This window comes from Janthinobacterium algoris, from assembly GCF_051380935.1.
Classification (GTDB): domain Bacteria; phylum Pseudomonadota; class Gammaproteobacteria; order Burkholderiales; family Burkholderiaceae_D; genus Janthinobacterium.
This window is the reverse complement of record NZ_JBNYXZ010000017.1, coordinates 1-115,343: the sequence shown is the minus strand read 5'-3', so window position 1 is coordinate 115,343 and position 115,343 is coordinate 1. Positions and strand designations below refer to the sequence as shown.

Below are 115,343 nucleotides of genomic sequence, written 5' to 3'. Positions count from 1 at the left end.
CGCGCGCTGCGCCATGCCTGCGAACGTGCCGTCATCCTGGGGCGCGAAGTGCACTATACGTGCAGCGATTTCGGCCTGTTCGACGGCCACGGCCAGGCGGCAGCGGCGCCCGCGACACCTGCCTATGCACGCCAGACGCTCGGCGCGCTGGAACGCGACGCCATCCACCGCACACTGGAACAGGTCGACGGCAATATCAGCCATGCGGCCAAGGCCCTGGGCATCAGTCGCGCCGCGCTGTACCGCAAGCTGAACAAACATGGCATCTGAGCGCAGCCTCAAGACGACGGCCAGCGCCAGCATCGCCGCCATGCTGGCGCCGGCCGGCGGCGCCGGCTATTTTTTCGCACTGGCGTCGCCGCGTCTGAGCGTGCTGTGCCTGCTGCTGGCCCTACCGCCAACGTGGCTGCTGTGCCGCTGCCTGCAACGCCTCGCGCCGCGCTTGTCGCGCCAAGAACCGGCGATGGCAGGGGCCATGGCGGCGGCAGCGCCGCCAACGCCCGATGAAGAATCGCTGAGGGCACTCGAAGCCTGTCTCGAACATGCGCCCATTGCCCTGTTCCGTATCCAGAACGGCACCGTGGAACGCAGCGTGACGCCACTCAATGCATGCGCTCGGCGCCAGTTGGCGCCAGGGCATGCGAGCGTACCGCAGCGATGGCAGCAACTGCTGGCGGCGCAACCGCCCGGCCAGCGCCGCCTGCTCAGTTTTGACACGGAGCGGGGTGTGGAACGGGCACTGGTGGCAGTGGCGGCGCTGACGCTGCAAGGGGCACCGCAGCACCTGGCCGCGCTGATGCCGGTGGAAAGCGAACTGGAAGCCGAAGCGCTCAATGCCTGGCGCGAACTGGTACAAGTGCTGACGCATGAAATCATGAATTCGCTGACGCCCGTCGCCTCGCTATCGCGCACGGCCTGCGACCTGCTGGCGGACGTGCGCCCCCTGCTGCCGCAAGACATCCATGCCGACCTGGCCACGGCGCTCGACGCCATCGCGCGCCGCGCCGCCAGCCTGGCCGATTTCGTGGCCAGCTACCGCAGCCTGTCCAACGTGCCCGCACCGCAGCCCGAAACGGTGCGCCTCGAACACCTGTTCCAGCGCCTGGAAGCCCTGCTGGCACCGGCCTGGCAGGCGCGCGGTGGCACGGCGGCATTTTCCGTCGAACCGGCATCGCTGGAAGTACGCATCGATGCAGGCCAGCTGGAACAGGCGCTGATCAATCTGCTCAAAAATGCCGCCGAAGCCACGCACGATATTGCCGCGCCGCGCGTCACGGTCAGCGCCCGCCTGAGCCGGGGCGCGCGCCTGCGCATCGAGGTGCGCGACAATGGCCATGGCGTGCCCGATACGCTGGCCGCGCACATTTTCATGCCGTTTTTCTCGACCAGAAAGCAGGGGCGCGGCATCGGCCTGGCACTGGTGCGCCACCTGGCCCATGCCAACGGCGGCACCTTGCGCCATGCGCGTCCAGTCGGTGCCGGCGCCTGTTTCCTGCTCAGTTTTTAAGGTGGACGCCGCCGCGTCCAGTACATGCGCCTGCAGTTCAACCCGCGTTTTACGCAGTTCATCGCATTTCCCTTCTAGCCAGCATGCCGCTTTGCTATCTTGTCATCGACAGCACGGCAGCCGCGGCGCGGCAGCCGGCTTTTTTCTTGTCCGGAACTACAACAATCATAAAGGAAACACCATGCGTACCTTGCTGGCCCTGTGCTGTGCCGTTGCCCTTGGCGGTTGCGCCATCGTCATCAACCCCAACGATGGCGAAGTGCGCTATGCCGACGCGGGTGGCAATGCCATCCAGGGCAACGAGCAAGTGAGCCGCGACGTGCGCCAGGTCAGCACCATCAACACGCTCGACATCGACAGCATGAAGCGCATCGATATGAAAATCGATGTGCGCTTCGGGCCGGCAACCTCACTGGTGATCGAAGCGGACAGCAATCTGCAGCCGCGTATCCATAGCGAAGTGAGCGGCAATACCCTGCGCATCTGGAGCGATACGAACATTCGCAGCAGCAATGGCATCCACGTCATTTATACGACGCCGCAATTGAAGAAGATCAATATTTCCGGCTCTGGCCGCCTGGTGGCCAGTGGTTTCAATGGCGAAGATTTCAGCCTGGAGCAGCGCGGTTCGATGAAGAGCGAATTGTCGGGCACGGTGGGACGCTTCGATGTGGCCAACAATGGCTCGGGCAGCATCAACGCGGCGGCCCTCATCAGCGGCAACACGGACGCGGTGCAGAACGGTTCGGGCAACATCCAGCTGGGCAGCGTGCGCGGCGAACGCATCAACGTGGCCGTCAACGGCTCGGGCAGCATCAACGCCAGCGGCACCGTGCAGCGCCTCGATGCCAACGTGAATGGCTCGGGCGATATCAACCTGGCCGCCCTGCGCAGCGACGTTGCCTATCTGGCGAGCAATGGTTCCGGCGACATCGATGTCACCGTCCAGAATGAAGTCAACGCCCGCGCCAGCGGCTCCGGCCGCATCACCGTGCACGGCGATCCTGCCCGCCGCACCCTGTCAGGCAAGCGCGTCAGCATCGTGCGCTAATCGCGCTCCTGGCACAGCACGGGGGCCGGCTTGCTATACTGTCGGCCCCTGTCCCTTTTCACTCACCGCCATGCCGTCCCCCGCCGTTTCCCTGGCATGCCGCCCCTCCTGCGGCGCCTGCTGCACCGCACCGTCCATCACCAGCCCGATTCCCGGCATGCCGGATGGAAAGCCTGCAGGCGTGCGCTGCGTGCAGTTGGCCGACGACAACCGTTGCAAGATCTTTGGCCGGCCGGAGCGGCCCCCGTTTTGCGGCGGCTTGCAGCCATCGGCAGACATGTGCGGTACCAGCCGCGAACATGCCATCCGCTGGCTGGACGAACTGGAACAGGCAACGACACCGCACAACTGATACGCGCACAGGCCACCATCGGCTACGTTTTCACACCACGCTGACCTGCATACGCGGCAAAAATGAACGGCTTTGCCGCATCAAGTTCCACGAGCGTACTGATGCTGATCTCCAGGTTACCCGTGCCCCAATGCCCGATGGCCGTCACGTCGCGCGCTTTTGGCAGGACGTGCAATACCGGGGCCGGGTCGATGTGCAAGTACAGCGCGAGGCAGTTCTTCTTGTGTATCACCACCGTCGCAAAGTTCTTCAACCGTTTGAAAGCCAGGTACAAGCGCAGCTCTTTACGTTCAACGTCATCGCCCAGCGACATCGTGTAATCCTCCAGCGAGGCCAACAACTGACGCATGGGTTCCGACAAACCTGCCAACACTTCCACAAATGCTCTGTCTGGTCCCGTCGGCTTGTTCGTGCCCACCTCGGCGGGTCCAGCAGCCATGGTGTCCAAGCTGGCTGGCGCCGATGTCTGCCGCTTGGCAGGGCCTTTCTTTGTTGCTGGATCCATGCCGGCGCTGGCGGACTCAAGCAGAAGCAGATCCTCTGCAAATCGGCGATAGCGGATAAGTTCTATCGTCCGGCCTATCTGCTGGACGGCATGGCTATCGAACTTGGTAAAGTCAGCTGCAATGCAAATCACCCGCGGCGCGCTCCAATCGATGGCCTCCGATGCCAGCTTGCCCAGTTTGTCGAGGACCAGCAGTTGAAAGTCGGCCTGATGGTCCATCAACCAGTCCAGGTAGTACAAGCCTTGATTGATGACATTTTCACCAACCGACCGTTTGTACTCAAGAATGACCGGGCAATTGTTCTCATCCAATCCAAGGGAATCGATGCGGCCGGAATGCGTCTTGCCGGTCGAATACTCGCTCGCCAGAAAACGGATGCTCAGCAAAGTATCGAGGTTTGCCTCGATCAGGGTCTGCAATGGTTTTTCCAGGTCCGATGCGCTACCTTGCAGTTCCTGGGCTTGGCCATGGGCCAACTTGAAAAGTTTAATGTCGCTCATCCGTCTGTTTCCCTTATTCCTTGGCAAGCAAACACCAAGGTGCATCAAGATATCGGCGATGAGCATAAACGTAAATTTATCTTTTTTGCAAATTGATTTGCAACAGGGATACGATGGGCAGTCCCTGCCCGCTCCGATCCTGAGCACGATACCCGCATCAGATAAACGTTGACGGACTTTGCACGTTTGCGTATATTTATGCGCATTCATGCACGTTTAAAAAATATACCCATGTCCGCCACCTTGCTCCTCAAACAGCGCCACGCGCTGATCCAGCAACAATTGCACGCCGACGGCCGCGTGCTGGCGCTGGACCTGGCGCGCCAGCTCGACGTGTCCGAAGATACGATACGGCGCGACCTGCGCGAGATGGCGGCGGCCGGCCTGTGCCAGCGCGTGTATGGCGGCGCCCTGCCGCTGGCGCCTGATGGCGGCAGTTTGACGCAGCGCAAACAGGAAGCGCCGGAACGCAAGGCGCGCCTGGCGCAGGCCGCCGTTTCCCTCGTGCGCGCGGGCCAGGTGCTGTTTCTCGATGCAGGTTCAACCAACCTGGCCATCGCCAGCGCCTTGCCAGAGTTAGTGCTCACTGTCGTCACCAACGCGCCAACCATTGCCATGGCGCTCATGGAACGCCCGGAAATCGAACTCATCATGGCGGGTGGCAGGGTCGACCGCCGTGCCGGTGCCAGCCTGGGCCCGCAGGCGCTGCGCACCGTCGAGCGCATGCGTCCCGACCTGTGCTTCCTGGGCGCCTGCGGCGCCGATGCGGAAGCGGGCGTAACGGCGTTCAACTACGACGAGGCCGAATTCAAGCGCAGCATCGCCGGCGCCAGTAAGGCGGTCGTCGTCGCCGTCACCAGCGACAAGCTGGGCACGGCCGCCCCCTTCGGCGTGCTGGCCACGGGCTTGCTGCAGCACTTGGTGCTCGAAGCCGATGCCGACGCGGCCCACATTGCCGCCTTCGAACGACTGGGCGTGCAAGTGCTGCGCGCCCGCGCCTGACTTTATCCACCCCGACTCTCGAAAAGCTCTCCCATGCATCTTACCGGCACCCTGCAACAACGCGCCACGCGCCTGGTGTTCTTCGCCGCCGGCCTCGGCATGGCCGCCTGGGCGCCCCTGGTTCCCTACGCCAAGTCGCGCCTGGGCCTTGATGAAGCCACCCTCGGCATCTTGCTGCTGTGCCTGGGCGCCGGCTCGCTGTGCGCCATGCCATTTACGGGCATGCTCGCGGCCCGCTTCGGCTGCCGCAAGGTCATCGTCGGCGCCGGCCTGCTGCTGACCGCCATCCTGCCCGGCCTGGCGCTGGCCGCCACACCGCTGCAACTGAGCCTGGTGCTGCTGGTGTTCGGCGCGGCCATGGGCACGTTCGACGTGGCCATCAACATCCAGGCCGTGATCATCGAAAAAGCCAATGGCGGCGCCATGATGTCGGGTTTTCATGCGCTGTTCAGCGTGGGCGGCTTTGCCGGTGCGGCTTGCATGGCCCTGCTGCTGTGGCTCGGCCTGACACCGGCCTGGTCCTGCGTGGTGGTGATGCTGCTGCTGTGCGGCGTACTGGGTGCGGCGCAAGGCCATCTGCTGCCGACGGCATCCAACTCGGGCAAAAAGACCCCGCTGTTCGTCATGCCGCATGGCGCCGTCATTTTTATCGGCTTGCTGTGCTTTATCGTCTTCCTGGCCGAAGGCGCGATTCTCGACTGGAGCGCCCTGTTCCTCACCACCACGCGCGGCGTGGAAGAAGCCAAGGGCGGCCTCGGCTACGCCGCCTTCGCCATCGCCATGACAGTGGGCCGCTTCACGGGCGACAAGGTAGTCAGCCGCTTTGGCGGCAAGCGCGTGCTCACTTTCGGCGGCTTGTTTGCAGCAGCAGGCTTCTTCCTGGCCGTGCTGGCGCCGCACGCCAGCCTGGCCATGGCAGGCTTCGTGCTGATCGGCCTGGGCGCGGCGAACATCGTGCCCATCCTGTTCACGGCCGCAGGCAACCAGCGTGCCATGCCGGCCAGTTTGGCGGTGGCGGCCATCACCACCATCGGCTATGCCGGCATCCTGGCCGGTCCGGCGGTCATCGGTTTCGTGGCGCACGCCACCAGCCTGAATATCGCCTTCGCCATGCTGGGTGCCGCCCTGCTGCTGGTGGCGGCCAGCGCGCGCCTGGTAGCGCCGGCAAAACAGGTATCCTGATCCCTCCTCCTGCCTGGCGGACGGTGCTAAAAAAGCGCCGCCCGCCAGCGCCCAAATAAGGTCGGTAAGCCTCCGGCATGGTAAGCTTCGACCCCGCGCACATTGCTGGCGCCACGCACTCACCCCATCCTGTCACTTATATTCGTACTTATACCCTTTTATACATCTATGGATCTCATTCTTGCGTTAAAAGCCATCATCATGGGGCTGGTCGAAGGTTTTACCGAATTTTTGCCGATTTCTTCCACGGGGCATTTGATCCTGGCCGGCAGCCTGCTCGACTTTACCAAGGATGTATCAAAGGAAGTCATGGATGTCTTCGAGATCGCCATCCAGGCCGGCGCCATCCTGGCCGTCTGCTGGGAGTACCGCCAGCGCATCGGCAGCGTGCTGTCCACTTTCAGCACCGAGGTCAAGTCGCGCAAGTTCGTGCTGAACGTGGCCATCGCCTTCCTCCCGCTGGCCGTTATCGGACTGGCGATTGGCAAGATGATCAAGCATGCGCTGTTCAAGCCCGTGCCCGTGGCCATGGCCTTCATCATCGGCGGCATCATCATCTTGCTGGTGGAACGCCGCGCGCGGGCCAATCCCGTCACCGTGCGCGTCAACTCGGTCGATGAAATGACTGCGCTCGACGCATTGAAAGTGGGCTGCGCGCAGGCGTTCGCGCTGATTCCCGGCACCAGCCGTTCCGGCTCGACCATCATCGGTGGCATGCTGCTTGGCCTGTCGCGTAAGACGGCCACCGAATTCTCGTTCTTCCTGGCCATCCCCACCCTGCTGGCGGCCACCTTCTACTCGCTGTACAAAGCGCGCGACATCCTCTCGGCCACCGACGTGCCCTTGTTCGGCCTGGGCACCGTGGCCGCCTTCATCTCCGCCTTCCTGTGCGTGCGCTGGCTGCTGCGCTATATCAGCTCGCACGACTTCACGTTTTTTGCCTGGTACCGCATTGTGTTTGGCTTGCTGGTCCTGGCCAGCGCCCACTACGGCTGGGTTGTTTGGGCAGAATAAGGCACTATGAATCAAGATCTTAACCAGCGCGCGCTGCACCTGCTGCAAACCGTTTTCGGCTATCCCGCCTTCCGCGGCCAGCAAGCCGACATCGTCGACCACGTCAGCCATGGCGGCGATGCGCTGGTGCTGATGCCCACGGGCGGCGGCAAATCGTTGTGCTATCAAATTCCGGCCCTGCTGCGCGATGGCGTCGGCGTCGTCGTTTCGCCGCTGATCGCGCTGATGCAGGACCAGGTAGATGCGCTGGAGGAAGTCGGCGTACGCGCCGCCTTCCTCAATTCCACGCAAACCTACGAAGAAGCAAGCCGCATCGAGCGCCTGGTACGCACGGGCGGCATCGACGTCGTCTACGTGGCGCCCGAGCGCCTGATGACGCAACGTTGCCTGGATCTGTTCCAAGCCTCGAAGATATCCCTGTTCGCCATCGACGAGGCGCATTGCGTGGCCCAGTGGGGCCACGACTTCCGCCCCGAATACATCAAGCTGTCAGTGCTGCACGAGCAGTTCCCGGACGTGCCGCGCATCGCGCTCACGGCCACGGCCGACCCGCAGACGCGCGCCGAAATCGCCCTGCGTTTGCAGCTGGAAGACGCGCGCCAGTTCGTCTCGTCCTTCGACCGCCCGAACATCCGCTACCAGATCGTGGAAAAGGCGAACGGCCGCAAGCAGCTGCTCGATTTCATCAACACCGAGCACACAGGCGACTGCGGCATCGTCTACTGCCTGTCGCGCAAAAAGGTTGAAGAGACGGCGGAATTTTTGAACCAGAGCGGCATCCGCGCCCTGCCGTATCACGCCGGCATGGAATACGCCAAGCGCAGCGCCAACCAGTCGCGCTTCCTGCGCGAAGAAAACATCGTCATGGTCGCCACCATCGCCTTCGGCATGGGCATCGACAAGCCCGACGTGCGCTTCGTGGCGCATCTGGATCTGCCGAAAAGCATCGAGGGCTATTACCAGGAAACGGGCCGCGCGGGCCGCGACGGCATGGCCGCCAATGCCTGGATGGCGTACGGCTTGCAAGACGTGGTGCTGCAGCGGCGCATGATCGACGAATCGGAGGCGGACGACACCTTCAAGCGCGTGCTGGGCGTGAAACTCGACGCCATGCTGGGCCTGTGCGAAACGCTCAGCTGCCGCCGCATGCGCTTGCTCGAATACTTCGGCGAACCGGCTTCGCCGTGCGGCAATTGCGACACCTGCCTGGTGCCGCCCGTGTCGTTCGACGGCACGGTGCCCGTGCAAAAACTGCTGTCGGCCATCTACCGCGTCGACCAGCGCTTCGCTGGCGGTCACGTGATCGACGTGCTGCGCGGCGTGGAATCGGAACGCATCAAGACCTGGCACCACGATTCACTCTCCGTCTTCGGCATCGGTTCGGACCTGGGCGAAGCGGAGTGGAAGTCGATCCTGCGCCAGGCCATCGCGCTGGGCCTCGTCTCGGTCGATCATGAACAATACAGCTCGCTGAAATTGACGGACGCCTCGCGCCCCGTGCTCAAGGGCGGCCAGAAAGTGCAGCTGCGCCAGTACCAGAAACCGGTGAAAACCAGCAAGCGCAGCACCAGCGTGGCGAAGGGCTATGTCGAGACGGACCTGTCGAGCAGCGAACAGGCGATCTTCGACAAGCTGCGCTGGTGGCGCGTGGAGACGGCGCGCACGCACAATGTGCCGGCCTACGTGATTTTCGTCGACGCCACCCTGCGCGAAATCGCCAAGGCCAAGCCTACCTCGCTGGAACAGATGCGCGGCGTGAGCGGCGTGGGCGAGAAAAAACTCGCCTCGTACGGCGATGATATCGTCGCCATGATCCTGGAGATGATGTGATGGAAGCCCTCTCGTCCGACCTGATCTATCAGGCCGTGAAAATCCTCGGCGCCCAGCCCGACGCCGACGACGCGGTGGAAGCGCAAGTCCGTGCCCTGGTAGGCGACGACCTCACCATGCGCCGCCTGGCCGATGTGGTGCCGGAAGCCTTCGGCCTGGTGCTAGCTTCGCACCTTCCCGGCGCCGAAAACATGACCTTGCCCGACACCTTCCGCGCCCAGGACGAGGACGGCGAATGGGTGGCGTTCCCCATGCGCCGCGAACCGATCTTTGTCGTCGCCCTGGACATCGCCCAACACACCTTTCACAACGGCCCGCGCGCGCTGATGAAAAACCTGGCAGACCGCAGCTCTTTGTTGTCGGCCATCAGCAATGCCCTGAACGCGGGCGGCTCGCTCGATAGCACGACTTTGGGCCCACCGTCCTTCTTCGGCCTGCCCGCCGCGCTGTACCGGCCCGTGGCATCGATTGACACGCCCTGACCACATTGCCTCTGCCCTTGATAAGAGAACGATCCTGCGATGGAAACCAAATGGCTGGAAGACTTCATCTCGCTCGCTGAAACGCATAACTTCAGCCGTTCCGCGGCCCTGCGCCACGTCACCCAGCCGGCATTCTCGCGGCGCATCCAGTCGTTGGAAAACTGGCTCGGCATCGACCTCGTCGACCGTACCTCCTACCCCACGCGCTTGACGCCGGCCGGCGCCGTGTTCTACGAGCAGGCGCTGGAAATGCTGGGGCAAATCAACGGTGTGCGCGCCCTGTTGCGTGGCAAGCGCGCGGCCACGCAAACGAGCGTCGACTTCGCCGTGCCGCACACCCTGTCGCTGACTTTCATGCCGAAGTGGCTGACGGCCCTGGAAGACGGTTTTGCGCCGATCAACAGCCGCCTGATGGCCCTGAACGTGCACGATGCCGTGCTGCAACTGGTCGACGGCGGCTGCGACCTGCTGCTGTGCTATCACCACCCGCGCCAGCCGGTGCAGCTGGACCCGGGCCGCTACGACATGCTGGTGATGGGCCGCGAAACCCTGCGCGCGTATGCGCGCTGCGGCCAGGACAAGGTGCCGGATTTCGTCCTGCCCGGCAGCGCCAAGGAACCGCTGCCGTTCCTCTCCTACACCAGCAATGCCTACCTGGGACGCATGGTGGAATTGCTGGTGGCCGATGCCAAGGCGCCGCTGTTCCTGGAAACCTGCTACGAAACGGACATGGCCGAAGGCCTCAAAATGATGGCGCTGGAAGGCCGCGGCATCGCCTTCCTGCCGGAATCGGCCGTCATGCGCGACGTCAAATACAAGCATCTGGCGCGCGCCGATGGCGGCGCGCCAGGCTGGGAAATCGAGCTGGAAATCCGTTTGTACCGCGAACGCCCGTCAAGCCTGCGTCCCGGCAAGCAGATCGTCGAAAGCCTGTGGCAATACCTGGTACAGGCGCAGGATGGCAAGGCGCGCGCCGGCAAGCGCCGCAAACGCGCCATCGAGACCGCCCCATCCTGACTGGCAATCCTGGCAACATAACTATGCAATAAATGCATAACCGGATGCGCACAAAGCATTGGCCGGGGCATGAGGCTATCGCCTACGATGCGGTTCCGCTGCGCGCAACTCAATTGGGTGCGCCTACCACAGCATTTTTGGATGCCAGGAAAAATCGTAGCGAGCGGCAGTGATTTGTGGCCGAGAAGCGCAGCTGTACGAAGGTACAGCGAGCATCGCCGGCCGCAAAGCACGACGCGCAGTAGATTTTTCGGCATTACACCACCGTTTTGTCAGGAGCTTATCAAGCATGACCAGCAAGCACGCACTTCCTTCCTACCTCAATCCTGAAGACCTGGGCCCATGGGGCGTCTACCTCGAGCAGATCGACCGCGTTACGCCTTACCTGGGTAACCTGTCACGCTGGGTGGAAACGCTGAAGCGTCCAAAGCGCATCCTGACGGTCGACGTGCCTATCGAGCGCGATGACGGCACCATTGCCCACTACGAAGGCTACCGCGTGCAGCACAATCTGTCGCGCGGCCCGGGCAAGGGCGGCGTGCGCTTCCACCAGGACGTGACCTTGTCGGAAGTGATGGCCCTGTCGGCCTGGATGACGGTCAAGAATGCAGCGGTCAACGTGCCATACGGCGGCGCCAAGGGCGGTATCCGTGTCGATCCGAAGACCCTGTCGCGCAACGAACTGCAGCGCCTGACGCGCCGCTACACGAGCGAGATCAGCATGATCATCGGACCGAACAAGGATATCCCTGCACCGGACGTCAACACGAATGAACAAGTCATGGCGTGGATGATGGACAGCTACGCCATGATCGGCGGCAATATGTCGACCGGCGTGGTAACGGGTAAACCGATCTCGCTGGGCGGCAGCCTGGGTCGCCGCGATGCGACGGGCCGCGGCGTGTTCGTCGTCGGTTGCGATGCGGCCGCCAAGGTCGGCATGTCGCTCGAAGGCGCGAAAGTCATCGTGCAAGGTTTCGGCAACGTGGGCGGCGTCGCTGCACGCATGTTCGCTGAAGCCGGTTCGAAAATCGTCGCGGTACAAGACCACAAGACCACCGTGGTGCATGCCGGCGGCTTGAACATCCCGCAATTGCTGGCACACGTGGCCGAAGTGGGCAGCGTCGAAGGCTTCCCGGGCGCCGAGGCATTCGTGCCACGCGAAGATTTCTGGGGCATCGATTGCGACATCCTGATCCCGGCCGCTTTGGAACAGCAAATCACGGCCGAACGCGCACAAGTTATTCGCGCGAAGATCATCCTGGAAGGCGCCAATGGCCCGACCCTGCCGGCAGCGGACGACATCCTGACCGACCGCGGCGTGCTGATCGTGCCGGACGTGCTGGCCAACGCCGGTGGCGTGACCGTCAGCTATTTCGAGTGGGCACAGAACTTCTCGAGCTTCTTCTGGACCGAAGAAGAAATCAACAGCCGCCTGACCCGCATCATGCGCGAAGCGTTCGATTCAGTATGGCAAGTGTCGCAAGAGAAGAAAGTGTCGATGCGTACCGCCACCTTCATCCTGGCGTGCACCCGTGTTCTCCAGGCTCGCGAAGTACGCGGCTTGTATCCTTAATAGCTGCTTTTGACGCCATTGGGTTGATGGCGCTCTAAAAAAAATCCCGCCACACTTGCGTGTGAGCGGGATTTTTTGTATCTGCGGACTTTTTTACGCCGCGTAGCCTTGCGGGTTCTGGTGCTGCCAGCGCCAGTGGTCAGTGCACATGTCGTCGATGGTTTTCTGCGCTTGCCAACCCAGCAATTCCTTCGCCTTGGCGGCCGAGGCGTAGCAGCTGGCGATGTCGCCGGGGCGGCGTGGCACGATGTCGTAGGGTACCTTGCGGCCGCTGGCGGCTTCGAAGGCGCGCACGGTATCGAGCACGCTGTAGCCGTGGCCCGTACCCAGGTTGACGGTAAAGCCGCCCTCGGTGGAAAACAGGCGGTTCAACGCGGCAACATGGCCCAGCGCCAGGTCGACCACGTGGATGTAGTCGCGCACGCCCGTGCCGTCCGGCGTATCGTAGTCGTTGCCGAAGACGGCCAGGCGCTCGCGGCGGCCCACGGCCACCTGGGCGATGAAGGGCATCAGGTTGTTCGGGATGCCGGCCGGATCTTCACCGATCAAGCCGCTGGCATGCGCGCCCACCGGATTAAAGTAGCGCAGCACGCCGACTTGCCATTGGGCATCAGCATGCACAAGATCGGCCAGGATCTGCTCGACCATCAGCTTGGAGCGGCCGTATGGGTTGGTCACGGACAGACGCGACGATTCCAGGATCGGCAAGGCTTCCGGGTCGCCATACACGGTGGCCGACGAGCTGAAGACAAAACGCTTCACATTCGCCGCCGCCAGCACTTCCAGCAGCGCCACGGTGCCCGTCACATTGTTGTCCATGTACATCAGCGGCTGCGCCACAGATTCGCCCACGGCTTTCAAGCCCGCGAAATGGATCACGGCATCGATGGCGTGCTCGCGCAAGACGGTGGCCATGGCCACACGGTCGCGCACGTCAGCCTCATAGAAAGGCACGCTTTTGCCGGAGATACGCTCCACGCGCGCCATCGCTTCGCGCGCGCTGTTGCATAGATTATCCACCGCGACCACATCAAAGCCGGCAGCTAACAATTCGACGCACGTATGCGAGCCGATGAAACCGGATGCGCCGGTCACGAGTATTTTCTTGGACATAATATCGATCAATGCAAAAAAGATAAGACTACCGTAATTCACCCGCCTTGCCTAGCCAGTGCACGCTAACGCGCGCATTAAAAAAACCTGCGGCGTCGCCGCGGCAGGCTTGTTCTCGTGCAAACGGCACAGGTGGGCAAACCGCCAGGTTTATTTCTTGATGAACACCAGATCCCACACGCCATGACCCAGCTTCAAGCCACGGTTTTCAAATTTCGTCAGTGGACGGTACGCCGGCTGCGGCGCATAACCATAGGCGCTGTTGTGCAACTGCGGCTCGGCGCCCAGCACGTCCAGCATTTGCACCGCGTAATCTTCCCAATCGGTGGCGCAATGCAGATAGCCACCCGGCGCCAGGCGATCAGTCAATTGCTTGACGAACGGCGACTGGATCAGGCGGCGCTTGTTGTGGCGCGCCTTGTGCCATGGATCGGGGAAATACACGTGGATACCGGCCAGCGAATTGGCAGGAATCATGTGCGTCAGCACTTCCACGGCATCGTGCTGCAGCAAGCGCAGATTCGTCAGCGACTCTTCGCCGATCAGTTTCAACAGGCTGCCGACACCGGGCGTATGCACTTCGACGCCGATGAAATCCTTCTCCGGCATGGCCTTGGCGATATGCGCAGTCGTCGCCCCCATGCCAAAACCGATTTCCAGGATGACCGGCGCCTTGCGGCCGAACACCTGCTCGAAGTCCATCGGTTGCTTGGCGAAAGGCAACAGGAACTGCGGCCCCAAGGCCTCAAGCGCGCGCGCCTGCGCGACAGACAGCCGTCCCGCGCGGGTCACGAAGCTGCGGATGCGGTGTTCGGTCGGATCGTACATCATCGGCCGCGCCGGGCCGTTTGCTGGGGTATCAGAAGACATGGGAATGGAGAAATAAGTGGCCGCGCCGCATAAAACCAGGCGCCAGCGAAAAATGGAGCGGGTGAAGGGAATCGAACCCTCGTCGTAAGCTTGGGAAGCTTCTGCTCTACCATTGAGCTACACCCGCGAAGCCTGCATTTTACGCGGGATGGCAAGGACTTGGCAAACTTGTGGATCGCTTTCGAATTGATCAGGAATTCTCACGAAAATTAACAAGAAACAATACTGCAGCATCGGCACGTCAACGTTTTTGTTGATAGAGAACAACAATACGAACAGCCGGACAAGGTGAATGGTTTGGTATGCGGCTAAAATATACCAAATTATTGTTGCTATGGGCCGTGCGGCGCAGACTCGCAAGAGAAATGTTGCTACAATCGTGTGACAGTTTAGCATTCCCGCTGTTCAACCTAAAAGGATATACCATGAAGAAAATTCTGATCGCTTCAGCAATCCTGTGCTTCGCTTCTGCACAAGCCATGGCTCAATCGGCTCCTGCACCAGCAGCAGCTACACCAGCTGCTGGCGCCGCTGCCGGCACCACTGTTGCCGGCCTGAGCGTCAGCACCATGATCGCAATCGGCGCAGCAGTTGCCGTTGTGGCCGGTGCAGCAAGCTCGGATTCGACCACCGCGCACACCACCCCAAGCCACGCCAAGTAATCTGTTGATGCCTTTGGCTGAGACAGACAAGGCCAAGCCAGCAGGCTGACGTCAAGCCGCGAAACGCTGGCCTGGCCCACGAGTAGCTGGCCTCGTCATACGAAGCGCCAATTCCTCGATAAAAGCCCCTTTTCATTTTCTTGAAAACGGGCTTTTTATTTTTCTTCAATGATGCGCGCGCTCTTTACGCCAGTTTTCCTCTCCATGTGCGAGCGATACGCATCTATTTTCAGAAAAAGCACCACACCGTCAGGAACATGAGATTCCCTGGCCAACCATATAAAGTTAATGAAAAACCAGCCTTTCCATAAACGCATGGGATTCGCCTTGCAAGGCTTGAGCGCCGCCTTCCGCATAGAATCGAGCTTTCGGCTGCAATGCCTTGCTGCCCTCATGGTACTGATCGTACTTGCCTGGAACCGGCCGGCCATGATCTGGTGGGCTTTATTATTGCTCAACTGTGGCATGGTCCTCGCAGCGGAGCTCTTCAACACCGCTCTCGAACATTTGATTGATCACCTCCACCCGAGCCTCCATCCCAGCATCAAGATCGCCAAGGATTGCGCCGCAGGAGCCGTGTTCATTCTCAGTATCAGTGCCGTATGCGTGTTTGTTGCTTTTTGGGTGGAAACGGCTGCTCACTAGACGAATTCCCTGCTTGGCAAATTACAATAGGCCCAAGCATTAATCAGGTCCCGCTCCCGCAAGCCGGGACGCCAGCAAAAGAAATACAAGGATTGCTATAAATCATTAAAATAATGTCCTTTCGAAATATTTACTGGCTGGCAAGAGGGCTTCTTTTCGCTTTGCACTCCAGAACTGACTCGGCACACATATACATACCTTGTGGACGACAGGAAACAGAACGCCCAGCCAATGAGGTTACTTTAAATTTTACATTGATGCATACATGAATACACCCATCGTACCCGTGATTCTTTGCGGCGGTTCCGGCACACGTCTGTGGCCGTTGTCGCGTGAGGGATTCCCCAAGCAATTCCTGCGCCTGTCTGGCAAGGAAAGCATGTTGCAGCAAACACTGCAGCGGCTGAAGGGGTTACCGGGTCTGGCCACCCCACTTCTGGTTTGTAACGAGTCAGCACGCTTCATCGTTGCCGAGCAACTCCGTGAAATTGGCATGGAACAAGCGCGCTTGCTGCTCGAGCCTATGCGCCGCAATACGGCGCCAGCCATTGCCAGCGCCGCTTTGCAGGCGATGGAAAATGGCGATGATCCTGTCCTGTTGGTACTGCCTTCCGACCATGTCATTCTCGACACACAAGCGTTCCACCATGCAATAACGCTGGCGCGTCGGGCCGCAGAAGAGGGAAGCCTGCTGACCTTCGGCATCACGCCGACAGGAGCGGAGACGGGATATGGCTATATCCGCGCGGAAGCGACGGCCAGCGACCAGGTCCAGCGCATTCTTGAATTTGTCGAAAAACCCGCATTGGCGCAAGCTGAGAAATATATCGCCAGCGGTGACTACTTCTGGAACAGCGGCATGTTCCTGTTCCGCGCCAGCCGTTATCTGGAAGAACTCGAACGTTTCCAACCGGCCGTCTTGGCAGCATGCCGCGCCGCCCTTGCCGATGCAAAGAGCGATCTCGACTTCATACGCCTGGACAAGGACGCCTATGCCGCCAGTCCCGATATCGCCGTCGACTACGCAGTCATGGAGCGTACCAGCCATGCGGCCACCGTCGCGCTCGACGCCGGCTGGAACGATATCGGCTCCTGGAAAGCCGTACTCGACGTGGCGGAAAAGGATGCCAGCCAGAATAGCACCCAGGGCGATGTACTGATCCAGGATTGCAACGATTGCTTGGTGCACAGCAGCAGCCGCCTGGTTACCGCCATCGGCATGCGCAATACCATCATCGTGGAAACCGCAGACGCGGTACTGGTCATGGATGCGGATCAGGCGCAACATACCAAGACCCTGGTAGCGCAGTTGATTCATAAAGAACGAAGTGAAGCCACCATGCACCGTGAAGTCTTCCGACCGTGGGGATCGTATGATTCCATCGGCAATGGAGAACGCTTCCAGGTCAAACGCATCACCGTTAAGCCGGGCGCCAAACTGTCGCTGCAAATGCACCATCACCGCGCCGAGCACTGGATCGTCGTGTCAGGCACGGCGCAGATCACCAATGGCGACAAGGAATATCTGCTGACCGAAAACCAGTCCACCTATATCCCCCTGGGCGTCGTCCATTCTCTGGCCAACCCGGGCAAGCTACCGCTGGAATTGATTGAAATTCAATCAGGTAGCTACCTTGGAGAAGACGATATTGTCCGCTTTGAAGACCGCTACGGCCGCGCTTGACCGAGCAGATACGTCATCACCATGCAAGCGGCCCCGCAAGAATTCACACTGAAGTTTATAAGGTTTGGCAAGTCATCATGAAACCAATCGAAGGTATCTTTGTACAAGAAGTGAAATGGTATTGCAGCAGCAGGGCAGAAAAATATTTTCTCACCTTTGCCGATGCACTTGCCATGTTCATGGCATTCTGGCTCGCGGGAAAATGGACCCTCGATTCCAGCGACTTGAACAGCTTCGGGCTGGATAGCTCTCGTTTGCTCAGTTACAGCCTGCTATCCCTGGTCACTCTGGCGATCTTCAAGCTGAAGGGCCATCATGCCAAACGTCGTCCATACTCGAATGAAATCAAGGAGCTCCTGAAGGTCGCCATGATCATGGGTCTGCTTGACGCAGCCCTGGTCTTCCTCGACAAGCGCGACTCCTCGCGCGAGGCACTATTGGCCACCTGGTTGCTGGTGCCATGCTTTGTCTTGCTGCTGCGCGGCATCGTCAAGTACCTGTTGATGAAAGCGGGCGGCTGGATACGCCCCATGGTCATCATCGGATGGGGCGACAATGCCTTGCAAACAGCGCGTGCCTTCGATGAGGAGACATTGATGGGTTATCGCTTGATCGCCTTCCTGATACCCGAAGGCCAAGACCGCCTGGAACAGCATTATGTGAACCGCAGCAAACAAGCGGTACCCTGCATCCCGCTGGGCGAGCACCCGGAGCAAACGCTCAAGCTGCTGGGCGACCCGCATGCGGTTGTCGCCCTGGAGCAGGGTGGCATTGACGCTTATCAAGGCATGATCCAGCAAGTCAGCCGCTGCGTTGTCAATATGCAAGTGGTACCAGCGGTACGCGGCCTACCCCTGTATGGCATGGAGGTCAACCATTTCTTTACACATGAAGTCTTGCTGCTGACCATGCGCAACAACCTGGCGCGACCAGGCTTGCAACTGATTAAGCGCTGCTTCGATCTGACGACGTCGATCGCCGTGATGATCGTCGGGGCGCCCGTCCTACTGTGGATCGCCGCCAAGGTATTGGCCTCTGGCCGCCCCATCTTCTACGGCCACAAGCGCGTCGGCCAGAATGGCAAGCATTTCCTCTGCTATAAATTTCGTACCATGGCCGTGAATGCCGATGTGTTGTTGAAAGAGTTACTGGAACGCGACCCGGTCGCCCGTGCCGAATGGGACCGCGACTTCAAACTGAAAAACGACCCGCGCATCACCTCGATAGGTCATTTCCTGCGCAAGACCAGCCTCGATGAATTGCCGCAACTGTGGAACGTATTAAAAGGCGAAATGAGCCTGGTCGGGCCGCGTCCCGTTGTCGATGCCGAACTGGAACGCTATGGCAACCAGATCGACTATTATCTTGAGGCGAAACCCGGGGTCACTGGCCTGTGGCAAGTCAGCGGCAGGAACGATGTCAGCTACGATACGCGCGTCTATCTCGACGCCTGGTATGTCAAGAATTGGTCTCTGTTCAATGACATCGTCATCCTGCTGAAAACGGTCAAAGTCATCTTCAAGAAAGATGGCGCGTATTAACAAAAATATATGGTATAAAATTAGTATTTTACAAGGCAAGAAAAGGATAACAGCATGATTTTAGTGACTGGCGGCGCCGGCTTCATCGGCTCCAACTTTGTAAGAGACTGGCTGGCGCTCAACGATGAGCCCGTGATCAATTTTGACAAACTGACCTACGCTGGCAATCTCAGCAATCTGGCCAGCCTGGAGCACGATCCGCGGCATCTCTTTGTGCGTGGCGATATTTGCGATACCGCCCACATCTCCCGCCTGCTGGCCGAACACCAGCCCCGCGCCATCGTGCATTTTGCCGCAGAGAGCCATGTCGATCGCTCGATCCATAGCCCCGGCGAATTCATTTCGACTAACGTCAACGGCACCTTCAGCCTGCTCGAAGCCGCGCGCGCCTATTGGTCCGGCCTGACGGGCGTGGCCAAGGATGGCTTCCGCTTCCTGCACGTCTCGACCGACGAGGTCTATGGCACCCTGGGACCGAATGACCCGCCATTCACCGAAACGACGCCGTATGCGCCGAACAGCCCCTACTCGGCATCGAAAGCAGCCTCCGACCATCTGGTACGCGCCTATTTCCATACGTATGGCATGCCGGTGCTGACGACAAACTGCTCGAACAACTATGGTTCTTTCCATTTCCCGGAAAAACTGATTCCCCTCATCATCAGCAACGCCCGTGCAGGCAAGCCTTTACCAATTTATGGCGACGGCATGCAAGTGCGCGACTGGCTGTATGTGGGCGACCATTGCTCGGCGATTCGTCGCGTACTCGAGGCGGGACGTTTGGGCGAGGTCTACAACGTGGGCGGCTGGAATGAAATGGCCAATCTGGAAGTCGTGCACACCTTGTGCGACATCCTCGACACGCTCGACCCCAAGGCATTGGGCAGCTATCGCGAACAAATCACGTATGTGCAGGATCGCCCCGGCCATGATCGCCGCTATGCTATCGATGCGCGCAAAATCGAGCGCGAACTGGGCTGGAAGCCGGCCGAAACGTTCCAGACCGGCATCCGCAAGACGGTGCAGTGGTACCTGGACAATCAGGGCTGGGTACGCGACGTGCAGTCGGGCGACTACCTGAAATGGGTTGAGACGAATTACGCGGCGCGCGATGCGGCAAAGGAAGCACTCTGATGAGCACCACTATTGAACGCAAGGGCATCATCCTGGCCGGTGGTTCCGGTACGCGTCTGTATCCCGTCACCATGGCGGTGTCGAAACAGTTGCTGCCCGTATATGACAAGCCGATGATTTACTATCCGCTGACCACCCTGATGCTGGCCGGCATACGCGACATCCTGATCATTTCCACGCCACAAGATACGCCGCGCTTCCAAGAGTTGCTCGGCGACGGCAGCCAGTGGGGCATTACCCTCAGCTACGCCGTGCAGCCCACGCCCGACGGCCTGGCGCAGGCCTTCATCATTGGCAAGGAGTTTGTCGGCGATGCGCCATCGGCCCTAATCCTGGGCGACAACATTTATTACGGCCACAACTTCGAAACGCAATTGCGCGAAGCATCCGCACGCACCAGCGGCTCCACCGTGTTCGCCTATCATGTCACCGATCCAGAACGTTATGGCGTGGTCGACTTCGACGCACAGCGGCGCGCCGTCAGCATCGAGGAAAAACCGCTCAAGCCAAAATCGAACTACGCCGTCACCGGCCTGTATTTCTATGACAGCCAGGTGTGCGACATCGCCGCCGGCATCGCTCCGTCACCACGTGGCGAGCTGGAAATCACCGATGTCAACCGCGCATATCTTGAGCGGGGTCAGCTGAACGTCGAATTGATGGGGCGCGGCATGGCCTGGCTCGATACCGGCACGCATGAGTCCTTGCTGGAAGCGGGCCAATTCATCGCCACCATCGAGAACCGCCAAGGCTTGAAGGTTGCCTGCCCGGAAGAAATCGCCTACCGTCACGGCTACATCGACGCCGCCAAGCTCGAAGCATTGGCGCAGCCCTTGAAAAAGAACGCTTACGGCCAATACCTGCTGCGCCTGCTCGAAGAAAAAATATACTAAAGCCAGAACGGCTCATTTCACACATGCAAATTCAAACAACCTCCATACCTGATGTTCTGATTCTCGAGCCCACCGTGTTCGGCGATGACCGGGGCTTTTTTTACGAAAGCTTCAACCAGAAGCGCTTTGCCGAACTGACTGGCATCACGCGCGACTTTGTACAAGACAATCACTCCAAGTCCGCCAAGGGTGTATTGCGCGGCCTGCACTACCAAATCCAGCAACCGCAAGGCAAGCTGGTGCGTGTGACGGCCGGTGAAGTCTTCGACGTTGCCGTCGACCTGCGCAAGAGTTCGCCGACGTTCGGCCGCTGGGTAGGCATGACCTTATCAGCGGCCAACAACCGCCAGCTATGGATACCGGAAGGCTTTGCCCATGGCTTCGTAGTGACCAGCGACAGTGCAGAGTTCCTGTACAAGACCACCGACTATTGGGCGCCGGAATTCGAACGCAGCATCCTGTGGAATGACCCGGCGATCGGTATCGACTGGCCGCTGGACGGCGAACCGTTACTGTCTGGCAAGGACAAAGTCGGCACATTGCTGGCCAATGCCGACGTCTTCGCCTGAGCGCTGTAATACAGCCGCACCACCATTCATGGAAACAAATATGAGCCGTATCTTAATTACAGGAAAAACCGGCCAGGTCGGCTACGAACTGGAACGCAGCCTGCAAGGTCTGGGAGAGATCATCGCGCTAGACCGCAGCCAGATGGACCTGGCCGATCTGGACCAGGTGCGCGACGTGATCCGCCGCATCAAGCCGACCCTGATCGTCAATCCGGCCGCCTACACCGCTGTCGACAAGGCCGAGAGCGAGTCTGAACTGGCGCTGCGCATCAATGGCGAAGCACCGGGCGTGATGGCGGAAGAAGCCAAACAGCTGGGCGCCGCGATGATCCATTACAGCACCGACTACGTGTTTGACGGCTCGAAAGATGGTCCCTACGTCGAAACCGATCCAACCTGCCCGATCAATGTCTACGGCAGCAGCAAGCTGGCCGGCGAACAGGCGATCCAGGCCACCGGCATCCCACACATGATCTTGCGCACCAGCTGGGTCTATAGCACGCATGGCAAGAATTTTCTGTTGACCATGCTGCGCTTGGCAAAGGAGCGCGAAGAACTGAGTATCGTATCCGATCAGTTCGGCGCACCGACGTGGAGCCGTACCATTGCCGATACCACGGCGCATATCGTGGCGCAAAGCCTGGCGGCAAGCGACCAGCAAGCATGGTGGCAGGCACGCTCCGGTCTGTATCATTTGACGGCGCAAGGAAGGACCAGCTGGTTCGGTTTTACCGAAGCGATCATGGCACATCCTTCAATTACAAAAAAACCAAGATTAAAAACGATATTAGCTCAAGACTATCCCGTACCGGCGAAGCGTCCGATCAATTCAGTACTCTCATCACAGCGCTTGATGGATACTTTTTGTCGTATTCCGGATTGGCAGGACGCATTAAGGCTGTGTCAAAATTAAATATGCCCCTATAGACAGAAATAAAAAATGGTAATTGTTCAGCCGGAGTAAGCGCCGCAAATAGCAGTTGTAAACGACGCTGTTTTACCGCGTTACTCCGGCAGGCCAACGAAATAAAAAACGCCGTTATCTCTCGATAACTATCCAAAACGGACAAGGACGACCTCCATTAATGCCGAAGAATCGGGCCTTCGCGTAGCTGCCAGCCAGTTGCACTGGCGCAACATCGTGGCCAACGAGTCCCGACATGTGTCACGATATGGCTTAAACTGCTGTCTCAAATCATAGATACGCTTTACTAAGGTAGGGCGACAGATGGTATATATTTGACGCCCGGCGACTTCAAGCTCCAAGGGCCGCACTGGGTTAATGAACAGTGTTCGTTGGGTGTTATAGCAATGCTATGTGTTGTGTATAAACATTCAATCCTGGTCCGTAGACGCATATTGAGCGACAGCGCAAGGACATTCAACGCGGCCTGGGAGCAAATCGATAAGTCGATGCTTTTGGACGGGGTACTGGCGCAGCAGACCGTTGGCGTTCTAGTTGCCCACGTTCCCAAGGGCCGTGAGCATCGACGGAAGCAATCCGCAGGCCGGTGCGCTCAGTGAAGATTTTGTGCCCGTGCATCTCGTGGCCTTGGTCTCAGGTCATCATTTTTGCGCATCGCCGCTGGTTCGCCGTTGAGGACGGCGGCGAAGCTGTCGACGACGGTCTTGGTGGTAGCGGCCAGCGCCGCGAAGCCGGTCGTACGTTCGACCAGCGTGTCCGCCGACGAACGCTTGCCAGCGCCCTTGATCAGGTCGCCCTTCCATTGGCAGGGGATGAGGCGGTCCTCGATCTCGGGAGGGCAAATATGAACGCTCTGCATGTCCAGGATCTGCCCTCGGCGATTTCGCGGCCCATCGTGCTGGCCAAGCGGTAAAGACGTTGAGCAATGGCTCGAATGGAGCACAGGTTGTCACGCATGGTCATGACGGCTGCGCGCTCCCGGGTGGCGAGATGTTGGTAGATTTTCGCTGGCGGCACCTTACAGCAGAAGGTGTTGCACTTGGTCTTTGAGAACGCCACCAATGGTATCCGTCCTGATAAATGCATTGAAAAGGTACAGAAGTAATGAAATTTATTAACATCGAATTAAAGATCGTCTTGCGGGCGGTATTGCTCTGTGTAGCTTTTTCTTCCCCGGCTTATGCCTATGTCGATCCCGGCTCAGCCCTCCTGCTGCTACAGAGTATTTTTGCCATCATTGGTGCAGCATTAACATTTCTCAAGAAGCCTCGACAAATGATCGCCAAGCTGTTTAGTCGGAAGAAAAATAACGATGCGTGATCCTGAAGGCACGATTGAATTTCAGGGACAAACAGTCATTCGTCGCATCCGCCCCACCGCCACCGCCAAACAATTTCTTCTATCGAAAGCTGCTGCGACGCTTGTAGAAGCCGGTAGGCTGATTCCGTTCGAGTTCACTGCTCCCGAAACACTCGAGTCGCCTAAGTTGCCTTTCCTCAGTTATCCCTTTGAGTGGTGTGACGCACAACTTTATTTGGCGGCGCAACTCACGTTAGATATCTCGCGTGAAATTCTCGGTGCTGGGTATGAACTGAAAGACGCTTCGGCATGGAACGTAATTTTCCAGGGAAATCAGCCCACATTCTGTGATCATCTTTCGTTCCAGCCGATTGTTACGCCGCAGTGGTGGGCGTTTGGCCAGTTCACTCGTCATTTTTTGCTGCCACTTGCAGTGTCGCAGCAACGTGGCCTGAAGCCGCACCAAAGTTACAGCACCTATCGCGATGGCATTCCACCAGATGTTGCTCGTACTTTGCTAGGTCTCAAACGATACATGACGCGCTACTGGCCACTCATGGTGGCAAGTAACAACAAATCCAAACCTCGCACTCAAGTACCGGCAAAAAATGGTAAACATCTACATGGCAGTCTCTACGGTTTCTGTCAATCCATGCTCAATGGTGGAAAACCCAACCAGGCGCGTAGCCATTGGGCTGACTATACCGACACGCGCCATCACTATACCGACGAAGCTTCCACTGCAAAATTTCAAAAGGTAGGCGAATGGCTGGAAAACACCGCGCCTGCTTGGGTGGTGGACCTCGGCTGCAACACCGGAGAATTTACGGTTCTTTCGGCCGGAACCGGTGCCGACGTGATCGCCGTCGATCTGGACCATGACGCCATTCAAAAGCTTGTGCTTTCGCAAAGCAATGCCACCAATATCCACCCTCTCGTCACCAATTTGGGGGATATGGTTGGCGGACGCGGTTGGTGTGGTGATGAATTTCCTTCGCTCATGACTCGTCTGCACCAGCGCGCCGACATGCTGTTGATGCTGGCGCTCATTCATCACCTAGCGATATCTGAAGGTATTCATATGGGGAAAATTGCGCAGATGGCGGCACACATTACGCGCGAGTTCCTGATCGTTGAATTACTCGATGAAAATGATCCGATGGTCTTGCACCTGTGCAGCCAGCGCAAGCGCGAGCCCAAGGAGTTTTCTGTGGCTGTACAAATGGCGGCCTTTAGTCAATATTTTAGTACGGTTGCGAGCTATTCCGTACCCAATACACTGCGCACGCTATGTCTACTCAAGAAACTGTAAGCGAAATGCGGGCAGGACAGCCGCTTTATGCGGCAACCCTGGCGTTGCTCACGCTACTGTTGCTTAGGCAGACTGACTGGATCTGGAGCAGCCTGTACTTTCAGCATCACACAGCGAGCGAAATCACCTTCGCTTTTGGGCTGCTGGCTGTCTTTGTTATCGTTTGTGTTGCACTGCTAAGCCGTGGATTGGGGCAAGCCACAACAATAAAATTGATAAATGTCGGCATAGCCCTGTTGTTGACCTTTGTCGGATTCACCTATCTTAAACAGTTGGAATTGATTCCGATGCAAAGCAATGCCTTGCACAAAATGCTCGCAGTTGCCTTGGCTATCACTGCAAGTCTATTAACTCTCAAAATTAGTATTGACACTTGGAAACGTTTTTACTTGGCCGGAATCGTCGGAGGGATGATTTTCATTTTTTTCCCAGTGGTGCTTGCGAACACGAATGCCTCCACGGTCTACTGGCCAAGCCCAAGTTATCAACCGCCGACAGTCGCGGCTCCAAATATGCCATCGCAAAACACGATTGTTTTGCTATTAGATGAGCTCAGTGCCAGCGCAGCCGGGCCTGTTGTTAAGCAACTACAGTCGGCCGGATTACATGTCACAGTAAGCAATATAGATCCGGCGGGCAAGAACACGATCAACGTTATTCCCGCCATTTGGATGAGGACAAGTTTTGACCAATCAGTGGCCTGTGGGCCCACGCAACTCTGCAGTACAAGCAGAGTATTGGATTTTTCCAAAGTAAAGGCTAGTTCGGAGAATATTGATATCGTAGGTTTCTATCACCGCTATTGTTCCATTCAAGGCCTTCGTTCCTGCTCTTTTTCTCCTTTTCCAACAAAATCAGCTGGCACAGAATTGGCCTGCAACTTCCCTTGGGTCAACGGACTGGAATTTTTGGGTTGCGAAGCATCCGAGTCAGACAGAAAATCATTCCTGGCCTTACGTGACAACATGAAAAAAACGTTGATGGAGGCACCCTTCTGGAAAAAAGGAGGAATTCTATTTGCACACCTTCTGGCGCCACACCCGCTGATGGGGATTCCTTTGAAGACCTTAAGTGTAGAATATGCTGACAACATTACATACGGTGCTGCGGTAGTCAGACTGGTGGCGCAAAGAGCCAAATCGGTGTTTGGAGACAATTTCAGAATCATTGTGTTTTCCGATCATCCCTTGCGGCCAGAATTTTGGTGTGCCGACAAGACCTACATGGCACTCAAATGCAAGCCTGATTCGTCACAGACATCAAGTCAAGTACCGCTTATCATTGCTACTTTTAATGTAAACAACAACGCGCCACTAAAGATCGAAAATAACATAGCTGTATTCGATCTGTTGTATCAGTTTGATTCTAAGTAAGTGTCAAGACCCGTCTGGTTATAAACACGCTTAACAAGTAAATCCGGCTTCTTTGCCTGCCACTCTTTGAGCGCCTGGATGGGAGTTTGATGGTTTAAGGCGCGCTGCGGAATGTTGTGGTTGTAGGTTTCAAATAGCTTTGCAGCGTCGATGCGAGTTCTGCCGCAGACCCGAATCGCGTCTGGCCGACGATCTCGCTGATGCGCCCGTTGAAGCGTTCAACCATGCCGTTCGTTTGTGGATGGCGTGGCGGAATCAGCCGATGCTCAATGCCAAACTGCTTGCAGAGGCGATCAAAGACATGGTGGCCACTGGGTTCCTTCTTGCGGCTCTGGCTGGTGAAACGATCCGTGAACTGGCTGCCGTTATCGGTGAGCAGTTTAACGATTTTGACGGGGCAGACCTGCTTCACTTTGTTCAGGAAATCGACGCTGCTGCAGTCACTTTGGTCGGCGTAGATTGCCATGTAGACCCAGCGTGTGGCGCGGTCAATGGCGACGAACAGATAACGCCGCTGTTGCTCGTCGGGCATCTGTGGCAAGTACTTGATATCTATATGTAAAAAGCCGGGCTCGTAATCCTTGAAGGTTTTCTTGGTGGCCGTTCCGGCGAGCAGTTCCGGTACCAAGTCACGCAGATCGGACACGCCATGTCGGCGCAAGCAGCGTCCCAGGCCAGCACGTGATACGGCCGGATTGATGAATTCGCGGGTAATGCTCAGCAGGTCATCGGTGGGCAACAGCAGCGTGCGGCGCAACTCCACGACGATGAGTTCCTGGGCGGGCGTCAGCGTGGTGTACATCGTTTTGGGACGATGCGAAACATCATCGACGCTGTCCCTGTCCTGCCACTTGCGAATGGTCTGGCGACTGACGTTGTACAACCTGGCCAACTCGGCCTGGGACAACGTAGAGTTCTTGATTTCTTCGCGGATCAGGTGAGTTGTCCGGGCGCGGTTATGCAGGGCTTGAGTCATGAGAAGGCTGCTGATTGAGGTTGTCCAACAGTGTACGCAAAACGTGTCTGGCTTTGAATAGCGGCCAGCTACGATGGGGTACATAATCACACGACTCTAGACAAGTAAGCATCCGGGGTAATCCCCCTTTTTTAGAGCATTCTAAAAGTAGAGGTTAAGTGACAGCTAACGCCCTCAATCCATCAATTTCTCTTCTATAGTCCATTAATTAAAGCCAATAAAATTATCATTGCATAAAAAAAACAAATCGCCTCACGAGCAGAGTGCTGGCATCAGGTCGAAAAATTCCAGTTCCTGCGACAAAACCTGAAAGAATTGCGCCCCACCTTCAAAATTTGTCAAATACTAAATATTTTTGAGTATTTGGCTTTAACGCTGGAGTCCGAGTAGTTTTCCATATATAGCCGATAAGAATTTCGTGATATCTGTTCATTAAATTGGGAGTCAAGAAGCCTTTTCATCCAGATGCCATAATTTGATAAATTATTTTCAATAATGCAATCTTGATTTTCTGTAGAAATTCCGACACCCTCGACGCCAAAATCTGTTGCGATGATGGGCAATCCGTAAGACAAGGCATCGATCGTTTTCAGCTTGACTCCACTACCAAATAGCAACGGTACCAGCATCGCACAAGCTCCGAGTAAGACTTCATCAAGACTGTCAACGTAACCTTCGATTCTTACATGCAAAGGAAATTTTTTCACGAGCGCCAATAACGATGGGGCAGGATTTTTTCCAATCACACGTATGAGTACGTCGGGAATATCCTGAATAATTTTTGACAAGTGTACGTCAATAAAATTTTCCAAACTTACTGCGTTATGCGGCACATCTAGTCCACCAAGAAACACAAAAATAGGTGATTTGTTCCATGAACGAGCGTAGGGACGCATGCTAGAGGATATATAGGGTGGAAATACATGAACGCCACGCCCGCCCCAAGAACTGAGCAATTCCACTTCCGATTTATTAATCAATAAGTTATCAGGAAAAATTCTTGACTGAACTGCCTCAGAATTTGCCACCAATTTTGACTCATAAGACAGTAACATCTTTTGGACGAATGAAAATTTCCTTATATACGAACGAAATATCCGGGGCACATGCCGCTCAAAATTACCAAGCGGATTAAAACTCTTCGTTTCTGGAAAATTCAAAGCGCGTATCATACTTTCATATCGTACAGAAAAAAGATCTTCCAAATATAGTACATTTCTCGCTTTTCCTGTATTTAGCAAAGGAAGATACTGCCCCATGCGAATGGTATCGAAAACCAAAATATCCGCATCAATCTCATTAATTATCTTCTGCAGCGAAGTCGTAATATTATTGGAAAAAAATAGCGATTCCTGGATACTTTTTTTTCTTCTCAAAAATGTATGAAAAAAAATATTACGCAGTTTCGTTATTCCAGTTGGCAAGATATAATTCTCCTGATTAAATTCATGCGCATTTTTAGTCATCAGGTCCGTCACCGGAAATATCAAAAAGAAATTCTCCGAAGATATTTTCTCGCAAAAAAAACGAATTAATCCCGTCACTACAACTTTTTTACCTACATCGGCAGGAAAAGGGTACAAAGTAGAAATCAACGCAACTTTCATCTTATTTCATTGCTCCGTAAACCAAAAACATCTTTTGAGCCATTTTTTCAGAAGTAATATCGAGCATTCTTGAATAACCTTTTTCTACCAATGCAATACTACCGGGACGATCATGAACCATTTTTAAAATACCAGCAGTTAGTTCTGACACTGAGGTTGGCTTTACCAAGATAGCCGCATCAGCCGCCAACTCATTCATTGGCGGCAAATCAGATGTGAGCAAAGGTTTCCCTGAAGCGAAGGCCTCCACGATAGGCAAGCCATATCCTTCCATCAGACTTGGAAACAAGACACCATCTGCATGTCCCAGTATTGTGCGCATTTCATGATCGGAGACCCAGCCTGGAAATTTGACGGCATCGTTACCCGCGTGCTCTTGTGCAAGCGGACAGTCGGAAGGCATACCCAGCACTGCAAGTTGCCACCCCTCAAGCTTGGCCGCGATAAAGGCTTCGACGCACCGCTTCGAATTCTTGTGGGGACTTACGCCACCGATATGCAGAAGATAATTTTTAGATGAAATCCATTTATCGACAATCGAACGTTCACCGAATTGCTCAGGACAAGTTCGCTCAACGGGTATATAGACCACTTCCGCAGTCAGGTTCAATAAAGACTTGATTTCAACAGCCGAGAAATAGCTGTCTGTAATGATACAAGTCTTAAATTTTGATATCAATTGAACACAAAATTTTCGGTAGCGGTTTCCCCAGCCTTGATAAAAATTCCCACCAGGCGAAGACATATAGATGAGATCATGCACCGTAACCACCCGCGCGCCATAAAAAATATTGCGCAAAAACGGCAAATTCATACAAACTGGCATCGTATTGTAAGGAAAATGAACCACATCCGGACATTGCATCAATACAGTTAATGGAACAGAAAATTGCTCCCATACCGGAAATGGAAGACGCCTTTTCCTAATATAATCTATTCGCTCTGGCAAAACCAGCAAGGCATTGGAAATATCATCTGGGACCATTACACTAATGATGTAATATTCAGGTGCGAAACGAGCCACAGCGAATAGCAATTCCTGCAAATAACGGCCCATTCCTCGTGGCTTATCCAGATAATAACCATCTATCAACAACTTCATAACTTCAACATTCCATAATCAATCGACATGACAAAAAAGGGAAACACCAACAGTCAGCTTCTTACTTGCGTCCGCCCAGTTTTGGCGTGTAGCCCAGAGAATTTCGGGCAAAATTAATCATTTTCTCAACCCGCCCAGCACCGACGATCAAAATAAGATAGTAATACACGTGAAACATAGGAAACGACTTCAGTCCCATGTCTCCTAATGCATGGTAATACCTCTTGAAGATTCCATATTTTTTATCGGCATGGTATGACAGCCAAGGAAAAGAATAATTTGCAATGTCGCGCAAAATTCCATTCAATGCGCCCTTATACTTTTTATCGATCGCTTTCGCAATGGTTACAATGCCGGTCATCATATGAATACGCGCATCAATGGTATATTCTCCTGGCGTATATTTTCCTTTTTCCGCGCTGGAATGACCAAAATCAGGGGCCTCGTCGGCACGGCACAAAGCAATAATTTCCGGCGTGAACACGCCGTTGTGCTTCAATATAATATTTCCAACCAGATGCAATTGATAAAATAGAGACCCATCAAATTCCGATGTCTCGAGTTCGAGCGCCGGCTTCCTTGCGATCGTCAAACCAGCCAGCACGCAGGCGCGCCGGAAGAAAAATGATAGGCTGTCCAGCCCCGCTGGCATAAACCGTTCCTCTGGAAAATATTTTACAGTTTGGGCGACATTATCTGGAGTTCCGTTAAACCAACCATATCCACGCAGAATAACGCCAACATCTTTATTACGGGTTATTACCTCAGTTAAGTTCTTCAGAGCTCCGGAACAAAGAACATCATCATTCCCGAGAAATACACAATAGTCGCCACTAGCTGTCTGTATCAACTGACGTAAGTTTCGATCAAATCCCAAATTTGTGATATTTTCATGATATACAATCATGTCGCCATATTTCTTTTTGTATTCACATGCTATTTCCCCAATTTCTTGGCGTTGTGGAGAAACATCTTCGCAAATAACAATTTCAAATAAATATTCTTTCTGGCTGATAACTGAATCCAATACATTCCTCAGATATTTCGCTCTATTATATGCAGGGATGCAAACGGATAAACTAGGAGATTTCATATATTATTCCAAAAAAATTCCATGAGCCATTAAGAAGAAAGTATCAAATGATACAAGTCGAAAATTTTTTCTTTGATACCAGTCTCATGACCATGTCACTGCAAAAATATTGTTCTTTTATTAAAGAATTGACTAAAATACGATTCCGACAAACAGGAATACGCTGTGAGAGTAGTGATTTTTATCGACTTCGTGCATTATTTACTCAATCTTCAAAAAAATCCCGCTGGAAATGTTGTTCTAGCCCCTTCCATACGCGAAGAATCTGAGAAAACTACAGAAAAGACTCTGCAGCAAGGAGCAATCTCTAATTAAGCTCCGGACCGGTACGTTCGATTACGCATCAACTAGTCCATGCTCCATGCGCCTGCAGATACAAGAAACTACGCTTCGATATAATGCCTCACTAGGGCGCGAGAATTTTCAGACAATTTTCGATGGTGGTCGACTATGGTGCATGATGAACCATACTCGACCGAATCTTACGATGCCATACCCGTGGCAAGCACGGTCCGCTTCGTATAAATGGGCAGGAATATCACCGCAGCCATGACTATGAAAATAGTGGCGGACAACACAATGTCGTTAACGGCGTGATCCGGCCCGAGAATTATCATAAATGACTTATAGTAAAAAAAAGCGATAACGATAAAAGAGAGGCCTAATTTCTTGCTGCGGTACAACGCCCTGTTGAGCAAACCGATCGTGGCGCCAACCATAAATGACAGCATGACGGTCAGGATTGGGCTTTTGGTCAGCAAGAGCCACAAGACGTTATAGCGAAAGGTCGGGCCGAACAATAAATCATTTTTGTTGACCACTTCGTTGATAGCGTAGCCATAGTTAAGTGGAGCCGCATCCCAACTGACCACGCGAAACGAAGCCAACAGGGATCCAAATAACTGATAAAAAAATCCTTGAGGGGGCAACATGTCGATCGTGTCATTGACGAATGCCATGTAATACACATCGCCGGAGGCGAGCAATCGTGTCAGCAGGGCAGGGACAAGAAGACCTAATTCTGTTGTGTCGAGCACCACCGAGAACATTGCTAACATCACAATGATCCCGCCAGCGGTGAAAACAGTTTTTTTCTTGAACGACATCGACACTGTATGGCCGCTAGTGAAAAAATAGACAAAAATATAGAATAGAAAAAACGCCTTATACCCACTGAGCAAACCAAAGACAATACTTATCACGAAGAGCAGATGCTCCATTCTGGAGTTGGGAGATGCGGTGATTTTTTTCTTGACGTAGTAGAAGAGTACAAACAAGGCAGTGGCAACTTGTGACAAGCGCAGCAGGATACCAAATCCGCCAGCAGACGCGTCGTTGCGGCTCTCGAGCAGCAGAGGAATACCCCTGTTGATGTAAATCATCATATTTGCAGCAATAGCAATTGTCATAGTGAACAATATGCCGAATTTAAGCCGTCTGACGAACTCTGGCGATGGCATATGTGGCAGTAGTACAGGCTGTGGGCGGGCGAATAGCAGAATCCCGATAAGCAAGGCCGCTTCCGAAAACAGATATGTTAGTGTGTAATACCATTTTATTTCGTTATAGATGGCCAGGAAGACGACATTGGCCGTGCAAATCGAGTTGGTGAAAATAACAACGAAATAAAGAGGATCTAAAATTGATTTAACAGTTTTCCAGAACAGCAGCCGATACAATACAAACAGTGCCAACCACAGCACCAAGTAGGACTCCATGTGCTTTAGGGCCAGCAGGGAAAATTCGAGGGTTGTCATGTCATTGGAGGATTGCAGAGCCTAATCGGCTTTAATGAGGCAGAGGCGCGGACTTTTGCCCAACGCTAACTGATCGCTAACGCATAAAAAAAAATAATTCGTGTAATCGCACGCAACACCAGCAACGCCGTCAAGCTGCCTTGACGGCAACTCAATTGCACGACTATTGGCCGGCATGCAGATCGACAATAACTTCCTGGTTGACATGATTAAATTTTCTTCCATAGATTCAGTTCGTAATCAAATTGCTTGACCACTTTTGCGGGTGCACCGACGACCATGGTCGCCGCCGGCACATCTGTGCTGATCACGGAATTGGCTCCCACGATTGCGCCGGCACCTATTCGTACCGGCCCTAAAATAATGACATTGTCGCCAATCCAGACGTTATCTTCAATGACGACGGCCCCGCGCAGGGCCAACTCACGCTCAGCCGGCGCCTGCTGCGGATGACTCTGGTGCATACCAACGTAGCTTCCGTGATTGTGGTCAGATACATGGACACGGCTACCAAACAGGACGCCATTGCCGATCTCGATTCTTTCCACGCAAGTAATATGCACATCTAGCGAAAACGATACATTGTCGCCAATGATAATGGTCGGCGAAAACGACTGCTGCCGGTAATGCTGGACTGCTTCGAGCCACAACCCGCCGTAGATGGAGACACCGCTTCCCATTGTGATACATTGGGTGCCACGGATAGCACAGCACGGACCAACATTCAGACCCGGTGCCTTGAGCAAGCGCGCATACATCGCACTGCGCAACTTTGCGAAGCCCCATGCACCTAGCATGTAAAGGGCCCAAGGCAGTGGCTCGGACTTGAATTGTTTTATTCGGCGCGCCAACTTTCCCTTAGCTGTTGGGATCAACTGTATCGAATCAGACATCACGCGCCTGCCTCAACACGCGTGTACGATAGAAATCGTAGATCAAGCGTGCAGTTAAGATTCCCATGTAGGCAAACGCCACCATCGGCAGGCACAAGCGCTTGCGCCAGCCGGTACCCCAACGATGGTAGGTAAAAGCCTGCATGGCCACAACAGCACGGCGCCAGAACGGCATACCGATCATGGCATGCCTGCGCGATTGATAGATATTTTTTCTTAATTTTTTGACGTTTTCTTGTGTGTGCGAGGTATTCGTCCCATGCACACGATACTTGGCCACCGGCTGATTCAAATAACGTAGTGAGCCACGCGATCCAAAGAGATAATATAGTTGCATGTCTTCACTGAAGATGTCGAGGTTAAGCACCGAATTGCCATCCGGCTTGAGCACAGCTTCTCGCCGATACAGCAATACGGAACCGTAGACGTTCCACCGAAAAATCAATTCCCAAGGCAGCGTGCGCTGATCGGCAAGTGCTGCACGCGAGCTTGGTTGGCCTAGCTCACTAATCGCGCTAGTGCCGGTTACCTTTCCCTGCCCATCGATTGGGATTGCATCGGCAAACACCGCCATCACGCCTGGCTCCCCAAGCAAGCTTAAACGACTAATAATTGATTCAGGCATCAGCACATCATCGCTGGCAACAACCAGAATGACATTACCTGTACTCTTCCGCAAAAGGCGATCATATGTTTGCGTGATCCCTGCATTTACTTGACGCTCGAATTCGATGCGTGGGAAACGGTTACCATGCTCTTCTTTCCAGCGTTGCGCAATGGAAAAACCATCATCTGAAGAACCATCATCGATCAGCACCAATTCGATATTCGCCGGCCCCTGCGCAAGAACACTATCTAGGCACTCGACAATATAGAGGGCATGGTTGTATAAGGGAATCAACACCGACGTCAGTGGTCGGTCGCTGCTCGAATTCAGGCTAGACATGCGTTGCTTCCATTCTCTTCATTTCATTTTTAACGAGTAACGCCATCACGATCCAATACAGCAGATAGTTACCGGCATAGGCCATCGCCACACCCTGCAAGCCGTAGGCGGAGACGAATGCCACGGTCAATCCATAAAACGACACGGAAAAGAGCACTTCAGTAAGTATGAAGGTGCGGACCATCGCCCTCCCCAGCATAATGTAACTCAAAATCCAAGAGCCGATCTTCAGCACATCGCCTGTTAATTGCCACATGAACAGCTCGCGCATGGGTACAAAATCACGCGAAAACAGACGTTCTATAATAAAATCGCGCAATACATACATCACAATGGCGCCAATCACCACCATTGGTAACACCAAGCTGTAAACCTTGACGATCTCTTTACCTAGCTCAGCGCGCATCTTGATTTCAGCCAGACGCGGCAAGTAATACATCGACAAGGTCAGTGTCACCAGCATCAGATAAATTTCACTGATTTTCCATGAAGCCTGCCAATAGCCGGCAGCATTCAATCCTAACGTGGCCGATAAATGGTTACGAATAAACATGAAGGCAAGCGGGGACATGATTGCAGAGGTAAGGCCCATCAATCCGAAACCGGACAGTTCGCGCACTGTTGAACGGTCAACTTTGCCCCACAAAAACGTCACTTTGAACCATTCACGGCGCCATACCAGTGCACCGGTAGCCAGCAACAACGCCGCCGGACTGATTGCAATGGCCAAGAGTGCGCCATACAGGCCCCAGACGGAGGTGAGAACACCGACCACCAGCAAACTCAGCAAACTGCCAATGATGTTCGCACTGACGTAAATTGCCACATCCTTCTTGCCGTTGATAATCGCCAATAACAAGTTGTTGACGGCAATTGCCGGCAGCGCCAGACCCAGTCCGATGAATACCGTTCCCATGTCGGCCCGCTCCAGCAGCTTGAACGATAGCCACTGGTTCGCGACAATAAAAGTAATGCTTGCTAGTAACGTTGCGGACAGCGTCAGCTTGAACGCGGTTTGCCACACCGTGTGCTGTTGTGCACGGTTATCATAATGCTGTGCCGTACCCTTGGTGACGCCCGGGCCCATCACGCCGCCACTCAGGCTAAGTGCGACGGCGAGTGCATTCTGAAACTGACCGATCAAGGCATATCCTGATGGACCAACGTACACAGCGAGAACCTTGTTCAGGATCATTGCTGCGCCGACTTTCACTGCCACTGCAATGCCGTTCAACAGGCTCGATCGGACCAGACTCATCGATTCAACGCACGCACGACCGTAGCAAGCTCGTCAGTTTCCAGCTGGGGACCAATCGGCAAGCTCAACACCTGTGCTGCCATCTGTTCGGCTATCGGGAACACGCCAGCTTTCCAGCCGAGGTCAGCGTAGCACTGCTGCAAATGTGGAGAGATCGGATAATGAATCAGCGTCGTCACGCCAGCAGCGGTAAGTTGTTGCTGCAGCGCTTCACGGTTAGGTACCGTCACCACAAACAAATGCCAGGCCGGCGTCGCCCACTTGGGCACATATGGCAAGCCCAGGCCGCTGTCGCGCAACTGCTCCAGGTAGTGGGCGGCGATCGCGCTGCGCCGGCTATTCCACTCATCGAGACGGCGCAGCTTGACGCGCAATATCGCAGCCTGAATAGGATCGAGTCGGCTGTTGTAGCCTTGGAATTCGTTAACATACTTCACGCGCGAGCCATAATTGCGCAGCACGCGGATGCGCTCGGCCAGCACCGGATCGTCGGTCGTGATGGCGCCGCCATCGCCAATCGCCCCCAGATTTTTGCCTGGGTAAAAGCTCCATGCAACCACGTCGCCATGCGCGCCAATGCGCTTGCCCTTGTAACGCGATCCGTGGGCCTGGGCCCCATCTTCCAGCACGCGCAGGCCATGTTTGCGGGCGATCGCAAGGATCGGATCCAAATCTGCAGGCTGACCGTACAGGTGGACTGGCAAAATCACCTTGGTACGAGGTGTGATGGCCGCCTCGATCAGGGCAGGATCGATATTGAAGGTGCGGGCGTCCGGCTCTACCGGAACGACTGTTGCGCCGCACTGGCTGACGGCGAGCCAGGTGGCGATATACGTGTTGCTTGGGACGATGACTTCGTCGCCAGGACCCACATCCATCGCGCGTAAGGCCAGATGCAAGGCATCGAGGCCATTGGCCAGGCCGACGCACTCTTTGGCGCCACAAAATTGGGAGAACTCAACCTCAAAGGATTCGACTTCAGGACCACCGATGTAGTACCCGCTGTGCAGCACACGTTGTACCGCAGCGTCGATATCAGCCTGGCACTCAAGATAGGCGGCTTTCAGATCTAAAAAAGGAACATTCATTTTGTTGGTACCTCTGCTGCTTTCAAAAAGTCGCCGTAATCGCGGAAATAATCGTCTTCATCGTAACGGTTTGATGCCAATACCATGCATACGGAACCCGATGAAAAATTATCAAGTTCACGCCAAATCATGGGGCACACATACAGTCCATTGTAGGAACGGCTCAAATGCACGCGCTTCTTGTTGAAGCCGTCATCGAGCACTACATCGAAACTGCCCGACATCGCGATGATCAGCTGGTGCAAGCCCTTATGTGCATGGCCGCCTCGCTCGGCGCCGCCGGGAACGTCATACAGGTAGTACACACGCTGGATGTCGAACGGGACATGTTCACCGCCCTCGATAAAGGTCAAGTTGCCGCGCGGATCGGCAATCTTGGGAAGTTCAATGACCTTGCAAAGATCAATATTCATTTGAATCTCTTTTGTAAAATTGGCGGAATGCGTCGGCGCGCCGTGAATTATTACCATTGGGCAAAGGAGCCCCGAACATCAGTCAGGAAAATTCCTTCAACCACTCTGCGACCACCGATTCCGGATAACCGCGATGAAAATGTTTTCGCCACGGATAAGCACTGGTATCGGGATCATTCTTCAATTTGATTTTCGAGGTATCGCAAAGATACTTCGCCGGGGTGCCGCCGACCACCGTATCGGGTGCCACATCACGTGCCACTGAACTGTGCGCCGCAACCAGCGCGCCCTTGCCAATCGTCACCCCTGGCAATACCACCGACATCGTTGCGACTGCAGCGAAATCTTCCACAGTGGCGCCTATCGATATGTCGCTCGGCGGATGCGGATCATTGGTCAGGACGACATATGGGAAAATCCAGACGTAATTGCCAACTGTGGACTTCTGTCCAATGTGCACATTGCTGTGGAAACGCACGTAATCGCCGATAGTACAACTGCCCTGGATGTCGCCCAAGGTTCCAACCTGAAAATTAATGCCGACAACGGTTTTTTCGCGAATCGTGACGCGGTGGCCTGTGGTCAAGCGCTCGCCGAAGGTCGAGCCCTCATACAAAATACTGTGCGATCGAATCAGGCTGTTTGCGCCAATCACCAATGGTAAACCATCGGCAAGCGCCGATGGATAGCCGATTTCGCAGTGCGAATCGATTTTCGTGTTATCACCAATCACGACGTTGGCGTGGACGATCGTGAATGGCCCGATTGATACGTTTTTTCCAATCGTCGCTTCGGGTGACACAGCTGCCAAAATATGAATCATGAGAAATCCGAGGTTAGTGGTAAACACCGCCGGTTATCGACCAGGCAGAGACCGTTAAGGGCCACTGATTAATTCGACTTTCCGCCGAAACGTCGTATGTAAGTCTTTGATTTTTAATGCGACGAGTTTTCGCAAATTGAATTAATCAGCGCTTCCTTAGATATGAACTGCGGTTTTCTTGACTTCCGTCACAGACAACTGTTCGCGTTCGGCCGCGGCAAGCATGTGACGCAATGTAGCTTCCAGACTGCGAGCGGCAGGAAGGCCGTTCTTCGGCGTTGGTAAAGCCTGTAGCTTGGCCGGGCTGCCGCACAGGCGATGCACTTCGCCTGTGCGGACAAACGCCGGATTAACTGTAACGTCAATCTGGTGCCCCGTGATCTGGGACAGCAACTCAATCACGTGCAGCAAGGTGTAGGCATTCCCAGAGCAAATATTGTAAGTTTCGCCAGACTGACCTTGCTCGATCAACTGAAGATACGCTGCGCATACCATGTCGACATCATTGAATTCCCGTTCAACATGCAAATTGCCCAGCTCGATGCTAGGCGCACGCCGCGCAAAATGGCTGACCAGCTTGGGAATCAGGAACTTATTGTCTTGGCCCACCCCGGTGTAATTGAACGGCCGGGTGAACATCAGCGAGAGCCGATCCCCAAGCGTACGCGCCATATGTTCCATCGCCAGTTTGCTGGTGGCGTAATGGTTCATCGGCGCCGGCCGCTGGTTTTCCGTGATCGGCGACTCATCGCAGTTACCGTACACATTCGCGCTGCTGGCCAGCAACACCCGGTGCGGCGCCTGCGGCAAGGCCAGCAAAGCGTCGAGCAGGTTCATGGTGCCGACCACATTGACCGCATAGAACGCGTTGTCGTCCGCCTGGCCGACGAAGCTGATTGCCGCCAGGTGCACGACCGTGTCAGGCGCTGCTGCCAATACCTGCTGACGCAACGCCGCCTTGTCGCCCAGGTCGCACGTCAGCGCCACCACTTCGTGACCCGCCGCGCGGGCCATGTCGGCAAAAGGTCGTCCGGTAAAACCGGATGCACCTGTCAGCAGTATCTTCAAAACGAGAAACCCTGCTTGTTACGTACGAAGTCAGCGTCATACATCAGTTTGCACAACGTTTCGAGCGTCGTCTCAGGCTTCCAGCCCAGCACGCGTTCGGCTTTCGCCGGATCGCCGATGAGCAATTCCACTTCCGCCGGGCGGTAGAATTTCGGATTGATGCGCACAATCGTCTTGCCAGTGGCGGTATCGACAGCAAACTCGCTCTCCGCCGCGCCTTGCCATTCCAGAGTGATGTCGGCGGCCTTGCAAGTCATCGTGACAAAGTCGCGCACCGTCTCGGTACGGTTGGTGGCCAGCACAAAGGTATCTGGCTCGTCGACCTGCAGCATCTGGTACATGCCTTCCACATATTCCTGGGCAAAGCCCCAGTCGCGCTTGGCGTCGATATTACCCAGTTCGAGGCAATCGAGCTGGCCGAGAACGATCTTGGCAACGCTGTCGGTAATTTTACGCGTGACGAATTCGCGTCCGCGCAGAGGCGACTCGTGATTGAACAAGATGCCACTAGCGCCGAAGATGCCATACGATTCGCGGTAGTTGATCGTCATCCAGTGAGCGTACAGCTTGGCCACGCCATACGGGCTGCGCGGGTAAAAAGGCGTGGTTTCCAGTTGTGGAATCTCTTGCACCTTGCCGAACATCTCGGATGTCGATGCCTGATAGAACTTGATTTTCGGATTTACGAAACGGATCGCTTCAAGCAGGTACAGTGCGCCCAGGCCGGTGATATTTGCTGTGGTGGCAGGCTGATCGAACGATACGCCGACAAAGCTTTGCGCAGCCAGATTGTAAATCTCATCCGGTTGAACACGGTCAACCAGGCGCAACACGCCACTCTGATCAGTCAGGTCAAACTCGACCAGATGCAAATCCGGATGGTTCTCCACACCCAGCTCCGCCAGGCGCCAGAAATTGGTCGAACTGGTACGGCGGAAAGTGCCGTACACGGTATAGTCAAGCGCCAGCAAATGCTTGGTCAGATAAGCGCCATCCTGACCGGTGATTCCTGTGATGAGGGCAATTCTTTTGGTCATTTTCTTTGTGTACTCGATTTAGAATTAATACGGTCCGGCGCTGCCGAAGGTGCTCTGCAGCTACAAAATATCACTCTCGCCGAAGGGGCTGCCGGATTGGGCAGCGTTCCGTTGCAACGCCACCTTTCCCGGACTGACGCGGCCATTGCGCGCTCAGCGAGACATTACGACTTGTTATTTTGATCGGGCAAGTTGCTTGAATTGTTCCCATTGCGCTTTACCGTCGGGGTCAGCAAGAATTCTTTTTCTTGCCTCCGCCATGAAGGCCCAGGCAACTGCGGCAATGAATGCCAGTATGGTCGAAAGCAAGATCAACATCGAGCGTTTAGGCTTGAATTTGCGTTCCGGCTCCACCGCAGGATCAAGCACCTGGATCAATGCTGTGTCTTTTGCTTCATCGAGGCGCGCAACTTCATACTGCTTCGCCAACAGCTCGTACAACATTTGATAGTACTTAACGTCACGCAAGATCTTGATATTCTCAAGGCCAACTTGCTTGGCCGGATCGGCCTCCGCATCACCGGCAAGGGCGGGACGGCCATTTTCCAGCTTCGACAGCTCTGCGCGCAGGCTGATCAGCTCCTCTTGGGCACGTTTGTATTCTGGGTTGTTAGTCGTGACGAATGCCTTCATCGCACTTAACTGAATATCCTTAGCCGAAATTTGAGCACGCAAACGGCCAACAGTTTCGACGATGGCACGGCTGTCGGCATCGACGCTGATCACGCCGCGCGTATCGAGGGCACTTTTCAGCGCCATTTCCGCTTTCCCCAGATTATCCTTGGACTGTTCCAGTTGACGTTCGAAGAACATCCGGCGCTGAGATGCTTCAGTCACGGCCAGTACCTTAGTCAATGAAACCAGTTCGTTGACATAGCCATTGGCCAATTGGGCGACGAGCTTCTTGTCCTCGCCCTCGACGTCGATCGAAATCAGGCCATCCTTTCCCGCAACCAAGCTACTGTTCCCTTCCAGGATAACGCGTGCCTTGTCCATCGTCTCGACATCGTAGACCTTTTGCAAATCGAATTTTGCAATTAACTTGTCGGCAACGGTACGACTCTTGAGCATTCCAATATACAAATCATTGGGATTTTTCAGCCCTGCGGCCCCAGCAAGAGCGCCTGCGGCACCGCCGAGTTGCGATAACAGTGCCGAGGCGCCGGACTGAGCCTGTTGAGGAGGCAACAATTTCGCGCTCGCTTTATACACATTAGGCAGGGCGAAACTGATTGCTGCAGAGGCAATTGCCGCAACGACAGGCAACCATATGATGAGTTTTTTGCGCTTCGCCAGAACGATGAGAATATGGAAAACGCTGAATTCACGCTCATCGGCGTCCGGGGTCGGCGGTAAAGCCGTGGATTGCATCTGATTCATACTTATGAGCCGCTTATTTTTTAATACCAGATAGGAAAGATTCGGTGTTGGTTTCAGGCCGGAGTGGCCTGAAGCTCTTAATCACGCAGCGTCTTGAAAGCTGCAGCGCCCAGTCCAAAGTTGGCCAAAATCTGCGTCCACTCACGCGCGCCGGTCATGAATTTCGTCCATCGGGTTTCCTTGTCAAACTTCTCCGGCACCACAATGCTGTCGCCTGGCATGACCTCGGTTCCACCAAAACCACCCGACAGCCAGCTTCCTGAATCACGCGACACCACGCTACCATCGACGCGAAGCAGGAAGATATTGTCCTCGTCCGCCTCGGCGGTAAGGCCAGCCTTTTTCAGATAATCGTTGACGCGGTCACCCGGACGCCACAACGGCGACGACTCGACATTAACGGCACCGAATACATAGATGAATTCAGGCTGTGCAGGAACAACCAGCCGGTCGCCGTTTTCCAGCTTCAGTTGCGGCAAAGTCGCAAACCGTTTTTCACGCGGATCCAGGCCGAATGCGATACGTCCAGTTGGCTTCAACTGGCTTAGACGCGCGATTGCCTGAGCTGCTGCAGCGGCATCCGCCTGACGCCGCACTTCCGCCAACTGTGCATCAGCCGTCGAGCGAGCATTCGCGATCGAGCGCGACTGGTCAGCACGCGCTTGGCTTTCCAGCCGTTTCACGAGTTTTTCCAGGTTCAGTTCTTGCTGCCGGCGTACTTCTTCGCGATAGAAAGCGGTACCAAACAAATACGCATTGCTGGTCGTGCCGCCAGCCTTCGACAACATTGACTGCAACGTTTCGCCTGCCGTCATCTGGTACACGCCTGGAACATTCACTTCGCCTTCAACACGGACAAAAATACGGCGCTTGTCCATTGGCACCGCGACATCCTGTTGCGAGAAAATCGTCACTGTGTCGCCCGGCTGCAATTGAACATTGTCGGAACCGGAGGGATTAGTGAAGACATTACCCAAATTAAAGGGCACCAAGCTCACGCTCAGGTCGGCACGATTGATGCGTTCCACAACAGCGTAGTCCCAGTTGATCTCATCGACCAGGCCACCAATACGGGAGGCGATATTGTCAGCCACCTCGTTGGTCTGGCGCTCTTCATCAACATTCATCACGCCATTTTGACGCTTGATTGAATTGCGCGTGATGAGGTACTGGCGGCTGGGGATCAAGTCACTGACACGCATGCCTGCTTTGAACGGCGCGCGTACTGCCTGGTCGACATTGCCGCGCAAAACAACCGCGTTTGAAAAATCAGGGGTAATCGAGGTCACGTTAAGCACATCACCATTCTTGAGCGTGCGCTTCAGCCCCTCACCGCTCAAAGCAAACTGTTCGACACTGCGCGGCTGGTTTTTATTGGCATCAATGCGTTCGAGGAACGCACGACGCGGGTCGGCCACGACCGGCATACCACCGGCATAGTCGAGCAAGGACTCGACCGTATCGCTGGAGGTTTTCAGTTCATAGATGGCAGGCGTATTCACCTTGCCAACCAGCGCAACATGGCCAACTGCGGTAGGAATGAAAATCGTGTCGCCATCCTGCAGCTTCATGTCGGTCGACTTGTCGCCTTTGCCAATGAAGGAATACAAATCCAGTTCCGCGGCCACTTTACCGCCACGCTTGATCTGCACATGGCGCATGCTGCCGTTGGCATTCGGACCGCCACTGGCGAACAAGGCCGTCACGAGCGTAGACAGGCTCGACACATTATAGGTACCTGGACGGCTGGCCTGCCCCACCACATACACGGTAATGGAACGCAAACGGCCAAAATTGACATTGACTGTCACGCCTTTGTATAACTGGCCTACAGCATTGCGAATAACACCTTCCGCGTCTCCTGCGCGTACGCCAGCCAAGGCAACCGATCCGATGGTCGGAATCGAAATCAAGCCATTCCGGTCGATCGTGGCACGGTAATCGATATCGATACTGCCCCAGCCACGTATCATCAATTCATCGCCAGGACCGAGCGCATAATCGGCTACTACCGGCGCATTGGCGACGGGAGAAAAGGTGGACGGCGCATTGGCAAAAAATTCCGAACCAAAGATCGGTACGTTGGTGCCAGTACTATCAAAAACAAATTTCTGGAATTCACTTGGGATGCTGGAGCGGGCATTACGCATGGTCTCCGTACTGGAGCGAATGCCGCGCGCGGTCTCCGTGCTGGAGCGAGTGCCGCGCGCGGCCTCGTTTCCTGTACGCTGCCGCGGCACAGTCGCCACTTCGCTCTCTTCAGCTTGATCGGCCGCTACCGGCCGATTGGTGATGCTCACGCGCTTTGGCGCGGCTACAGGCGCGACCGATTCCAGAATCGGGTCCTGACCTAAGAGATCGTTCTGGTTTTGATAACTTTGCGCTGACACGGCCATGGAAGCCGATGCCAGAGCGACGGCTATGAAACAATTTGTGAGTTTTAACATTAAGCTTAAGTGTAAATAGTGGTCCGCAGGGAGCATGTTTCTTGAGTCAGCCATATTACCGCAGTTCCTCAAACGTTAGAAATACCTGAAGGAAAATACGACACATCCGTGACACTGTCACTCCGTAAATATTTGGCCCTTCTGCCTTAATCTTCTCGTTTGATACTGCAATGTAAATCGACTATCGTCATGCGCTAAAAAATAAACTACTATGAGAATGGACAGGTTCATACACCAGCACTACGACAAAAATCATCGCTCCACGTGCTAATGCCTGCGCAGTTACTCTCAGACAGGCATTCGATTAGCATGGCCATATTAAGCTAGGCACATCCATGCCAGTAAAATGGAATTCTTCATATTAATATTTTGTTTGCCAGGTCACGCTGATTTCTTTCGGGCCGGGATTGATCGACAAACCCGATTTGCTCTGGTCGCGCTGCGCGTGCCACAGCCAGCTGCCCATGGCATAGCCGACGATGCCGCCGGCGACCGTGTCGGAGACCCAGTGCTTACGGCCGAATACGCGGCCGGCGGAACCCACGGCAGCCACGCTGTACAGCCATGGCGCATCGTATTCCTTGGCAAACGGCGTCACGGCAGCAAAGCCGATGGCGGCATGCGCGGAAGGGAACGATGAATTCGAACGGGAACTGCCGCTGCCGACACGGCTCCACGCTCCGAGGTCTTCCTCTGGACGGGCGCGGCCAAACGCATATTTGCCGGCTACCGCCACGCCCGTTGCCGCGGCAACCGATTGTAGCGAAATGAGTCCCGTATTTTGCATGCGTTCATCGCCCAGGGCGAAGGCGGCCGCTGCCGCTCCCACTGCCGCGTATGGCATGGCCTTGCCCAGCTTGTCCCAGTTGCGGTAGACCTTGGAATCCTCGTGCTTCTTGACGAAACGGTCGACGGGTTTGTCGGCCAGCGCGGATGCCAGCACCACGCTCCCGACCACCGCCGTCGCCTTGAGCCATTCAGGGGCGCTAGGCGTAGCAGATGCAGATTGCTCCAGACGCGCGCGCATGGCGGGCCAGGGGCTGACAAACGGCCGGACCGGCGGATTGACGGCAGGCAGGTGCTGTTCGTCCGGGCGCTCGGCAAAATTACCCAGGCCATCGTAACTGTGCATGTCGGCGCGCGGACGCTCGAACATGTCGTACAGATCGCCCGGCGAGGCCACCATCTGCCCCACGTCCCGCGTCCATGGCGCGATGGCGAAACCGGCCGTCGATTGCGTATCCATCGGCAACATGCTGTTCAACGGTACGGACAGGAAAATGCCACGGTCCTGGTATGGCTTCGATGGCGTGCCAGGGCTGGTGATATCGTTGCCGTTCGTATGCGTATACCAGGCACCGACTTCGATACCGGACTGGAAGCGGCGCTTGAATTCCATGCGCACGCCCGTGTCTTTGGCCAGGAAGCGGCCGGCGCGGGCCGTGACGGTAATATCGTGCGGCAAGCGGTAATGCAGGGAACCGATCGCCGTTACCGTCTTGTAATCGCGCGAATCGAGCAAGCCCTTGTAGCCACGCTGCTGCAAGGCATCGACGGCCACGTCAGCAGCCCAGCGGCTATCCTTCGGCAGGTACAGCACCTGACCACCCACGCCGCGGAACATGTCTTCATACAGGCCGGCCGACATGCGGGTATACACGCGCTCGGCAGGATTGTTGTATTTGTTCAGCAAGACACGGCTCAGCGAGAAACGCCCGCCGCGCAAATATTCCGCGATATCGGTACGCACGTGTGGCAAGTTGCTGTTCGATGGCTGCTTGACGCCCGATACCGTTTCCAGCAACTGCAGGCTGGCGGCGCTATTCAGGTACAGACCGTCGCCCAGGCGGCGGTCGTAGTTGGCCACGGCCGAAATCGAATAGCGGAAGGCGCCGCTCGGGTCATTGAAGAAGAAGCCCACCTTGGGAGCGACTTTGAAGCGGTTCGCTTCCCGGTCCAGCGATTTGATCTGCACCACGTCGCCATCGACGCCAACGCCAACGGCCAGCTTGCCATCGTCCTTGAGGACGTCGGCAGCCTTGGCGGGAGCAGGTGCGATGGCCATCGCGGGAGCCTCCGCCAGTACCGGCGCGGGAGCCGGTGCAGCGGCCACGACGGGCGCCGGCTTGTCGAGGAATTCTTTCAGCCAGCCTTGCTGATCATCCCGGATGACATCGCTTTTCTCCGGGTAGCGCAGCAGCACGACGTCGAGGAAAGCCTTACGATCAATCTTGCCTGCCAAATAGTCGTTCAGTTTGGGCAAATCAAAGAATTCGTAGGTGGCGATTGGCTGGTCCAGCTTGGTATACGTGATGCGCAGGGTCGTCACGCCCTTCGGCGTGAAGGCGACGGCGGTGCGCGCGGCACGGCCAACGGCACGCCCCATGTTCGAAATACGGCTGTTGGTCAGGCTCAGGCTGAGGACATTGCCCTCTTGCTCGACACGGATATTCTTGTAGTCCTGCTTCACTAGGGCATTCACCAGGTCGGCGCCATACACGGGGTCGCGATGCCATTCTTCCTTGCTCGGCAACGGCGGCGGATTCTTGTCGTCCACGAAATACGCTGGTTCATACACCTTGGGAACGAACTCGCGCTCGCCAAACGGAATGCTGATGAAAGCGTTCACGCTGAACTGGTCGCGGTTGCGTGCCGCTTGCAGGGCAAGCCAGCCCCAGCGGTATTCCAGGCCCACGGAAGCGCCCTTGCGGCGCTTGCCAGCAGTCGTTTCGCTGGCGCGGAAGTCGCGCAGATAATTGGTAGTATCGTACTCCGCCACCACCGACCAGCGCGGCAGCGCAGCGGGCGTCCAGCGCGCGCCGGCAAACACGCCGTCCGGGCGTTTATGCGCATAACCGAGGCTCGCTTCGACATTCTTGCTGGCGCCAAAAGTCTTGGTGGCAACCACATATTGGCCCTTGAACAGCGCGGTACCGAACAGGTCCGTCATGCCGACGGCGACAGATGGCATCCACTGCGTTTCCGTCCACAGGCGCAATTTGCCGTCGACGACTTTATCCTTATAGCGGCCATAGCCACTGCCATACTCACCGGGGGCGTTGGTAAAACCCGGGATGCCCGTTATCGACACATAACGTCCCGTCATTTGCAGAAAAGGCAGGATATTCGCTGTCGCCCATAACTGGCCATACGGACTGTCGTAGCTATAGCCGACGCTGAAGGTGCCATCCGTTTCCACCACGGCACTGGGCATATTGATATACCCGGATTGACCGCCATGATTCGGCGTCGCGGCTATCGCCGAAGGGGCGCCAAGCACCAAGCAGCCACACCAGGTATATTTAATTGATTTTCTGAGTACGCTTAACAAATCCGGCTACCTAAAATATCCTGCACCTGGAATTTCTGACGATGTCTTCAGAAAATCAATGAGCTTGGGGAAACGTGAATGAAACGAAAAAAGGCCAACCGACGGGCATCTCGCAATGCCGCGCATCAGTTCGCCACTAAAACTCGGCACTTCCGGGCAATTGAGCGTTGCTTAACCATGCCTCAGGAATGTATGTCACAGAATTTTAACATTGTTTTCTTGTAGCAAATGCTTAACTTGTTTCCCTTGCGCCACACCGGTCAGTGCGGCACAAACGCCGCCTGCGGCCCCGCAGCACGCTGCAACAGTCACTTCAAACTGCCAAACACTTTGCCGATAATCTTGCTGCCGTAAGCGAGCGGATTACTGCGGATGGCTTTCTCTTCCTCGCCTATCATCAGGTACAGGCCGTCAAGCGCCCGGTCCGTGACATAGCCTTCCACCGTCGATTGCTGCTGCGGCACCAATCCTGTCTTGCCGATCTGGCTCATGGTGCTGTTGTACTTGCTGGCCAAGCCGGAACGGTCGGTCACGGATTTCACGATCGGCAGGAATTTGACGGCCAGCGGCGCCGAAGTTTTCTGGCGGAAAAAGTCCGTCACTGAAGTGCTGCCACCGGACAGGATATTTTTCGCATCGCTCACGCTCATCGATTTGACCGCGTCGAGCAGCAAGGGCTTGGCCATGGGCACTGCCGACTCGGCGGCACGGTTCATCGACACCACCAGATCGTCCAATTGCTGGCCGCGCCCCGTCATTTTCAACAAAGGCTGGGCTTGCTCCAGGATACCTGGCAGCTTGATTTTGACCTTGTCATTGCTCAGGAAACCATTCTCGACCCCCAGTTTCGATACGGCGGCCGCGGAACCGGCTTCCAGTGCAGCTTTCAAGCCATTGCTGGCATCCTGGTTGCTAAGGGCATCCAGAGGACTGGCGGCGCTGGCGCCAGACGACAGCAACACCAGCGCACACAGGATGGCGGCCGGACGGCCAGGGAAAGGGTTCAGGCGCATGGTTTTCCTTTTCTAAAGAATAGACAGACCACCTTCTTCTGGAACCTTAGCACATCAAAACTGCAAATACTGCAGCAATTTTTGCGTTTGGGGGGAAACAAGGGGCGCCACAGATGGCGAAGGGAAAAGACTATACAGTACCTGCTGTTGTATCCGCGCACGCTAACGCCGGCGGCGCAGCTCAGCCTGCTATCGCCGCCAGATGTTCGCGCACCCGCGTCAGATCTGTCTCGCGCATGCGCGCCGCTGTCTGGCGCAAGGATTTTTCCGCACCGGCCACGCCGGCCGCGACGGCCATCGACAGCCAGATATATGCCTGCTGCAAATCGAGCGGGCCACCCTGACCGCTGGCCGCCATCAAGCCCAGATTCATTTGCGCCCGCGCATGGCCCTGGCGCGCGGCCAGCGCATACCAGTCCCAGGCAGCAGCATAATCCTGCGGCACATCCTGGCCATTGTCATGCCGCAGGCCCAGCGCAAACTGGGCCAGGCTGTGGCCCTGCGCGGCGGCACGGCAATAACAGGCGCAGGCCAGCTGGCTGTCGGGCGCAGGACCATCATCGCGGTCGTGCAAAACGCCCTGCATGTATTGCGCCGGCGCATAATCCTGCTCGGCGGCGCGGCGGTACCACTCCAGCGCCAGTGACAGATCCTGCGGCATGCCCTGGCCATGTTCGTAGCGCAGACCCAGGTCGAACTGCGCCCGCACATGTCCCTGATCTGCCGCCTTGCGGTACCAGAAGATGGCTTCTTGCGCATCGACCGGCGTGCCCTGTCCATGCTCATGCAGGAGTCCCAGCTGATACTGCGCGGCGGGAAAGCCCTGCCCGGCCGCCTGGCGATAGAACACCTGCGCCCGGGTATAGTCTTGCGCGCCATGTTCATGGTGCAGGCCCAAGTTGTGCTGGGCCGCCGCGTGCCCCTGCCCTGCCGCCCTGACATACCAGTCGAGTGCCGCCTGCTTATCGCAGGGCACGCCCTGGCCATTGTCATAGATCAGACCCAGATTGAACTGCGAACTGGCATGGCCCTGCTCAGCGGCGCGCCGGTACCAGATGATCGCCTGCCCGCTGTCCTGCGGCAGCACGTCGCCGTTTTCATAGCGCAATGCCAGATTGAACTGGGCCGGCGCATAGCCTTGCTCGGCCGCCTTGCGCATCCAGGCGCTCGCCTGCTGGCGGTCCTGGCGCACGCCCTGGCCATTGTCGTAGCGCAGGCCCAGGTTGAACTGGGCGCGCGCATAACCCTGTTCGGCCGCTTTGCGATACCAGGCGATGGCTTGCACAAAATCCTGCGGCACGCCCTTGCCATTGTCATACATCATGCCCAGATTGTTTTGCGCCCCCGCGTCGCCCTGCTCGGCCGCGCGACTGAACCACAGCATGGCTTGCCCGCTATCTTGCGCGAGTCCCTGGCCCTTGGCATACAGCCAGCCCAGGTTGTACTGCGCCGCCGCGTAACCTTGCTCGGCCGCCTGCTGGTACCAGTGCGCGGCCTGCACAAAATCCTGTGCCACACCCTGCCCCTTCTGGCACATGACACCCAGGTTGTATTGCGCGTGCTCGAGTCCCTGCGCGGCAGCCAGGCCATACCAGTGCAATGCAAGCGCATAGCTTTGCTCGATACCCTGGCCATTGAAATACATGAAGCCCAGGCCGTGCTGGGCATTCGCATTGCCCTTCTCGGCCAGTCCTTTCAGGCGCAGGTAATCAGCAGTGTAATGAGCAGCAGTGTAATGAGCAGCCGTGTAATGCGCAGCCGTGTAGCGGGGAGCGGCAAGCGGCACGGTCAGGCCTCGATGGCGAGCAGCTGCGGTGCGCCCGGTGCGGCATCGGCGAGCAGGCGATTCTGCTCCTGCAGCACGCCGATGAAGCTGCCCAGAGAAATGGGCCGGTGGTACAGATAGCCCTGCATCGTGGTGCAACCCTTGTCCTGCAGATAGCGCGCCTGGCCTTCCGTCTCCACGCCTTCGGCAATCAGGTGCAGCCCCAGGCCGCGCGCGATCGAGATGATGGCCAGGATGACGGGATAGTGTCCATGCTCGTCATGGATTTCCTTGACGAACGACTGGTCGATCTTGATGGTATGGATGGGGAAGCGGTGCAGATACGACAGCGAGGAATAGCCGGTGCCGAAATCGTCGATGGCGACCGACACGCCCAGCTGGCACAGCTTGTTCAACTGCTCGATCGCATATTGCGGATTGCGGATGCAGATGTTTTCCGTGATTTCCACTTCGATCTTTTCCGGCGCAATGCCATAGCGCGTCAGCGCGCCGCGCATCTTCTCGAAAAAGTCGCCCCGGTCCAGGTATTGCGGCGACAGATTCAGCGACAGGCGCACGGCTTCGCCGCCGGCCGCGTCCCACTGCACCAGGTCGCGGCACAGGGCGCCCAGCATCCAGTCCGAGATCGGCAACATCAAGCCGTTTTCCTCGGCAAACGGCAGGAATTCGCCGGCCGTCAGCAAGCCCCGCTGCGGGTGGTTCCAGCGCATCAGGCCTTCGGCGCCAACGATGCGGCCCGTCATCACGTCCACCTGCGGCTGGTAATACATCTCCAGCTGGTTCAGTTCCAGCGCCTTGCGCAGGCTTTGCTCGAGCGCGATCTTCTGGTGCGACACATCGAGCATGGACTCGTGATAAAAACTGTGGCCATTCTTACCCAGCGCCTTGACCTGGTACATGGCGATGTCGGCATGGCGCAGCAGCTCGTCGATGGTCTCGCCGTCGCCCGGGTAGATGGCGATGCCGATGGAGGCCGAAATATGTACCTGGTTACCATCGAGGTCGAAGGGCTGGTGCAGGCATTCGAGGAATTTGTCGGCGATCAGGCGCGCATCCTGGCGGTCGCGCAGTTCCGGCAGCACGATGGTGAATTCGTCGCCGCCCTGGCGCGCCAGCGTATCGCCGCGGCGCAAACAATCCTTCAGGCGCAGCGCCACCTGCTGCAGCAGCTCGTCGCCCTTCACGTGGCCCAGGGTATCGTTAACCAGCTTGAAGCGATCGAGATCGATGAACATCACGGCCAGTTCCGTCAGCTTGCGCCGCGCCTGGATCACGGCCAGTCCCAGGCGATCCTTGAACAGCATGCGATTCGGCAGGTCCGTCAGGATGTCGTGATAAGCCTGGTAAGAGATGACTTCCTCGGCGCGCTTGCGGTCGGTGATGTCGCGCGCCACGCCGTAGGTGCCGAAGTACTCCTGCTTTTTCGCTTCCTGATCGTGACTGTGCATGCCGATCGAATTGAGCGGAATCGTCATCAGCGTGTTGTTGAAGGTACGGTCGCTGCCGCTACCGCTATGGCATTTCAGGCGCAGTTCCACATTGCGCGAGGCGCGCTCGTCGAGGCGGCGCTCATTGAAGGCATAGCGCGCCCGCTCCTGGTCTTCATCGTGCACGAGAATCGAATAATGGCTGCCAATCAGCTCTTCGCGGCCAAAGCCCAGCAACTGATGCACCCTGTCGTTGATGAAGGTGATGCGGCCTTCGTGATTCAGGGTATAGATGATGTCGGGCGAGCTATCGACCAGGTAGCGGTACATCTTTTCGGAGTTTTCCAGCTGCAGCGCGATGCGCTCGTTCTCCAGCGCCAGCTTGCGCTTTTGCAGCGCGTTCTCCACCGTCTTGAGCAGCTCCTCGCGGCTGTAGGGCTTGCGCAGATAATCGTAGGCGCCACGCTTCAAGGCACCGATGGCCGCCTCGATGCCGACGTCGCCGCTCATGACGATCACGTCGCCTTCGATGCCGCGCCGGTTGATGTGGTCCATGATTTCATGACCGCTCATATCGGGCAGGCGCAAATCGAGCAGGATCAGGTCGAAGCGCAGTTTCGACAATTGCGCCAGCGCCTCGCTGCCGCAGGTGGCCGTGTACAGCTGGTAGCCGCGGTCCTTCAACAATTCGTGGAGGGAGGCGAGCAGGCGGGGCTCGTCATCGACGAGCAGGATGCGCGGGCTGTTTCCCAGGTCAAATGGAATGGCGGAGGAGTTCATGGACGTTACGCAGACAAGGCGGTATTGCCGGGTGCGGGCAGCGCGGCTGCTGCACTCGTCGGCACGGGAATGGGCAGTAAAATTTCAAACGACGTGCCGGACTTGCTGCTGCGGCAACCAATCACGCCATGCAGGCGGCTTACCAGGTCATGCACGATGGACAGGCCCAGGCCGTGATGCGCCCCGTCCTTGTTGCTGCGCACGGGAGAAAACAGATTGGCCAGCACCTCCGGCGCCAGGCCGGCACCATTATCACTAACGCACAATTCCAGATACAGGCGACGGTCGCGGTTAACGTGGCCCCGATTCGCCACTTCGATGCGCCCGCCATCGGGCAGCGCTTCGACGGCGTTTTTCAGCAGGTTGAGCAGAATTTGCTTGAGCATGTCGGCATCGGCCTCCACCTCGCATGGCGCGTCCTGCATGCGCGTGACCACCTCGATTTTCGGCGGCAGGAAGTCGGTGGCGCGGAACAATCGCAGCACATCATCGACCACGCGCGCGCAATCGGTCACGCCACCCGCGTCCATGGGCTGCAAATCGGCCAGGCCGCCGATCAACTGTCCGACACGGTCGATTTCCTCGTTCAGGATAGCCATCTCGCCCGTGACCGGCTCCTGTTTCTCCAGCTTGTGATCGAGTACGCTCAGATAGTTCTTGATGATGGACAGCGGATTATTCACTTCATGCACGACGCGGCGCGACGCGGCGCGGTATTCCTCGGCCACGTGATCGAGCTGGCGTCGAGCCAGGCCGCGCGCACTGATGGCCGTTTCCAGCGCCGTAGCGGCCTGGTTGGCATACGCGCGCAGAAAACCCTCGCGCTTCTGGCAAGCGGGAATCTGCCACGCCGCCACGCCGCCGATCAGTACCCCAAGGCTGCGCTGGCCCGACGCCAAAGGCACGCAGACCAGGCTGTCTGTGCCGAGAATGCGGAACAGCTGCTCCTCGACAATGCCCAGCGCCGGCATGTCGCGTTTCAGGAACGCCAGCGCGCACTCCAGCGCCGAGGCGGCCAAGGGCCCGCCCTTGGCCAGCGGGATCGAGAAGCCGGCCAGGCGCTGCTGATGTTCGCCCGCAGCCACACCCACCAGCGCATGGCCGGTGGGGTTTTGCAGCAGGATGACGGCGGTGTCAAAGTCGAACAGGATGCGCGCCGAGCGCGTGATGGCTTCGAGCAGCTTGCTCTCGCCCTGTTGCCGGGCAAAGGTCTGCCCCACTTCGGAAACCAGCACCATGTTGCGCACTTCGTCGGACAGGCGCTGCCGCACCGGATCGACGGATGGCGGCGCATACGCGGGCGGGGTGACGATATCGTCCGCGCCAGACAGGTCAATGCCCAGGTGCTGCGCGGCCTGCTCCACCTGGCGCGCGACGCTGCCGGCCAGGTCTTCCAATACCTCGACGTCCAGCGCGCACAGGCTTGCCGCCTGCGTGATGGACTCAGCCTCGTCCGCATCGTCGGCATGGCAGCACAGCAGGTGCGCCAGGCGCACGATGCGGATCAAAGGATGGCTCGCTTCCAGGCGCGCCAACGGTTCGTGGTGATACAGCACGCTGTCGGCCAGGAAGGAATCGAGATGCCAGCGTTCGATCAGCCAGGCGCCCGCTTCGGCATGCGTGATCTGCAAGGTGCGCTGCTCCACCGCGCACAGGGCGGCATCGTCGCGCGCCGTGAAATTGAACGCGTATTCCTTCGGCGCCGTAGCCAGCAAAGCCAGGCGGCCCACGTTGTGCAGCAATCCCGCCAGGTACGCTTCCTCGACGTGCGGATAGGCCATGGCCTTGGCCAGCGCGCGCGCCATGACGGCGGCCGACAGCGAGCTTTTCCAGAAGGCGCGCAAATCCGTGCTGCCGGAATGGGGAAAGCTGTTGAAGGTCTGGAAGACGGATTCGCTGATGACCAGGGTCTTGATCATGTCCGTGCCCAGCGACACGAGCGACTGTTCCAGGCTGACGACCTTGCTCTGGCGATGGTAGGCCGAGCTGTTGGCCACGCCGAGGATCTTGCTGGTCATGCCGGCATCCTTGGCGATCAGCGCGGCCAGCTCTGGCATGCCGGCATCGTCGGCCTGCAAGTGGGCTATCAGCTTGATGAGAATCTGCGGCATGGCCGGCAGGCGGGCAATCAGCAGGCGATTGCGAATATCTTGATCAGATTGATGCATCGTATCAGGCATTGCCGGTTCGAAAAGGATAAGCGCTTAGCAGCGAAGCGCGGCCACGTCAGAGGAATCCTCTACTCCTGTAACCCAAAAAATGTCGCCTGAGAGGATGCCGGGAAAAGAAGTCATCTTATCATAAGCGCCGAATATTACTTGCAATATAGAAAATTAAGTTGAAATAAATCCAGCGTTCTGGCATGGAAACTCATGCCTTGAAGGAACCCAGCAAACGGTGGCGGAAGCGCCGCGAGATCAGCCACAGCGCCAACGCCAGGGCCGTAAACGCCAGCTGGCCCGAGGCCAGCCACAACACGGAACCGGACAGCAGCGGCGAGATCACGCCGGCCACCACGGCGCCCAGCAAGGTGCTGGCAAACGACTGGCACGAAGCCACCGTGCCGCGAATATGCGGGAACAGATCGAGCGCCAGGAGGGTCGCGCCCGGCCCCACCAGCGACATGCCGAAGGTGTAGAAGAACAGGGGCAGCACCGACCAGGGCAAGGATGGCGGCAGGAACAGGTGATACACGACATTGACGCTGGCAGCGCACAGCAGGAAGGCAAAGCCGATGCCGATCTGGCGCGCGAACGTCACCTTGCCGGCGATGCGGTTGGCCGCCAGTGCCCCCATGAAAATCCCGCTCACGCACGGGATGAACAGCCAGGCGAATTGCGATGGCCCCAGGCCCAGCTGCTTGGGCAGCATTTCCGGTGCTGCCGTGATGAACAGGAACAGGCCCGCGAAATTGAGGGCGACGATGCCGGCCTTGATGTGGAACAGGGGTGAGCGCAGGATTTGACCATAGCTCGATGCCAGGAAGCGGGGATTGAAAGGCTGGCGCTTTTCCATCGGCAGGGTTTCAGGCAGGCGCCAGTAGCAGAACGCCAGCAGCACCACCGTGTAAAAGGCGAGGAACAGGAAGATCGAGCGCCAGTCGAACCAGATGACGATCCAGCCGCCAAGAATCGGCGCCACGGCCGGGGCGATGGAAAAGATCATCGTCACCAGCGACAACAGCCGCGCCGCCGCTGCATCCGCGTACAGGTCGCGGATGATGGCGCGGCTGATCACCACGCCGGCGCCGGCCGAGACGCCCTGCATGATGCGGAAGAACCACAGATAGTGCACCGTGTGCGCCGAAGCGCAGCCGAGCGAGCCGATGGCAAACATCAGCAGCGACACGAGGATGACATTGCGCCTGCCGAAGGTATCCGAGATCGCGCCATGCCACAGCACCATGCCGGCAAAGGCCAGCATATAGAACGTCAGCGACTGCTGCACTTCCAGCGGCGAGGCTTGCAGCGAACCCTGGATCGCGCCAAAGGCGGGCAGATACGTGTCGATCGACAGAGGTCCCAGCATCGACAACCCGGCCAGCATCATGGCCAGCGCACCGCGGCTCAGCGGCGCCATGTGGCTCGGTGTGGGAGGCGGAACGGGCGTGACCGGGTCGGGCGGCACATTGGCCGGAGGGGTGGGAAACATGGCGGATCCAAAGTGGCGCGCGGACTGGCATTGGTCCGCGCGCGGGGTTACTGCGGGTGTCTTGCGGTGAACGCTTACTGCTGTGGTTTCGGTTTTGCTTCTTCACGGCGGTTGTAACCCGCCACCATATCAAAGCGGAACAAACGGCATTCCAGCGCGCCATTGAAGAACGGCGTCTTGCGCGCTTCTTTCAAGCGCAGCAGCTTGGGCAGGCCCAGGTCGGCCGTGAAGAGGAACACCGTCCAGCCGGCGAAACGCTGCTTCAGGGTCGTGCCCATTGCCGAATAGAAGGACGTCGACAATTCATCTTCCGGGATGGTACTGTCGCCGCGCACGCCGATACGCTCGCCGTACGGCGGATTGGTCAGCATGATGCCCGGCACGTCGCTTGGCGGCTTGACTTCCTGCGCCTCGATCTGTTTCAAGGGCACGTCGAAGCGCACGCCGGCGCAACGCAGGTTATGGCGCGTCATGGCCACCATGTCGCCCGAGATGTCGCTGCCGAAAATAGTCGGTTCGGCCGGCAGCGGATTGACCTTGATGGCGTTTTTCATGGCATTCCACGGCGCCGGATCGAAGTCGTGGAAGTTTTCAAAGGCGAACTGGCGCGTAGCGCCCGGCGGAATGCCTTGCAGCATCTGCGCCGCTTCGGCCAGGATGGTGCCGGAACCGCACATCGGGTCGAACAGCACCATGCCCGGCTTCCAGCCCGACACGCGCAGCAGGCCGGCGGCCAGGTTTTCACGCAGCGGCGCGTCGCCCGTCTCTTCGCGCCAGCCGCGCTTGAACAGCGCTTCGCCCGAGGTGTCGAGATACACGGTAAACGTGTTCGCATCGAGGAAGCCGACGATGCGCATGTCCGGCGTCTTGGTGTTGACCGATGGACGCTCGTTGAACTGGTCGCGGAAGCGGTCGCAGATCGCATCCTTGATTTTCAATGTCGTGAATTCCAGGCTGCGCAGCGGCGATTTCACGGCCGTGACGTCGACACGGATCGTGTGGTGCACGCCGAACCAATCTTCCCAGGATTGCGCCAGGGTCAGGTCATAAATATCGTTTTCCGTCTTGTAGCCGGAATGGGCCATGCGCATCAGCACGCGCGAAGCGATGCGCGAATGCAGGTTAATGCGGTAGGAATCGAGCAAGTCGCCCGAGCAGTGTACGCCGCCCGGTACCTGGTTGTGGACCTTCATGGTCGAACTCTCCTGGGCGATCTCGCCCAGTTCCTCGGCCAGTGCCGCTTCCATGCCACGCGGGCATGGGCAAAAATATGAAGCCATGGTTGGTGTACCCTTATTCCATTGTGTTGAACGCCCGCTAAATTACAGGCGCTGCTTACTACGTTAAAAAATACTACATTTAAAAAACTGCTTTTGCTTGACTACCCTGCCAGCGCGCGCTCGACAAAATCGAGGCGGTCCTGGCCCCAGTATCCTTCGCCATCAACGATGTACCACGGCGAGCCGAAGACGCTGGCGGCAGTCGCCGCTTCCGTGTTGGCGTCATATTCTGCCTGCACGCTGGCCGTTTCCGACGTCTTCAGCAGCTGGCGGCCGTCGAAACCGGTATCGGTGGCGATCTGCACCAGGGTTTCCTCGTCGCCGATGTTGCGCTCTTCAGCCCACAGGCCACGCATGATGGCGTGCGCCAGGTTCAGCGATGCCTCCACGCCGTGCGCCAGGCGTGTGGCGATGATCAGTTTGGCCGAGGCTTCCGGCGACACGGGGAAGAACTTCGGCTGCAAGGTCAGCGGCACTTGCAAAAAAGCCGACCAGCGCGCCAGTTCGGCCAGGCGATACGCCTGGCGCTGCGGTGCGCGCTTGGCCAGCGGCAAACCGCCCGAGACACTGAAGACCTTGCCCAGGTCAAAGGGGCGCACGTCGATCTGCGCGCCCGTCTTCGCGGCGATGGCCATCAGGCGCGCATGCCCCAGGTAGGTCCATGGCGAGTGGGGCGCGAAGAAATACTGCACGACTTTCCTCTGGCTTGCACTCATCTCGATTCCCTTAGAAAGGCTTGACCACGACCAGCACGACGACGGCCAGCAGCATCACCACCGGTACTTCATTAAACCAGCGGAACCAGGTGTGGCTACGCTTGTTGACGCCTTTTTCAAACTTGCGCAGGATGGAACCGCAGGCGTGGTGGTAGCCGAGCAGCAGCACCACGAACGTCAGCTTGGCGTGCATCCAGCCCGGCATCTTCACGCGGCCTTCGCCCCCACCGTACAGCATCCACATCAACGCCAGCCCCAGCACCATCGCCGGCAGCGCCAGCAGGGACATGAAGCGGTACAACTTGCGCGCCATCAGCAACAGTCGCTCGGTGGCCACCGTTTCCGTTTCCATCGCCAAGTTCACGAAAATACGCGGCAAATAAAACAGGCCGGCAAACCAGGACATGACGAAGATGATATGGAAGGCTTTGGTCCAGAGAAAGAGCATGGGGTTCCCAGTGTCAGAAAGATACAGAAATGAGCGCACGGGCAGCCTCGTGAGCCACCCGCGAAGAAAGACTACTTGCGTACTTCACCGTGGCCAAAGACCACGTACTTGAGCGATGTCAGGCCTTCCAGTCCCACCGGGCCACGCGCGTGCAGCTTGTCGTTCGAGATGCCGATCTCGGCGCCCAGGCCATATTCAAAACCATCGGCAAAACGCGTCGATGCGTTCACCATCACCGAAGCGGAATCAACTTCGCGCAGGAAGCGCAGCGCATCGCTGTAGTCTTCCGTAATGATAGCTTCCGTGTGCTTCGATGAATACTGGTTGATGTGGTCCATCGCTTCGTCGATGCCGTCGACCACCTTCACCGACAGGATCGCGGCCAGGTATTCGGTGGACCAGTCTTCTTCGGTGGCGGGCACCAGGTGCGGATAAGCAGCGGCGGCCAGGATCGCATGGCTTTCCGGATCGGCGCGCAGCTCCACCTGCTTGGTCAGGTACAGTTCAGCCAGCTGCGGCAGCACGGTAGCGGCGATGGCGCGCGACACCAGCAGCGTTTCCATGGTGTTGCAGGTGCCGTAGCGGTGGCACTTCGCGTTGAAGCCGATATCGATCGCTTTTTTCAGATCCGCCTTGGCGTCGATATACACGTGGCAGATGCCATCGAGGTGCTTGATCATCGGCACGGTAGCTTCTTCCATCAGGCGCGCGATCAAGCCCTTGCCGCCGCGCGGCACGATGACGTCCACGTATTGCGGCATGGTGATCAGGGCACCGACGGCGGCGCGGTCGGTGGTATCGATGACTTGCACGGCATCGGCCGGCAGGCCTGCTCCCAGCAAGCCCTCCGCCACCAGTTTGGCCAGCGCGCGGTTGCAATGGATGGCTTCCGAGCCGCCGCGCAAAATCGTCGCGTTGCCGCTCTTGATGCACAGGCCTGCCGCGTCCACTGTCACGTTCGGACGCGCTTCATAGATAATGCCGATGACGCCCAGCGGCACGCGCATCTGTCCCACCTGGATGCCCGTCGGGCGGAATTTCATGTTCGAGATTTCGCCGATCGGGTCGGCCAGCGCGACGATCTGCGTCAAGCCTTCGACCATGGTGGCGATGGCGGCGTCGGACAGGGTCAGACGGTCCAGCATGGCCGGCGCCAAGCCGGCGGCAGCAGCCGCATCGAGGTCGCGCTGGTTGGCCGCGCGCAGCAGATCGGCATCGCGCACGATGGCGGCGGCGATCAGGGTCAAGGCGCGGTTGCGCGTGGCGCTGTCGGCACGCGCCATGGCGCGCGAAGCGGCGCGCGCGCGCGTCCCCACGTCCTGCATATATTCTGTAATGTCCATGCTCGTATCCATAGTGTAAAAACTAGCCTCGGGCGATCTTCAGGCCCAGTTGCAGCATGGCATCCCAGGCATCGCCCGCGTAGCCCTTGGCACGCAAGCCCTTGATCATCTTGTCCACCTGCGCCGCCTGCTGCAGCGCCGCTTCCAGCACGGGCAGCGAAATGCGCCGCAGGGCCGGTTCCATCATCCGCTCGCGCGGTCCCCAGATACGGTATTCCTTCAGCAGCGCGCCCAATGGGCGACCTTGCGCCATGCCGGCCTTCAATTTTAACAGCGTGCGGATCTCTTCGGAGACGGCCCACAAGACCAGCGGCAGCGCCTCGCCCTCACCTTTCAAGCCTTCGAGCATGCGCACCAGGCGCGCCGGATCGCCGGCCAGCATGGCCTCGGACAGCTTGAAGACATCGTAGCGGGCCACATTCAGCACCGCGTCCTGCACTTGCTCATACGTCAGCTTGCCCGCCGCATGCAGCAAGCCCAGTTTCTGGATTTCCTGGTGTGCCGCCAGCAAATTGCCCTCCACCCGTTCGGCGATGAAGTCGATGCTGGCCCGTTCGGCACTCTGCCCCTGCGCGGCCAGGCGCTGGGATATCCAGGCCGGCAACTGCGCCCGTTCCACATTCGGAATCTCGATATACACGGCCGCCTGCTGCAGGCTGGCGACCCAGGCAGCCTTCTGCGTGGCCCAGTCCAGCTTGGGCAAGGTGATCAGGGTCAGGTTGTCGGGACTGAGGTTCTTGGCATAGCTTTGCAGCGCCGCACCGCCATCCTTGCCCGGCTTGCCGGTAGGGATGCGCAGCTCGATCAGTTTTTTATCGCCGAACAGCGATAGCTCCTGGTTCGCCGCCAGCAGTTCGCCCCATTTGAAGCTGCGTTCCACCGTCAGCACATCGCGCTCGGAGTAACCCTGCGCGCGCGCCGCGCGGCGGATCTTGTCGGCCGCTTCCAGCGCCAGCAAATGTTCGTCGCTGGTGATCACATACAGCTGCGCCAGCGGCTTGGCCACATGCCCATCGAGCGCGTCTATCCGCAATTGCATGGCGTCCCCGTTACTGCTGCGGGGCTGCCGGCGCGACCGGCGTCACGGGCGCCACCGACATGGCCGGCAGCACCGGCTTGATGGCCGCCAGGCGGCGCATGATCTGCTGCACCAGGTCATTGCGCATGTCGCGGTACAGCGCCGCTTCCTCGGTTTCCTTGGCCAGCACCTGCGATTCATCGAAGGTGATCGGGCGCACCAGGCTGATGGTCGTCGGTGCCAGCAACTGGTTGCCAGCCTTGTCCAGCACGCGGAAATTGATCGAATAGCCGAGCTGGTACTCTTGCACGCGGCCATTTTTGTTCAGCGACAAAATGGTCTTGCTACGATTCCTCTCCGGGTCGTTCAGCACCTCAAGGACAGCGTCGGCGCCCTCCTTGGTATTGACCACCTCCGTGCTGCCAATGGCGCGGATATAGCGTTTCAAGCCGATCGCCAGCGGCGATGTGTCGGGCAAGCCGATGTACATCGTCGCGAACGGCAGCATGAAACTGCCGTTCGAACCGCGCAAATGAAAGCCGCAGGCTGACAGCAGGACAGTCAGACCCAAAGCCAGCACGGCACGGCGGCCCAACAGCGATACTTGAGAGGAAGTCGTCATGATTACACCACGATGCTGATTAACTTGCCTGGCACGACGATGATCTTCTTCGGCGTGGTCTCGACGTACTTTTGCACACTCTCGCACGCCAGCGCGGCCGCTTCGATGCTGGCCTTGTCCGCATCCTTGGACACCGTGATCGAGCCGCGCAGCTTGCCGTTCACCTGGATCATCATCTCGATCTCGGACTGCTCCAGCGCTTGCGGGTCGACTTGCGGCCACGGCGCGTTGAGCAGGTCGCCGTGCGCGCCAGCGTAGCCCAGTTCCTGCCACAGCACGTGGGTGATGTGCGGCGCGACAGGGTTCAGCAAGCGCAGGAAGATGGAGAAACCTTCCGCGATCAGGGCTTTCGACTGCGCGCTATCGTCCAGCTTGGCCGATTCGAGCGTATTGAGCATCTTCATGCAGGCCGACACCACGGTGTTGTACTGGATGCGCTTCAAGTCGTAATCGGCTTGCTGCAGCAGCTTGTGCAATTCGCGGCGCAGGTTTTTCTGCGCATCGCCGGTGGCCGGTGCGGCGCCGCCAGCCAGCGCGGCTTGAATCGTGGCCGACTGGGCGTAGCCGAAGTTCCACACGCGGCGCAGGAAGCGGTTTGCGCCTTCGACGCCGCTGCCCGACCATTCCAGCGTCTGTTCCGGCGGCGAGGCGAACATGGTGAACAGACGGGCCGTGTCGGCGCCATACTGCTCGATCTGCGCTTGCGGGTCGATGCCGTTGTTCTTCGACTTCGACATTTTTTCCGTGCCGCCAATTTCCACCGGCTGGCCGTCGGCCACCAGGACGGCGCTTTGCGGACGGCCTTTGTCATCCAGCGACAGGCGCACGTCGTCCGGGTTGAACCAGGTGGTCTTGCCCACCGCATCCTTGCGGAAGTAGGTTTCGTTCAGCACCATGCCTTGCGTCAGCAGGTTGACGAATGGCTCGTCGAACTTGACCAAGCCGAAATCGCGCATGATCTTGGTCCAGAAGCGCGCGTAAAGCAAGTGCATGACGGCGTGTTCGATGCCGCCGATGTACTGGTCCATCGGCATCCAGTAATCGTTGCGCGCGTCGACCATGGCGTCGTTCGAGCCTGGCGAGGTATAGCGCATGTAGTACCACGACGAATCGACGAAGGTATCCATGGTATCCGTCTCGCGGCGCGCCGGCTTGCCGCACTGTGGGCAGTCGCACTGCAGGAAGGCTTCATATTTGTTCAGCGGGTTGCCCGTGCCGTCCGGCACGCAGTCTTCCGGCAGCACCACCGGCAGATCTTTTTCCGGCACCGGCACCACGCCGCAATCGGCGCAATGGATCATCGGGATCGGCGTGCCCCAGTAGCGCTGGCGCGAAATGCCCCAGTCGCGCAGGCGGAAGGTGGTTTTCTTTTCGCCCAGGCCCAGGTCTGCCAGGTCGGCGGCCACCGCATCGACGGCGGAAGCGAAATGCAGGCCGTCGTATTTGCCGGAGGCGACGCAGACGCCATCCTTGCTGCCATACGATTCCTGCCAGGCGTCCGTCGAAAATTCCTGGCCCTTGACTTCGATCACTTGCTTGATCGGCAGATTGTATTTCTTGGCAAAGCCGAAATCGCGCTCGTCGTGCGCCGGCACGCCCATCACGGCGCCGTCGCCGTAGGTGATCAGGACGTAGTTGCCGACCCAGACTTCCACTTGCGCGCCCGTCAGCGGATGCGTGACGAACAGGCCGGTCGGCATGCCCTTCTTCTCCATCGTCGCCATGTCCGCTTCGATGACGGAGCCCAGCTTGCACTCGGCATTGAAGGCGGCCAGTGCAGGATTGCTTTGCGCGGCGTGGATGGCCAGCGGGTGCTCCGCGGCCACGGCGCAGAAGGTCACGCCCATGACGGTGTCCGGACGGGTGGTAAACACATACAGCTTGCCGTCGCCGATCAGGGCGCCATTCGCGTCCTTGATCTGATGCGGGAAGGCGAAACGCACGCCCGTCGACTTGCCGATCCAGTTGGTCTGCATGGTGCGCACGCGCTCGGGCCAGCCCGGCAGCTTGTCGTCCACATACGCCAGCAATTCTTCCGCGTAATCGGTGATGCGCGCGTAGTACATGGGGATTTCGCGCTTTTCGATCAGCGCGCCCGAACGCCAGCCGCGGCCGTCGACGACCTGTTCGTTGGCCAGCACGGTCTGGTCGATCGGGTCCCAGTTCACGGTACCGGTCTTCTTGTAGATGATGCCTTTTTCCAGCATCTTCAGGAACATCCACTGGTTCCACTTGTAGTATTCAGGCTTGCAGGCGGTCATTTCACGCGACCAGTCGATGGCCAGGCCCATCGATTCCATCTGCTGCTTCATGTGGGCGATGTTCGAATACGTCCATTGCGCGGGCGGCACATTGTTGGCCATGGCCGCGTTTTCTGCCGGCATGCCGAACGCATCCCAGCCCATCGGCATGAGCACGTTGTAGCCATTCATGCGCAGGTAGCGGTACATCACGTCATTGATCGTATAGTTGCGCACGTGACCCATGTGCAGCTTGCCCGAAGGATAAGGCAGCATCGAGCAGGCAAAATACTTGCCTTTTGGGAAACGTGGGTCGTGTTCGACGGCTTTGTAGGCGTCGATCGCCTTCCAGTGCGATTGGGCGGCTTGTTCGACGTCGGCGGGACTATATTTATCTTGCATGATGTGCGGCCAATAGTGGATATGAACCGAGCATTATACTGGTTGTCGCCACCCGATAGCGCGGCGCGCTGGCGCCCCGGGCTGGCATATTTTGGCCGGCGCGCAATTATGCTGTGTAACATATACGCAATCTTGTTCTTTACCTCAAGTCCGGCCATGATCGTCTACCAGGAATATCTGCCCATTCCCGCCCTGCGGCCGTGGCTGGACTGCGTCTGGACCTGCCGCGTGCAAACGGGCGCCACGCCGCTGACGCACCAGGTCTTGCCCGACAATTGCATCGACATCCTGTGCCAGGACCAGCAGGATGCCAGCTTTGCCGTGGGCATGATGACGGCACCGATTGCCGTCGTCAGCCTGGGGCTGGTGCAGACGGTGGCGGCCCGCTTCAAGCCGGGCAAGGCGGCGCGCTTCTTCCAGCTGCCCTTGTGCGAGCTCAGCGATGGCCGCACGGGACTGCAGCAACTGTGGGGCCGCGAGTTGGCGGCACGCCTGGGTGACGCCCTGTGGAGCGAGTCCTTGTCCAACCTGCAACGCATCGCCATCTTGCAGGATTATCTGCTGTTGCGCCTGCACACCGCACCACCACTGCGCCAGTCCGGTGCGGCCGGGCATGCCATCGCGGCCATCGAGCGCGCATCCGGCCAGGTGCGCGTGGATGGCCTGGCGCAGCAGCTGGGCGTCTCGCGCCAGCACCTGGCGCTGCAATTTCGCCAGCAAGTCGGCATCAGCCCGAAATTGTTTGCCCGTATCTGCCGTTTTCGCGCTGCCAGCGCCGGCATGCAAAGCCTGGCGGGACAGCCGGACTGGGCGCAAGTGGCCTTGCAATACGGTTATTTCGACCAGTCTCACCTGATCCACGACTTCCAGGATTTCGCCCGCAGTTCGCCCGATGCCTGGCTGGCGGAACGCCACAGCTAACGTCACCTTCCATTTTTACAATCACGCGCTGCGCGCCGGTGGCATGATGGCGTCATTCTTCATTCATCAGGAGCAGAACATGATCAAGGGCTTGCGCACCGTCACCTATCCCGTCCCCGACCTGGACAAGGCCAAGGCTTGGTACAGCCAGGTATTCAACACAGTACCCTATTTCGACCAGCCGTTTTATGTGGGTTTTGCCATCGGCGGCTTCGAGCTTGGGCTGATGCCGGGCGGTGAACCGGGCACGCAGGGCAGCGTGACGTACTGGGGCGTGGACGGCATCGAACAGGAAGTCGAACGCATCGTTGCACTAGGCGGCAGCCTGCACCACCCGATCACGGACGTGGGCGACGGCATCCGCACGGTGGAATTGCTCGACCCGTTCGGCAACCAGATCGGCTTCATCGACAATCCCCACTTCGATACCAGCAAAGTCGTTTAAGCGGCTTCGCCTTGCAGCCACAGCCGGAATTGCTGCAAGGCCGTCTTTTCATGTGCCGTTTCGGGCGTAATCAGGTAATACGCACGCTGGCCGCGCAGTGGGCGTTCACATACGATGCGCAGTTCGCCACGCGCCAGTTCTGCTTCGACCAGCATGCGCGGCAGCAAGACCGCGCCTTGCCCTTGCACGGCCGCCATGGCCAGCATGGAAAACAGTTCATAGCGGGCGCCGTAATGCGCCCCATCGCGCCCCTCTCCCTCGACCTGCATGGCGTCAAACCACTGGCGCCAGGCGCCCGGGCGCGTACTTTGTTGCAGCAAGGTCAGTTCCAATACATCCTGCGGCTGCCAGACGCTGCGCGCCGCCAGCAGGCGCGGGCTGGCGACGGGCACGATTTCTTCGTGCATGAGCAAAGTGGCGCGCGTGCCGGGCCAGCGCGCCAGTTGCTCGGGCGTGCCCGCATACAGGGCGCCGTCGTATTCCGTATCGGCAAACATGAACGGTTTTGTATACGCGTCGATATGCACGACGATGTCGGGGTGCAGCCCTGCCAGCGAGCCCAGGCGTGGCATCAGCCAGCGCGTGGCAAAGGTGGGCACGGACGCGAGCTGCAGGGCGCCGCCCCCGCCCTGGCGCGCCATGGTGTCGAGCGTGTCTCGCTCCAGGCCATCGAGGCGCGCCGCAATCTGCCGCGCATACGCGGCGCCGGCGCTGGTCAGCAGTACGCCATGGCGCGTGCGCTGAAACAATTGCACGCCAAGAAAAGTTTCCAAAGAGGATATCTGCCGCGATACGGCGCTTTGCGTCAGCGACAGTTCGCGCGCCGCGTGCGTGTAGCTCTGGTGCCGCGCGGCCGCCTCGAAACAATTTAAAGCTTGCAGCATCGGAATTTTGCGTGACATGGGGGTAGCCGGCCGGTGAAAGACCCCTAGTATGCCGCAAGATATGCGTAACACGCATGTCTGGGTGCGAAAAAATCGTTTGCGCAAGGCTAGGCAAAAACCTACCATGAGCCATATTCAATCTTGCGCCGATCATCGGCGCTCACCTGCGAGGCCTGTGATGAGCAAAACCGTATTCGACTGGAATTCCCCCCTGCTGCTGGAAGAACAACTGACGGGCGACGAACGCGCCGTGCTGGAAGCGGCCCGCGACTATTGCCAAGGCAGCCTGGTGCCGCGCGTACTCGAATCGTTCCGCCATGGCCGCACGGATGCCGCCATCTTCCGCGAAATGGGCGAACTGGGCTTGCTGGGCACCACCATTCCCGAAGAATACGGCGGCGCCGGCCTGAACTACGTTTGCTATGGCTTGGCTGCGCGCGAAGTCGAGCGCGTCGATTCGGGCTACCGCTCGATGATGAGCGTGCAATCGTCGCTGGTGATGGTGCCGATCCATGCCTTCGGCAACGAGGAAACCAAACAGAAATACCTGCCGAAACTGGCGACGGGCGAATTCATCGGCTGCTTCGGCCTGACGGAACCAAACCACGGCTCCGATCCGGGCAGCATGGTCACGCGCGCGCGCAAGGTCCCGGGCGGCTACAGCCTGTCCGGCGCCAAGATGTGGATCACCAACAGCCCCATCGCCGACGTATTCGTTGTCTGGGCCAAGGACGATGAAGGCGCGATCCGCGGCTTCGTGCTGGAAAAAGGCTGGAAAGGCCTGTCGGCACCCGAGATCCACGGCAAGGTGGGCTTGCGCACCAGCATCACCGGCGAAATCGTCATGGATGAAGTGTTTTGCCCGGAAGAAAACGCCTTCCCCGACGTGCGCGGCCTGAAAGGCCCGTTCACTTGCCTGAACAGCGCCCGCTACGGCATCGCCTGGGGCGCGCTGGGCGCGGCCGAAGACTGCTATCTGAAGGCACGCCAGTACACCATGGACCGCCAGCAATTCGGCCGTCCCCTGGCCGCGAACCAGTTGGTGCAAAAGAAACTGGCCGACATGCTGACGGAAATCACCATGGGCTTGCAAGGCTGCTTGCGTCTGGGCCGCATGAAGGATGAAGGCTCGCCCGCCGTGGAAATCACCTCGATCATGAAACGCAACAGCTGCGGCAAGGCGCTCGACATCGCCCGCGTGGCGCGCGACATGATGGGTGGCAACGGCATTTCCGACGAGTTCGGCGTCATCCGCCACTTGGTCAACCTGGAAGTGGTCAACACCTATGAAGGCACGCACGATGTGCACGCACTGATCATCGGCCGCGCCATCACCGGCATCGCCGCCTTCAACTAATGGACGCCTTGGCTTCCACCTTCGCCTCCACCTTGCGGCCCGCGCCATTAGTCGGCTTGCGCGTGCTGGACCTGTCGCGCGTGCTGGCCGGCCCGTGGGCCGGGCAAATGCTGGCCGACCTCGGTGCCGACGTGGTCAAGGTTGAACAGCCGGGCCGCGGCGACGATACGCGCTCCTGGGGCCCGCCGTATCTGAAAGATGAAGACGGCCGCGATACCGCCGAGGCCGCCTACTTCCAGTGCGCCAACCGCAACAAGCGCTCCCTGTGCATCGACCTGGCCGCCCCTGAAGGGCAAGCCCTCGTGCGCCAGTTGGCGCAAGAGGCGGACGTGCTGCTGGAAAATTTCAAGCTGGGCGGCTTGAAGCAATATGGTTTAGACGCGGCCAGCTTGCTGGCACTCAACCCGCGCCTCGTCTACTGCTCGATCACGGGCTTTGGCCAGGACGGGCCGTACGCGGCGCGCGCCGGCTATGACTTTTTGATCCAGGGCATGGGCGGTTTGATGAGCATTACGGGCGTGCCCGATGGCCAGCCGGGTGCCGGGCCGCAAAAAGTGGGCGTGGCGCAAACGGACATCATGACGGGCCTGTACGCCACCATCGCCGTGCAGGCGGCGCTGGCCGAACGCGAGCGCTCGGGCCTGGGTCAGCATATCGACCTGGCCTTGCTCGACGTGCAAGTGGCGGCGTTGGGCAACCAGGCAGCCAATTACCTGTGCGGAGGAAAAGTGCCCCAGCGCATGGGCAATGCGCATCCGAACATTGTTCCATATCAAGACTTTCCCACGGCCGATGGCGACATGATTTTGGCGATCGGCAACGACGGGCAGTTTTCGCGCTTTTGCGCCATCGCCGGCCACCCGGAATGGGCGCAGGACGAACGCTTCGCCACCAATCCGCAGCGCGTGGCGCACCGGGCCATCCTGATTCCGCTGCTGCGCCAGGCCACCGTCATGCGCACGACGGCCGAGTGGATCAGCGCCTTCGAGGCGCAGGCCGTGCCGTGCGGCCCTGTCAATCGCATCGACCAGGTCTTTGCCGACCCGCAAGTGGTCGCGCGTGGCATGAAAGTCGAGATGCCGCATCCGACGGCGGGCACGGTGGCGCTGGTGGCCAATCCCGTGCGCCTGTCCGGCTCGCCGGTGCAATACCGCTTGCCGCCACCGTTGCTGGGGCAGCATACGCAGGAAGTGCTGCAGCAGTGGCTGGGGCTCGATAGCGGCCAGATCGACGGCTTGCGCGAACGCAAGGTCGTCTAAAGAAAAACGCCGGACAGTTGCAAAACTGTCCGGCGTTTTTTATTGATTCAGCATTATTTCAGCACCAGCTTCAGCGCCGGCTTTTCGCCATAGTCTTCGTAGCGTTCATTGATGCCGGCGATGCAAAACGTGATTTCTTCCAACAAGTCCGGCGCCTGCGCCTTCATTGCCTCCGCGTCTTGCACGATGACCTCCAGCACTTCGTTCGGTTTCAAACGGAACTTGCTCATACCGTCTTCATCGCGTAGATAGCTGAGGCAATCGACCCAGGCATCCATGCTGTTGCCGTAAAATTCAGGGAAACCGAAGGCTTGCACGCATTGCGCGTGAAAGCTCGCTTCGTCGGTGATGTCTTTTCCATTCAGGATGGCAGTGGCCATGGTCTTCCTCAGTTCTTCAGCGACAACACGTCCTGCATGTCGAACAGGCCGGTCGGCTTGTCGGCCAGGAAACGCGCAGCGCGCAGGGCGCCGTGGGCATAGGTGACGCGGCTGCTCGACTTGTGGCTGATCTCGATGCGCTCGCCGATGCCGGCAAACAGCACCGTATGGTCGCCCACGATATCGCCGCCGCGGATGGTGGCAAAGCCGATGGTTGACGGATCGCGTTCGCCCGTCACGCCTTCGCGGCCGTACACGGCGCATTCCTTCAAGTCGCGGCCCAGGGCCCCGGCCACCACTTCCCCCATCTGCAGGGCGGTGCCCGATGGCGCGTCGACCTTGTGGCGGTGATGCGCTTCGATAATTTCAATGTCGTAGCCTTCGGACAGACTTTTCGCGGCCAGTTCCAGCAACTTCATGGTGACATTCACGCCCACGCTCATGTTCGGTGCGAACATGATGGCCGTCTTTTCGGCAGCGGCGGCAATGGCGGCCTTGCCGGCATCATCGAAACCGGTGGTGCCGATGATCATCTTGATGCCGTGCTCGGCGCAATACGCCAGGTGCTGCAAAGTGCCTTCCGGACGCGTGAAGTCGATCAGGTAATCGGCGCCGGCCAAGCCGGTGGCTAGGTCGGATTCGATCAGCACGCCGGCAGGTTTACCAAGAAAGGCAGCGGCATCCTGGCCGACGGACGGCGAGCCAGCGCGATCGAGCGCGCCGGCCAGCACAGCGTCAGGGTCATTGCTGACCGCTTCGATCAGGATATGGCCCATGCGGCCACTGGCGCCAGCGATGGCGATTTTCAGTTCAGTCATTTTATTCTCTTACAGCACTTATTTGGTGGACTCGGCAGCGGGTGCAGGCTCGGCGGCAGGCGCCGTTGCAGGTGCCGGTGCAACGTCAGGCTTGCTCACAGGAATGGCGGGGGCGGCATCGGCGGGCACGGGCACGGCGCTCGGTGCCACGGGCGATGGAACGACAGCGGCAGGCACATCGGCCTTGGCGACCTTGGCAAACGGCGACGGACCGGCGATGCGGTCGATGTATTCTTTCTCCGTCGGCAGGTTGCCACCTTCGAAACGTTCAACTTTGCCATCCTTGCCGAAGTACACGACCACACGGCTGCTGGTGGTTTCGCCACTGCCCCGGGCCAGGCGGAATGGATAATCCCAGCGGTCGGCATGGAAAATGTCGGTCAGCAGGGAGGTGCCGAGGACGAAACGCACCTGGTCACGCGTCATGCCCACTTTCAACTGGGCCAGCATCTCTTCGGAGACAAAGTTGCCTTGTTGAATGTCAGGACGATACGGCGAGAAAAACCACATGAATTTTTGCAGCGGCGTAATGGTGTTCGTTTGTGCGCCCTGTTCGGGGACCACTTCCTTGCCTTCTTTTTGGCTGGCTGCCGGCTTTTCGCCAAGGATGCCGCGGCTGGCGCAGCCGGACATGGCGAGCGCGACACAGACCATGCCTGCCACGACTGGTGCTCGAAATGAAATACGGTGCCAGAGAGATGGCAATACAGCCGGTGTTACGCGCATAAATGACCTCAATTGGATGAACAAAACGCCAGGAGTGACCGGCCTGCCAAAAAATGCATATTTTGGCACTCCCCGACAAAACGCTATATGATAAAGCACCTGACCCACATACGAGCAACAAACATGAGTAACAATCCTAGTGATCTCAAGGCAAGCGGCCTGAAAGCGACCCTGCCACGCCTGAAGATACTCGATATCTTCCAGAGTAGCCCGGTACGCCACCTGACAGCAGAAGACGTCTATAAAATTCTGCTGGCCGACAATATGGATGTTGGCTTGGCAACTGTCTACCGTGTCCTGACGCAATTTGAACAGGCAGGTTTGCTCAACCGCAATCATTTTGAAACCGGCAAGGCGATTTTCGAGCTCAACGAAGGCTCCCACCACGATCACCTGGTATGCCTCGACTGTGGCCGGGTCGAAGAATTCTTCGACGAAGAAATCGAAATCCGCCAGCAAAAAGTGGCCGAAGAGCGCGGCTTCAAGATCGCCGAACACGCCTTGGCCATCTATGGCAACTGCATCAAGACGGCTTGCCCGCACAAAACCGCCTGATCCGTGCCGGCCGTTCTCACGGGAGCAGCCGGCGCGTCAGTCAGTGCGCTCAATGATGGCTAAGTGCGCTTGACAGCAACTTGGCCGTGATATCGACAATCGGGATGACGCGCTCATAAGCCATGCGCGTCGGTCCGATCACTCCCAATGTTCCCACAATCTTGCCGTTGACTTCATACGGCGCCGTCACCACACTCATTTCATCCATCGGCACCAGGTTCGATTCGCCGCCGATGAAGATCTGCACGCCCGTCGCCTTGCTCGACACGTCGAGCAGCTGCATCAAGCCCGTTTTTTGCTCGAACATGTCGAACATCTGGCGCAGCGAATGCATATTTGATGACAGATCGCTCACGCTGAGCAAGTTGCGCTCGCCGGAAATCACCATGTCATCGCTATGGTCGGCCATCGCTTCGCTGCCCGCTTCCACGGCCGCCTGCATCAGGCTGCCCATATCGTCGCGCAGCTGGCGCAATTCACCCTGCAAGCGAACGCGCACGGCATCGAAGGACAGGCCGCCATAATTCTGGTTGATGTAATTGGCCGATTGCACCAGTTGCGCCGGCGTATAGTCGGCCTCCGTCAGCAGCAGGCGGTTCTGCACGTCGCCGCCCGGGGCGACGATGACGAGCAAGATGCGCTTTTCGGACAGGCGCAAGAATTCAATTTGCTGGAACACGGATTCACGGCGCGGACTCAGCACGACGCCGGCAAACTGCGACAGCGACGACAGCATCTGCGCCGCGTTGGCGATGGTTTTTTGCGGCTGCGGCGTCTGCAGGCGCATGCGCGACTCCACCATGTGCTCATCCAGATGCCGGACGGTCAGCAAGGTGTCGACAAAGATGCGGTAGCCGCGCGGCGTGGGTATGCGACCGGCCGAGGTATGCGGACTGGACACATAGCCGAGCTCCTCCAGGTCGGCCATGATATTGCGGATCGTGGCCGGCGACAGATCCAGACCGGAAATTTTCGACAAGGCGCGCGAACCGACCGGCAGGCCGTCGGCGATATATCGCTCGACCAGGGCTTTCAGCAGTGTTTGGGCACGTGTATCGAGTTGCATGGTGTCTTAGGTAAGCAAATATTCTTTAAACAAGCATATTGTTAATCAAGCGGCAATGAAAGCGGCCGACCATGCATCAACAGCACCTATTATGCACGTTCGCCCGTCCGGCGGCGATCAATCTTGCTGCTGCAGCCACAACAGCAACTCGTCAAAGTTGGCGCAGATAGCGTCGGGCTGCACACCGGCGGCCAGGTGGGCGTCGCTGCCCTTGCGGTTCATCCAGACGGCACGCATGCCCGCTCCTTGCGCTCCCGTCACGTCGAAATGCAGGTCGTCCCCCACATACACGGCTTCATGCGGGGCCACCTCCAGCGCGGCGCAAGCGGCCAGGAAGATGCTGGCATCGGGCTTGGCCACGCCAAAATCACTGGCAGCAATCGATACCTTGAAATGCTGCGCCAGGCCGATAATGTCAAGGTCCGCATTGCCATTCGAGATCGAGCCGACCAACATGCGCTGCCCCATCCAGGCCAGGCCAGGCAAGACGTCGTCATACGGCTGGACGCGGTTGCGCGCGGCCAGGAAGTGCAGGATGGCCCCATCGACCAGGGCGGCATCCTCGCCGGCGGCCTCGAAGGCGGCCAGCAGACCGGCGCGGCGCAACTCGATCAGGTTGCCATGGAAATGCGGTTGTTCCTTGAGCATGGCCAGACGGTGCTGGCGCAGCACCTCGATGGAAAACTGCTGCGCCACCTTGGGCGCATGCGTGGCCAGCCAATCGTGCAGCAGGGTTTCGGCGGCGGCAATCACGGGCGCGATGGGCCACAAGGTATCGTCGAGATCGAACAGGATGGCCTTGGGCGGTACGGCAGCTTTTACAGGAGCAAGAGACATGGGATTCACAGTAGATGCCGCGCCACGGTGCGCAGCCTGCGTCTATTGTCGCACTGATCGCCGCCGCCGGCATGGCTGTGCCCCGTGAAATGGGGCCGGGCCAGCGCTTCCCGGCGAAAAATTGTTACAGGGTGATACAAGGCAAGATCATTCAGCTTGCCAGATAGACTAAAATAGGCGCCATTCCAATGCGGCGCCAGCGTCCGCGTTGCGCTACCCAACCTAATTCGTTTTGGAGAATGTATGAAAAATTTGTACCTGCGCTCGATGCTGGCGGCGGCTTGCGCCGTCACACTGGCAGGCTGCGGCGGCAGCGGCGGCAACCTGTATCTGCAAGTCAACGTCGGCGGCCTGGCCAAGGATGGCCTGATTCTCTTGAATGACGGGGAACGCTTGCCGGTTACTGCGGGCCAGGGCACCGTTGTTTTCACCAAGCTGGTCAAGACAGATGACCGCTACGATATCACCATTGCGCAACAGCCAAAGGGCGCCGTTTGCAGCATTACCAATGGCAGCGGCAAGGCAACAAGCTATTCCGTGAGCACGGCCCAGGTGATCTGCACAACCAACAGCTACCCGCTGAGCGGCACGATCACGGGCCTGACCGCTGGTGGCTTGCGCCTCGTGATGGGCCCCAACGGCACCAGCCCACTGGCTGGCACCACCTCCTACGAATTCAAAAGCGTTGCTGACGGCGCCGCATACGGCATTTCCATACTGACTCAGCCAACGGGCCTGGCATGCCGCTTCCAGGGTTCAAAGAGTGCCGACGCCAGCGATACGGTTGGCACGATGGGCTCTGCCGCTACGACCGCGGCCACACTTGACTGCACGCCGCAGTAATCCTTGCGATCCGTCACCTATTTTTTGGAGAAATACATGAAGTTATCCTGCTTGCGCCCACTCGCCGCGCTGCTGCTGACCCTGGGACTGGCCGCTTGCGGCGGCAAGGCATCGTATGATGTCAGTGGCACCATCAGCAACTTGAACACCGACGGCCTGGTCCTGGCCAACGGCGGCGACACCCTCCCGGTTCCATCCGGAAAGACCGCGTTTACATTTATCAAACGCATCGACTATGGCACCGACTACAACATCACCGTACAAACCCAGCCTGCCCACATGACTTGCGGCATCAGTGGTGGCTCCGGTTCGGCAGGTCATTACATCAACATCAGCGCCGCCGTTACTTGCTCGCAAAACAGATATACCGTCGGCGGCACGGTTTCCGGCCTGACGGTGGACGGCCTGGTGCTGATTAACGGTAGTGCAATAACAACGGTGGCCAAGGACGCCACAACCTTTACCATGGCCGGCTCTGTCGACTATGGCAGCACCTATGCCATCAGCGTCTCCGTTCAGCCGAAGGGTCTGCAGTGCGACCTGGCGACAGGTACCGAAAAAGGCACCATGGGCGAAGGGAATGTGACGACGGTAAAGATCGCCTGTAAACCGGTCTGAGTTGCGGGAACGGTAGCCGCTGCGCGGCTACCGGGAAGAGATATCACAAATATCTATAGTTGATATTCAAAAGATAAATTGGAGTTATATGTGGCGACGCAGCATAATGCATCTGTCTCCTCCAACTCTTCCAAGAATTGGATTTAGCCCGCTTTTACCAGCGGGCTTTTTTTTGCCCAAAATTCCTCAGGCCGCAGGCATTTGCAAGCCCGGCTGCAACATGTGCACGATGCTGGAGAAATCCTGCTGCGCATAACCGGCTTGCGCATGCATCTGGTACAGCTGGCGCACCAGGCCGCCCAGTGGCGTGGGCGCGTTTGCCGACAAGGCCGACTGCTGCGCCAGGCCCAGGTCTTTCAGCATCAGCGCCGTGCCGAAGCCGCCAGTGTAGTTGCGTGACGCGGGCGTGCCCTCCATGACGCCGGGCCACGGGTTGTACACTTCCAGGGTCCAGTTGCGGCCCGAACTCTTGGCCATGATGTCGGACAACACTTTCGGGTCCAGTCCATGCGCCACGCCCAGGTTCAGCGCCTCGGCCGTACCGGCCATCAAGATGCCCAACAGCATATTGTTGCAAATTTTCGCCACCTGGCCCGCGCCCGCCTCGCCCGCATGGAAGATGTTCTTGCCCATCTTTTCCAGCAGGGGCCGCGCCTGCTGCAAGGCCGCTACGCTACCGCCGACGATGAACGTCAGGGTGCCGGCCGCCGCACCCGCCGTGCCGCCCGAAACGGGCGCATCGAGCATGGCAAAACCCCGCTCGCTGGCCACTTGCGCCACCTGGCGCGCCACATCGGCCGCAATGGTGCTGCAATCGATGAACAAGGCGCCAGGCTTGGCCGAATCGAGCACGCCACCAGCCGCCAGGTACAGGTCCTGCACGTGCTTGTTGGCTGGCAACATGGTGATGACGGCGTCGGCCGTCTGCACGGCTGCGCTGGCGGATGCGGCCGCCGTGGCGCCCGCTTCGACCAGCGAGGCCACTGCCGCCGGCGCCAGGTCGAACACGGAGACATGGAAGCCGGCGGCCACCAGGTTGCGGGCCATCGGCGCGCCCATGTTACCCAGGCCGATGAAAGCGATATGTTGCATATAATGTCTCCTGTAGCGCCTAAAAAACCCATGGCGTTGTTGCCTTGCCTAGTCGTACTGGTCGTACTGCCTTCGGCAAGGCGCCTAGCCCTGAGCATTTTTCTGCACTACTTAAATGTTTAAATGGGTAGGTCGGCCAGCGGATGCGTACTCCACGGCGCGACAAAATATTCATTCAGATACGTTGCGCTGACGTCGGCCAGGCTGGCCGGCTGCCATTGCGGCGCGTTGTCCTTGGCTATCAGCAAAGCGCGTACGCCTTCGCTGAAGTCCGCATGGGCACAGCATTGCACGGCAACGATCAGTTCCAACTGGAACACTTGTGCCAGGCTCAGATGCCGCGTGCGTTCGCGCATGGCCCATACCAGGGCCACCGAGCTGGGTGCGCCCTTGTCCAGCGAGTGAGCGGCCTTTTGCAGCCAGGCCGAATCACCGTCATAGGCGGCTATGGCGGCCACCACTTCGGCTAAGGTGGGCGCTTGCGTCAAGGCGGCGATGGCGTCGAAGTTGGTGCGCACTTCAGAGACGGGCAACATGGACGCGGGCGCCGACAAGCCGCGCAGCAAGCGGCTCAACTGCTGGTGATTGGCCTGCGGGGAAGCTTGCCATTGCGCCAGCGCCAGCGCGTCGAGCACCATGGCGCGCTCTTCCTGGCGCAGAAAATAGTCACCCAGGCCTGTAAACAGGGCATCGGCCACGTTCATCGGCGCACCCGTCAAGCCCAGGAACAGGCCGCTGCGCCCCGGCATGCGGCCCAGGAACCAGCTGCCGCCCACGTCGGGGAACAGGCCGATCGTGATTTCCGGCATGGCGATGCGCGTGCTTTCCGTCACCACGCGGTGACTGGCACCCGCCATCAAGCCCAGGCCGCCTCCCATGACGATGCCGCCGCCCCACACCAGCAGCGGCTTTGCATAGGTATGGATGCGGTGGTCTAGCCGGTATTCCTCGGCAAAGAAAGCGAGCGCCTGCGGGTTCGGTACGACGCCAGGCTGGTCAAACACGGCCGAACGCAAGCTGCGTACATCGCCGCCTGCGCAAAACGCCTTGTCGGTCGACGATTGCAGCACCACGCAGGCGATGGCCGCGTCACCGGCCCAGCGCACCAGGGCGCCATCGATGGCGCGTATCATTGCCAGGGTCAGGGCATGCAGGGATTTCGGCGCGTCCAAGGTAATGACGCCCAGCTTCATGCCGCCGGGACAGTCGCGCTCCTCGATTTTTACGGTTTCAAGCAAGGTTTCAGCCACGATTTCACCCAAGGTTTCAGCCATTGCGCCACTCCGCCGGACGTTTTTCCAGGAACGCTTGCACACCCTCTTTCTGGTCTTGCGTATCGAACAGGCCCAGGAACAGGGAGCGTTCATCAGGCAAGGAATTGACCAGCGGATGGCTGCGCGCGCCCTGGATCAGGGTCTTGCACGCCGTCACGCTGCTGGGGCTCTGGCGCGCCACCTTGGCGGCCAGCGCCAGCGCCGTGGCGGCGGCCTTGCCGGTTGGCACGACTTCCTCGACCAGGCCGATGGCCAGGGCCTTGGCCGCATCGACGCGCTCGCCACACAGTATCATGCGCTTGGCCCAGCCTTCGCCTACCAGCCACGGCAAGTGCTGCGTGCCACCCGCGCACGGCAGCAAGCCGACCGATGCTTCCGGCAAGGCCATCTGCGCATGCTCCTCGGCAATGCGGATGTCACAGGCCAGCGCGCATTCGAGCCCGCCGCCCATGGCATAGCCATTGATGGCGGCGATGCTGACGCCGCGAAACGCCGACAGCGCCTCGAAGGCCTCGCCAAACGCGGCGGCCATGGCAAACGCCGTGTCCTTGTTGCCGTCGGCAAACACTTTCAGGTCGGCGCCGGCCGAGAAGAACTTGGCGCCGCCGCCCGTGATCACCAACGCGTACACGTCCGGGTCGGCATTCAGGTCGGCCACCAGCTGCGTCAGCGCGTTCAGGCTGGCCAGAGTCCACGTGTGGGCGGGTGGGTTGTCGAGGGTCACCAAGGCCGTATGGCCACGGCGTTCCAGCAGCAGGTTGGTATACACTTTGCTCATCGTAAGGTCTCCGTGGCGCCATCTTTCAAAATCGCTCGCGCGACGATCAGGCGCATGATTTCATTCGTCCCTTCCAGGATCTGGTGCACCCGCGTGTCACGCACATGGCGCTCTAGCGGATACTCGCGGATGTAGCCGTAGCCGCCGTGCAGCTGCAGCGCATCGTTGGCGACATTGAAGCCCACATCCGTGGCGAAACGTTTGGCCATGGCGCAATACGCCGTGGCGTCCGGGCTTTCCTGGTCCAGTTTCCAGGCCGCCAGGCGCACCATCTGGCGCGCCGCCACCAGTTCCGTCAGCATGTCGGCCAGCTTGAACTGCAGCGCCTGGAATTGCGCCAGCTCGCGGCCGAACTGCGTGCGCTCCTTCATGTACGCCTGCGCCCGCGTGAGGGCCGCTTGTGCCGTGCCCACCGAGCACACGGCAATGTTGATGCGCCCGCCATCGATGCCCTTCATGGCAATCGCAAAGCCTTCGCCTTCCGCCCCCAGCAAGTTACCAACAGGCACTTTCACCTGGTCGAAACTGATGATGCGCGTGGGCTGGCTATTCCAGCCCATCTTTTCCTCTTTCTTGCCATACACGATGCCGGGCAGATTCGCCGGCACGGCAAACGCGGAAATCCCGGCCGCACCCTCGCCGCCCGTGCGCGCCATGACGATCAGCATGTCTGTCTGGCCCGCGCCGGAGATAAACGCTTTCGTGCCGTCCAGCACATAAAAGTCACCATCCCTGACAGCTTTCGTGCGCAACGATGCCGCGTCGGAGCCCGACTGCGGTTCCGTCAAACAATAGCTGGCCAGCTTCTGGCCGGCAGCCAGGGCCGGTACCCACTCGTCGCACAGGGCTTCTTGCCCCCAGCGCGACAGCATCCAGGTGGCCATGTTGTGGATGGTGATGTAGGCCGTGGTCGAGGTGCAGCCACCGGCCAGCTCCTCGAAGACGATGGCCGCATCCTGGCGCGACAGGCCCAGGCCGCCCCAGCGCTGCGGCGTGTACAGGCCGCAAAATCCCATCTCGCCCGCCTTGGCGATGGTGTCCACGGGGAAAATCGATTCCGCATCCCAATGCGCTGCTTGCGGCGCCAGTTCGCCTTCGGCAAACGCGCGCGCCGCCTGCTGGAACTCGCGCTGCTCGTCGCTCAACTCAAAGTCCATGCCAGCTCCTTATTTGAGGCTGATGGTGGTGTTGACCTTGCCCACCGAGGCCGCATCCGTGAACCAGCGCTGGGTGATGGTTTGCGTCTGCGTGTAGAACAGCACGACTTGCTTGCCGAACGGACCCAGGTCGCCCAGTTTCGAGCCGCGCGAACCCGTAAAGCTGAACAGCGGGACGGGCACGGGAATGGGCACGTTGATGCCGACCTGGCCCACGTCGATTTCTTCCTGGAAATAGCGTGCGGCCGCGCCGCTTTGCGTGAACAGGGCCGTGCCGTTGCCGTTCGGATTCGCGTTCACCAGGGCGATGGCGTCATCCAGGGTATCGACTTCGACGACGATCAAGACGGGGCCAAAGATTTCCTGGTCATACACGACCATGCCGGGTTTCACGCCGGACAAGATTGTCGGCCCGACGAAGTTGCCGTTCGGATAGCCATCGACCTTCACGTCGCGGCCGTCGAGGGTCAGCACGGCGCCCTGCTCGATGCCCTTGGCGACCAGGCTGAACACGCGCTCTTTCGCCGCGCAAGAGATGACGGGGCCAAGGTCCGGATTGTCCTTGCCCGCGCCGACCGTCAAGGTTTGCGCCTTGGCGGACAGTTCCGGTAGCCACTCGCGCGCTGCGCCCACCAGCACGGCGACGGATGCGGCCATGCAACGCTGGCCGGCCGCGCCGAAGCCCGCGCCCAGCAACTGGTTCAGGGTCTGTTCCTTATTGGCGTCCGGCAAGACGACGGCGTGATTCTTGGCGCCCATCATGCATTGCGCGCGCTTGCCATTCAAGCTGGCGCGCTGGTACACATGCGTGCCCACCTTGCTTGAGCCCACGAACGAAATCGCCTTGATGTCCGGGTGGTCGCACAGGGCGTTGACCACGTCTTCGCCGCCATGGATCACGTTCAGCACGCCAGCCGGGATGCCTGCCTGCAAAGCCAGGCGCACGAGTTTTTCCGTCACCAGCGGGTCTTGCTCCGATGGTTTCAGCACGAAGGTATTGCCGCAGGCAATGGCCATCGGGAACATCCACAGGGGGATCATGGCGGGGAAGTTGAACGGGGTAATGCCGGCGCACACGCCCAGCGGCTGCATCACGCTGTAGGTATCGACGCCACCGGCCACGTTCTGCGCGTATTCGCCCATCTGCAGGGTGCCGATATTGGCGGCATGCTCGACCACTTCCAGGCCACGGAAGACGTCGCCTTCCGCGTCGAGCAGGGTCTTGCCCTGTTCCATCGTCAGGGTGGCGGCCAGGTCGGCCATGTTTTCGCGGATCAGTTGTTGCAACTTCAAAAAGATGCGGGCACGCGCACCGATCGGCGTCTTGCGCCAGGTTTTGAAGGCGCGCTGGGCCGAGGCGATGGCCGCATTGACTTCATCGGGCGTGGCGAACGGCACACGCGCCAATACTTCCTGCGTGGCCGGATTGACGACATCGCGCCAGACGGTGGTTTGGGACTCAACCCACTCGCCGTTGATCAGCAGTGGAACAGTCGGAACATTCATAGCAGCAGCGTTTTGCGTGGTCACTCGGTGTCTCCTCATTGGGGTAGTGGTCTGTTTGCATTATTCGCACAATACGGGCCGCAAACAAGGCGTGAAAATGCGAGATAATGCAAAGCTGAATCTGTTAATCTGCAAATGTTGTTAATTTGCAGATTCCACAAACCGGGGAAGAGGAAACGCAATGGCGAAGGTTTTCATGGGCGTGCGCCTGCAGCGCCTGCGCGAAGAACGGCGCATGACGCAGGTGGCGCTGGCCAAGTCCCTGGGCATATCGCCCAGCTATCTGAACCAGATGGAACGCAACCAGCGCCCGCTGACGGTGCCGATTCTGTTGCGCATCGGCACAGTACTGGGGGTCGATCCGCAAATCTTCTCCGAACACGACAGCGCCAGCCTGGTAGCCGACGTGCGCGACGTGTTTGGCGAATTGCCCGACGCGCCACCTACCTCGATGGCCGAACTCAAAATGCTGGTGGAAAACATGCCGGAACTGGCGCGCTCGATTCTGCTGCTGCAGCGGCGTTACCGGGTGATGGCGGAACGGGCCGATACCCTGGCGGCGCGCCTCGATGATGGCAGCCGTGGCGCCAGCTCGGCCGCCCCGTCTACGGACGAGGAAGTGCGCGAATACCTGAACCGGCGGCAAAACTACATCGATGAACTGGACCGGGCGGCAGAGCTCGTGGCCGGTGAATTCGATCCCGCCCTGCGCACGCTCGACGCGCTGCAAAGCCGCTTGCTGGAGTGCCACGGCATCCAGGTTCAACTGTCCGATGGCGATGCGGGCATGGTGCGCAAGCACCGGTTCGATGCACAACAACATATCCTGTGGCTGCCCGACACCCTGACGGGCGGCCAGCGCGCCTTCCAGATGGCGGCGCAAATCAGTCTGCTCGAGCACAGCGAGCTGATCGACGCCCTGGTGCTGGCGGCGGGATTCTCCGGCGCGGCCGCGCAAACCAGCGCGCGCCTGGCGTTTTCCAATTATTTCGCGGGCGCCCTCTTGATGCCGTACCAACGCTTCTTGCAGGCGGCGGAAACGCGCGCCTACGATATCGAGCGCCTGGCGCACCAGTTCGGCGTGGGTTTCGAAGCCGTGTGCCACCGTTTGAGCACCATGCAGCGCCCCGAGGCGGCGGGATTGCCCTTCTTCTTCGTGCGCGTCGACCGCGCCGGCAATGTCTCGAAGCGCCAGTCGGCCACGGACTTTCACTTTTCAAGGGTGGGTGGCACCTGCCCCCTGTGGATCGTGTACGACGCCTTCAGCCATCCGGGCCAGGTGCTCACGCAAGTGGCCAGCATGCCCGACGGCTGCACCTATCTGTGGATCGCGCGCCAGGTCAGCACGGCCTCGCCCGGCTTCCGGGCGCCGGGCAAGACCTTTGCCGTGGCGCTGGGCTGCGACATCTCGCAGGCGCACCGATTGATTTATTCGAAGGGACTCGATTTGCACGACCCGAGCAGCGCCACGCCCATCGGCACGGGCTGCAAGGTGTGCGAGCGGCAGGCGTGTCCGCAGCGGGCGTTTCCGTCGCTGCTGGCGCCGGCCCCCGTGTCGGCTTAAGACTCTTCGTTGACGCGCGCACGCAGCGCGTCGAATTCACGCGTGAATTGCGCGCGCCAGTCGCGCCGCGTGGACTCGGCTATCCAGGCCGCATCGAGGCCATTCAACATGAAGCCGCGCATGTCATCGAGGCCGAAACCGAATTCGCGCATCATCATCCAGGCGCCCGTCGGCGTCACGTGGTGCAGGGTCGGGTCGTCCGTGTTCGGATGCAGTTTCAAGCCCAGCTTGGCCATGGCGCGGATCGGGTGATCGAGGGCCCAGCGCTCGGGCGCCAGGGTGCGCAGATAATACGAATTGGTCGGCACCACGGTAAATACCAGGCCACGCTCGACGCAGCGCTGCGCCAGCGCGGGATTGTCGACAATCGTGTAGCCATGGTCGACCCGGTCCACCTGCAATTGCTCGATGGCCGTCGCCACGTTCATCCACGGCATGCCGAACTCGCCCGCGTGCGCCGTGCACTTGAAGCCCGCCTCGCGCGCGGCGCGGTAGGCTTCGATGAACAGTTCGGGCGGACGGTCGTTTTCGCGGTAGTCGATGCCGATGCCGATGACTTCCGGCGCGCGGTGCTTCTTCATCCATTCCACCATCTGCAGGGCTTCTGCGGGAGCGGCTTCACGGTCGATGCTGGGGATCAAACGGCCGATCACGCCAAAATCGCGCTGCGCGTCGCGGATGGCGGCCACGATGGCGTCTTGCGCCGAGTCATAGCGGATGCCCGACATACGCACGGTGCCGGTGGGGTTCCAGAAGAACTCCGCGTAGCGCACGCCGTGGCCATGCACGTCTTCCAGGTATTCGTAGGCGAGGCAATACAGGTCCGTCGGCGAGACGATCAGGTGCGCGTCAAGCGCGCGCAGCACGCGCAGTACGCCAACGGGCTTGTCACCGCGCGTATAGAACGCATCGATTTCTTCGGGGGTGACGACATTGCCCGTCTTGGCCGCCAGCGCACGGAAAGTGGCTTGCCGCACCGTGCCAAACAGGTGGCAATGCAGCTCCACCTTCGGCATGGCGCGTAAAAACTGTTCGATGCTCAGGGCAGGCAGGGTGTCGGCAGGGTTACTCATGAAGCTCGCTTCGTTAGTGGGAAAAAGGTCAGACGAGAATGGCGGCCAGGCGGCGCATCAAGCGCTCGATGGCGGCCGGACCGTCGGCCAGCATCGCCACCTGCGTGTTGATGGCGGCGCGGCGCGGCACGCGAAATTCGCACACCGTCATCCCACGCGTCAGTTCGCCCGTCAATTCGATGGCCACGTGGGCGCTCTGGAACTGGAACAGCTGCGGTGCTTCCAGGTACAGGGCCACTACCGGGTCGTACATGGGCATGGGCACGGAACCGTCGCTGCTGCGGATACGCACATACGCTTCCAGGTAGCCGGCCACGCGCTGCGCGCGCGGCGTGCCGATGGCGCGCAGCTGCTGCACTTCGGCATTCGTCACCAGCAGTTGGCGGCACAGGTTCAAGCCGAACATGCGTAGCGGGATGCCGGACTTGAAGACCTGGGCGGCCGCTTCCGGGTCCGCATAGATATTGAATTCGGCGGCCGCCGTGTGGTTGCCTTGGTCGGTCGAGCCGCCCATCAGGATGATTTCGACGATTTTTTCAGCGATATCGGGCGCCTTGGCCAGCGCCGTGGCCAAATTCGTCATCGGCGCGATGGCCATGATGGTAATCTGGCCGGGGTGGGCGCGCACGGCGGCGATCAGCGCGTCGACGGCATGGCCTGCGGCGTCGCTGGCGGCACCGGGCGGCAAGATTTCGCCTGTCGTCGGCATGCCGCTGTCGCCGAGGATGCGCTGCGCCGTCTCGATGACGCCGCCCAGCGGTTCTTCGCAACCGCGATAAATGGGCACCGTCAAGCCATCATGGGCCTTGATGCGCAGGGCGTTGTCGTAGGTGATATCGACAGGCGCATTGCCCGCCACCACGCTCACGCCCAGCCACGCGATGTCGGGATTGCTGCCCAAGAGCAGCATCGTCAGCCAGTCGTCGAAACCGGGATCGGTATCGAGCCAGATTTTTTTCAAGGTTTTGTCCATGATGCTCTCACGTTAAAACATCAAGCAGCCAAACACAGGGCGCTGTCGGATGGCAGCACGAAGGACACGGCCGTGCCTTCGCGCCAGGCGGCGCCACCGGCCGCGCAGATACCCTTGACCTGGCCCAGCGGCGTTTGCAGCAGGTATTCGACGGTGTCGCCCAGGAAGCCCCGCGCCAGCACGCTGCCCGGGTACTGGCCAGCTGCGTCGTCCGGCGCGCAGACGCGCACCTTGTCCGGACGCCAGCCCAGCAGCGTGGTGCCGGCAGCGACGGGAGACGTGTACGGCAAGCTGGCGCCCGCATGGTGCAGCGCGCCATCGCGGTAGTCGAACAGGTTTTCAAAGCCCATGAAGTTGGCGACAAATCGCGTCGACGGCGTATTGAAGACGGCTTCCGGCGCGGCCAATTGCTCGATGCGGCCGCTGTTCATGACGACGATACGGTCGGACAAAGCCAGCGCTTCTTCCTGGTCATGCGTCACGTACAGCATGGTGATGCCCAGTTCGCGCTGGATGCGGCGCAACTCGGCGCGCATCTGCACGCGCAGCTTGGCGTCCAGGTTCGACAGCGGTTCATCCAGCAACAGCAGGGCCGGTTCGACGACGATGGCGCGCGCCAGCGCCACGCGTTGCTGCTGGCCACCCGACATCTGCGCCGGCAAACGCGTCTCGAAACCCGTCAGTCCCACGGCGGCGATCACCGCTTCCACCTTGGTTTTCAACAGGGCTGGCGCAACCTTGCGCAGGCGCAAGCCGAAAGCGATGTTGTCGTACACGTTCAGGTGCGGGAACAGCGCGTACGACTGGAACACCATGCCGATATTGCGCTTGTTCGGTGCCAGCTTGCCGATTTCGCGGCCGTCGAGCACGATGCGGCCCGATTGCAGCGGCATCAGGCCGGCGATGGCGCGCATGGTGGTGGTCTTGCCGCAGCCGCTGGGGCCCAGCAGGGAAATCAGTTCGCCCTGCTCGACGTGCAAATCCAGGTCTTTCACGGACGTCGTGTTCTTGGCGTAGCCGAGGTTCAGCTTGTGCAGTTCCAGATAACTCATCGTATGTTGCCTCTTACATGTATTTAGAAATGCCCAGCACCTTCTCGGTCACCATCACGAAGGCCATGGTGAACAAGACCAGCAAGGTCGACAGGGCAGCGATCGATGGATCGAAGCTGTTTTCCATATGTCCCAGCATCTCGATCGGCAAGGTGCTGATGCCAGGCCCCGTCAGGAACAGCGAGACAGGCACCTGGTTGAACGAGGTGACGAAGGCGAGGAAGAAGGCGGCGATCACGGCGTTGCGGATATTCGGCAGCACGATCATGAAAAACGCGCGCAGACGCGACGCACCCAAGGTGATGGCGGCATCCTCGATATCCACGCGCAAATTCACCAGGCTGGCGTACACCACGCGCACCGAATACGGAATCAACAGCGCGATGTGGCCGATCAACAGGCCCACATACACGGGCGCATTGATGGTCAGCACCAGGTGATGCAGCAAGCCCAAACCGACGAGGATGGCGGGAATGATCAGCGGCGACGTCAGTATCTGGCGGATAGCGCCGATGCCCGGTGGCGGCATGCGCGAAAACGCATACGCGACGGGAATGCCCAGCAACAGCGCGATGACGGTGGCGATCAGGCCGATCTCCAGGCTGGTCTGGAAGGCGCGGCGGAACTCGGGCGCAGCCCACACTTCGAGTATCCAGCGCAACGAGTACGACTCGGGCGGGAACGCCAGGGTTTCGCCGCCGGAAAAGCCCGCCAGCACGACGATGGCGAAAGGTCCCAGCAGGAACAAAAACACCAGCCACAGGACGACACGTGAAAACAGGCTTTCTTTCATACGGAGCTCCGGCTCGAGGAAATACGTTTAAGGCCGGCGTTGACCAGCAGGGTCATGCAGACGAGGATGACGGCGATGACATTGGCGGCGCCGAAATCGCTCTCCACGCTGACCTTCTGGTACAGCAGGGTTTCCAGCATCAGCACCTTGGTGCCGCCCAGCAAGGCCGGCGTCACGTAGGCCGTCACGCAGCCCGTAAACACCAGGGTGCCGCCGACGACCAGGCCTTCCTGCGTCAGCGGCAGGGTGACCTTGCAAAACACTTGCCATGGATTGGCGCCCAAAGTGGCGGCGGCCGGTTCCACGTCGCGCGGCAGGTTTTCCAGCGCGCCCGCCAGCGACATCAGCATCAGCGGCAACAGCAATTGCAGCAAGCCGACAAACACGGCGAATTCGCTGAACAGCAAGCGCAGCGGCTCTTCCGTGAAGCCCATGTTGACGAGTGCCGCGTTGACGGCGCCATTGCGGCCCAGCAGCACGATCCAGGCGTAGGTACGCGCAATCGGCGAGACCATCAGCGGCAAGATCATCATGCCCACCACCAGCCCGCGCCACTTTGGCGACACGCGCGCCACGGCTTGCGCGGCCGGATAGCCGAGGATGATGGAGGCGAGCGTCACCAGCGCGGCGATGCGCAGCGTGCGCCAAAAGATGGTGCGGTTAAATTCCTGCGAGAAGAATTCAATGAAGCGGTCAACGCCCCACTGCATGCCGTCGCCGACGCGGAAGGCGTCGACCAGCAAGGCCAGCACGGGCAGCAGGAAGCAGACGACGATAAAGATCAGCGCCGGCAGGACCAGCAGCAGTCCCAGGCGCTTTTTTGGATCAGCAAACATGGTGTTTTCTCCTCGTCACCACTATTTGCTCATGGCCTTGTTCCACTGCGTCATCCAGTTGCTGCGCTGCTTGAGGATGGTTTCCGGCTTGACGAATTTCAGCGAACTGATTTGATCGGCGCCATAGGTATTGAATTGCGCGGCGGCCACCGACAGGCGCACGTCCTTGTTGACGGGCGAGTCGACCAGATTGGTCGCCAGTTGCGTCTGCACTTCCTTGGACAGCCAGAAATCCATCAACTGGTACGCCAGGTCCGCATTCTTCGAACCGGCAACGATGCCCATCACGTTCATGCCCGCCGCCTGGCCTTCGGCCGGGATGCTCCACTTCAGGGGCAGGCCCGTCTTGAGCATTTGCGACCAGGTAAAGCGCGCCACGGGCGCGGCCCAGATTTCATCTTGCGCGAACAGGGCGGCCAGTTGCGCGCTGTTTTTCGAAAACGTGACGACGTTGCCCTTCATGCCGACGATCTTGGCAAAGCCGGTGGCGTAGTCATCCGTCTTGCCGCCCCATGCCGCATCGGCCATGCGCAGCATCAACGGGCCCTGCGTGGTGCTCACGTCGGGGAAGGCCACGCGGCCTTTCAGTTCGGGGCGCCACAGGTCCTTCCAGGACGTCAGCGGGGCAATCTTGTCGCTGCGGTACACCAGGCCGACCGAGTACAGCGTGTAGCCGACGGCGAAGTTGCCGCCGATGGGGTTTTTCGCCACGTCGTACAGGGCCTTGTAATTGCTCAGCTTGGAGTAATCCATGGGCTGGATCACGCCCTTTTGCGCCGCTTCCAGCATGCCGGAATCGGACAGCAGCACCAGGTCGATCACCGGGTTCTTGCTGTGCACCACCAGCTTGGCGATGCGATCCGCGTTATTCCCCGTTTCCACCTTGATATCGCACCCGCATTTGGCCTTGAACGGCTCGTACACATACTTCATGAACAAGGGCTGGGCAATCGGATAGGCCGAAATGACCAGCTCGCGTTTTTCCGCGTGGGCGGCGTTTGCCAGCAAGCCTAGGCTCAACGCCAACATGAGGTGCTTTTTCAAGATGCTTCCTTTCAGGGGACGGCGCTGCGGGACAGCGCCTGTAAAGATGAATCAGACTCAGAAATAATGTCGCATGCCGACGATCAGGACACTTTGCGTCTTGCCGCCAGAGGCACCGAAACCGAACACGCGGGCGAACGTCGCATCGCCGGCCGCTTTCTGGTAGCTCCAGGTGATGGCGACATCGGTGCGCTTGGACAGGAAGTAATCGGCTTGGAAGTTGACCTGATGCCATTTCGGCGTCTTGTTAATCACGTCATATTTTCCGGTAGTGAAGAAATATGATGCGCCCAGGTTCAGCGCTTCCGTCAGCTTGTGGTTCACGTTCAGATCCACGTTTTGCAGGGTCAGATTGCTTTGATCCAGGTAGTGGTAGCGCACGTTGGTGTACAGCGCGCCAAACTTGGTCCTGCCCACATTATAAAAGCCTCCCGTGCCGGCGATGGCCTGGCTGTCCACGCCCGCGCCCTTGACGGCGCTCTTGTTGAAAATCAACAGGGAACTGCCGTAGTCGTTGCCGATGGCGCCATTCGGCGCATCGGGGCTGTTCGGGTGATACATCTTGGTATAGGCGACGGCCCAACTGAAGGCATCGACTTTGTAGCCGGCACCCATGCTATAGACGCGGTTGCGGTTGGAGTCCGCCGGATTTTCGCTGAAACCGTACAGGCCTGTGAACGACAGGTTGCTGAGGTTCGGGCTGACATACTTGACGGCATTCTGCACGCGCAAGTTGTTGTAGCCATTGTCGTTGTCGCCGATATGCACGCCGTTACTGGCGATGACCACCGGGCCCAGCAGGTCCTTGACGGCTTCGTACTGGCGGCCCAGGGTCAGGGTGCCCTTGTCATTGCTCGACAGGCCCACATACGACTGGCGGCCGAACAGGCGGCCGCTTTGCGCAGCCGTGCCCGTCATGACGTTAAAACCGTTTTCCAGCACGAAGATAGCCTTGGTACCGTCGCCCAGGTCTTCCTGGCCGCGGAAACCGATGCGGGGATTCTGATTCGTGCCGCTCAGCGCATGCGTGCGGCTGCCCTTACCCTCGTCCGACACATAGCCAATACCGGCCGACAGCAAGCCATACACTTGCACGCTGCTTTGCGCCTGCGCGGCGCCCTGCGCCGCCAGCAAGCCACCCACCACCATCGTTCCCGTCATCCATTTGTTCATCGCCGCCACCCTAAAAAGAATAAACCCTGAGTTTTTTGGAATTATTTTATTGATGCGTCCCCTGCATGGCGTGCTAGCGCGAGTACCGGCGCCGCCTGGCAAGCGCTTCTCTGAAGATTGTTGCCTTCAAGACAAGTAAAGACCAGTTCAGAATATGGTAAATTGCGGGATAAGAAAATTTGTTTATTTTTATAAATCCATTACTTTTTCTAATAAGCAACGCCCATGCATGAACTGAGCAAAAAGATTTCCTTACGACATTTACAAGCGTTTGCCACCTTAGCCCGGGTAAACAGCTTCAGCAAGGCCGCACAGGAATTGTGCGTGACCCAACCTGCGCTCAGCGCATCGATCAAGCTGCTGGAAAATCAGCTGGGAAAAAAGTTGTTTAACCGCACAACCCACCAGCTGGAACTGACGCGCGAAGGTAAGCTGGCGCTTGATTACGCCACGCATTTATTGAATACAGCGAGTAACACCTTTGCCGATATCCAGCGCGCCATCGGCAGCGGCCGCCACCGCATCCGCATCGGCGCGATCCCGTCCGCCATGGCGATGACGGCCGTGGTGGTGGCGCGCTACAGCGAGCAGCATGGCGATGAAGTGGAAATCGTCCTGTCGGACATGCCCAATGACGGCTTGCTGCACGCGTTGCATTCGGGCCAGCTGGACTTTTGCGTGGGCATCGAGGTGCCCGGTTCCGTCTCGCTGGAAAGCGTGGGCCTGTTTGAAGACGAGCTGGTGCTGGTGACGGCGGGACGTCATGCGCTGGCACCGCTCAAGGAAGTGCGCTGGGAGCAGCTGGCGGGGCAGGAAATCGTCGTGTTTACCAAGGGCAGCATCTGGGAGTTTGCCTCGAGCGCGCTGCGCCAGCATGGTTTGAGCCCGTCGAGCCTGTACCAGATGATACACAGTGAGTCGCTGTATGGCGTGGTGCGCGCCGGCATCGCCGTGGGCATCATGCCCAGCCTGTACACGACTTTCCTCAATGACGAAGAACTGCACGTGGCGCCCTTGCGCCAACCCACGTGCAAGCGCAAGATCGCCTTGATGCGGCGCAATGAAATCAGCCGCAACCACCATGTGGACGACTGCTTTTCAGCCCTGAGACAGGATCTGCAGCAGGTCGACCAATGGTTTTAAGTTAAAGCTTAAGCAGGCGCTTTCAGCAGATTGGCCAAGGCTACATATTGCTCCAGCCCCACGGTTTCCGGACGCTTGGTCGGGTCGATGCCGGCTGCCTTGATCTGCTCTTCAGTAAACATGCCGGCCAGGCAGTTGCGGATCACCTTGCGGCGCTGCGAGAAGGCCTTCATGACCACCGCCTCCAGGGTCGCCTGGTCGCAGGCCAGGCGCTCGGCCACGGGGATCATGCGCACGATGGCCGATTCCACTTTCGGCGGCGGATCAAACGCCGTCGGCGGCACGATGAACAACAGCGACATGGTATAGCGCCATTGCAGCATCACGGACAGGCGGCCATACGCCTTGCTGCCCGGCTCGGCCACCATGCGCTCGACGACTTCTTTTTGCAGCATGAAATGCTGGTCTTTTACCAGCGGCGCGAAGTCCGCCAGGTGGAACAGCAGGGGGCTGGAAATGTTGTACGGCAAGTTGCCCACGATGCGCAGTTTCTGGCCGGCCGGCACGGGAATTTGCGCAAAATCGAATTTCAGCGCGTCGCCCGAGTGAATCGTCAGCTTGGCCGGATTGAAGGTCTTTTCCAGGCGCACGATCAGGTCGCGGTCCAGTTCGACCACATGCATCTGCGTCAAGTGGCGCAGCAACTGCTCCGTCATGGCGCCCAGGCCGGGGCCGATCTCGACCATGGCATCGTCAGCCTGCGGCGCGATGGCGGCCGTGATGTCGTTCAGGACGAAGCGGTCATGCAGGAAGTTCTGGCCAAAGCGTTTGCGGGCAACGTGTTTCATATTCTGTTTTTCTATTCTAGAGGCGGTGTAGCGGGGTAAAACCGGTGGGTATCAAACGTGGCTGCTGGCGCGCAGCATATCGAGCGCCGTTTGCAGGGCCTGCTCCATGCTGTGGCAATCGGCCAGCCCCAGCCCTTGCGCGGCCAGGTCCAGCGCCGTGCCGTGGTCGACCGAGGTGCGTATCAGCGGCAAGCCCAGGGTGATATTGATGCCGCGCCCGAAGGTGGCATACTTCAGCACGGGCAAGCCCTGATCGTGGTACATGGCCAGCACGCAATCGGCATCGGCCAGATACTTCTGCTGGAATAAGGTATCGGCCGGGAACGGTCCGCGCACATCGATGCCGCGCGCTTGCGCCGCGGCAATCGCCGGGGCGATGACCTCGATTTCCTCACGCCCCAGGTAGCCGCCCTCGCCCGCGTGGGGGTTCAGGCCGGTGACCAGGATGCGCGGCGCGGCGATGCCGAATTTCTGTTGCAAATCAAGCTGGAGAATATCCAGGGTGACGGCCAAGCTGTCCATGGTAATGGCAGCGGAGACGTCCTTCAAGGGCAGGTGCGTGGTGGCCAGCGCCACGCGCAGGGTCGGTTCGCCCTGGCCGGGTTCGCCGGCCAGCATCATCACCACCTGCGGCGTCTTGGTTTTTTCTGCCAGGTATTCCGTATGGCCGGAAAAGGCCACGCCGGCGTCGTTGATCGTGCTCTTTTGCAAGGGCGCCGTGACCATGGCGCCAAACCAGCCTGCCTGGACACCTTCCACAGCCGCGTCCAGGGTAGCGAGCACGGAGCGCCCGTTTTCCTTGTCGAGTACGCCAGGAATGACATTATTGACAGTCGGAATATCGATCACGGCCAGGCGGCCGGGGCCGAACTGGGGCAGGCCGTTGTTGCGCACGGCTTGCAACGACAGCGCTGCCAGGCGAATCTCCGGGTCGATCAGGCTGGCCGTCAGCGCCAGGAAGGCGGCGTCGCCCAGCAGGATGCAGTTAACATCATGCCGCATGGCCCAGGCGGCGCGGATCGAAATTTCCGGACCGACACCGGCCGGTTCGCCACAGGTAATGGCGATGGCCGGGCGGCGTAAGACAGGCAAGTTATTCATGCACAAATTGTCGGCAGCATTACTGGTCGTCCGCGCGGAATTCGACATAGGCACGGTCGCGTACTTCGCGCGCCCAGTTTTCCGTCGCTTCTTCCAGCTTACGTTCGCGCAAGGCGTTGCGGGCGGCGCTGCGCTGCTTCTCTTTCGAGACATCGTCGCTCTTGCGTTCCAGCACTTCGATCAAGTGGAAACCAAAGCTCGATTCGATCGGCTCGCTCACTTCGCCCGGCTTCAGCGCATTCATCGCCGTTTCAAATTCCGGTACGGTATCGCCCGGATACAGCCAACCCAGGTCGCCGCCCTTAGCCGCCGAACCGTCGTTCGAGAACAAGCGGGCCAGGTCTTCGAACTTGGCGGCCTTGTTATCGAGGCGCTCTTTCAATTCCAGCAATTTACGCTTGGCTTCGGCCGCCGACAAGGTCGGCGTAATTTTCAGCAAGATATGGCGCGCATGCGTTTGCTGCACGGCAGCGACGGCTTGCGCTTCGGCCGCGCTGCGGCGGTCCACCAGCTTGAGGATGTGAAAACCGGTGTTGCTCTTGATGATGGGCGTGATCTGGCCCGGCTTCAATTTCACCAACTGTTCCGTGAACAAAGGCGGCAAACGGTCGCTATTGCGCCAGCCGATATCTCCGCCGCTCAGCGCATCGCTGGCGTCGGAATAGGTGGCGGCCATCTTGGCAAAATCGGCGCCCGTGCGCAACTGGCGGCTGACTTCTTCGGCGCGCGCGCGGCGTGCGGCGATCTGTTCAGGGCTGGAGTTTTCCGGAATGCGCACGAGAATCTGCGCCAGGTTCAGCTCGACCTGCTCGCTGGCCGCCGCTTTTTCCGCTTCCAGGAAGTTATCCACCTCGGAATCGGAAATCTGGATCTTGGCGTCGACTTCATGCTCGCGCAAGCGCTGCATGATGATTTCATCGCGGATTTCTTCGCGGAAGGTCGCAAACGGCGTGCCTTCTTTTTCCATCTGGTTGCGCAGCTCTTGCACCGTCATCTTTTGCTGCTCAGCAATACGGCCAATCGCGCGGTCCAGGGTCAGGTCATCCACGCGCACGCCCATTTCCTTGGCCAGCTGCATCTGTGCGCGTTCAACAATCATGCGCTCCAGTAATTGACGACGCAGGTCGGCAGGATCGGGCAAAGGCACGTTCTGCGCCTTCATGCGCTGCTCCACGCTCTTGATGCGGGCCGCCACTTCATTGCGCGTAATCACATCGTCATTGACGACGACGGCGATGGAGTCGATGGTCTGGCCACTGCTCGAGGCGGGGGGCGTGAAGCCCTTGGCCGGTGCGGGTGCAGTGGCAGCGGGCTTGGCCGCAGGCGCTGGCGCAGCCTGTTGCGCCCAGACACTACTGGTCGTGGCGCCGGAAATGGCGCACAACAAAACCGTTGCAATTTTGAGTTGGTGCATACTGGCATTACGCATAATGTGTAGAGCGCTCATGAGTTCAGGTGAATAAAAAAACCGATTTGTGCCAGCGCCGGGGACACCGGCGGCAGCAACGGTGCCTATCTTAACGGAGTGGCTGGCTCAGTGCCTGGTAGCCAGGGATGGTTTTGGTAAATGTTTCCAGGCCATTCGCGCCCAGCCCCAGGCCATTCGACAGCCCAGTCAATTCCAGCTGGAAGAAAATCGGTGTCGAGACAGTCTTGTTCGTCGTCACGAAACGCTGCGCCCCCATGCGGAACACCCAGCAGTCGCCCTTGTATTCCAGGCCGACCAGGCTTTCCAGCATGCTGCGATCCTTCACGGAGTAACTGATGCGTCCCACGCCATACAGGCGGTCCGTCAACGGCCATTGGGTCGACACTTCAACATTGCGCCAACCAGCACTTCCACGCTGGAAACGATTGCCAAAATTCAATACTTTCTTGGCACCGGGCTGATATTGCAAGGTGTAGTTGTAGTTCATCAGCTGGCGGTCGCTGGGATTGTACTGCACCAGGCTATCGACGGTCCAAGTCTCGGACACGCGGCCTGTTGCTGCCAGCAGGATATCCGAACGCGACTGGTTGACGGGCGTGCTCGAATCGAGTTGCACGCGCTGGTCGGCAAAGTAGAAGCGCTGGCCGAAGGTCAGGCGCATGCGTTCCGTGCCATCGGATTGCAGGAAACGCGATACCAGGGCCGCCGTGACCTGGTTGGCATCGCCGATGCGGTCGCTACCAACAAAACGGTTTTCCGTGAAGATCTGTGTCAGGTTGAACGTGCCAGCGGCCGTATCGAATTTCGGAAACTGCGACTGGTCGCGGTACGGCGTGTAAACATAGAACAGGCGCGGCTCCAGGGTTTGCGTGCCGCCCTTGGCGCCAAACAGATTCGTGTCGCGTTCAAACACCAGGCCGCTGTCGACCGAGAAAGTCGGCACGGCGCGCGTAAACGACGTATCCGGAAACTTCGCCTTGGTCGTGGCGTCGTTATCAAGCTGATACGCGCTGGCATTGAGTGTCAGCTTGGGCGTGACGAAGTAGCCAGGACGCACGATGGGGAAACTCACCTGCGGCACGGCCACGAGGCGCGACCCTTGCACCTCGGTCGGGTGGGCGAAGCGTGTCGCTTCCGCGTCGAAGGTCCAGTCGAAGCCGCCCCAGACGTCGTATTTGCCAGCGTGGAAGTTCACCGCCGGCAAGCGGTCATACGGGCGCGGTACTGTCACCGTGGGATCGGGATCCTGCAGCACCTGGTAATTCTGCACGCGCGCCGTCAAGCTCCAGTCCTCGGTGCGGTAATCGGTACGCAATTCGCGCAGCAACTGGCGCTCGGTGGCGGTGGCGACGGTTTTCGAAAAATCGTTCGGGTAATTATTGTCGGACGCCTCGCGCAGATCCCAGCTGTAAGTCCAGCCCTTGGCCAGCGCCTGCTCATGCTTGGACTTGATCATGTAGCGGTTGGTCTTGGTCTGCTTGTCGTTAGGCAAGAACTCAAACGAAGTTTCGCCCTGGTACAGGCCGGCATCCGTCTCGCCCATGTAGCGGCCAGTCGCACCGAGCTGAATGCCGCGCCGCTGTATGTAGCGCGGGAACAGCGTCAGGTCGCGGTTCGGCGCAATGTTGACGTAATACGGCATCAGCAGCTCGAAACCGTTCTTCGAGGCAAAGCCCGGCGTGGGCGCCAGCCAGCCTGAGCGGCGCGCGCCCGACAGAGAAAACGAGATGCCCGGCGTGCCCAGAATCGGCACGTCCTTAAAATAGATGATGGTCTTGCTACCGGTGCCCACGTCGCGCCCGGTATCGAGGTTCAAGGTGCTCGATTTCAGGTACCAGTCCGGATTCGGCCCTTCGCAGGTACTGTACGTGCCGTCGATGACAGTGGCTTCGTCGGGGTTGATGAAGTCGACGCGCTCGGCCTTGCCCTGGCCGCCGCCCACTTCGAAGCGGTACGTCGGGTTGAGCAGGAAACCCTTGCCGGTCTCCATGTTCAACTTCAAGACGTCACCCGTGTAGTAATCGCCGAAACGCCACATCTTGATATGGCCCTCGGCGTCGAACTGATCTTCAACTTGTTTGTAACAAGCTGTATCGGCCGTCATTTTTGTGGTTTTTCCGCGCTCAATCACGACATTCTGATCGAGATTGATCTCCCTTTCCGGCCGTCCGTTCATGCTGTTCGCCGTCATGACGGTGGGCGCGTCGGGATCTTCCACATGAACCGGACGCGGTGCTTTCTGGGCGTGGACAGGTACCGTCGTGGCGGCGACGAGCGCGCTGATGGCGAAAGCCCAGCGCTGCGAAGGGGGGGAGGCCGAAAACCAGCTCATGAATTGGAAGGGGCAAGCACCATGACAGGCGATTTTTTGATTTGAATCCCTTATTATATGGGAATCTGCATCATCAACCCGATTCCACAGGCCGCTTAATGTCATTCTCTTCCAATTCCTCTACCGCGCCGGCCCAGGCCGACGCTCGCCTGACCCTGTTGAAAGCCTGGTTGACCTCGCTTAACCTCGTCGCGCCCGATTCCGCCCGCCCCGCTTCCAGCGATGCCAGCTTCCGCCGCTACTACCGTCTCGATATGCTGCCAGGCAATACAACATTGCCAGGAAGCACACTGATTGCCATGGATGCGCCGCCCGAGCGCGAAAACGTGCCCGCCTTTGTCAAGGTGGCCGGCTTGCTGAAAGGCGCCGGCGTGTCCGTGCCCGAGATCATCGCGCAAGACCTGGACAATGGCTTCCTGCTGCTCTCCGACCTGGGCACGACCACCTACCTCGATGCCCTGAACCACGACAATGCCAGCGTGCTGTACGCCGAAGCGCTCGAGTCGCTGATGAAAGTCCAGCTGGCCAGCCAGCCGGACGTCTTGCCCGAATTCGACCGCGCCTTCATCCTGCGCGAAATGAATCTGTTCCCGGAATGGTTTATTGGCAAGCACCTGGGCGCCACCTTGACGGATGTACAACAAACCCAGCTGGACAAGGTCTTCGAAGCCATCACGGCGAATATCTTGTCGCAGCAGCAAGTCTTCATGCACCGCGACTACCATTCACGCAATTTGATGCATATCAACGATGGTTCCATCCCCAATCCCGGCATCCTCGACTTCCAGGACGCCGTCTTCGGTCCCGTCACCTACGACATCGCCTCGCTGCTGCGCGACGCGTATATTCAATGGGATGAAGAACTGGTGCTCGACTGGGTAATCCGCTACTGGCAGCGCGCCAAGCAGTTGGGCTTGCCGGTGAATCCCGACATCGACGCCTTCTACCGCGATTTCGAATTTACGGCCCTGCAGCGCCACCTGAAAATTCTCGGCCTGTTCGCGCGCCTGAATTACCGCGACGGCAAGGATCTGTACATGGGCGACCTGCCAACCGTGCTTGACTATGTGCGCAAGACAGCCAACCGCTATACGGAACTCAAGCCGTTGGTGCGCCTGCTCGATGCGCTGGAAAATAAAACGCCGCAAGTCGGCTATACCTTCTGAGGACACCTCACAAAACCTACTGCGCGTCGCGCTTTGCGGCCGGCGATGCTCACCGTACTAGAGTACGGTTGCGCTTCTCGGCCACAAATCACTGCCGCTCGCTACGGTTTTGTCCGGTGTCGTAACTGCAGAAAAATTACTGAACAAATCAGAAAAGAATACCCATGAAAGCCATGATCTTTGCCGCAGGCCGCGGTGAACGGATGCGTCCGCTTACCGATACCTGTCCCAAACCGCTGCTGAAAGTGCGCGGCCGTCCGCTGATCGTCTGGCATGTGCTGAATCTGGTGCGCGCCGGCATCACGGACATCGTCATCAACCATTCCCACCTCGGCCATCTGATCGAGGAAACCCTCGGTGATGGCAGCGCGTATGGCGCGCGCATCGCGTATTCGCCCGAGACCACGCCGCTGGAAACGGCGGGCGGCATCGCCCAGGCGCGCCACTTGCTGGGCGAGGAACCGTTCCTCGCCATTTCCGGCGACATCTATTGCCCCTACTTTGATTTCAAGCAAGTACTTGACGTGCTGGCCGACAAGGATGTGCTGGGCACGCCGTATCCGGTGGACCAGCGCGACATCGCCTGGACTTACCTGGTGCCTAATCCCGACTTCCATCCAAAAGGCGACTTCGGCCTGACCTTGTTCGCGATCAACAATACGGACGAAACCAAGTGGACTTTCGCCAATATCGGCGTGTACCGTCCCGAGATGTTTGACGGTATCGCGCCCGGCAGCCACGCCAAACTGGGCGATTTGCTGCGCCAGTACGCGGACCAGGGCCGCGTGGGCGGCGAAATCTATCCGGGCGAGTGGACGAATGTGGGCACCCCAAAGCAGCTCAATGCGCTCAATGGCGTGACGGCCAAGGCCAGCGCAACATGATGGCCAATTACGCGGCACGGCGCGCGGCGCTGCTGGCGCAGATGCTGCCGGGCAGCGTGGCCATCCTCGCCACGGCGCCCGAAGTGCCGCGCAACAGCGATTGCGATTATCCGTATCGCCACGACAGCTATTTCTACTACCTGAGCGGTTTCACGGAACCCGACAGCACCGTGGCCCTGGTGGCCGCCAGCGCCACGGCGCCCGCGCGCGCCATCCTGTTTTGCCGCGCCAAGAACACCGAGCGCGAAATCTGGGACGGTTTCCGCCACGGCCCCGAGGCGGCGCGCGCCAGCTTCGGTTTTGACAGCGCCTTCCCCATCGAGGAACTCGACGTGGAAATGACGCGCCTGCTGGCCGACGCGCCCGCCATTTACTATGCGCTGGGCGGCAGCCTCGATGCGCAAGTGAAGGTCTGGCTGCACAATGTGCGGCAAAAGGCCCGCAGCGGCGTCACGGCGCCTGCCATCGCGCATGACATCAATGGCATGCTCGACGCCATGCGCCTGCTGAAAGACACGCAGGAACAAGGCCTGATGCGCCGCGCGGCGGCCATTTCCAGCGCGGCCCACGTGCGCGCCATGCGCGCCACGCGGCCCGGCATGCACGAATACGCGCTGGAAGCGGAACTGCTGTACGAATTTCGCCGCAGCGGCGCGCAGTTTCCCGCGTATTCCTCCATCGTGGCCAGTGGCGACAACGCCTGCATCCTGCATTACAGCGCCAACAACGCCGTCTTGAAAGAAGGCGACCTGGTGCTGATCGACGCCGGCTGCGAACTCGATGGCTACGCCTCCGACATTACGCGAACCTGGCCCGTCAACGGCCGATTCACTGGCCCGCAGCGGGCGCTGTATGAGCTGGCACTGGCGGCGCAGCAGGCGGCGCTGGACATGGTGCGCCCCGGCTTGCCGCACAGCGCCATCCACGAGGCGGCCGTGCAGGTGCTGGCGCAAGGCATGCTGGATTTGAACTTGCTGGACCGGCAAAAAAGCGGCAGCGTGCAGGACGTCATCGCCGACAAGGCGTATATGCCCTTCTACATGCACGGCACCAGCCACTGGCTGGGCATGGACGTGCACGACGTGGGCGCCTACCGCGACACCGGCGCGCCCGGCAAGCCGTGGCGCGCGCTGGCACCGGGCATGGTGCTGACGGTGGAGCCGGGCATTTATGTGCGCCCCGGCGCGGGCGTGCCGGAGCAGTTCTGGCATACAGGCATCCGCATCGAAGACGATGTGCTGGTCACGCCGCAAGGCCATGAAGTCTTCAGCACGGCGCCCAAAAGCGTCGCTGAAATCGAACAACTGATGTCACAGGATTAACGCCGCCGCATGCATACACCGTCCACTTTCGATCTCGCCATCTGTGGCGCCGGCCCCGTCGGCATGGCGCTGGCCGCCCTGCTGGTGCAGCGGGGTACACGCGCCGCCGGCATCGCCCTGCTCGACGCCAAATCCATCGAGCAAGCCAGGCGCGACCCCCGCACCATCGCCCTGTCGCACGGCAGCCGCCAGATTCTCGAGGACGCGGGTGCCTGGCCCGTGGCAGCGACCCCAATTCACCAGATCCACGTCTCGCGCCGCGGCCACTTCGGGCGCAGCCTGATGGACCGCGGCGAGCATGGCGTCGAGGCGCTCGGCTATGTGGCGCGTTACGGCGCCGTCGTCAGCGCGCTGGCCGATGTGTGCGAGCGCCTGGGCGTGGCCAGCTTGCGCCCGGCGCTGGTCACGGGTAGCGCGGAAGATGCCGACGGCGTCAGCGTGCAGATCGAACAGGCGGGCGCCGCGTCAAGCTTGCGCGCCAGCCTGCTGGTGCAGGCCGAGGGCGGCCTGTTCGGCCAGCAGCCAGAGCGCGCCGTCAGCCGCGATTATGCTCAAAGCGCCATCATTGCCCATGTGCGCAGCAGCACTCCCATCGCCCATCGCGCCTACGAGCGCTTCACCGACGAAGGCCCGCTGGCCCTGCTGCCGCAGGACGACGGCTACGCGCTGGTGTGGTGCGTGCCGCCGACGCGCGCCGAACAATTGCTGGCCCTGGACGACACAGCCTTCCTGGCGCGCCTGGGCGCCGCTTTCGGCAGCCGCCTCGGACGTTTTACCCACACGACGGCGCGCCTGGCCTATCCGCTGGGCTTGAACGCACAGGCGGGCGGCACGGCGCGCACGGTCGCCATCGGCAATGCGGCGCAAATCCTGCACCCGGTGGCAGGGCAAGGCCTGAACCTGGGCTTGCGCGACGCCGCCGTGCTGGCCCGCGTGCTGGCGCAGGAAAGCAGTCCCGCAGCGCTGGAACGCTACGCCAGCCTGCGCCAGGCAGACAGGGGGCTGACCGTGCGCGTCACCGACACCATGGCGCGCATTTTCACGGGCAGCGCTCCCACGCAAGGCTTGCTGGGCCTGTCGCTGGGTTTGCTGGATGCTTTCCGCCCGGCGCGCAAAAGTTTAGCGGAACTGATGATGTACGGCCGCCGCTGAGGGCGCACAAGGGGCCATGGCGTTGTTGCCATGCCTTGTCGTACTAATCGTACTGTCTTCGGCAAGTCGCCTAGCCCTGCCCCCTGTGCAACCTTCGGTAGTAACGAGCAGGCATGGGCGAAAAAGAAACAGGCGAGATATCCGACATGGAGTAAATCGCCTGCGGATGCGACAATGCCTGTCACCTGGCTTTCGGCGACCGTTCCATGACAGATGCATTGCCCGCAGCACCGCCTGCCGCTCTTCCCGAAATACTTTTTTCCCGCCTGCTGGAAGACGCCCTCGACGCCGTCATCATCATCGACGAGCAGTGTCGCATCCGTTATATCAATGGCGCCATGCAGGCGCTGTCGGGCTATGCCAGCGGGGAATTGCTGGGCCAGACACTGAACGGTCTATTGCCCGACGCCGTCGGCGCGCAGCACGACAACCACGTAATCAACTACATCCGCAGCTCGCGTACCTCCAGCGTGCTGGGCAAGATACGCGAATTCGCCGTCCGCCACCGCGACACGCAGATGATTCCCATCGAAATGAAGGCGCTGGACCTGGGTGTAGTCGACGGCATGCGCTATTTCGGTGCCTTCTTGCTCGACGTGCGCGAACGGCGCGAACTGGCGGCAAAAAACGCCAGCCTGCTGGCGCAGCTGGAACAGCAGGCGCTGCACGATGCGCTGACGTCGCTGCCCAACCGGCGCGCCTATGAAGCCCAGGCCGAACAAGCCATGGCGCGCGCGGCGCGCAGCGGCGCCGCCCTGAGCGTGGGCGTGGCCGACCTCGACCACTTCAAGAAGATCAACGATCGCTATGGCCACGCGGTGGGCGATGCCGTGCTGCGCACGGTGGCGCAGGCGCTGCGCGACACGGGACGCATCACCGACTTGGCAGCGCGGCTCGGTGGCGAAGAGTTCGGCCTGCTGTTCCCCGACGCCAGCCTGCAGCAGGCACAGCAGGTGGCCGAACGCATCCGCGCGGCGGTGGCTGCCGCCATCACCCCCTTGCCTGATGGCCGCCAGTTGCAGGTGACCATCAGTATCGGCGTGGCCTCCTTGATGGCCGGCGCCAGCCTGGACGCAGCCATGTCGGATGCCGACAAGGCCCTGTATGTCGCCAAGCATCAGGGACGCAACCAGGTCGTCGCGGCAACGGCCGATCAATAAAAACGGCCCGCGCAAGGCGGGCCATCTTCAGTTGCGCAAGGCATTGCCTTACTCAACTGCCTTGAGCATATCCTCGATCACCTTCTTGGCGTCACCAAAGACCATCATCGTGTTCGGCTGATAGAACAGTTCATTGTCCAGGCCCGCATAGCCGGAAGCCATCGAGCGCTTGTTGACGATGATGCTCTTGGCCTTGTAGGCTTCCAGAATCGGCATGCCGGCGATCGGCGACGTCGGGTCCTTCGCCGCCGGGTTGACCACGTCGTTCGCGCCCAACACCAGCACCACATCGGTCTGGCCGAATTCACCGTTGATGTCTTCCATCTCGAAGACCTGGTCGTACGGTACTTCCGCCTCGGCCAGCAGCACGTTCATGTGGCCCGGCATGCGCCCCGCCACGGGGTGGATCGCATACTTGACGGTGACGCCCTTGTGCGTGAGCTTTTCCACCAGTTCCTTGAGCGAATGCTGCGCGCGCGCCACGGCCAGGCCGTAGCCGGGCACGATGATGACGGTTTCCGCATTGCCCATGATGAAGGCGGCATCATCGGCTGAACCCGATTTCACGGGACGCTGTTCCTGCGCGCCGGCCACGCCTGCCGCCGGCGCAGCGCCGCCGAAGCCACCGAGGATGACGTTGAAGAACGAACGGTTCATGGCCTTGCACATGATGTACGACAAGATCGCTCCGGAAGAACCCACGAGCGAGCCGGCGATGATCAGCATCGAGTTATTCAGCGAAAAACCGATGCCGGCCGCGGCCCAGCCGGAGTAACTGTTGAGCATCGACACTACCACCGGCATATCGGCGCCGCCGATGGGAATGATGATCAGCACGCCCAGCGCAAAGGCGATGACGGCCATGACGATGAACGGCGTCCAGGCCGGCTCCACCCCGTCGGCGAAGCAGAACACCAGGCCCAGCGCGACCATCACCAGCGCCAGCACCAGGTTAAGCATGTGCTGGCCCTTGAAACTGACGGGCGCGCCCTGGAACAGGCGGAACTTGTATTTGCCCGACAGCTTGCCGAAGGCGATCACCGAACCGGAGAACGTGATGGCGCCGACAAAGGTGCCGATGAACAGCTCGAAGCGGTTGCCGATGGGCAACGCCTGGCCCTGCTGGGCGATATTGAAAGCCCATGGTTCGGACACGGCCGCCACGGCAATACACACGGCCGCCAGGCCGATCAGCGAATGCATGGCCGCCACCAGTTCCGGCATCTTCGTCATTTCCACGGTTTTTGCCAGGTAGGCACCGATGGCGCCGCCCGTGACGATGCCAATGATAACGAGGGTCAGTCCCATGCCGCCCGTTTGCTGCTCCTTCAGTTTCAGGATCAGCGCCACGGTGGTGACGGCGGCAATCGCCATGCCGCTCATGCCGAAGGCATTGCCGCGGCGCGCCGTCGAGGGCGACGACAAGCCTTTCAAGGCCTGGATGAAGCACACCGAGGCGATCAGGTACATCATCGTCACCAGGTTCATGCTGACGAAGCTCATGGCGTGACTCATTCTTTTGCTCCTTGCTTGGCCTTCGGTTCTTTTTTACGGAACATCTCGAGCATGCGCTGCGTGACGAGGAAGCCGCCAAACACGTTGACGGCGGCCAGCGCCACGGCCAGGGTGCCGGCCGCCTGCGCCAGCGGGCCTTGCGTCAGGCCGGCCGCCAGCATGGCACCGACGATGATGATGGCGGAAATGGCATTGGTGACGGCCATCAGCGGCGTATGCAGCGCCGGCGTGACGGTCCAGACGACGTGATAGCCGACATAAATGGCCAGCACGAAGATGATCAGGTTAATGATGGTGTGACTGATTTCCATGATGTTGTTCTCTCCCGGTGCCGCGTTGTTTTTGTAACTTATTTACGTAAGATTTCACTGCCTGCACACACCAGGCTGGCCTTGATGATTTCATCCTCGCGGTCGATCAGCAGTTGATCGTCCTTGTCGATGATGAGCTTTAAAAAGTCCAGCACGTTGCGCGCATACAGGGCCGAGGCATCGGCCGCCACCAGGGTTGCCAGGTTCGCTTCGCCCACGATGTAGACGCCGTGCTTGAGCACCGTCTTGCCCAGCTCGGACAGGGGGCAGTTGCCGCCCTGCTCGACGGCCAGGTCGACGATGACGGAACCGGGTTTCATGGCTTTCACCGTTTCTTCGGAGATCAGCACAGGCGCGGGGCGGCCGGGGATCAGGGCGGTGGTGATGATGATGTCGGCCAGTTTCGCCCGTTCATGCACCAGTTCGGCCTGGCGGCGCATCCAGTCGGCCGGCATGGCGCGCGCATAGCCGCCCGAGCCCTTGGCGATTTCCTTTTCTTCATCGGTCAGGAAAGGCACGTCGAGAAATTTGGCGCCCAAGGATTCCACCTGCTCCTTGACGGGCGGGCGCACGTCGGACGCCTCGATGACGGCGCCCAGGCGCTTGGCCGTGGCGATTGCCTGCAAACCTGCCACGCCCACGCCCATGATCAGCACGCGGGCTGCCTTGACGGTGCCGGCCGCCGTCATCAGCATGGGCATGAAGCGCTGGTAGGTATTGGCCGCCACCAGCACCGCCTTGTAGCCGGCGATATTCGCCTGCGACGACAGCACGTCCATCGACTGCGCGCGCGTGATGCGCGGCACGGCTTCGAGCGCAAAGGCGGACAGGCCGGCCGTGGCCATGGCGGCGATATTGTCGGCGTCAAACGGGTTGAGCATGCCGATCAGCACCGTGCCGCTGGCCATCAAGGCCCGTTCTCCGGCATCGGGGGCGCGCACCTTGAGCACGATGGCGCAGCCATAGGCTTCCTGGGCGCTGCCGATCTGCGCGCCGGCGGCGGCATACGCATCGTCGGGAATCGAAGCTTGCAAGCCCGCTCCCGCCTGCACGACGACTTGATGCTTGGCTGCCAGCTTCTTGACTGTCTCGGGCGTGGCTGCCACCCGCGTTTCACCAGGCCGTGTTTCGGCCGGTATGCCTATCCTCATGATGCCTCCGCTAATTGATAAACTGACTAGAATCTAACACGGAAAGCAGCGCGTTAAACGTTTGTGAACCAGCAACTTTTAGTTGTACGACACTAATTTCATCCACATCCCCCGATTCGTTTCACCATGCGGCGCGGCGACCATATTGTGGGAAAGGTGTGTCAATCTCACCACAGTCGAGCCTGCGTGCGCGCTTGTTTTGACCACAGGGAAAGCCTATATTAGCGGGCGTTTCCTGCCATCTTGCCGCCAATGCCCCCATGCTAGTGCGCTGCCCGGGAAAGACGTAAGTACCTCCCACCGCTATTTGCTAAAACGTTGTCATTTATCAATATGTCCGCGCAACAAAAGGCCGGGTTCAAACCGCGCGCGCAGAACAAGATAAAATGTCGGCTCTTTCAAGGATGGAATCATGCCGAGAATCTGGAAACCCTCTGTCACCGTTGCCGCCATTGTCGAGCGAGACGGCCTGTTTTTACTGATTGAAGAAGAGACCAGCGAAGGCATCAAGCTGAATCAGCCGGCCGGTCATCTCGACCCGTTCGAGTCGCTGGAACAAGCGGTGATCCGCGAAACCCTGGAAGAAGCGGCCTACGATTTCATCCCCACGGCACTGGTCGGCATGTACATGTCGCGCTATCAGTCTCTGCGCACGGGCGAGGACGTGACCTATTTGCGCTTCACCTTTTGCGGCACGGCCGGCGCCGAGCATGACCGCCCGCTGGACGAAGGCATCATCCGCACACTGTGGATGACGCGCGACGAGCTGGCGGCATGCCAGGAACGCCACCGCAGCCCGCTGGTGCTGCAGTGCGTGGACGAATACCTGGCTGGCCGGCGCGCGCCGCTGGCCCTGCTGCACACGCATGCGTCCGTTTTTAATAGTGCATAGACCCGCGCATGGCAATCATTTAAAAGTAACTGGAAAGCAAGATGAGCAAGAAGAAAGTCGTTATCGGCATGTCCGGCGGGGTCGATTCCTCGGTCGCGGCATGGATGCTGAAGGAACAAGGCTATGAAGTCATCGGCCTGTTCATGAAAAACTGGGAAGATGACGACGATTCGGAATACTGCTCCACGCGCCAGGACTGGATCGACGCTGCCAGCGTGGCCGACGTCATCGGCGTCGATATCGAAGCCGTCAATTTCGCTTCCGAATACAAGGACCGCGTGTTCGCCGATTTTTTACGCGAATACCAGGCCGGCCGCACGCCGAACCCGGACGTGCTGTGCAACGCCGAAATCAAGTTCAAGGCTTTCCTCGACCATGCCATGACCCTGGGCGCCGACCTGATCGCCACCGGCCACTACGCGCGCGTGCGCCAGGCGCCGACCGACCTTGGCCGCTACGAGCTGCTGAAGGCCGTCGATGCCAGCAAGGATCAAAGCTACTTCCTGCACCGATTGAACCAGGCGCAACTGTCTAAAACTTTATTTCCGCTAGGTGAAATCCCGAAGACGCAAGTGCGCAAGATCGCCGAACAGCTAGCCCTGCCGAATGCGCAAAAGAAGGATTCGACAGGCATCTGTTTTATCGGCGAGCGCCCGTTCCGCGAATTTTTGAACCGCTACCTGTCCTACCAGCCGGGCCCCATGAAAACGGCCGACGGCAAGACGGTGGGCGAACACGTGGGCCTGAGTTTTTATACGCTGGGCCAGCGCAAGGGCATCGGTATCGGCGGCGTGAAGTCGTACCAGAATGCCGATGGCAGCAGCGACGCCTGGTATGTGGCGCGCAAGGATATCGCCAGCAACACCCTGTGGGTGGTGCAGGGCCATGACCACCCGTGGCTGCTGTCGCCCGCCTTGACGGCCGACCAGGCCAGCTGGGTCGCCGGCACGGCGCCGCAGGCTGGCGCCCTGTCCGCCAAGACGCGCTACCGCCAGGCCGACGTGGCTTGCCAGCTGCTGCCGGATGGAAATGAACACTTCAGCCTGGCGTTTGACCAAGCGCAATGGGCCGTCACGCCTGGCCAGTCGGCCGTGCTGTATGACGGCGACGTGTGCCTCGGTGGCGGCATCATCGCCAGCGCAACCGGCCTGGCTTGAAGTTAGGTTGGTTAAGTAAATTTTTACTAATCCAACTCAATAACAACGCCTGAGAAAATCGTAGCGAGCGGCAGTGAGTTGTGGCCGAGAAGCGCAACTGTACTTTAGTACGGGGGCGCCGAGCCAGTGAGCATCGCCGGCCGCAAATCGCGACGCGCAGTAGATTTTATCAGGCGTCTTTCGCAGCAGCGGCCAGCGCCTGCTGCTGCTTGCGCACCATGGCAATCACCGTGTTGCGCACGGTTTTCAGCACCGTGTCTGCCATGAAAGGCTTGACGATGAAGCCCGACACGCCCATCGCATGGGCCGCCTGCAGCGAGGCCGCGTCGATACCGCCCGATACCATGAAAATGAGCGTCTTCGGATACTGGGCGCGGATGGTTTGCACCACATTGGTCCCGTCTTCCACCTGCTCGCGCGCGATACAGACGAAGTGCGGGTGGTGCTTGACCAGCAGCGCCAGCCCCAGCGTGCTGGTATGGGTCTGGCCGCAGACATCGTAGCCGCCATCGATCAGGACCGTGTTCAGCAGGCCGCGCGCCACCGCGCTGCTATCGATCAGGACTGTCTTTAACATCATAATTTACTTCCCTTGCTAGATTGTTCTTGCCTGGCGCTTTACTTTTCCCACACCAGCTTGTTCCAGGTCACGCCTAAAGTCACGTCCGTCTTGAGCGCAACTAACTTTCTTGAAAGATACAGTATTTCCCGCTCTTTTCGCAGGCTTTCGCCCAGCGCGCCAGGCAAAATCCCCGCGCCAGCCATCACGGCATCGATATTGCCGTAAGCGCGCAACAGTTTCGCGCCCGTTTTCAAGCCGATCTTCGACACGCCGGGGATGCTGTCGGTAACGTCGCCCATCAGCGCCAGCAGGTCGGGCAGCAGTTCCGGCGGCACGCCGAACTTTTTCTCGACCCAGGCGCGGTCGTGCCAGATACCCTTGAAGTGGTCCCATACCAGCGCGCCGTGGGCGATCAAGCCATGTAAATCCTTGTCGGTGGTAGCGATGACGGCCGCGCCGCGCCCCTCGTGCAGCCAGCGCATGACGGCCGTGCCGATCACGTCGTCGGCCTCGACCTCGGGAATGCTCACGACATGCATGCCGAAGCTGGCCAGGGTGGCATATAAACCGGGCAAGGCGTCGCGCAGCACCTGCGGCATGGGTTGGCGCCCTTCGCGGTAACCCGCATACAGGGCGTGGCGCCAGGTCGGGCCGCCAAAGTCGAAGGCTGGCAGGATGTGCGTCGGCTCGTGGTCGTTGATGAGGGTACGGAACGACGACAGCGCATGGCGCAGCGCGATCTCCGCCTTCAGGTCGGAATCGGGTTCAGGACTGGCTTCGTAGACGCGGCGTACGATATTCAAGCCGTCGATAGCGAGGAGTCTGGCCATGCGGTAAGTGGATACTGGTTGAATCGGGCATTTTACCGTATGGTTCCCCGCACATAGCCCTTCAACACTCCTTATTTGGCGAAATCGTAGGGCCCGCCCCGCTCCAGAGCACGCTGGTAGGCTGGCCGCGCGTGAATGCGCTGCAGGAACGCCGTCAGCTTCGGCAGGCGCTCGTCGAGTCCGCCGCGCATGGCGGCCGCTTCCAGCGGAAAGCTCATCTGGATGTCGGCCGCCGTGAATTCATTGCCGGCAAACCATTTGGTGTTCTCCAACTCCGCTTCCATGTAGGCCAGCTGGCTGTGGATATTGGGCATGATGAAGCTGTTCTTGACCTTGCTGGCGATGCCGCGCGCGATCGGCTTGACGAAAAACGGCATCGGCGACGATTCGACCTTGTCGAACACCAGCTTCATTAGCAGCGGCGGCATGGCCGAGCCTTCCGCGAAATGCAGCCAGTAAGTCCAGCGCAGCTTCTCCGGCGTGCCCGCCGCCGGTATCAATCGGCCATTGCCGTAGCGCTCGACCAGGTAATCGATGATGGCGCCCGATTCGGCGATGGTGTGGGCGCCATCCGTGATCACGGGCGACTTGCCGAGGGGATGGACGGCTTTCAAGGAAGCGGGTGCCAGCATGGTTTTCGGATCGCGCTGGTAGCGCTTGACCTCGTAGTCGAGGCCCAGTTCCTCAAGCAGCCAGAGCACGCGCTGCGAGCGCGAATTGTTCAGATGGTGGACGACGATCATGGTATTTCCCGTAGGCGATGGTTGAGTTCCAGTATAGCTGGGACGGGAAAATCGCGGCGGCAGGGGCTGCGCACCAAAAGAAATTGCGAAAAACAGTATTTTTAATTGATAACTATTCCATATTCCCTTATCTTGTTTTGTTTCCAATAAGTAAGGATATTTCCCCGTGGATGTCGACGTCAACAACAACAGCGCCCAGCGCGAAGCCATTACCTTCAGTGCCACCGGCAGCGAATACTTCCGTATCTGGATCGTCAACCTGCTGCTGAGCATCGTCACCCTGGGCATTTATTCCGCCTGGGCCAAGGTGCGCCGCAACCGCTATTTCTATTCCAGCACCCACCTGGCGGGCAGCAGCTTCGAATACCATGGCAACGCCGTGGCCATCCTGAAAGGCCGCATCGCCGCCGTGGTGCTGATCGCCGGCTATAACATCGCTTTCCAGGTCTCGCCCGTCGTTGGCTTGCTGATGTTCGTGCTGCTGGCCGCCATCCTGCCCTGGCTGGTCTGGAAAAGCCTGCAATTCAAGCTGTACAACACCAGCTACCGCGGCATCCGCTTCGGCTTTGGCGGCAGCGCCAAGGAAGCCTACAAGTACTTCCTGTGGCTGCCCATCCTGAATACCTTCACGGGCGGCCTGATGACGCCTTTCCTGCACCAGCGCCTGAAGCGCTTCCAGCACACGCAAAGCCGTTTCGGCGCCACCCATTTCAGCTTTGACGCCACGGTCGGCAGCTTCTACAAAACCTATCTGCTGTTCTTCGCGTTGCTGCTGGGCGGCTTGCTGGTCCTGATTTTCGTCGTCTTCGGCAGCGTGTTCGCCTCGTTTGCAGCCAATGCGAATGACAAGACCAAGGTTGGCAGCCTGCTGTTTGCCATCGGTGCCTTGTACCTGTGGGCGTTCACCGTGCTGCCGCTGTTCCTGACCATGATCCAGAACTTGATCTGGAACCATACGCGCTTGCAGCAGCACCAGTTCCAGTCGCAGCTGACGTGGGGCCGCACCACCTTCGTCATGCTGAGCAACCTGCTGGGCATCGTCGTCACCCTGGGCCTGTTTACGCCATTCGCCCACGTGCGCTGGCTGAAGTACCGCCTGGAAGCGACCTCGATGCTGGTGCATGGCAGCCTGGACGAGTTTGTCGCCGCCACGGGCCAGCAAGTGTCGGCCACGGGCGAAGGCATGGTTGACCTGCTGGACTTCGACCTGTCGATGTAAGCATGGATGCCAACACGCAAGAAAGCCACGCTCCCCTGGCTGGCCGCTATTTCGACGGCCAGAGTTCGCGCCTGTACCACGTGACACTGTCCGTGCGCGATGGCCAGGCCGTGCTGGCGGGCGACATCGAGCGCAGTAGCCCGCTGGGCGAGCTGCATGTATCCGAACGCAGCAGCCACGCCGTGCGCAAGGTCAGCTTTCCCGACGGTGCCTACCTGGAGATCGCCGACCAGGCGGCCTTCAACGACATGCTGCACGATACGGGACACCGCGACGGTTGGGTGGTGCGGCTGCAGCAAAGCTGGCGCGGCGCCCTGCTGGCCACGGTCGCCACCATCGTGGCCCTGTGGCTCAGCTATCAATACCTGCTGCCGCTGGCGGCCAAGGGCATTGCGTATGCCTTGCCGCAGTCGGTCGAACGGCAACTGGGCCAGGGCGTGCTCGATATGCTGGACCGCCATGTGTTTGCGCCAAGCCAGCTCGCTGGCGCGCGCCAGCAAGCCTTGCGCAGCCAGTTCGCGCGCCTGGCCACGCCCGGCGACAGCACGCCCGCGCACCGCATCGTTTTCCGCAAGAGCAAGATCGGTCCGAACGCGTTTGCCCTGCCGTCCGGCGACATCGTGCTGACGGACGAAATGATCGAACTGCTGCCGGACGACCAGGCCATCATGGGCGTGCTGGCGCATGAACTGGGGCATTTGCAGCAGCGCCACCTGACGCGGCGCATCATCCAGACCTCGGCCGTGGGCGCCGGCGCCGCGCTGCTGTTCGGCGACGTGTCGACGGTAGTGGCGACCCTGCCGCCGCTGCTGCTGGACTTGAAGTATTCGCGCGATGTCGAACGCGACGCGGACGACTACGCCATCGCCATGCTGCGCCAGAACGGCATTGCGCTGGAACACCTGGCGCAAGTGTTTGTCGCCCTGGGCAAGCTGGACCAGGGCACGCCCTACCTGTCGAGCCATCCGGCCAGCACTGAACGGGTCGAACGTATCCGCGCCGCCCAACGGTAAACACCTGACAAAACCTACTGCGCGTCGCGCTTTGTGGCCGGCGATGCTCACCGTACTAGAGTACGGTTGCGCTTCTCGGCCACAAATCACTGCCGCTCGCTACGGTTTTGTCAGGCGTTGCAAGTATGGATAGCACCGCTCTAACAGCACACTTTTCCAGTCAGCAAGATCTACAAATCACCGGTACACTCAGCAATATCAGTCTGACTTCACCGGAGTGCCCATGCACCTAGTACCATTTCGCTACCTGACCTTCATTGCGACGGCCGCCGTTTTTGCCCTGTCCCTGTTTTACTACGATCACTACTGGCTGCCCCTGCTGGCCGGTGCGCTGACCCTGGTCGGCATCAGCGACCTGCTGCAAACCAAGCGCGCCCTGCGCCGCAACTATCCCATCCTCGCGCATTTCCGCTTTTTCTTCGAGAGCATCCGCCCGGAAATCCGCCAGTATTTCCTGGAAAGCGACAGCGAGGCGACGCCGTTTTCGCGCAGCCAGCGCAGCATCGTCTACCAGCGCGCCAAGGAGCAGACGGACAAGCGTCCGTTCGGCACCCAGCTCGACGTGTATGCAACGGGCTATGAATGGATCAACCATTCCATCGCCCCCGCCAAGGTCACGGGCCACGACTTCCGCATCGAGATCGGCAACCATCCGGACTGCCCGCGCGACAAACCGTATTCGGCCAGCGTCTTCAATATTTCGGCGATGAGCTTTGGCGCCCTGTCGGCGAACGCCATCCTGGCCCTGAACGGCGGCGCGCGCAGCGGCGGCTTCATGCACGACACGGGCGAAGGCAGCATCAGCCCCTACCACCGTGAAAACGGCGGCGACCTGGTATGGGAAATCGGCTCCGGCTACTTCGGCTGCCGCAACCAGGACGGCACGTTTTGCGAAGAACGTTTCAGCGCCAACGCCAGCGCCGAGCAGGTGAAAATGATCGAGCTGAAAATGTCGCAGGGCGCCAAGCCGGGCCACGGTGGCGTGCTGCCCGGCCCGAAAGTGACGATCGAAATCGCCACCACGCGCGGCGTGATGGTGGGCGAGGATTGCGTCTCGCCGGCGGCGCACAGCGCCTTTTCCACGCCGCTGGAAATGCTGCATTTTATCGACCGCCTGCGCAATCTCTCCGGCGGCAAGCCGACCGGCTTCAAGCTGGCCATCGGCCATCCGTGGGAGTTTTTCGCCATCGTCAAGGCCATGCTGGCAACGGGCATCACGCCCGACTTCATCGTCGTCGACGGCAGTGAAGGCGGCACGGGCGCGGCGCCCCTGGAATTTACCGACCATGTGGGCACGCCGCTGCAAGAAGCGCTGGTGCTGGTGCATAACACCCTGGTGGGCGCCAACCTGCGCGACAGGATCAAGATCGGCTGCTCGGGCAAGATCATCACAGCCTTCGACATCGCCCGCCTGCTGGCGCTGGGCGCCGACTGGTGCAATTCGGCGCGCGGCTTCATGTTCGCGCTGGGCTGCATCCAGTCGCAAAGCTGCCACACGGACCGCTGTCCCACGGGCGTGGCCACGCAAGACCCGCAGCGCCAGCGCGCGCTGGTGGTGCCCGACAAGATCGCCCGCGTGGCGCACTTCCACCAGAACACCATGAAGGCGCTGGCCGAACTGATCGCCGCCGCCGGCCTGGCGCATCCGCAGGAACTGCGCCCGCACCACCTGGTGCGGCGCATCTCGCCGAACCAGGTGAAACTGGCCTCAGCCCTGCTGCCCTTCCTGGAAGCGGGCCAGCTGCTCGACCCGAGCCAGCTGCCGCAGCTGCCGCCCGTGTTCGGCCTGTACTGGCCCAAGGCCCAGGCGGTATCGTTCCAGCGCCTGAATTAAGCCCGGCACTGCGCAAGTGGAGCAATACCACTTAATAACCACTTGCGCGAATACCTAAATCCAATACAATACCAAAACAAATACAAACGCAGGCAGCTTTTCCGGTGATCGCCAAGACGCGCCACCACGGTGCCACAATACGTATGCCATCATTACAGACCGGAGGAGTTGCAGCATGGAGCAGAGTTTGCGCGAAAAAGTAGGACAGTTGTTCATGGTGGGCTTCGACGCCCTGCAGGCGGACGAGCATATCAAGACCTTGATACGCCAAAAGAAGGTGGGCGGCGTGATCCTGTTCCGCCGCAACGTGCACACGCCCGCGCAAGTGTCAGCCCTGTGCCGCGAACTGCAGGAAATCAACGCGGAAGTGTCCGATACGCCGCTGCTCATCGCCATCGACCAGGAAGGCGGCATGGTGATGCGCATCGAACAGGGCGTCACGCCGATTCCGGCGGCGATGGCCTTCCAGGCAGCCGGCTCCATCGAGGATTGCGAACGCATGCACCAGATCAGCGGCGATGAAATGCGCCAGATTGGCATCAACCTGCTACTCGCCCCCGTGCTGGACGTGAACAACAACCGCAACAACCCCGTCATCGGCGTGCGCGCGTATGGCGAGGATGCCGCCACCGTCATCGACTACGGCATGGCGGCCATGCGCGGCCAGCGCGCCAGCGGCGTGGCCGTGACCGCCAAGCACTTCCCCGGCCATGGCGACACGGCCATCGACACGCATTACGCCATGGCGCTGGTGCCCCACGACAAGGAACGCCTGCGCGCCGTGGAACTGGCGCCCTTCCGCGCGGCCATTGTCGGCGGCGTGGACGCCATCATGACGGCGCACGTGGTCTTCCCCGCTTTCGAGGCCGACACCAGCGTGCCGGCCACCCTGTCGAAAGGCGTGTTGACGGACCTGCTGCGCGGCGAGATGGGTTACAAGGGCGTGGTCATTACCGATTGCCTGGAAATGGCGGCCATCGCCGACGGCATCGGCATCGCCCAGGGCGCCATCGCCACCTTGCAGGCGGGCGCCGACATCGTCCTCATCTCGCACCGCGAAGCGCAGCAGACAGCCGCCATCGAGGCCGTCATCGCTGCCGTGGAACGCGGCGACATCGCCATGGCGCGCATCGACGCGGCTTGTGCGCGCGTGGCTGAACTCAAGCGCAACCGCGCCGTGCGCGACTGGCGCACACGCCCGGTCACCCCGCCTGCGCTGATGCAGCCGGCCGCCATGGCCCTGTCGCAGCTACTGCAAAAGGCCGCCTTGCGCGTGCAAGGCGCATACCGCGCACTCGACCCCGGCCTGCCCGTAACCCTGCTGACGGTGGAAGTGCGTTCGCGCAGCGAAATCGACGAAGTGGCGCTGGGCCGCAACAAGGAAGCACGTAGCTCGATGCTGCCGGCGCTGCTCGACGCGGGCCTGGACGTGCGCGAGTACGCCTTGTCGGCCGAGGCGCTGGATGAAGAGGTCAATGCGGCCATCGCCTTTGCGCAAGACGCGCAGCAGATCGTGCTGCAAACGTATAACGCCATGTTCGTCGACGGCCAGCGCCGCCTGGTCGACGCCCTGCCGCACGATAAACTGTGGCTGGTGGCGGGCCGTTTGCCCTACGACCTGGACCTGGCACCCAACGCGCAAGGCCGCCTGGCCGCCTTCGGCTGCCGCCCGGCCGCGCTGGTGCCTGTCGTCGACAAGCTGGCGGGCAAGGCGTAAAGCCACGCCGTCTTCCTGCACATGCCGGGCATAACCCGGCATTTTCTATGCCGCGTCGCAATCGAAACTCACGCCCGTCATCTGCTCGCTGAGCACCCAAAGCCGGCGTGCCTGCACGGGGTCGCTGGCCCAGCGCCGCACGCCCGGCCCCGTGCTGTCGTCCGCCACCAGGGCAGCGATATCGCAATCCTCGCAATACACGCCGCCCAGCCCCTCGAGCCGCGCGCTGGTGGCGCACCAGACGGCCGTGGCGGCGCCCTGCGCCACATTCTTGAATCCCGATTGCGGCGGCGGATTCACTTCCCCTGCGTCGTCCAGCGCGCCCACGCGGCGCAAGTCGTCGAGGTCCAGGTGGCGCACCAGCGGCGTCAGGATGGCGCCCGGATGCAGCGAGAAGGCGCGCACGCCGTGCGCCGCGCCGCGCCGGTCCAGCTCCACGGCAAACAGCGCATTGGCGCTTTTCGACTGCGCATACGCGCGCCACTTGTCGTACGGCTGATGCAGGAAATGCGGGTCGTCCAGATTGACGCCCGCCTGCCGGTGTCCCAGTGACGACACGCACACCACGCGCGCACCCTGCGCCTGCCGCAAGGCCGGCCACAAACGCGCTGTCAGCTGAAAAAGCGCCAAGTGATTCGTCGCGAACTGCGCCTCGTAGCCACGCGCATCGCGCAGCAGGGGTGTGGCCATGATGCCGGCGCCGTTGACCAGCACGTGCAGGGCTCGGCCGGTGGCAAGAAAGGCGGCGGCAAAGCTGTCGATGGCCTGCGGATCAAGCAAGTCGAGCTCGGCGACCTCTGAGGTACCCTGACTTTTTCGGACACTCTTGTTTGGCAAACTTCACCAACTGGAGAACATATGAAACGCTCAACAACATACACGCCAGAGCTTCGAGAAGAAGCAGTAAAGCTGGT

The 115,343-nt window shown here is 59.3% G+C and carries 102 protein-coding genes, 1 tRNA gene and 2 pseudogenes (1 of these 105 running past the window's edge); 42 read left to right on the top strand and 63 right to left on the bottom strand.

The genetic code is table 11. The features are described from left to right. The 4 genes from ACQ4W7_RS22700 to ACQ4W7_RS22685 form a co-directional block, all read left to right on the top strand. A protein-coding gene (locus ACQ4W7_RS22700) for a sigma-54-dependent transcriptional regulator (protein ID WP_436533418.1) crosses the window boundary here: on the top strand, positions 1-270 show its end. Its footprint begins 1,083 nt before the window's first position; the window shows 270 of its 1,353 coding nt (coding positions 1,084-1,353); its start codon lies off the left edge, out of view; it ends in the stop codon at positions 268-270. Continuing rightward, the gene (locus ACQ4W7_RS22695) at positions 260-1,507 is read left to right on the top strand and encodes a sensor histidine kinase (protein WP_436533416.1); all 1,248 of its coding nucleotides are present in this window, start codon (positions 260-262) and stop codon (positions 1,505-1,507) included. Before ACQ4W7_RS22700 ends, ACQ4W7_RS22695 begins: the two co-directional genes overlap by 11 nt. 181 nt (positions 1,508-1,688) lie before the next feature. Continuing rightward, the gene (locus tag ACQ4W7_RS22690; RefSeq protein ID WP_426071798.1) at positions 1,689-2,558 is read left to right on the top strand and encodes a head GIN domain-containing protein; all 870 of its coding nucleotides are present in this window, start codon (positions 1,689-1,691) and stop codon (positions 2,556-2,558) included. A gap of 70 nt (positions 2,559-2,628) precedes the next feature. Continuing rightward, on the top strand, positions 2,629-2,910 hold the full coding sequence (locus ACQ4W7_RS22685; protein WP_436533414.1) for a YkgJ family cysteine cluster protein: 282 nt from the start codon (positions 2,629-2,631) through the stop codon (positions 2,908-2,910). A gap of 22 nt (positions 2,911-2,932) precedes the next feature. On the opposite strand, the gene ACQ4W7_RS22680 is transcribed toward ACQ4W7_RS22685, so the two are convergent. Next, entirely contained in the window at positions 2,933-3,916 is a 984-nt protein-coding gene (locus ACQ4W7_RS22680; RefSeq protein ID WP_436533412.1) for a DUF5655 domain-containing protein, read from the bottom strand. A 231-nt stretch (positions 3,917-4,147) separates the two neighbouring features. Here ACQ4W7_RS22680 and ACQ4W7_RS22675 point away from each other — a divergent pair, with 231 nt between their 5' ends. The 7 genes from ACQ4W7_RS22675 to ACQ4W7_RS22645 all read left to right on the top strand — a co-directional run bounded on the left by ACQ4W7_RS22675 (position 4,148) and on the right by ACQ4W7_RS22645 (position 12,019). Further along, positions 4,148-4,918, top strand: coding sequence for a DeoR/GlpR family DNA-binding transcription regulator (locus ACQ4W7_RS22675; RefSeq protein ID WP_436533410.1), 771 nt, complete (start codon positions 4,148-4,150; stop codon positions 4,916-4,918). A gap of 33 nt (positions 4,919-4,951) precedes the next feature. After that, the gene (locus tag ACQ4W7_RS22670; protein WP_436533408.1) at positions 4,952-6,100 is read left to right on the top strand and encodes an MFS transporter; all 1,149 of its coding nucleotides are present in this window, start codon (positions 4,952-4,954) and stop codon (positions 6,098-6,100) included. Positions 6,101-6,268: 168 nt separating this feature from the next. Continuing rightward, positions 6,269-7,114: an undecaprenyl-diphosphate phosphatase gene (locus tag ACQ4W7_RS22665; RefSeq protein WP_436533406.1), complete on the top strand. Its 846-nt coding sequence runs from the start codon at positions 6,269-6,271 to the stop codon at positions 7,112-7,114. A 6-nt stretch (positions 7,115-7,120) separates the two neighbouring features. Beyond that, a complete protein-coding gene (gene recQ, locus ACQ4W7_RS22660; RefSeq protein ID WP_426071792.1) occupies positions 7,121-8,944 on the top strand; it encodes a DNA helicase RecQ in 1,824 nt (607 codons plus the stop codon). After that, on the top strand, positions 8,941-9,426 hold the full coding sequence (locus ACQ4W7_RS22655; RefSeq protein WP_436533404.1) for a hypothetical protein: 486 nt from the start codon (positions 8,941-8,943) through the stop codon (positions 9,424-9,426). Before recQ ends, ACQ4W7_RS22655 begins: the two co-directional genes overlap by 4 nt. Positions 9,427-9,465: 39 nt before the next feature. Beyond that, positions 9,466-10,443, top strand: a complete 978-nt coding sequence (locus ACQ4W7_RS22650) for a LysR family transcriptional regulator (RefSeq protein ID WP_436533402.1) — start codon at positions 9,466-9,468, stop codon at positions 10,441-10,443. 289 nt (positions 10,444-10,732) lie between these two features. Continuing rightward, on the top strand, positions 10,733-12,019 hold the full coding sequence (locus ACQ4W7_RS22645; RefSeq protein ID WP_100874666.1) for a Glu/Leu/Phe/Val family dehydrogenase: 1,287 nt from the start codon (positions 10,733-10,735) through the stop codon (positions 12,017-12,019). Between the two features lie 93 nt (positions 12,020-12,112). Here the strand turns inward: ACQ4W7_RS22645 and galE are convergent, their stop codons facing one another. From galE to ACQ4W7_RS22630, 3 genes are all read right to left on the bottom strand, one after another. After that, entirely contained in the window at positions 12,113-13,132 is a 1,020-nt protein-coding gene (gene galE / locus ACQ4W7_RS22640) for a UDP-glucose 4-epimerase GalE (RefSeq protein WP_436533400.1), read from the bottom strand. A gap of 150 nt (positions 13,133-13,282) precedes the next feature. Continuing rightward, positions 13,283-13,963, bottom strand: a complete 681-nt coding sequence (trmB, locus tag ACQ4W7_RS22635; RefSeq protein ID WP_436533398.1) for a tRNA (guanosine(46)-N7)-methyltransferase TrmB — start codon at positions 13,961-13,963, stop codon at positions 13,283-13,285. Positions 13,964-14,055: 92 nt separating this feature from the next. Next, positions 14,056-14,129, bottom strand: a tRNA-Gly gene (locus ACQ4W7_RS22630). A 298-nt stretch (positions 14,130-14,427) separates the two neighbouring features. On the opposite strand from ACQ4W7_RS22630, the gene ACQ4W7_RS22625 reads away from it, so the two are divergent. The 8 genes from ACQ4W7_RS22625 (at position 14,428) to rfbD (ending at position 22,043) form a co-directional block, all read left to right on the top strand. After that, the gene (locus ACQ4W7_RS22625; RefSeq protein WP_426074157.1) at positions 14,428-14,664 is read left to right on the top strand and encodes a hypothetical protein; all 237 of its coding nucleotides are present in this window, start codon (positions 14,428-14,430) and stop codon (positions 14,662-14,664) included. Positions 14,665-14,952: 288 nt separating this feature from the next. Continuing rightward, positions 14,953-15,309, top strand: a complete 357-nt coding sequence (locus ACQ4W7_RS22620; RefSeq protein WP_426074156.1) for a diacylglycerol kinase — start codon at positions 14,953-14,955, stop codon at positions 15,307-15,309. 265 nt (positions 15,310-15,574) lie between these two features. After that, entirely contained in the window at positions 15,575-16,993 is a 1,419-nt protein-coding gene (locus ACQ4W7_RS22615) for a mannose-1-phosphate guanylyltransferase/mannose-6-phosphate isomerase (protein WP_436533395.1), read from the top strand. Positions 16,994-17,070: 77 nt separating this feature from the next. After that, positions 17,071-18,534 carry an undecaprenyl-phosphate galactose phosphotransferase WbaP gene (gene wbaP, locus ACQ4W7_RS22610; RefSeq protein ID WP_436533393.1) on the top strand — a complete coding sequence of 488 codons (1,464 nt, stop codon included), beginning with the start codon at positions 17,071-17,073 and terminating at the stop codon, positions 18,532-18,534. A gap of 54 nt (positions 18,535-18,588) precedes the next feature. Then, on the top strand, positions 18,589-19,668 hold the full coding sequence (rfbB, locus tag ACQ4W7_RS22605; protein ID WP_436533391.1) for a dTDP-glucose 4,6-dehydratase: 1,080 nt from the start codon (positions 18,589-18,591) through the stop codon (positions 19,666-19,668). Continuing rightward, positions 19,668-20,561 carry a glucose-1-phosphate thymidylyltransferase RfbA gene (gene rfbA, locus ACQ4W7_RS22600; RefSeq protein ID WP_436533389.1) on the top strand — a complete coding sequence of 298 codons (894 nt, stop codon included), beginning with the start codon at positions 19,668-19,670 and terminating at the stop codon, positions 20,559-20,561. The genes rfbB and rfbA overlap by 1 nt, the downstream gene beginning before the upstream one ends. A gap of 23 nt (positions 20,562-20,584) precedes the next feature. Beyond that, positions 20,585-21,130 carry a dTDP-4-dehydrorhamnose 3,5-epimerase gene (rfbC, locus tag ACQ4W7_RS22595; protein WP_436533387.1) on the top strand — a complete coding sequence of 182 codons (546 nt, stop codon included), beginning with the start codon at positions 20,585-20,587 and terminating at the stop codon, positions 21,128-21,130. Between the two features lie 28 nt (positions 21,131-21,158). Beyond that, positions 21,159-22,043: a dTDP-4-dehydrorhamnose reductase gene (gene rfbD / locus ACQ4W7_RS22590; protein WP_436533385.1), complete on the top strand. Its 885-nt coding sequence runs from the start codon at positions 21,159-21,161 to the stop codon at positions 22,041-22,043. Between the two features lie 604 nt (positions 22,044-22,647). On the opposite strand, the gene ACQ4W7_RS22585 is transcribed toward rfbD, so the two are convergent. After that, positions 22,648-22,914: a hypothetical protein gene (locus tag ACQ4W7_RS22585; RefSeq protein ID WP_436533456.1), complete on the bottom strand. Its 267-nt coding sequence runs from the start codon at positions 22,912-22,914 to the stop codon at positions 22,648-22,650. Next, the gene (locus ACQ4W7_RS22580) at positions 22,842-23,012 is read right to left on the bottom strand and encodes a hypothetical protein (RefSeq protein WP_436533454.1); all 171 of its coding nucleotides are present in this window, start codon (positions 23,010-23,012) and stop codon (positions 22,842-22,844) included. The genes ACQ4W7_RS22585 and ACQ4W7_RS22580 overlap by 73 nt, the downstream gene beginning before the upstream one ends. A gap of 147 nt (positions 23,013-23,159) precedes the next feature. Between ACQ4W7_RS22580 and ACQ4W7_RS22575 the strand changes: the two genes are divergently transcribed. The 3 genes from ACQ4W7_RS22575 to ACQ4W7_RS22565 are packed head-to-tail and all read left to right on the top strand — an operon-like array spanning position 23,160 to position 26,039. Beyond that, positions 23,160-23,375, top strand: a complete 216-nt coding sequence (locus ACQ4W7_RS22575) for a hypothetical protein (RefSeq protein ID WP_436520690.1) — start codon at positions 23,160-23,162, stop codon at positions 23,373-23,375. Further along, positions 23,368-24,666, top strand: coding sequence for a class I SAM-dependent methyltransferase (locus ACQ4W7_RS22570; protein WP_436533383.1), 1,299 nt, complete (start codon positions 23,368-23,370; stop codon positions 24,664-24,666). Before ACQ4W7_RS22575 ends, ACQ4W7_RS22570 begins: the two co-directional genes overlap by 8 nt. After that, entirely contained in the window at positions 24,645-26,039 is a 1,395-nt protein-coding gene (locus ACQ4W7_RS22565; protein WP_436533381.1) for an alkaline phosphatase family protein, read from the top strand. The genes ACQ4W7_RS22570 and ACQ4W7_RS22565 overlap by 22 nt, the downstream gene beginning before the upstream one ends. Here the strand turns inward: ACQ4W7_RS22565 and ACQ4W7_RS22560 are convergent. From ACQ4W7_RS22560 to leuS, 28 genes and pseudogenes are all read right to left on the bottom strand, one after another. Beyond that, a pseudogene (locus ACQ4W7_RS22560) lies at positions 26,021-27,015 on the bottom strand (IS481 family transposase). The gene ACQ4W7_RS22565 and the pseudogene ACQ4W7_RS22560 sit on opposite strands and share 19 nt — an antisense overlap. Positions 27,016-27,353: 338 nt before the next feature. Further along, positions 27,354-28,622 (bottom strand): glycosyltransferase, encoded by a 1,269-nt coding sequence (locus ACQ4W7_RS22555; RefSeq protein ID WP_436533379.1) that lies wholly within the window; start codon positions 28,620-28,622, stop codon positions 27,354-27,356. A 1-nt stretch (position 28,623) separates the two neighbouring features. Continuing rightward, positions 28,624-29,724 carry a glycosyltransferase family 4 protein gene (locus ACQ4W7_RS22550; RefSeq protein WP_436533377.1) on the bottom strand — a complete coding sequence of 367 codons (1,101 nt, stop codon included), beginning with the start codon at positions 29,722-29,724 and terminating at the stop codon, positions 28,624-28,626. A gap of 61 nt (positions 29,725-29,785) precedes the next feature. Then, positions 29,786-30,817: a glycosyltransferase family 2 protein gene (locus ACQ4W7_RS22545; RefSeq protein WP_436533375.1), complete on the bottom strand. Its 1,032-nt coding sequence runs from the start codon at positions 30,815-30,817 to the stop codon at positions 29,786-29,788. 482 nt (positions 30,818-31,299) lie between these two features. After that, positions 31,300-32,574, bottom strand: coding sequence for a hypothetical protein (locus ACQ4W7_RS22540; RefSeq protein WP_436533373.1), 1,275 nt, complete (start codon positions 32,572-32,574; stop codon positions 31,300-31,302). Positions 32,575-32,783: 209 nt separating this feature from the next. After that, a complete protein-coding gene (locus ACQ4W7_RS22535) occupies positions 32,784-33,467 on the bottom strand; it encodes an acyltransferase (protein ID WP_436533371.1) in 684 nt (227 codons plus the stop codon). Beyond that, positions 33,460-34,413 carry a glycosyltransferase gene (locus tag ACQ4W7_RS22530; protein WP_436533369.1) on the bottom strand — a complete coding sequence of 318 codons (954 nt, stop codon included), beginning with the start codon at positions 34,411-34,413 and terminating at the stop codon, positions 33,460-33,462. Before ACQ4W7_RS22530 ends, ACQ4W7_RS22535 begins: the two co-directional genes overlap by 8 nt. Further along, a complete protein-coding gene (locus ACQ4W7_RS22525) occupies positions 34,406-35,671 on the bottom strand; it encodes an O-antigen translocase (protein ID WP_436533367.1) in 1,266 nt (421 codons plus the stop codon). Before ACQ4W7_RS22525 ends, ACQ4W7_RS22530 begins: the two co-directional genes overlap by 8 nt. Beyond that, on the bottom strand, positions 35,668-36,759 hold the full coding sequence (locus ACQ4W7_RS22520; protein WP_436533365.1) for a DegT/DnrJ/EryC1/StrS family aminotransferase: 1,092 nt from the start codon (positions 36,757-36,759) through the stop codon (positions 35,668-35,670). Before ACQ4W7_RS22520 ends, ACQ4W7_RS22525 begins: the two co-directional genes overlap by 4 nt. Then, a complete protein-coding gene (locus ACQ4W7_RS22515; RefSeq protein WP_436533363.1) occupies positions 36,756-37,172 on the bottom strand; it encodes a sugar 3,4-ketoisomerase in 417 nt (138 codons plus the stop codon). The genes ACQ4W7_RS22520 and ACQ4W7_RS22515 overlap by 4 nt, the downstream gene beginning before the upstream one ends. An 82-nt stretch (positions 37,173-37,254) precedes the next feature. After that, on the bottom strand, positions 37,255-37,995 hold the full coding sequence (locus tag ACQ4W7_RS22510) for an N-acetyltransferase (protein ID WP_436533361.1): 741 nt from the start codon (positions 37,993-37,995) through the stop codon (positions 37,255-37,257). Between the two features lie 156 nt (positions 37,996-38,151). Then, on the bottom strand, positions 38,152-39,063 hold the full coding sequence (locus ACQ4W7_RS22505) for a GDP-mannose 4,6-dehydratase (protein WP_436533359.1): 912 nt from the start codon (positions 39,061-39,063) through the stop codon (positions 38,152-38,154). Further along, positions 39,060-40,100, bottom strand: a complete 1,041-nt coding sequence (gene gmd / locus ACQ4W7_RS22500) for a GDP-mannose 4,6-dehydratase (RefSeq protein WP_436533357.1) — start codon at positions 40,098-40,100, stop codon at positions 39,060-39,062. Before gmd ends, ACQ4W7_RS22505 begins: the two co-directional genes overlap by 4 nt. A 174-nt stretch (positions 40,101-40,274) precedes the next feature. Beyond that, positions 40,275-41,480, bottom strand: a complete 1,206-nt coding sequence (locus ACQ4W7_RS22495; RefSeq protein ID WP_436533355.1) for a GumC family protein — start codon at positions 41,478-41,480, stop codon at positions 40,275-40,277. A gap of 77 nt (positions 41,481-41,557) precedes the next feature. After that, entirely contained in the window at positions 41,558-43,876 is a 2,319-nt protein-coding gene (locus tag ACQ4W7_RS22490) for a polysaccharide biosynthesis/export family protein (RefSeq protein ID WP_436533353.1), read from the bottom strand. A 412-nt stretch (positions 43,877-44,288) separates the two neighbouring features. Beyond that, positions 44,289-47,207, bottom strand: a complete 2,919-nt coding sequence (locus ACQ4W7_RS22485; RefSeq protein WP_436533351.1) for a YjbH domain-containing protein — start codon at positions 47,205-47,207, stop codon at positions 44,289-44,291. Between the two features lie 359 nt (positions 47,208-47,566). Further along, complete coding sequence (locus ACQ4W7_RS22480; protein ID WP_436533349.1) at positions 47,567-48,271, bottom strand: DUF4197 domain-containing protein; 705 nt, start codon at positions 48,269-48,271, stop codon at positions 47,567-47,569. 181 nt (positions 48,272-48,452) lie between these two features. Then, positions 48,453-49,976: an SEL1-like repeat protein gene (locus tag ACQ4W7_RS22475; RefSeq protein ID WP_436533452.1), complete on the bottom strand. Its 1,524-nt coding sequence runs from the start codon at positions 49,974-49,976 to the stop codon at positions 48,453-48,455. Between the two features lie 83 nt (positions 49,977-50,059). Then, positions 50,060-52,264, bottom strand: coding sequence for an EAL domain-containing response regulator (locus ACQ4W7_RS22470; protein ID WP_436533347.1), 2,205 nt, complete (start codon positions 52,262-52,264; stop codon positions 50,060-50,062). Between the two features lie 5 nt (positions 52,265-52,269). Further along, positions 52,270-54,432, bottom strand: coding sequence for an HDOD domain-containing protein (locus tag ACQ4W7_RS22465; protein WP_436533345.1), 2,163 nt, complete (start codon positions 54,430-54,432; stop codon positions 52,270-52,272). Positions 54,433-54,634: 202 nt separating this feature from the next. Further along, positions 54,635-55,915 (bottom strand): multidrug effflux MFS transporter, encoded by a 1,281-nt coding sequence (locus tag ACQ4W7_RS22460; RefSeq protein ID WP_426074126.1) that lies wholly within the window; start codon positions 55,913-55,915, stop codon positions 54,635-54,637. A gap of 74 nt (positions 55,916-55,989) precedes the next feature. Beyond that, a complete protein-coding gene (locus tag ACQ4W7_RS22455; RefSeq protein ID WP_426074125.1) occupies positions 55,990-57,195 on the bottom strand; it encodes a THUMP domain-containing class I SAM-dependent RNA methyltransferase in 1,206 nt (401 codons plus the stop codon). Between the two features lie 101 nt (positions 57,196-57,296). Further along, positions 57,297-57,911, bottom strand: coding sequence for a 2-hydroxychromene-2-carboxylate isomerase (locus tag ACQ4W7_RS22450; protein WP_436533342.1), 615 nt, complete (start codon positions 57,909-57,911; stop codon positions 57,297-57,299). A gap of 10 nt (positions 57,912-57,921) precedes the next feature. Continuing rightward, positions 57,922-58,359 (bottom strand): CopD family protein, encoded by a 438-nt coding sequence (locus ACQ4W7_RS22445; RefSeq protein ID WP_426074123.1) that lies wholly within the window; start codon positions 58,357-58,359, stop codon positions 57,922-57,924. A 71-nt stretch (positions 58,360-58,430) separates the two neighbouring features. Beyond that, positions 58,431-59,702 carry a glutamate-5-semialdehyde dehydrogenase gene (locus ACQ4W7_RS22440; RefSeq protein WP_436533339.1) on the bottom strand — a complete coding sequence of 424 codons (1,272 nt, stop codon included), beginning with the start codon at positions 59,700-59,702 and terminating at the stop codon, positions 58,431-58,433. Between the two features lie 22 nt (positions 59,703-59,724). Further along, positions 59,725-60,741, bottom strand: coding sequence for a DNA polymerase III subunit delta (holA, locus tag ACQ4W7_RS22435; protein WP_092802781.1), 1,017 nt, complete (start codon positions 60,739-60,741; stop codon positions 59,725-59,727). Between the two features lie 10 nt (positions 60,742-60,751). Then, on the bottom strand, positions 60,752-61,342 hold the full coding sequence (locus tag ACQ4W7_RS22430; RefSeq protein ID WP_436533337.1) for an LPS-assembly lipoprotein LptE: 591 nt from the start codon (positions 61,340-61,342) through the stop codon (positions 60,752-60,754). Positions 61,343-61,344: 2 nt separating this feature from the next. Beyond that, on the bottom strand, positions 61,345-63,984 hold the full coding sequence (gene leuS / locus ACQ4W7_RS22425; protein WP_436533335.1) for a leucine--tRNA ligase: 2,640 nt from the start codon (positions 63,982-63,984) through the stop codon (positions 61,345-61,347). Positions 63,985-64,116: 132 nt separating this feature from the next. On the opposite strand from leuS, the gene ACQ4W7_RS22420 reads away from it, so the two are divergent. Continuing rightward, positions 64,117-64,905 carry an AraC family transcriptional regulator gene (locus ACQ4W7_RS22420; protein WP_436533333.1) on the top strand — a complete coding sequence of 263 codons (789 nt, stop codon included), beginning with the start codon at positions 64,117-64,119 and terminating at the stop codon, positions 64,903-64,905. Positions 64,906-64,984: 79 nt separating this feature from the next. Further along, positions 64,985-65,350: a VOC family protein gene (locus tag ACQ4W7_RS22415; RefSeq protein ID WP_436533331.1), complete on the top strand. Its 366-nt coding sequence runs from the start codon at positions 64,985-64,987 to the stop codon at positions 65,348-65,350. Here ACQ4W7_RS22415 and ACQ4W7_RS22410 read toward each other — a convergent pair. After that, positions 65,347-66,252 carry a LysR substrate-binding domain-containing protein gene (locus tag ACQ4W7_RS22410; RefSeq protein ID WP_436533329.1) on the bottom strand — a complete coding sequence of 302 codons (906 nt, stop codon included), beginning with the start codon at positions 66,250-66,252 and terminating at the stop codon, positions 65,347-65,349. The two genes, ACQ4W7_RS22415 and ACQ4W7_RS22410, sit on opposite strands and share 4 nt — an antisense overlap. Before the next feature lie 160 nt (positions 66,253-66,412). Between ACQ4W7_RS22410 and ACQ4W7_RS22405 the strand changes: the two genes are divergently transcribed. Then, positions 66,413-67,591, top strand: a complete 1,179-nt coding sequence (locus tag ACQ4W7_RS22405; RefSeq protein ID WP_426074115.1) for an acyl-CoA dehydrogenase — start codon at positions 66,413-66,415, stop codon at positions 67,589-67,591. Then, a complete protein-coding gene (locus tag ACQ4W7_RS22400) occupies positions 67,591-68,850 on the top strand; it encodes a CaiB/BaiF CoA transferase family protein (RefSeq protein ID WP_436533327.1) in 1,260 nt (419 codons plus the stop codon). Before ACQ4W7_RS22405 ends, ACQ4W7_RS22400 begins: the two co-directional genes overlap by 1 nt. A gap of 53 nt (positions 68,851-68,903) precedes the next feature. Here ACQ4W7_RS22400 and ACQ4W7_RS22395 read toward each other — a convergent pair whose 3' ends face one another. From ACQ4W7_RS22395 to ACQ4W7_RS22385, 3 genes are read right to left on the bottom strand one after another with little or no spacing between them, the layout of a single operon-like run. Further along, positions 68,904-69,230, bottom strand: coding sequence for a barstar family protein (locus ACQ4W7_RS22395; RefSeq protein WP_426074113.1), 327 nt, complete (start codon positions 69,228-69,230; stop codon positions 68,904-68,906). A gap of 8 nt (positions 69,231-69,238) precedes the next feature. Beyond that, on the bottom strand, positions 69,239-70,048 hold the full coding sequence (gene dapB, locus ACQ4W7_RS22390; RefSeq protein ID WP_436533325.1) for a 4-hydroxy-tetrahydrodipicolinate reductase: 810 nt from the start codon (positions 70,046-70,048) through the stop codon (positions 69,239-69,241). Between the two features lie 18 nt (positions 70,049-70,066). Continuing rightward, positions 70,067-70,702: an outer membrane protein assembly factor BamE gene (locus tag ACQ4W7_RS22385; protein ID WP_426074192.1), complete on the bottom strand. Its 636-nt coding sequence runs from the start codon at positions 70,700-70,702 to the stop codon at positions 70,067-70,069. Between the two features lie 195 nt (positions 70,703-70,897). Between ACQ4W7_RS22385 and fur the strand changes: the two genes are divergently transcribed. Next, on the top strand, positions 70,898-71,329 hold the full coding sequence (fur, locus tag ACQ4W7_RS22380; RefSeq protein ID WP_099761922.1) for a ferric iron uptake transcriptional regulator: 432 nt from the start codon (positions 70,898-70,900) through the stop codon (positions 71,327-71,329). A 49-nt stretch (positions 71,330-71,378) separates the two neighbouring features. On the opposite strand, the gene hrcA is transcribed toward fur, so the two are convergent. Beyond that, the gene (gene hrcA / locus ACQ4W7_RS22375; protein WP_035822689.1) at positions 71,379-72,395 is read right to left on the bottom strand and encodes a heat-inducible transcriptional repressor HrcA; all 1,017 of its coding nucleotides are present in this window, start codon (positions 72,393-72,395) and stop codon (positions 71,379-71,381) included. A gap of 117 nt (positions 72,396-72,512) precedes the next feature. Beyond that, a complete protein-coding gene (locus ACQ4W7_RS22370; RefSeq protein ID WP_426074112.1) occupies positions 72,513-73,232 on the bottom strand; it encodes an HAD family hydrolase in 720 nt (239 codons plus the stop codon). 243 nt (positions 73,233-73,475) lie between these two features. On the opposite strand from ACQ4W7_RS22370, the gene ACQ4W7_RS22365 reads away from it, so the two are divergent. After that, positions 73,476-74,075: a hypothetical protein gene (locus ACQ4W7_RS22365; protein ID WP_426074111.1), complete on the top strand. Its 600-nt coding sequence runs from the start codon at positions 73,476-73,478 to the stop codon at positions 74,073-74,075. A gap of 36 nt (positions 74,076-74,111) precedes the next feature. Continuing rightward, positions 74,112-74,693: a hypothetical protein gene (locus ACQ4W7_RS22360; RefSeq protein ID WP_426074110.1), complete on the top strand. Its 582-nt coding sequence runs from the start codon at positions 74,112-74,114 to the stop codon at positions 74,691-74,693. 186 nt (positions 74,694-74,879) lie between these two features. On the opposite strand, the pseudogene mmsB reads toward ACQ4W7_RS22360, so the two are convergent. The 5 genes and pseudogenes from mmsB to ACQ4W7_RS22335 form a co-directional block, all read right to left on the bottom strand. Beyond that, a pseudogene (gene mmsB, locus ACQ4W7_RS22355) lies at positions 74,880-75,791 on the bottom strand (3-hydroxyisobutyrate dehydrogenase); the annotation flags it as partial. A gap of 113 nt (positions 75,792-75,904) precedes the next feature. Continuing rightward, positions 75,905-77,059 (bottom strand): enoyl-CoA hydratase/isomerase family protein, encoded by a 1,155-nt coding sequence (locus ACQ4W7_RS22350; protein WP_436533322.1) that lies wholly within the window; start codon positions 77,057-77,059, stop codon positions 75,905-75,907. After that, positions 77,052-77,837 carry an enoyl-CoA hydratase gene (locus ACQ4W7_RS22345; RefSeq protein ID WP_436533320.1) on the bottom strand — a complete coding sequence of 262 codons (786 nt, stop codon included), beginning with the start codon at positions 77,835-77,837 and terminating at the stop codon, positions 77,052-77,054. The genes ACQ4W7_RS22350 and ACQ4W7_RS22345 overlap by 8 nt, the downstream gene beginning before the upstream one ends. After that, positions 77,834-78,994, bottom strand: a complete 1,161-nt coding sequence (locus ACQ4W7_RS22340; protein ID WP_436533318.1) for an acyl-CoA dehydrogenase family protein — start codon at positions 78,992-78,994, stop codon at positions 77,834-77,836. Before ACQ4W7_RS22340 ends, ACQ4W7_RS22345 begins: the two co-directional genes overlap by 4 nt. 9 nt (positions 78,995-79,003) lie before the next feature. Then, on the bottom strand, positions 79,004-80,500 hold the full coding sequence (locus tag ACQ4W7_RS22335) for a CoA-acylating methylmalonate-semialdehyde dehydrogenase (RefSeq protein ID WP_426074106.1): 1,497 nt from the start codon (positions 80,498-80,500) through the stop codon (positions 79,004-79,006). Between the two features lie 181 nt (positions 80,501-80,681). Here ACQ4W7_RS22335 and ACQ4W7_RS22330 point away from each other — a divergent pair, with 181 nt between their 5' ends. Continuing rightward, positions 80,682-82,064 (top strand): short-chain fatty acyl-CoA regulator family protein, encoded by a 1,383-nt coding sequence (locus tag ACQ4W7_RS22330; RefSeq protein WP_426074105.1) that lies wholly within the window; start codon positions 80,682-80,684, stop codon positions 82,062-82,064. Here the strand turns inward: ACQ4W7_RS22330 and ACQ4W7_RS22325 are convergent. Genes ACQ4W7_RS22325 through ACQ4W7_RS22295 form a run of 7 tightly spaced genes read right to left on the bottom strand, consistent with a single transcriptional unit; the run spans position 82,061 to position 89,008 of the window. Continuing rightward, positions 82,061-83,137 carry an adenosine deaminase family protein gene (locus ACQ4W7_RS22325; protein WP_436533315.1) on the bottom strand — a complete coding sequence of 359 codons (1,077 nt, stop codon included), beginning with the start codon at positions 83,135-83,137 and terminating at the stop codon, positions 82,061-82,063. The two genes, ACQ4W7_RS22330 and ACQ4W7_RS22325, sit on opposite strands and share 4 nt — an antisense overlap. 28 nt (positions 83,138-83,165) lie before the next feature. Next, complete coding sequence (locus ACQ4W7_RS22320) at positions 83,166-84,110, bottom strand: nucleoside hydrolase (RefSeq protein WP_426074103.1); 945 nt, start codon at positions 84,108-84,110, stop codon at positions 83,166-83,168. Positions 84,111-84,130: 20 nt separating this feature from the next. After that, the gene (locus tag ACQ4W7_RS22315) at positions 84,131-85,162 is read right to left on the bottom strand and encodes an ABC transporter ATP-binding protein (protein ID WP_426074102.1); all 1,032 of its coding nucleotides are present in this window, start codon (positions 85,160-85,162) and stop codon (positions 84,131-84,133) included. A gap of 13 nt (positions 85,163-85,175) precedes the next feature. Next, positions 85,176-85,955, bottom strand: coding sequence for an ABC transporter permease (locus tag ACQ4W7_RS22310; RefSeq protein ID WP_436533312.1), 780 nt, complete (start codon positions 85,953-85,955; stop codon positions 85,176-85,178). After that, positions 85,952-86,791 (bottom strand): ABC transporter permease, encoded by an 840-nt coding sequence (locus ACQ4W7_RS22305; protein ID WP_436533310.1) that lies wholly within the window; start codon positions 86,789-86,791, stop codon positions 85,952-85,954. The genes ACQ4W7_RS22310 and ACQ4W7_RS22305 overlap by 4 nt, the downstream gene beginning before the upstream one ends. Before the next feature lie 21 nt (positions 86,792-86,812). Beyond that, on the bottom strand, positions 86,813-87,835 hold the full coding sequence (locus ACQ4W7_RS22300) for an ABC transporter substrate-binding protein (protein WP_436533308.1): 1,023 nt from the start codon (positions 87,833-87,835) through the stop codon (positions 86,813-86,815). A gap of 57 nt (positions 87,836-87,892) precedes the next feature. Further along, positions 87,893-89,008, bottom strand: coding sequence for a porin (locus ACQ4W7_RS22295; RefSeq protein WP_436533306.1), 1,116 nt, complete (start codon positions 89,006-89,008; stop codon positions 87,893-87,895). Positions 89,009-89,233: 225 nt separating this feature from the next. Between ACQ4W7_RS22295 and ACQ4W7_RS22290 the strand changes: the two genes are divergently transcribed. Further along, positions 89,234-90,151 (top strand): LysR family transcriptional regulator, encoded by a 918-nt coding sequence (locus ACQ4W7_RS22290; protein WP_426074099.1) that lies wholly within the window; start codon positions 89,234-89,236, stop codon positions 90,149-90,151. Positions 90,152-90,159: 8 nt separating this feature from the next. On the opposite strand, the gene rsmA is transcribed toward ACQ4W7_RS22290, so the two are convergent. The 4 genes from rsmA to ACQ4W7_RS22270 all read right to left on the bottom strand — a co-directional run bounded on the left by rsmA (position 90,160) and on the right by ACQ4W7_RS22270 (position 95,801). Further along, the gene (rsmA, locus tag ACQ4W7_RS22285; protein ID WP_426074098.1) at positions 90,160-90,939 is read right to left on the bottom strand and encodes a 16S rRNA (adenine(1518)-N(6)/adenine(1519)-N(6))-dimethyltransferase RsmA; all 780 of its coding nucleotides are present in this window, start codon (positions 90,937-90,939) and stop codon (positions 90,160-90,162) included. A 51-nt stretch (positions 90,940-90,990) separates the two neighbouring features. Next, positions 90,991-92,040, bottom strand: a complete 1,050-nt coding sequence (gene pdxA, locus ACQ4W7_RS22280; RefSeq protein WP_436533303.1) for a 4-hydroxythreonine-4-phosphate dehydrogenase PdxA — start codon at positions 92,038-92,040, stop codon at positions 90,991-90,993. A gap of 19 nt (positions 92,041-92,059) precedes the next feature. Beyond that, positions 92,060-93,454, bottom strand: coding sequence for a peptidylprolyl isomerase (locus ACQ4W7_RS22275; RefSeq protein ID WP_436533301.1), 1,395 nt, complete (start codon positions 93,452-93,454; stop codon positions 92,060-92,062). 103 nt (positions 93,455-93,557) lie between these two features. After that, positions 93,558-95,801 carry an LPS-assembly protein LptD gene (locus ACQ4W7_RS22270; RefSeq protein ID WP_436533299.1) on the bottom strand — a complete coding sequence of 748 codons (2,244 nt, stop codon included), beginning with the start codon at positions 95,799-95,801 and terminating at the stop codon, positions 93,558-93,560. A 98-nt stretch (positions 95,802-95,899) separates the two neighbouring features. Between ACQ4W7_RS22270 and ACQ4W7_RS22265 the strand changes: the two genes are divergently transcribed. The 5 genes from ACQ4W7_RS22265 (at position 95,900) to ACQ4W7_RS22245 (ending at position 101,485) form a co-directional block, all read left to right on the top strand. After that, positions 95,900-96,967: an aminoglycoside phosphotransferase family protein gene (locus ACQ4W7_RS22265; protein ID WP_436533297.1), complete on the top strand. Its 1,068-nt coding sequence runs from the start codon at positions 95,900-95,902 to the stop codon at positions 96,965-96,967. Between the two features lie 164 nt (positions 96,968-97,131). Beyond that, complete coding sequence (gene murU / locus ACQ4W7_RS22260; protein ID WP_436533295.1) at positions 97,132-97,851, top strand: N-acetylmuramate alpha-1-phosphate uridylyltransferase MurU; 720 nt, start codon at positions 97,132-97,134, stop codon at positions 97,849-97,851. Next, the gene (gene pepP / locus ACQ4W7_RS22255) at positions 97,851-99,173 is read left to right on the top strand and encodes a Xaa-Pro aminopeptidase (RefSeq protein WP_426074191.1); all 1,323 of its coding nucleotides are present in this window, start codon (positions 97,851-97,853) and stop codon (positions 99,171-99,173) included. The genes murU and pepP overlap by 1 nt, the downstream gene beginning before the upstream one ends. A gap of 9 nt (positions 99,174-99,182) precedes the next feature. After that, on the top strand, positions 99,183-100,325 hold the full coding sequence (locus tag ACQ4W7_RS22250) for an FAD-dependent monooxygenase (RefSeq protein WP_436533293.1): 1,143 nt from the start codon (positions 99,183-99,185) through the stop codon (positions 100,323-100,325). A 206-nt stretch (positions 100,326-100,531) separates the two neighbouring features. Further along, a complete protein-coding gene (locus tag ACQ4W7_RS22245; RefSeq protein WP_426074091.1) occupies positions 100,532-101,485 on the top strand; it encodes a GGDEF domain-containing protein in 954 nt (317 codons plus the stop codon). Positions 101,486-101,533: 48 nt separating this feature from the next. On the opposite strand, the gene ACQ4W7_RS22240 is transcribed toward ACQ4W7_RS22245, so the two are convergent. Genes ACQ4W7_RS22240 through ACQ4W7_RS22230 form a run of 3 tightly spaced genes read right to left on the bottom strand, consistent with a single transcriptional unit; the run spans position 101,534 to position 104,462 of the window. Then, positions 101,534-102,988, bottom strand: coding sequence for an NAD(P)(+) transhydrogenase (Re/Si-specific) subunit beta (locus ACQ4W7_RS22240; protein WP_426074190.1), 1,455 nt, complete (start codon positions 102,986-102,988; stop codon positions 101,534-101,536). Positions 102,989-102,996: 8 nt separating this feature from the next. Continuing rightward, entirely contained in the window at positions 102,997-103,311 is a 315-nt protein-coding gene (locus tag ACQ4W7_RS22235) for an NAD(P) transhydrogenase subunit alpha part 2 (RefSeq protein ID WP_034778841.1), read from the bottom strand. Positions 103,312-103,349: 38 nt separating this feature from the next. Beyond that, positions 103,350-104,462, bottom strand: a complete 1,113-nt coding sequence (locus ACQ4W7_RS22230; protein WP_436533290.1) for a Re/Si-specific NAD(P)(+) transhydrogenase subunit alpha — start codon at positions 104,460-104,462, stop codon at positions 103,350-103,352. 412 nt (positions 104,463-104,874) lie between these two features. On the opposite strand from ACQ4W7_RS22230, the gene ACQ4W7_RS22225 reads away from it, so the two are divergent. Further along, on the top strand, positions 104,875-105,354 hold the full coding sequence (locus tag ACQ4W7_RS22225; protein ID WP_010401817.1) for an NUDIX hydrolase: 480 nt from the start codon (positions 104,875-104,877) through the stop codon (positions 105,352-105,354). 41 nt (positions 105,355-105,395) lie between these two features. Beyond that, a complete protein-coding gene (gene mnmA, locus ACQ4W7_RS22220; RefSeq protein WP_426074089.1) occupies positions 105,396-106,511 on the top strand; it encodes a tRNA 2-thiouridine(34) synthase MnmA in 1,116 nt (371 codons plus the stop codon). A 169-nt stretch (positions 106,512-106,680) separates the two neighbouring features. On the opposite strand, the gene ACQ4W7_RS22215 is transcribed toward mnmA, so the two are convergent. From ACQ4W7_RS22215 to ACQ4W7_RS22205, 3 genes are all read right to left on the bottom strand, one after another. Then, positions 106,681-107,088: a response regulator gene (locus tag ACQ4W7_RS22215; RefSeq protein WP_426074189.1), complete on the bottom strand. Its 408-nt coding sequence runs from the start codon at positions 107,086-107,088 to the stop codon at positions 106,681-106,683. A 41-nt stretch (positions 107,089-107,129) separates the two neighbouring features. Next, on the bottom strand, positions 107,130-107,903 hold the full coding sequence (locus ACQ4W7_RS22210; RefSeq protein ID WP_436533288.1) for a 5'-3' exonuclease: 774 nt from the start codon (positions 107,901-107,903) through the stop codon (positions 107,130-107,132). A 71-nt stretch (positions 107,904-107,974) separates the two neighbouring features. Beyond that, positions 107,975-108,646 (bottom strand): glutathione S-transferase family protein, encoded by a 672-nt coding sequence (locus tag ACQ4W7_RS22205; RefSeq protein WP_426074087.1) that lies wholly within the window; start codon positions 108,644-108,646, stop codon positions 107,975-107,977. Positions 108,647-108,812: 166 nt separating this feature from the next. Here ACQ4W7_RS22205 and ACQ4W7_RS22200 point away from each other — a divergent pair, with 166 nt between their 5' ends. The 4 genes from ACQ4W7_RS22200 (at position 108,813) to nagZ (ending at position 114,429) form a co-directional block, all read left to right on the top strand. Continuing rightward, positions 108,813-109,865 (top strand): YjgN family protein, encoded by a 1,053-nt coding sequence (locus ACQ4W7_RS22200; protein ID WP_436533286.1) that lies wholly within the window; start codon positions 108,813-108,815, stop codon positions 109,863-109,865. A 2-nt stretch (positions 109,866-109,867) separates the two neighbouring features. Next, a complete protein-coding gene (locus ACQ4W7_RS22195; RefSeq protein ID WP_426074085.1) occupies positions 109,868-110,878 on the top strand; it encodes a M48 family metallopeptidase in 1,011 nt (336 codons plus the stop codon). 223 nt (positions 110,879-111,101) lie between these two features. Next, a complete protein-coding gene (locus tag ACQ4W7_RS22190) occupies positions 111,102-112,712 on the top strand; it encodes an FMN-binding glutamate synthase family protein (RefSeq protein ID WP_426074084.1) in 1,611 nt (536 codons plus the stop codon). Positions 112,713-112,887: 175 nt separating this feature from the next. Beyond that, positions 112,888-114,429, top strand: coding sequence for a beta-N-acetylhexosaminidase (nagZ, locus tag ACQ4W7_RS22185; protein WP_436533284.1), 1,542 nt, complete (start codon positions 112,888-112,890; stop codon positions 114,427-114,429). Between the two features lie 45 nt (positions 114,430-114,474). Here nagZ and ACQ4W7_RS22180 read toward each other — a convergent pair whose 3' ends face one another. Then, positions 114,475-115,266 carry an SDR family NAD(P)-dependent oxidoreductase gene (locus ACQ4W7_RS22180; RefSeq protein WP_436533282.1) on the bottom strand — a complete coding sequence of 264 codons (792 nt, stop codon included), beginning with the start codon at positions 115,264-115,266 and terminating at the stop codon, positions 114,475-114,477. Positions 115,267-115,343 lie beyond the last annotated feature (77 nt).

Coding starts and splice junctions, on each gene's coding strand:
- ACQ4W7_RS22450 (WP_436533342.1), bottom strand. CDS start 57,911: ATGAGTGCAAGCCAGAGGAAAGTCGTGCAGTATTTCTTCGCGCCCCAC.
- ACQ4W7_RS22305 (WP_436533310.1), bottom strand. CDS start 86,791: ATGTTTGCTGATCCAAAAAAGCGCCTGGGACTGCTGCTGGTCCTGCCG.
- ACQ4W7_RS22350 (WP_436533322.1), bottom strand. CDS start 77,059: ATGGCTGAAACCTTGGGTGAAATCGTGGCTGAAACCTTGCTTGAAACC.
- ACQ4W7_RS22235 (WP_034778841.1), bottom strand. CDS start 103,311: ATGGAAATCAGTCACACCATCATTAACCTGATCATCTTCGTGCTGGCC.
- ACQ4W7_RS22440 (WP_436533339.1), bottom strand. CDS start 59,702: ATGGACATTACAGAATATATGCAGGACGTGGGGACGCGCGCGCGCGCC.
- trmB (WP_436533398.1), bottom strand. CDS start 13,963: ATGATGTACGATCCGACCGAACACCGCATCCGCAGCTTCGTGACCCGC.
- ACQ4W7_RS22290 (WP_426074099.1), top strand. CDS start 89,234: ATGCATGAACTGAGCAAAAAGATTTCCTTACGACATTTACAAGCGTTT.
- ACQ4W7_RS22335 (WP_426074106.1), bottom strand. CDS start 80,500: ATGAATGTTCCGACTGTTCCACTGCTGATCAACGGCGAGTGGGTTGAG.
- ACQ4W7_RS22675 (WP_436533410.1), top strand. CDS start 4,148: ATGTCCGCCACCTTGCTCCTCAAACAGCGCCACGCGCTGATCCAGCAA.
- ACQ4W7_RS22400 (WP_436533327.1), top strand. CDS start 67,591: ATGGACGCCTTGGCTTCCACCTTCGCCTCCACCTTGCGGCCCGCGCCA.
- ACQ4W7_RS22580 (WP_436533454.1), bottom strand. CDS start 23,012: ATGCGTGACAACCTGTGCTCCATTCGAGCCATTGCTCAACGTCTTTAC.
- ACQ4W7_RS22245 (WP_426074091.1), top strand. CDS start 100,532: ATGACAGATGCATTGCCCGCAGCACCGCCTGCCGCTCTTCCCGAAATA.
- ACQ4W7_RS22515 (WP_436533363.1), bottom strand. CDS start 37,172: ATGAATATTGATCTTTGCAAGGTCATTGAACTTCCCAAGATTGCCGAT.
- holA (WP_092802781.1), bottom strand. CDS start 60,741: ATGCAATTGCGGATAGACGCGCTCGATGGGCATGTGGCCAAGCCGCTG.
- ACQ4W7_RS22190 (WP_426074084.1), top strand. CDS start 111,102: ATGCACCTAGTACCATTTCGCTACCTGACCTTCATTGCGACGGCCGCC.
- ACQ4W7_RS22510 (WP_436533361.1), bottom strand. CDS start 37,995: ATGATTCATATTTTGGCAGCTGTGTCACCCGAAGCGACGATTGGAAAA.
- ACQ4W7_RS22240 (WP_426074190.1), bottom strand. CDS start 102,988: ATGAGCTTCGTCAGCATGAACCTGGTGACGATGATGTACCTGATCGCC.
- ACQ4W7_RS22265 (WP_436533297.1), top strand. CDS start 95,900: ATGTCATTCTCTTCCAATTCCTCTACCGCGCCGGCCCAGGCCGACGCT.
- ACQ4W7_RS22270 (WP_436533299.1), bottom strand. CDS start 95,801: ATGAGCTGGTTTTCGGCCTCCCCCCCTTCGCAGCGCTGGGCTTTCGCC.
- ACQ4W7_RS22385 (WP_426074192.1), bottom strand. CDS start 70,702: ATGGTCTGTGTCGCGCTCGCCATGTCCGGCTGCGCCAGCCGCGGCATC.
- ACQ4W7_RS22670 (WP_436533408.1), top strand. CDS start 4,952: ATGCATCTTACCGGCACCCTGCAACAACGCGCCACGCGCCTGGTGTTC.
- ACQ4W7_RS22465 (WP_436533345.1), bottom strand. CDS start 54,432: ATGCATCAATCTGATCAAGATATTCGCAATCGCCTGCTGATTGCCCGC.
- ACQ4W7_RS22445 (WP_426074123.1), bottom strand. CDS start 58,359: ATGCTCTTTCTCTGGACCAAAGCCTTCCATATCATCTTCGTCATGTCC.
- ACQ4W7_RS22685 (WP_436533414.1), top strand. CDS start 2,629: ATGCCGTCCCCCGCCGTTTCCCTGGCATGCCGCCCCTCCTGCGGCGCC.
- ACQ4W7_RS22695 (WP_436533416.1), top strand. CDS start 260: ATGGCATCTGAGCGCAGCCTCAAGACGACGGCCAGCGCCAGCATCGCC.
- ACQ4W7_RS22585 (WP_436533456.1), bottom strand. CDS start 22,914: ATGCAGAGCGTTCATATTTGCCCTCCCGAGATCGAGGACCGCCTCATC.
- ACQ4W7_RS22565 (WP_436533381.1), top strand. CDS start 24,645: ATGTCTACTCAAGAAACTGTAAGCGAAATGCGGGCAGGACAGCCGCTT.
- ACQ4W7_RS22410 (WP_436533329.1), bottom strand. CDS start 66,252: ATGTCACGCAAAATTCCGATGCTGCAAGCTTTAAATTGTTTCGAGGCG.
- ACQ4W7_RS22680 (WP_436533412.1), bottom strand. CDS start 3,916: ATGAGCGACATTAAACTTTTCAAGTTGGCCCATGGCCAAGCCCAGGAA.
- ACQ4W7_RS22625 (WP_426074157.1), top strand. CDS start 14,428: ATGAAGAAAATTCTGATCGCTTCAGCAATCCTGTGCTTCGCTTCTGCA.
- ACQ4W7_RS22415 (WP_436533331.1), top strand. CDS start 64,985: ATGATCAAGGGCTTGCGCACCGTCACCTATCCCGTCCCCGACCTGGAC.
- ACQ4W7_RS22615 (WP_436533395.1), top strand. CDS start 15,575: ATGAATACACCCATCGTACCCGTGATTCTTTGCGGCGGTTCCGGCACA.
- ACQ4W7_RS22650 (WP_436533402.1), top strand. CDS start 9,466: ATGGAAACCAAATGGCTGGAAGACTTCATCTCGCTCGCTGAAACGCAT.
- ACQ4W7_RS22340 (WP_436533318.1), bottom strand. CDS start 78,994: ATGGACTTTGAGTTGAGCGACGAGCAGCGCGAGTTCCAGCAGGCGGCG.
- ACQ4W7_RS22195 (WP_426074085.1), top strand. CDS start 109,868: ATGGATGCCAACACGCAAGAAAGCCACGCTCCCCTGGCTGGCCGCTAT.
- ACQ4W7_RS22530 (WP_436533369.1), bottom strand. CDS start 34,413: ATGTCTAGCCTGAATTCGAGCAGCGACCGACCACTGACGTCGGTGTTG.
- recQ (WP_426071792.1), top strand. CDS start 7,121: ATGAATCAAGATCTTAACCAGCGCGCGCTGCACCTGCTGCAAACCGTT.
- rfbA (WP_436533389.1), top strand. CDS start 19,668: ATGAGCACCACTATTGAACGCAAGGGCATCATCCTGGCCGGTGGTTCC.
- hrcA (WP_035822689.1), bottom strand. CDS start 72,395: ATGCAACTCGATACACGTGCCCAAACACTGCTGAAAGCCCTGGTCGAG.
- ACQ4W7_RS22395 (WP_426074113.1), bottom strand. CDS start 69,230: ATGGCCACTGCCATCCTGAATGGAAAAGACATCACCGACGAAGCGAGC.
- ACQ4W7_RS22540 (WP_436533373.1), bottom strand. CDS start 32,574: ATGACAACCCTCGAATTTTCCCTGCTGGCCCTAAAGCACATGGAGTCC.
- ACQ4W7_RS22490 (WP_436533353.1), bottom strand. CDS start 43,876: ATGGCCGTGTCAGCGCAAAGTTATCAAAACCAGAACGATCTCTTAGGT.
- ACQ4W7_RS22460 (WP_426074126.1), bottom strand. CDS start 55,915: ATGTTTCCCACCCCTCCGGCCAATGTGCCGCCCGACCCGGTCACGCCC.
- ACQ4W7_RS22645 (WP_100874666.1), top strand. CDS start 10,733: ATGACCAGCAAGCACGCACTTCCTTCCTACCTCAATCCTGAAGACCTG.
- mnmA (WP_426074089.1), top strand. CDS start 105,396: ATGAGCAAGAAGAAAGTCGTTATCGGCATGTCCGGCGGGGTCGATTCC.
- ACQ4W7_RS22430 (WP_436533337.1), bottom strand. CDS start 61,342: ATGACGACTTCCTCTCAAGTATCGCTGTTGGGCCGCCGTGCCGTGCTG.
- ACQ4W7_RS22320 (WP_426074103.1), bottom strand. CDS start 84,110: ATGGACAAAACCTTGAAAAAAATCTGGCTCGATACCGATCCCGGTTTC.
- ACQ4W7_RS22495 (WP_436533355.1), bottom strand. CDS start 41,480: ATGAATCAGATGCAATCCACGGCTTTACCGCCGACCCCGGACGCCGAT.
- ACQ4W7_RS22365 (WP_426074111.1), top strand. CDS start 73,476: ATGAAAAATTTGTACCTGCGCTCGATGCTGGCGGCGGCTTGCGCCGTC.
- ACQ4W7_RS22360 (WP_426074110.1), top strand. CDS start 74,112: ATGAAGTTATCCTGCTTGCGCCCACTCGCCGCGCTGCTGCTGACCCTG.
- ACQ4W7_RS22275 (WP_436533301.1), bottom strand. CDS start 93,454: ATGCACCAACTCAAAATTGCAACGGTTTTGTTGTGCGCCATTTCCGGC.
- dapB (WP_436533325.1), bottom strand. CDS start 70,048: ATGACTGAACTGAAAATCGCCATCGCTGGCGCCAGTGGCCGCATGGGC.
- ACQ4W7_RS22330 (WP_426074105.1), top strand. CDS start 80,682: ATGGCGAAGGTTTTCATGGGCGTGCGCCTGCAGCGCCTGCGCGAAGAA.
- ACQ4W7_RS22570 (WP_436533383.1), top strand. CDS start 23,368: ATGCGTGATCCTGAAGGCACGATTGAATTTCAGGGACAAACAGTCATT.
- ACQ4W7_RS22525 (WP_436533367.1), bottom strand. CDS start 35,671: ATGAGTCTGGTCCGATCGAGCCTGTTGAACGGCATTGCAGTGGCAGTG.
- nagZ (WP_436533284.1), top strand. CDS start 112,888: ATGGAGCAGAGTTTGCGCGAAAAAGTAGGACAGTTGTTCATGGTGGGC.
- ACQ4W7_RS22455 (WP_426074125.1), bottom strand. CDS start 57,195: ATGGCTTCATATTTTTGCCCATGCCCGCGTGGCATGGAAGCGGCACTG.
- ACQ4W7_RS22210 (WP_436533288.1), bottom strand. CDS start 107,903: ATGGCCAGACTCCTCGCTATCGACGGCTTGAATATCGTACGCCGCGTC.
- ACQ4W7_RS22345 (WP_436533320.1), bottom strand. CDS start 77,837: ATGAGCAAAGTGTATACCAACCTGCTGCTGGAACGCCGTGGCCATACG.
- rfbB (WP_436533391.1), top strand. CDS start 18,589: ATGATTTTAGTGACTGGCGGCGCCGGCTTCATCGGCTCCAACTTTGTA.
- ACQ4W7_RS22215 (WP_426074189.1), bottom strand. CDS start 107,088: ATGTTAAAGACAGTCCTGATCGATAGCAGCGCGGTGGCGCGCGGCCTG.
- ACQ4W7_RS22315 (WP_426074102.1), bottom strand. CDS start 85,162: ATGAGTTATCTGGAACTGCACAAGCTGAACCTCGGCTACGCCAAGAAC.
- ACQ4W7_RS22205 (WP_426074087.1), bottom strand. CDS start 108,646: ATGATCGTCGTCCACCATCTGAACAATTCGCGCTCGCAGCGCGTGCTC.
- ACQ4W7_RS22520 (WP_436533365.1), bottom strand. CDS start 36,759: ATGAATGTTCCTTTTTTAGATCTGAAAGCCGCCTATCTTGAGTGCCAG.
- ACQ4W7_RS22370 (WP_426074112.1), bottom strand. CDS start 73,232: ATGTCTCTTGCTCCTGTAAAAGCTGCCGTACCGCCCAAGGCCATCCTG.
- ACQ4W7_RS22230 (WP_436533290.1), bottom strand. CDS start 104,462: ATGAGGATAGGCATACCGGCCGAAACACGGCCTGGTGAAACGCGGGTG.
- ACQ4W7_RS22555 (WP_436533379.1), bottom strand. CDS start 28,622: ATGAAAGTTGCGTTGATTTCTACTTTGTACCCTTTTCCTGCCGATGTA.
- pdxA (WP_436533303.1), bottom strand. CDS start 92,040: ATGAATAACTTGCCTGTCTTACGCCGCCCGGCCATCGCCATTACCTGT.
- ACQ4W7_RS22550 (WP_436533377.1), bottom strand. CDS start 29,724: ATGAAGTTGTTGATAGATGGTTATTATCTGGATAAGCCACGAGGAATG.
- ACQ4W7_RS22690 (WP_426071798.1), top strand. CDS start 1,689: ATGCGTACCTTGCTGGCCCTGTGCTGTGCCGTTGCCCTTGGCGGTTGC.
- galE (WP_436533400.1), bottom strand. CDS start 13,132: ATGTCCAAGAAAATACTCGTGACCGGCGCATCCGGTTTCATCGGCTCG.
- rfbD (WP_436533385.1), top strand. CDS start 21,159: ATGGAAACAAATATGAGCCGTATCTTAATTACAGGAAAAACCGGCCAG.
- wbaP (WP_436533393.1), top strand. CDS start 17,071: ATGAAACCAATCGAAGGTATCTTTGTACAAGAAGTGAAATGGTATTGC.
- ACQ4W7_RS22405 (WP_426074115.1), top strand. CDS start 66,413: ATGAGCAAAACCGTATTCGACTGGAATTCCCCCCTGCTGCTGGAAGAA.
- pepP (WP_426074191.1), top strand. CDS start 97,851: ATGGCCAATTACGCGGCACGGCGCGCGGCGCTGCTGGCGCAGATGCTG.
- murU (WP_436533295.1), top strand. CDS start 97,132: ATGAAAGCCATGATCTTTGCCGCAGGCCGCGGTGAACGGATGCGTCCG.
- ACQ4W7_RS22665 (WP_436533406.1), top strand. CDS start 6,269: ATGGATCTCATTCTTGCGTTAAAAGCCATCATCATGGGGCTGGTCGAA.
- ACQ4W7_RS22250 (WP_436533293.1), top strand. CDS start 99,183: ATGCATACACCGTCCACTTTCGATCTCGCCATCTGTGGCGCCGGCCCC.
- ACQ4W7_RS22295 (WP_436533306.1), bottom strand. CDS start 89,008: ATGAACAAATGGATGACGGGAACGATGGTGGTGGGTGGCTTGCTGGCG.
- rfbC (WP_436533387.1), top strand. CDS start 20,585: ATGCAAATTCAAACAACCTCCATACCTGATGTTCTGATTCTCGAGCCC.
- ACQ4W7_RS22575 (WP_436520690.1), top strand. CDS start 23,160: ATGAAATTTATTAACATCGAATTAAAGATCGTCTTGCGGGCGGTATTG.
- fur (WP_099761922.1), top strand. CDS start 70,898: ATGAGTAACAATCCTAGTGATCTCAAGGCAAGCGGCCTGAAAGCGACC.
- ACQ4W7_RS22545 (WP_436533375.1), bottom strand. CDS start 30,817: ATGAAATCTCCTAGTTTATCCGTTTGCATCCCTGCATATAATAGAGCG.
- gmd (WP_436533357.1), bottom strand. CDS start 40,100: ATGACCAAAAGAATTGCCCTCATCACAGGAATCACCGGTCAGGATGGC.
- ACQ4W7_RS22310 (WP_436533312.1), bottom strand. CDS start 85,955: ATGAAAGAAAGCCTGTTTTCACGTGTCGTCCTGTGGCTGGTGTTTTTG.
- ACQ4W7_RS22225 (WP_010401817.1), top strand. CDS start 104,875: ATGCCGAGAATCTGGAAACCCTCTGTCACCGTTGCCGCCATTGTCGAG.
- ACQ4W7_RS22480 (WP_436533349.1), bottom strand. CDS start 48,271: ATGCGCCTGAACCCTTTCCCTGGCCGTCCGGCCGCCATCCTGTGTGCG.
- ACQ4W7_RS22620 (WP_426074156.1), top strand. CDS start 14,953: ATGAAAAACCAGCCTTTCCATAAACGCATGGGATTCGCCTTGCAAGGC.
- rsmA (WP_426074098.1), bottom strand. CDS start 90,939: ATGAAACACGTTGCCCGCAAACGCTTTGGCCAGAACTTCCTGCATGAC.
- leuS (WP_436533335.1), bottom strand. CDS start 63,984: ATGCAAGATAAATATAGTCCCGCCGACGTCGAACAAGCCGCCCAATCG.
- ACQ4W7_RS22535 (WP_436533371.1), bottom strand. CDS start 33,467: ATGTCTGATTCGATACAGTTGATCCCAACAGCTAAGGGAAAGTTGGCG.
- ACQ4W7_RS22470 (WP_436533347.1), bottom strand. CDS start 52,264: ATGAACTCCTCCGCCATTCCATTTGACCTGGGAAACAGCCCGCGCATC.
- ACQ4W7_RS22325 (WP_436533315.1), bottom strand. CDS start 83,137: ATGAGTAACCCTGCCGACACCCTGCCTGCCCTGAGCATCGAACAGTTT.